The following is a 92,362-nucleotide window of genomic DNA, read 5'->3' on the forward strand; positions in this document are numbered from 1 at the left end:
ATGCCAAAAGACCGCTGCACCGGTGGAAGCAGAAGGTGGAGGAGAGCATCATCCACAAGCTGTTCACGGACAAGGTGGTGCATGTTTCACAGGAATCGCTGGAGTTCTACGCACAGCAGACCGGACTGCCCGCAGACAAGCTTGCGGTGCTGCACAACGGTGTGGACTTCAACGCCATGCTGCCGGATATTGACCCCAGAGCCCTCAAGGAATCCCTCGGCATTGCGCCGGACAAGATCTGCATCGGCTTTCTCGGCAGACTGGAAAAAGGCAAGGGGGTGGAGTTCTGCATGCGTTTTGCCCGCACCCTGCTCTCGCAATCCGATAAGTTCGCCTTTGTCATCGTGGGCGGCGCCCCCGAAGACAAACTGGAAGCCATGCGCAAGGAAGCCTCGTCTTGGGGCGACGGAAAAAGCGTCTGCTTCACGGGTGAACGAAAAGACGTTGCCAATTTCTACAACATGTTCAACCTCTTCATGTTCCTGTCCGAAGCCCAGTGGGAAGGCATGCCCGGTGTCGTGCTGGAAGCCTGCTCCTTCGGCCTGCCGGTGCTGGCGCGCGAAACCAGACCGGTACGTGAAATTGCCGGCTACTATCCCCGCATCACGTTCATGGAAGACACAGCCGACCCGCTGACCATAACCGAACAGGCCCTGCGCCTGCCTCCTGTCGACCAGCACGGATTCCGCAGCCGTTTCAGCGTGCAGGCCATGGCCGAGCGAACTAAAGAGCTATATCTCTCCATGCTGAACAGATAGACAGATCGGGCAGGCACTTGCAGTGCTTGCATGCCTGCCCACGTCTCTTTCTGCCCCCGTATCTCCCTGTCTCGTCCGGCTCTGTCCATCTGGCCCTGTCCCATCCGGTCCTGTGTCGACGGGCTCTCTCCCGGCTGGCCACACCTTGCCCTGTCCCTATCCGGTCCAGCCCTATCCCGTCAGCTCCGAGCAGGTTCCCGCCGCCAGTCCCTCCCCCTGTCCACGCCTCGGCACTTACTTCGCAATCAATGCCGACACTTGTTTTACCACCACCAACAGGCTATGGTTATTATTCTGTCCGACCGATCAGATTATTGCACTCTGCTTGTGACAACCGGATGGAACCAGCCTGCTCCGGGAGGGCACCATGCACGCAAGCCGGAAACAAGGCGCAGGCAATGCCCTGCCCGCCCAACTCGCCCTGTTCACTATGTTCGTCCTGTTCGCCGCACTACTGTCTGCAAGCGGCTGCGCAGTCGGCGACCGCAAAAGCGGCACCCTGATCATGACATCCGATGCATTCAACATGTTCAACGGTGAATATGAAGTGCTGCCCGCCATGCAGACGCATGCGCCCCGCTCCATCGCCGTGCTTCCCTTCACAGGCAACGCCACATTGTGGCAGTCCGTGCCGGAAAACTACTCCCCCACCGACCTCGCACGACGCGGTATATACAATCATGTGGCATCGCTGCCCTTCAGCGATCAGGAATTGCGCGAGACAGACCGCCTGCTTGCCAATGCCCATCTTGATGCTACGGCGGCATACGTCCTGCTTGAAAAAGATCCGAAGAAGCTGCGTTCCGTACTCGGAGTGGATGCGGTGCTTTCCGGTGAGGTGACGGCTTTTAACCGTGTCTTCTTGGGCGTATTCTCACAGGTCGCCGTAGGGTGCGAAGTGCGCCTGACAGATCTGGATTCCGGCGGAGTGCTGTGGCGGGCCAAGCACATATCACGGGAATTCGGCGGCGGCGTGGGCATAGACCCCATAAGTCTTGCCCTCAGCACGCTGGCCTCCGCATGGAACATCAGGGATGAGCAGTACGAACGCAAAACCGACGACCTGTTCCGCGAGATTATCCAGTCTCTGGAACAAAGCCTGCCGGAAAACCTGCAACGCCGCGTACCGCCCACCCCAAAGCTGGACTTTTTCGCGCTCGTGTCGCAGGCGCACTACTTCCGCGCGGGTGATACGCTGCGGTTCCGCATTGTGGGCGATGCAGGCTGCGAGGCGTATGTGGATATGCCGGGTTACAAGGCCGCCATTCCCCTTGCCCCCCTGCCGGAGGAACTGAAATACGCCGGCCTTGCCCCTGCCCTTGCGTCTCTCAAAGCGCGCATGCAGCAAGCCGGAACTCCCATTACGCAGGAACAGGAGCAGGCGCTCAGCCAATGGCTGCAACGCCGGACCGTTTACGAAGGAACAGTCACCGTGGCGCCGGACGATCTCGCCATGAACATCCTGCCGCGCGGCTACCTGATCACCCCTGCCGGAGGTATAACCGGCGCCTTTGCAGACAGACAGCCTCTCGTTATCGATGCCAAGTCCCCCCTGCCCCCTTCCGGACTCAAGGTCACAGCGCTGAATGGAGGGGCAGAACTGGAATGGAAGCCAAGCCCCACACCGGACGTGCAGCAATACGACATTTACATGTCCACGGGAGAAGAGGTGGCATTCACCCGCCTTCGCTCTTCGGGTGACATATCCACAACGGTTGCATCGCTCCGCAACTTCATACCGGTACGATTTCGCGTGGTTGCGGTGGATGCGGCGGGCAATGAAAGTGCCCCCACGCGGATGCAGCGCGTCATCCCCGTGCCCGAAAAAGAACTGGCAGATTCCCGCCCTGCTCCCCAGCAACTGAGCGGAACCATTACCGGCCCGCTCAGGCTTTCCGCCATGCACAGTCCCTATACCGTGCACGACATGGTAAGTATTGTGGAAGGAGGCGGGCTGTACATTGAACCGGGCGTAACCATCCGCTTTGCATCCGGCACAGGCATTACCCTTGAAGGCGGCTATCTGCGTGCAGAGGGCGAAAGCACACGCCCCATACGCTTCATGCCCATCTCGGACAATGCTCCGGCGGGCAGTTGGAAAGGCATTGTCATCCGCGGACAGGCGCGGGCGAGCCTGCAGCATGTCTACATCATCCGGGCAACGACCGGCGTGGATATTTCCGGAGCGGCAGCACCGCTGCAGCATGTGGATATCGAACTTGCCGCAACTGCGGGGGTGCGTATCCGTGAAAACGCCCGTGTTGAAATATATTGCAGCCGCATAGTCCGTTGCTCCGGCATGGGAGCCATTGTGACCGAAGGCAAGGGTGCCATCGTCACGCTCCGGCACTGCGTACTGCAGGGCAACACCCCCTTCGACATCCAGAACTATTCCCCGCTTACGCAGGATATATCGGAAAATTACTGGCCCGAAGCCCCGAAAGTGCTCGGGAACGTCGTAACCTCTCCGCAACTGACCGAAGTTCCGGATTGCCGCTGACCTGGCTCCGATGAAGGAAATTTCCATGAAGACACCGCACACCTTTCTGCCTGTCCTGCTTCTCCTGACACTTTGGTGCTCCTATGGCGTTGCGCACGCTGCAGACGCCCCCACCCGCGAAACGGTCGGCACCTCCGGCTACATTGACTGGCAGGAAATGCGCGCCGTAGCCACAGGCACGGGCATACCGCCGCTCAATGCCGACCAGACGCAGGAGCAGCTTCAGGGAATGCGCGCAGCAACCATGGATGCCCGCCGCAACCTGCTGGATGTGGTGCGAAGCGTGCGTCTTGACGCTTCAACGCAGGTAGGCGGCGTAATGCTGCAGAACGAAAGCATAGCCGCACAGGTGCAGGGCTTTGTTCAGGGAGCGCAGGTTGAACGCTCATGGGTTACCCCGGACGGGCTGTACCACGTTACGGTTACCATGCCCCTCACAGGCGCCTTTGGCCGGATGTTGCTTGATACGGAAGGAATAACCGGCCACCAGAAGCAGGAACACGCCCAGCAGGAGCAGCAAAACATTCCGTTTGCCACCCGACAGCGCATGGAAGCGCTGGAACGAAAGATAGCCGACCTGTCATTGCAGGTTGCAGAGCTTCGTGCAACGCAGCAAGCTCTGAACGCGCGCCTCGCCTCTTCACCGGGCACTACGACCGGGATACATACGATTGGCAAGCCTGTTGGAAAGACTGGCGCTGCCGCCAAGAACGAATCCGGTAAATCCGGCAGTAAAACCGACAGCAGTGGCAAGCAGGGCCAGTCCCTTCAGGCCGGTCCTGCTACGATTCCCAACGAAACGACAGTGCCGGAATATACCGGCCTTGTGATTGATGCGCGGGATCTCGGCTTTACTCCGAGCCTGCATCCGGAACTGTATGACGCTGATGGTATCATCTTCCCTTCCGCCGGACTCAATCCGCAGACAGCAGCCACAGACGGTCTGGTGAGATACATGGACAGCATACCCGCAGCGCAGCAGGCACCGCGCGCAGGAAGCCTGCCGTACACCATCAAGGCGACCGGAACGACGGGAGGCAACCCGGCAAAGCTGAACATTTCAGCTGAAGACGCAGCCATACTGCGCAGTATACTGACGCGCGAGAACAATTTTCTGGATAACTGCAAGGTGGTCATCGTCTTCTGACAATCTGCCTGCAGCAAATACAGATTATGACCTACACCGGAGTGATTGCTAACGAATTCGAACGGGGGTATAGCTCCCCCATGAAGGAAAGCGTCTATCTCAGCCCGTTGCGCCACTACCGGCAGCAGTACACTAGACATGCAGGCGAACAGGCTTTTCAGGTCGTTGTTGAAGAAACCGACCTGCATGTCACTGCCTGCTCCGATCTTTCTGCAGAAATAAGCCGGTATGTTTCCGTACTCCGCGGCCAGCTCAAATCCTACATGCTGCTACATCCGGAATTCAGGGACAGCTATGTGCCCGTTGCCGTTCCTGACACAGCTGCGCGCGTGGTACAGCGCATGGCCGATGCAGCAGCCATTGCCGGCGTGGGCCCCATGGCAGCAGTGGCGGGAACCATCTCACAGATGGTGTGTGAAGAGTTTGCGGCGCTCAGCTCAGAACTTATCGTGGAAAACGGCGGCGATGTGTACATGCTTTCCAGCCGCGACCGCATTGCAGGGCTACTGCCCGACCCGCACAGTCAGGCCACTGTGGGTATCGTCATCCACGGTACGGATTTCCCCGTCAGCATCTGCGCATCATCGGCCACCATTGGTCACTCCCTCAGTCTGGGAAAGGGTGAGCTTGTGGCTGTGCGCTCACGCGACGGCAGTCTGGCGGACGCCTGCGCCACAGCCTTCTGCAACCTGCTTAAGTCACCTGACGCAATTGAACGGGTCACTGAAAACGCCGCCGCCCTCGAAGCACAGGGCATCGAGGGCGTGTTTGCACAATGCGGCGGGCGCATCGCCATTTGGGGTAAAATGGAGCTTGCCGTGGTGTAGACCGGGCCACGGCCAACCCCAACATATTGAAATTTTAGTGTTCCAGACCTTCTTTAACAGTCTTGAACAGCATGAGAACAAATTTGTCGGGGACGGTTTCTCCGTCAACGGTCATCTCGCGAAGCTGCGTCACGGCATTCTTGCTGGGCGTAACAGTGGCAACCACCTTCAGGTGATAATCATGCTCCTTGCCAGACTCGTCAACGGTCTGGATATGGAGTTGCCACACATCCTGCTCCTGCTCCCAATCCATACGCTGCACTTTCTGCGAACCGGCATTCCGCCTGAGCAATGAAATGAGATCACGCAGGGAAAAGGGTTTGCCCTTACCTGCGACTCCGAGAAATTCGCTGCCGGATTTCACCACAAGAGGCCGCGCAAGAAGAGATTCGTCGGGCATAGCCGCCCGGGATCCCTCGCTGCAGCAATCTTCGATAAGCCGCCCCATGAGGTCTGCCCTTTCCTTGCGGAAGCGGGCGATCTCTTCATCCATCTCGGCTATCTTCGCCTCGTAGGAGCTGATCAGAGAGGCTTTTTCTTCACGCAGCTGCGCGACCTCCTCTCTCAGCAGATCTATCTCGGCACGAAAATGCGCCTGAGCCTCCAGCACGGTGGACATCTTGTCCAGCACTCCGGCAAGATCCTGCACGAACGCCTTCGCCTTCAGGGGATCCTCTCCCCTGAACGACAGGGTTTCAACAGCTACTCCGGTCGCCACATGCTGCATGGATGCCAGTTGTTCTTCAACCTGCTCTGCGGACCAGTTTCTGGTGAACATCTCCCTGATCTCCCTGAAAAGAACGATCGCCTCCGCAGGATACTTCACCCGCCGCCCCTGCCCGCAGGCGACGGGAATAAAGCGGGTAAACCTATCCTTGTAATACGAGATGGTTGATGGAGGTATCTCCAGTCGACGACCAATCTCGCGCAGGCTGAACGTTTCTTTTACCATTGTCGATTAGTTGTTAGTCAGTTGAACAGATGAATATTTTGTACAAACTAATACTGAGAACGTAAAGAACTTTTTTCAAATACTATACAAAACCAACAACTACTCAACAACTACCGCACAATAAAGGCCGTCATTTACGGCCCAGCACAATCCCAACCAGCTTTAAACACTCAATATTTACCCCTTACAACGCCCCAACCCCCTTCACACTGCTTTCATTTTAACCGGCTTACTAACCTGCCCCCCTTACGGCTTCAAAAAAACACTCCCGATCACGGGTGGGGTTTGCGCCGCCAGCGCACAAGAGTCCCTCCCCTTCTGGGGCCGATAAGCCATACGCCCCGACAGAAGAAACAGGAAACGCTTGACGTCCGCTGCGCATGCAGATATATACCCCTTCGCAAATTGCCAGTATAGCTCAGTCGGTAGAGCAACTGATTCGTAATCAGTAGGTCGTCAGTTCAATTCTGACTACTGGCTCCAGAGAAATAAAGCCCTCAGGACAACGTCCTGAGGGCCTTTTTCGTAGTCTGGTATACGGGTTGGCGCCGCTACCCCACCTTGTACACGCACCGTCCATTACGATAGACGGAGATGGGGCCATCTTCGGACACCTTAACGGCGATGCCGTACATGGAGGCCGAGGCGGCAGCAGTGGAACGTCCGCCGCCTCCCATTTCGTTAGATGGGGCTTTTGATGTATCCACAATCGCGTTGATGTCCATGACCTGACGAAAATCGCTGGAAAACATCACCATCCCATCCGTCGTGAGCATACGTAGCAGTTCGCCGGATTCGACAACGGATCGCACGCCGCATTTCTTCACGCTTTCGCGAATCACATCGAACACGCCGCTGCCACTATCGATATGTTTCTTGATGAAGCGGTCATCCTCAATTTCACCAAATCGGTCGGTGAACAGAACCAGCGATCCCTTACGGATCTTCGAAAGAGCATAAAAGCACCGCCACGGTTCAATATCAAACTCGACATTGCCGACAACAGCGTCGATCACGGAGCAATCGAAAATTCTCCACTTTCCTCTCCGGAATACAATCCGCGATTTGTTGCTCTTATATATCTCCACATCGGAATATGAGGTAATACCAATGTAAAACATCGAATTACCATCTACATTGAGTACCGAGAGCACCTTCTGACCACAAATTTTGTCAAAGGAGCTCATCACGCTTTCTTCAATATTATAATACCCTTTCACCACCCCGCTCACGTCGCAGGCGTAGAAAGAATCATAACCGTCCACATATCTGTAGAAGGCGGCATCACGCAGGACCAGATCGTTCAGAATAATGCCCTTGCTGTCCAGCTCGGAAAACTCGATAAAGTTGACGCCGGGTCGCCTGATGCCAAAATCTGTTCTGCCGTCAAACACAAGCAGCCCGGTCTTCACCGCGCTACCCTCGTACTTTTCATAGCTCAAGCTTTTGATGTTCTGGATAATGCGGAACACCTCATACCAATGCATGTTGCCCACGAACTTGGCCACTGCCATGTCCATGACCGATACACTAGCCATGGCACTGCAATAGGCCATATCCATGCCGGAATGAAAATCATCGTTGAATGCGGAATTGAACACGTCCACCACGTGATCCAAAAACCGTTTTTCCAGATCGGAAAACGAGAGTCTCCTGAAAAACTGCACGCATTTGTCCCCGTGCACAATCTCATAGGAGGGCTCGCCCTCTCCATCCTCCCACAACCCAACAACGCTGCATTCGCATCCCAAGGCTATTTCCACGTCATTCAGTACAGCGCGGAATGTATCGGAACCAAGCTGCATCCTTCACCTCTATTCACGGCAGAATCACATACTCCGTTTGCGCAGCCCGCATTGTCATAGTTGAGACATGTGGTGCCGCCCTCTCAGCCATATACATCAGCAGACTCCGGAACGATACTGGATTCAGCAAGGCCAGCGTGGCCCGTGTTGATGCCACTCCGTAACTCTACACAACCACCACGCCCTCGCCCACTTCCTCGCCCACTTCCTCGCCCACCTCCTCACATAGACAGACAAGGCCTGACACGAATTAATTCCATGTCAGGCCCGTTGCATCACGTTCTTTCTGCGTAAATCCGGTGACGTGTGCCTCTCTCCAACCGAGCATCCATGCACAGACTTCTTTTCCTGAAGCTGGCATCAACATACAGCCACCTGCCTTGCTCCCAAAACAGGCAACATACCCGCGTCCTTCATGTCAGCAAAGTTTTCCTTACAACAATGCAGTGGATTGGTTATGGCACGCATCGTGCCCTTACTTGACCGACGTAGCAGGCAATTGCCGGGGGGGTCATAACACGCTCAGGCCAGTTTCAAGATATCGGGCAAGCAGTCCACCACTACATACATCGCCTGCGTAACGTGGTGTAGAACCAGTTATATATTTTTTTATACTTCCCCCTAAAATTGAGTCCATGCTATCCGTATTCCATTTAGAAGGAGTACACGATGAGCCTGCTGACCGTTCTCTCACTACTACTCGCGCTACCGATACTGGCAGTTACACTATATCTAGGGTTGGCCACGGCCTTCTCCTTCACGACCACGCACACGGTTGCTGCTGTACCGGAAGATAGTGATGAAAACGGCCCCATACTCTGCATTGTTCCCGCCCATAATGAGGCCGGAACCATAGGCGGAACAGTTCGGGGGCTCATACAGGAATCCGCCGCATGCCCTCCGGTCCTGGTTACGGTTGCTGTTATCGCAGACAACTGTACTGACAACACTGCTCAAGAAGCATCGTTGGCCGGTGCACAGGTCTTTGAACGCAATGATCCATTGAACAGGGGAAAGGGACAGGCGCTGGATTGGTTCATCCGCCACAATGCCGCTCTCTTGGCTGACCACCCTCTGACTACCATAATAGATGCGGACACCCGTGCAGGGTCCGGCTACTTCCGCAACATGTCCGCGCAGTTTACCTCACCGGAGGTGCAGTCTGTTCAGGCTTTCTATGATGTTGCTAATCCCTTTGACGGATGGCGCAACATGCTGCTCAGCATTGCTCTTCGCTGCCTGCACCACACTCGTCCGGCAGGTCGAACACGGATTGGAGGCACCGCGGGGCTGAAAGGCAACGGGATGATGTTTCGCAGCAGCCTGCTACTCCGTTACGGGTGGCCCGCAGGGTCCATTGTAGAAGACTTGGAATTCTCTCTCCGGCTCGCGGCAGAGGGCATCCGCGTCATGCACACCAACGCCGCAGCCGTGTACGGCGACATGCCGTTCACCCGCAAAGCCGCGACAACGCAACGAACCCGTTGGGAGGGAGGTCGCTGGCTCATGGTCCGCGCATGGCTGCCTCGTCTTCTCAAATCCTTTTGCACGAAACCCACCATACTTCTCTTCGACAGCATCCTGGACCTGCTGACACCACCACTTGTTCTGCTGGTTCTGTTCCAAATGGCGTTTACTCTTCTCTGGTGGCTGAGCGGCAGCACTCTCACATGGCTGGGCCTGCTCATGTTGTCGGTCAGTTCAATCTATGTGCTTACCGGCCTCATACAGACCCGCGCCCCGTTCAGACTGTGGCTCGCCCTTGCTGCGGCACCGGCGTATGTACTCTGGAAACTGACTGTCTACGCCGCCATCATCGGCTCCCGCCAGCTCAACTGGATTCGCTCCGAGCGGGAAGGAGGGAAACAACATGAGTGATTCCGCACTCGCAACGGAGCGTCTGACAGCCCTGTATGGCATACCGCTGGACAGGGTGACCATGGATGAAACCATCGCGCGAATAATCACCCTGCGCGATGAATTTAACGCCACCACGAGCCACCCGCACCTGCTGGCCACCGTGAATGTGGATTTTGTGGCAAACAGCCTGAGCTTCATGCCGGGCAAAGTCCGCCACCCCGAGTTACTGGATGTGCTCTGCCGTGCAGACATCGTCACAGCCGACGGCATGCCTCTCATATGGCTTTCGCGCCTCTGCGGAGACAGATTGCCGGAACGCGTAACGGGCGCGGATATGGTCCCGCGGCTTGCTGCTGAATCCGGCCGACACAACCTGCGGCTCTTCTTCCTCGGCGGCGCAGGAAACGTTGCCTCGCAAGCGGCAGATACTCTGCGGCAGATGCACCCGGATATCCAGATTGCAGGCATTGAATCGCCGCATGTCAAAACCGTAGGCGAAGATATGCTGCTGTCAGAAAAAGAAGATACACAACTTGTACAACGTATCAATGCCGCCAAACCGGATGTGCTGCTGGTCGCATTCGGAAACCCCAAACAGGAAGTCTGGTTCAACAGAAACAGATACCGGCTTCACATTCCCGTCACCATCGGGGTGGGTGGCACCTTCGAGTTCATCGCAGGCACGATCTTACGGGCACCGCACTGGATGCAGAAGGCTGGGCTGGAGTGGATATGGCGCATTACGCAGGATCCTTGGCGTCTTTGGAAGCGCTATGCCATAGGGATGATCAAACTCGCCACGCTGACAGGTTCGCTGGTGCTCTTCAACCTTGGCGGCATGCTCATCGCACGCAATGACCGACTTGCCGACAACGAAGACGAATTTCTGCTGCCGCCCCGCATCACGGAGCGGACGCTGGCTCAATTGTTCCCCGCCATCTTCCGCCTGCAAGCCCTTGGCAAAGTGCCGCTGCTCAATTTCAAACACACCCGTTCTGCCAGCCTTCCGGCACTGGGGGCGCTCATCCGCTTTCTGCACCAGCAGGCTGACAATGGCCATCTGCCGGAATCGTGCAACATGGGGGCACTCTTCCGCCTGTTCCTGCTCGGCACCCATTGCCTTGTCCCGCTCCGCTCTGCCCTGCGTGGCGGAGCAACCAAAAGGCAACGGGCAGGCACGCCCTCAAGGCGCTTTGCCTACGCCATAGAAGAAAAGAATGGAGTAACAATCCTCACGCTCTCCGGCAGGCTGGACGGTACATTCAAAAGCTCATTCCCCACCCAAAAGGTCAGCAGTGCGCTTGCTGACAAGCGGGTAACGATTGACGCATCCAACCTCAGCTTCGCAGACAGTTCTGGCATCAGCCTGCTCCTCATGCTGCACAATCTCATGACCCAACAGGGGCGCACCTTGCACATTGGCGGAGCACATGGCGCCGTACGACAGATGCTGACCATCACACGGCTGGACAAGGTCTTTGCCCTGCACCCCTCGATAGACGAAGCCGTCAAAGCTGCCGGCGGAACATATGCCGGTGCTGACGTACCTTCACAACCCCATCCTGCATCCAAGGAGTAATCATGCCCACGTCAAAGATTCCTGCAACTGACCGGAATATGGCCGACAATACAGCTGCAGATTGCTCTGTCTTCATAGTCAGCTACAACACAAGAGAAATTCTTGCCCGCTGCCTTGAGCATCTCTTCGCATCAAATTCAGGTATTTCCATGGAAGTGTTCATAGTGGACAACGACTCGAAGGATGACTCCGTCGACATGGTCAGAGAACGCTTTCCGCAGGTCATTCTGATGCCGATGGACTGGAACATGGGATTTGCACGGGCCAACAATGCCGCCTTTGCCAGAAGCACGGGTGAGTTCGTCATCCTGCTCAATCCTGATGCATTTGTGGAGCCGGATGCCATAGCGCAGGCACTGTCCTTCATGCACGAGCACCCCAAAGCAGCGGCCTGCGGCGGACTTATTCTGGATGATCACGGCGGCAAGGCTCCTTCAGCCAGACGTTTTCCCACCAGCTTTGCCAAGTTCTGCCGAATGTGGGGACTCGCCGACCGTTTTTCCGGCTCCCCCATTTTCGACAAGCACGACTACCGCAACAGCGATCTTTCACAGCCCATGCAGGTGGACTGGGTTCCCGGCACCTTCACCGTCATCCGGCGCAAGGCACTGGCAGATGCCACACTCTTCGATGAGCGGTTCTTCATGTATTATGAAGAAACCGACCTCTGCCTCCGGCTGCAACGGCAAGGCTGGGAAGTATGGTTTGTCCCATCTGTCCGTGTAATGCATCTGGGCGGAGCAAGCGCCAAAACCGTGAAAAAGGACTTTGATTCGTCCGGCTCGCAGGTCTCCGGCTGGCGATTGCGCAGCGAATATCTGTATTTCCGCAAGAACTTCGGGCTGGCTGCGGTGCTCATGCATGCCGGAATAGAAATCTCGCGCCATTGGGTGCGCATTTTCCTGAACAGCCTGCGCAAGGGAGAAGAGGCTGCGCGAAAAAAGACTGATTCACGCCGCAAGGCTCAGCTCTGCCAGGAAGCACTTGCAGATACCGGCTATGGGAGCGTCTCTCCCAAGGTGCCTTGGTAGGGGGACAATATGTTCGAGAATATCCGGGCCGATTTCAATACCCACGGCCGCGACATCGGCGCGCAGGGCTTCTGGGCCATGGTTACTTACCGCTTCGGGCGATGGAGATATGGCATCAAGCCGAATATAATCCGCAAACTAGCCTCGCTGTTATATAAAATACTCTACAAGCTCACCCAGATTCTCACGGGAATAGAACTCCCCTGCGAAGCAACGGTGGGACGCAATTTCCGCATAGACCATTTCGGGGGCATCATTATCAGCGGTTACGCCCGCTTCGGTGATAACTGCGTTATCCGCAACGGGGTAACCGTGGGACTGAAAGATGTATCCAACCCGGCAGCTCCGGTCATTGGTGATAATGTGGACATAGGTGCCGGAGCCAAGGTTCTGGGCGCCATAATCATCGGAGAAAATGTGAAGATCGGTGCCAATGCCGTGGTGATAACGGATGTTCCCCCAAACAGTATCGCCGTGGGTGTTCCGGCCCACATAAAGCCGCTTGCAGCAACGGCCAAACGCATAAAAACGGATATGACCATTGATCTGGACGCCCTGAAGAACACAAACAGCCCTGAAGCAGGCGGAGTAGCGGGATGAACGTTGACGTCGTCATAATCGGCATCAACAGCGCGGCAGTGTTGCCCGCCTGTGTGGCCAGTGTGCGCGGGAGCAGCTATGCGGACGGCGAATTACGCCTGTTTTACGTGGACGGGGGGTCAACAGACGGCACGCAGGACATTGCCGCAGCCATGCCGGAAGTACAGCTCATAGCCCTTACCCCCCGGTATCCTGCCCCGGGTTTGCAACGCAATGCGGGCTGGCGGGCTGGCAAAGCTCCTCTGGTTCTGTTTCTTGATGCGGATACCACGGTGGATGCCGACTTCATTGAACGGGCCGTGCGCTATTTCCGAGAAGAATCTTCACTGGTACCTGATACAAGGCTGGGAGCCGTCTTTGGCAACAGGCACGAGCGCCACCCAGAGTCTTCCGTATACAACTGGATTGGTGATCTTGAATGGAATCCTACCCCGCCAGCTACTCATGCGGCCTCCCTGCATACGCCAACACCTCTTCATGTGGTGGAGGCTTTCGGCGGCGATGTGCTCGTACGCAGAGAAGCGCTCGAACAGACCGGAGGATATGATGAGATTCTCGTAGGTGGCGAAGACCCCGAACTGGGAGTCCGCTTCGGCCTGCAAGGATGGGCGGTATGCCATGCGGATATCCCCATGACGGAACACGACCTTGCCACCAGCACCCTTGGCCGCCACTGCCGCAGGGCCTTCAGAACCGGATATGGCTTTGCTGCAGTCGCTCTGCGGCACGTAGGAACAGCCAAGGGATTCTGGCTGCATGAGCTGTTCCGCATCCTCATACGGGGAGGCGGTGGAGCCTTCTGCCTGCTGCTCAGCCTCTTTCTGCCACTCTTCACCCTGCCCATCCTGCTGGCCGCCGCAGCCCTGTTGCTGCTCTACCCCCGCCTCTTCAGCGTGGAGCGATTCATGAGCGCAAAACAACTCAGCCGAGAAGAAGCGTGCCTGTATGCATGGCATTGCGCCCTCATTGTCCTGCCGCAACTGGCCGGGGTCATACGCTTTCTGTGGGGTGCCATCGTGCAACGCCCCCTGCGGAACAAGTCGCCGCTTGCAGGTAAGACAATAGAAAATGCCGCGGCAGGCATTGCCATATTCCTGTGTGTATTCCTTGCGGCATGCAGCCCCAGAGTTCTTCCAAAGGCCAGCGAAGAACCTGCAACGGTGAATGGGAACGCCACCATTGCAACCAACTCCACCTTCATGGCGGAAGCCAGAAAGATGGACGCCTTTGCCACCGTGGATATGATCACGTCTTTTTCCGATGAAGTTCCGGATGAATATCTGCTGGGCCCCGGCGATGTGCTGGGCCTTGAAGTATGGAACAGAGCCAACCTCTCGGACCCGGAAATCGTGGTTGCACCGGATGGCACCATCAGCGTCATGCGGGTTGGTTTCATTTCTGTTGAAGGGCGCACCGTCAAGGACGTGGCAGACGAACTGACAGGACGCCTCTCCGAGTACTACAGCGCACCGGAAGTTCGCCTGACCGTGAGAAGATACAAGAACAACAAGGCATTCGTGCTTGGCAGAGTCACCAATCCGGGGCTTGTCGAGTTTTCGGGCAAGGGCAGCCTGCTGGAAGCGCTTTCTCTGGCAGGGGGTCTGCCTATTCTCAGCTCGAAATCCTTTCTGACCAAATGTGCCATCATCCGTGGCAAGAATCAGGTCATATGGATCAACCTGCGGGAATTGCTGCAAAACGGCAACATGGCCTTGAACACCCAAATACGAAACAACGACATCATCTTCATTCCGGAAAGTGAGGATGAACTGGTCTATGTGATGGGCGAAGTAAAGACCCCCGGTGCCATCCACCTGAAATCCGAGCTGACCTATCTGGATGCGCTCATGTTCTCCGGCGGCCCCACCCGGGATGCGGATCTGGAAAAGACATTCATCATCCGCTTCGAGGCGGGCAAGCGCAACATCCGTTGCATAAACCTGAAAGCGATGCTGGAAAAAGGAGATGGCAGCAACAACTTTGTCCTCAAGGACAACGACGTGGTCTATGTGGCGGAAACCGGCATGGCCAATTTCAACTACACCATGGAACAACTGCTGCCCGCGCTGGAAGTGCTCAACCTCGGAACATCCGTGCTTGAACGCTTTGGCACCATGCAGGAACTGCGCAGGCAGTGGTACGGCTCCGAAGGTTTTGTAAACGGGAACTAGGCACCATCATGCGGCACGGATCACCCATGGACTCCATCGGACGGGCACGCAAGCCCTTCGACCTGTTCGGAAGCATCTTCAAATACCTTCGGGTTACGGTGCTCTTTGGCGGCTTGCTCTTTGCCTGCCTTTCTCCGCTTGCGTTCATTCTCAGCACCCCTTTCTACCATGCCACAGGCAAGATTCTCATAGAGCGCATACGCGAGCCCTTCATTGCCTCAACGGAATCCGCTCCCATTTCCAACTTCTACTACGATTATGCCCAGACGGAAGTACAGCGGCTGCTACACGATTCCATACTGACCCGTACCCTTGAATCGCTCCCCGCCCATGTACAGAGCCGCTACGCCCCGAACGGTGCAACACCCGCAGCAGTAGCCGGGCTGCGCAGCGAGCTGGTTGTGGGTCTTATCCCCAATACCCACATCATCATGGTACAGTTCACGTCGGCCAAGCCGGACGGCATTGCCGACGTGGTGAACACACTGATGAAGACATATCTGGAGCATGCAGAAAAAACAGAAGAAAACAAGGATGCTCGCCGCCTTGCCTATCTGCTGGAAGAACGCAACGGCCTGAAGCAGGAAGCCGAGTCCCTGACTGCGCAACTGACGTCCCTCGCCAGCCAGGCCAAAACATCCACCTTTGTGGAAACCTACAACATAGACAGCCTGCGCCTCATTGAACTGCAAAAGGCATGGGTTGTAGCACGCCAGCACCGCCTTGAACTGGAAAACCAGTTCAGAGAGTCCGCCATAAAGGCAGGCAAAATTCGCGATCTGCCCACCAACGCGCTGTCCGACGAACTGGTCGCCGGAGACGAATCTCTCTGGTCCATCAGCTACTGGACCTACAAGACCATGCAGGAAATGCGGGCTTCCGTGGACGGCATCAACGCACGCAACCCTGACAGGCGCTATGTGGAACAACGCATGGACGCCATGAAGCAATATGAGGCGAATCTCAAGAAGGAAGTTTCAGAACGGGCAAGACGTATAGTCCATGACAAACGCGAATATGAACTGAATACCGAACTCATTATCGCAGAAGCAGCCTACCTGGCCTCGCAGAAGACTGAACTGGCCCTGCTTGAAGAGCTGCACGCCTCGCAAACGGAGGCAGCAGAAAACGCGCGGCGCATCATCAAAGGGCAGGATATCTCGTCCACTCTCACCCATGTCCGGGACAGACTGCACTCCATGGATTCCCGTATTCAGGAAATTCGCGCCGAATCCAAGTCTCCTCTGCGCATTGCCATTGAAGAAACGGCTGAGCAACCGGGAGGTCCGGCGGGAAGCAACTTCAAGAAACTGATGTTTCTCTGCTTTGCCGCATCATTCGGCTCCGTGGGAATGGGCTTTCTTGTGCTGGAACTCTCGGACAACCGCGTGCGTTCCACAAAAGACATCATCCATGCCACAGGGCACCCCCCGAGCTGGCCAATTTCGGAATGGAGCGGCCCGTCTCCGTTCCACCGGGTTTCTCAAGATGCACCGGACTCCAAGGCGGCTCTTGCTCTGCGCAGTCTGGCTGTGCGGCTCAATAACGAACGGGTCAGGCAAGGTGCCCGCGTTGCCCTATTTGCCGCCATACAGTCTGATTCCGGCTGCACAACCATCAGCGTGAATGTTGCCCGCTGCCTTGCCGGATTCTGCGAGCGCCTGCTGCTTATTGAAATGAATTCCGAAGGTACGGCCCTGTCCTCCCTGCTGAAGTATGGGGGCCAGCGCAAAGGCATAGGGGAATGCCTGCTTGAAGAAAAGCCCATTGCCACCTGCGTGCATCGTCCAGCAGGCGAACCCTTCGACTTCCTGCCCATGGGCTCCGCCTGGGGTAACGAAGACAATAACCGCTTCGGCCCGCTGCTTACCGAACTAAAAAACTCTTACGATTTCATCGTGATTGATGCAGCCCCGGTACTGCGCAGCGACATGACTGAATTCATATTGCTGCAGTCCGACATTGCGGCAATGGTTGTTCAGGGTGACCGCACCACCTATCCGGCTCTGCGACAGGCATTGGAGATTTTGGTCAGGTTGCAGGTTCCGGTCATCACCACCGTACTCAACTGGGGTGCATTGCGCACGCTCAACAAGGCGGAATCACTTATCATGCTGCTTCCCGAAAGCCTTGTCCGCCTGCTTGTTCCTTCACTGTTGTCAGGAAGATATACCCCGGAGGGTGGCCACCCGCTTCGCCTGCAGCTGCATATGCCCCAGTGGCTAACCCGCTGGCGCAAACGCCCTTCAACTTCCACGGAAACAGTTTTTTCTGCCCCAACGCCGGACATACCGGCAACAGATGCATCGGCAACGCCGCAGGAACAGAGCAACCATTCGATGCCCAAAGAAATGAAGGGAGATAATAAGGAGGATGGTAATGTCTGATATCACCAATCAGCCTTCAATACAGCCCGATAGCATTCCTGCCGAATCCCTCCCGTTGTCCCGAGTCTCCGTTGTCTGCTGCGTGGAAGCAGGCGCTCTGGAAGCCATGACCGTACGCATGGTTGCCAGCCTGCGGCAATTCGGCGGTGCGTTGTCCTCTGCCCACGTGGTTGCTGTCACCCCGCGCCGGGGTCTGCCGCTTTCCGATGAAACGCATAATGCCTTCCGCAGGCTGGATGTGGAACATCTCGCCTTCCATGCGCAGGAAACCTATGCGTGGAACAACTTCATGAACAAGCCTCATGCCCTGCTGGCCGTGGACCAACGCGGTGACGGGAGGGGAGACATCATCTGCTGGCTGGATTCCGACATCCTCGTCACGGGGCCGCCTCTGCGTCTTGCCTTGCGTGATGCGGAATTCGCCGCCTGCGCACCGGACAAAAATGTTGGCACAACCGGACAGGACGATGAAAACGATCCCTTCTGGCACCGCGTATTCGCCGTGCTGGACATGGATCCTGTCACGCTGCCGTGGGTGACTACCTGCGTCGAACAGGCAACCATCCGCTGGTATTTCAACAGCGGCGTCTTCGCCTTCCGGCAGGGAAGCGGCTTTGCTCAAGCCTTTCTTGATGATTGCAGGCGCTTACTGGATGCGCGGTTCGCCTCCCTGAATTCGGGCATCTTCTTCACCGACCAGATTGCCATGGGCCTGACTGCCCACCGGCTCGGCCTGTCTTTTGACATCCTGCCCCACGCCTACAATCTGGCACTGGGCAGCAAGGGAATGCAGCCAACAGCTGAACAGTTGAAACAAGCGCTCGTTCTGCACTACCACGATGCCATGTGGCCCGCACAATGGCCGTCCACACTCTCCCTGCTCGCCAGCCACAGACCGGATGTGCATGACTTTCTGAAACCCATGGGCCCCCTTGCCCTGAACAGACCGCTCCCCGTCAGGATAGCCATGAAGGGGTTGAAGCTGTGGAGGGAACACAAACTGTCACAACATCTGGCTCTCTGCCGGTTTGTCTAGGACGGTGCCTCATGCCCTATCCACTCTGCATTCTGCTGCTCCTGCTTCTGCCACTTCATGCCGTAGCCACCATGCGTGTTGCCTTCACGGATACCGTGCAACAGGCGCAGGTTGTGCCGCTGGGGATAAACCTGAGCGACGATGCATGGCATACCGGCGCGGCACTGACCAAGGAACGCGTCCGAAACGGCTCATTTGAAGGGGTGCTCTACAGGCAGATTACCTACGGCCCCACCGGTAGCACCAGCGCGTATCAAGATAGTTTCCGGCCGGAAGAGTGGATTGCGGTTCTTTCCGGCGCACAGGCAAGGTTCGTCAATGGTCCTGCCCGTGGGAAGATATCCCTCAAAGCCACCGAGCCTACCACTGTGGAGGAAAAGGACGGCAGCAAGACCGTGCTGACATATCGGTTTTCGCCCCTTCCTGTTTCACCGGCTCCCTTTGACGGGCTGTTGTTGGAAAATACCCTGCCCACGGGCTGGCTCGGCCAACATGGCGGAGACTGGTGGGTGTTCACGCTGGGTGGTGCTCAGGTGCGCACCGTTGCCGGAGACACGCCCCCTGCCGATACGGGAACGCATGTGGCCAGACTGGACGCGGAACAAGGCACGGCAGACATTCTCGCCCCCCTGCTGGACAGCCGATATGCGCAAGCGGACGGAGAATGGCTGCTCCGTTTCTGGTGCAAAGGCAAGGGATCACTTACCGTCTATCTGGGAGACCTCACCCACAGGGCGGACGCCGCTCCCCTGCGGCGCAGCATAGAACTGCAACCGGACTGGAATTACCACGAAATATACCTGAAGGTTGCCACGTATCCACTGGACATGCTGGCACTGGGCTTTGCAATTTCCGGCGGGCTGGCCCAGCTGGACGGCATTTCCATGCAGGCAACGGCGGACAGTAATCCCACCGTCTTTCTCGACCAGCTTGTTCAGGCTCTGCACCTGCTCGGCCCAAGCACTCTGCGCCTGCATCAGATAGGGGGCAGCAGCTTTGCAAACTGGCTCGCGCCGCCCATGCGACGCATGGCCTTCTCGTCTTCACGGGCCGCACAGCCCCCCACGGGCATATGGCCGGGACATCCGCAGGAAAAAGGACAGGCCCGGATATACGCTTACGGGTTGCATGACTTTCTGGAGCTTTGCAAAACGGCGAACGTTTCCCCGTGGCTCTGTGTGCCAGGCACCCTCACGGAAGAAGAAGCCTCTGAGATCGTCGCCTACCTTGCAGGCCCCGTCACCACCCGCTACGGCATGCTGCGCGCCTCTCTGGGACAGGTGCAGCCATGGACCGAGGTATTCCCGTCCATCCATATTGAAATCGGCAACGAGGCATGGAACTTCATCCCTCCCTTCCTGCTCGGGGGCTACAGCATCAAGGGAGAATATTGGCAGCGCCTTTTCCACAGCATGCGCTCCTCGCAATGGTTCAGCCCTGTCCTCAAGCTGCATGCGGGGGGACAGGCCGTAAATACATGGCTGAACAAACGTATTGTTGCAGAAGTGCCCAATGCTGACCGGCTGGCCATTGCTCCGTACCTGTTACACGAACTGGATACCGCAACGGCAGCTCTGCCCGCCGACAAACTGCTGGATAGAGTCCGCGGCGAAGCCCATTATGTCGATACTGCCGGGTACATGGCGCAAAACAGCAACGAGGTACCCTCACCGCTCTCCGTATACGAAGTTCACTACCACGTTACAGGCGGCGACGCCCCTCTGGCACCCCGCAACACCATCACCGCCACAGCAGGTGGCACCGTCATTCTGGCGGACTGGCTCATGCGGCTGACCGCCCACCACGGCTGCTCGCCCGTCAACCTCTTCACACTGCAGCATCCGTATCAGCACATCCCCTCTGGCGAGCTGGCCCTATGGGGGCTGGCCCTGAATCTCAAGCCGGGTGAGGAGCGTTATCGTCCGCTGTTCCTTGCCGCCCGCCTGCTGAATACCTTTCTCCACGGCGACCTGATGAATCTTTCCCTTTCTTCGGTACCGCAAGGTGAAACCCCATACAAGACAGACAAGGATTCCGCCCCTGTCACCGCCCCGCTCGTGACGGTCTACGGAACACGTGAAGGAAATACGCGCAGACTGCTGCTTTGCAATATGGATATGCTCGCCGCACAGAGAGTGCAGATAGAGGGCATGCACGGAGGCATACACCGCACGGAAGTAGCCGGTCCCACATTTCTTGCCGACAATGAAAGAGGGCATCCTCCGCTGGTTCAACTGAAAACAGGCCTGCCCGTCACCGGAGATATGGTGGAACTGCCCCCCGCCTCCCTGACCCTGCTGGAATGGAGAGAAACGCCATGACAGAAGACATGCGCCTGCTGCTTATCCAATTCGGCGACTACCATGCAGCCCTTGAGGCCCGCACAGCCGGAGAGCCGGAAACATACCGCGCCCAATACTACAGTCTGGATGCCGTGGATGGCTTCATAGGTAACGGTTCCTGCACGGTCGTCTGTCTGGACTTGCCTGAACAGGACCGGCGGCATGGGGCATACCGCATCATAGGCGGCAGGTTCATGCCCGCAAGCAGCGGTTTTGCGCACATGATACACACCCAGACATCAGCCCGCAGGCTCGTGTCCATTGCGGAAGAAACCAACCCCACGCACATTATCGTCCGCACTCCCGGATGGGTGCTGAGATGCATGGGCACATGGGCTCTGCGCAACGGTGTTCCTCTTCTACCCATCCTTGCCGACTACTTTCCCAAAGGCTCTTTCCTGCACCGCATGCGCAGGCTGAAAGAGATCCGCATCATGAACAGTCCGCAGATACCGCTGATAACCAACCATAATTATCCTGCCTGCCATACACTCGCAGACGCCGGAGTTCAGGCCGCAAAGGTGGTTCCGTGGGACTGGCCTGCCGTGCGGCATCCCGACGAATCGCCGGTTAAGAACCGCACCGGGGCGGCCAGCCCGTTCCGCATTCTGTATGCCGGCCTGCTGCTGCACGCCAAAGGCGTGGGCGACCTCATACAGGCTGCGGCCCTGTCAGTCAGGGAACACCCCGACCTTGTCGTAGACATCTGCGGCGACGGACCGGACAGACAACAACTGGAACAACAGGTACAGGAATCCGGCCTTGCCCGGCACGTCCATTTTCACGGCAAAGTACCCAACATCACAGTGCTGGCCCTGATGCAGCAGGCAGATGCCGTTGCCGTTCCCAGCAGGCCAACCTATCCCGAAGGCCTGCCCAACGTCATTTATGAAGCTCTGGAAACCCGCACCCCGCTGCTGGCAGCCAATCACCCGTCCTTCATGGGCAGGCTGCATGACGATAACGGCTGCCTGCTTTTTCCCTGCGGCGATGCCACAGCCCTGGCCCGGACCATTTCGCGCATCCGCCAGCCGGAGCTGTATGCCCGGCTCTCCGCAGGAACACTGGAGGCGTGGGAAGGCATACAATGCCCCGTCACCTTTGGTGAGCTGATCATGCAATGGCGGCAGTGGACAGTGGATGGCGGCCCCATCCCCTGCCTGCAACACAGCCTGCAGCCCGACTCGGGACAGGGGGTGCGGTGATGCGTCGCATTCTCTTCATCGTCGAACAGTGCAATCCCGAGTGGGCCTCTGTCCCACTGGTTGCCTTCAATCTCTGGGATGCACTGTCGCAACGGGCAGACGTTCATCTTGTCACGCACGAACGTAACAAGGACGCACTGGAAAAGGTGCGCAACCGGAACGGTCAGAACAGGCACATTGACTACATCGGCGAATCCACCCTGCTGAAACGCTATTTCGCCTTTGTCAGCGGCATGACCACCCGCGGCGGAACCAACTGGCCGCTCTTTCATGCCTTGTCCTACCCTGTGTATGCCTCGTTCAACAGCAGGGTCTATGCGGCATTCTCACAGGCTGTCCGACAGGGAAAATACGATGTGGTGCATGCCTTCACCCCCGTTCTGCCCCGCTATCCTGTTGCCATGGTGCGGGCCTGTGAAACAACGCCCTTTGTACTAGGCCCCGTCAACGGCGGGCTGCCCTTCCCGCCAGCCTTCGGCGAAGTACGGCGCAAGGAATCCGGCCTGTTCAATTTTCTGCGTTCCTTCACACGCCTTATTCCCGGCTATGCCCAGACGTACAACAAGGCGGCAAGCGTGCTTGCCGGTTCCCGCTACACCCGCGAAATGCTGGAACACCGCTTTACCGGACTGGCCCCGAGAATGGCCCTGTTCCATGAAAACGGCCTTGCGCAGGACTTTTTCCGTCCGCACCAAACGACCTCTCAGGTGTTCACCCTACTGTTTACGGGCAGACTCGTCCCCTACAAAGGGGCGGACATGCTGCTGGATGCCCTTGCCCGTTCCGGTCTTGATGCCTTCCGGCTCATTATTGTGGGAGACGGCCCCGAGCGCCCGAACCTTGAGAAGCAGGCCGCAACGCTGGGACTGACAGACAAGGTTCACTTCACAGGCTGGGTGCCGCAGAAGGAAACCGCACCATATTATGCTCAGGCAGATCTGTTTGCCTTCCCTTCCGTACGGGAATTCGGCGGGGCTGTGGTGCTGGAAGCCATGGCGGCAGGCTTGCCCTGCGTGGTGGTGGACCATGGCGGCATCAGTGAATACGTGGATGAGAGCTGCGGCATCCGTATCGCACCGGAAAGCCGCGAACATGTGGTGAATGGCTTTGCCGAGGCCATACGGCATCTGGCACAGGACAGGGATCACCGCGAGACTCTGGCGCATGGGGCAGTAATACGGGCAGAGAGTTACCGCTGGGAAAGCAAAGCCGACTGGCTTATTGCCCACTACGAGCAGCTTCTTGGCAGCACACATCCAAAGGAACACCCATGAACCCCATAGCCCACCTTGCCATGCTGGGATGGATTCCCGCGGTGCTGCTACTCTTCTCGCTGCTGCCCCCCCGCCGTGCGGTCATCGCGGCTTTCATCATCGCATGGCTGTTTCTGCCTGTAGCCCGTTACGATATTCCGGTGCTGCCGGACTACACCAAGATGTCGGCCACCTGCGCAGGCGTGCTGATTGCAGCCTTCATCTTCGACAACCAGCGCCTCATGTCCTTCCGTGCTTCCGCTGTGGACACCCCCATGCTGCTCTGGCTCATCGCCCCCTTCATATCATCCATGAGCAACGATCTGGGATTGTGGGATGCCACCGCAGCGCTGTTCCAGCAGACCGTCACATGGGGCATGCCTTATTTCATCGGGCGTATATACCTCTCGGATATGGCGGGTCTGCGAGATCTGGCCAGAGGCATTTTCATCGGCGGCCTCGTTTACATCCCCCTCTGCCTGTATGAATCGCGTATGAGCCCCCAGCTGCACCGCATGATATACGGATTCATGGCCCATTATGATTTCTCACAAACCTACAGGCTGGGGGGCTGGCGTCCCATGGTGTTCATGTCGCACGGCATCATGGTGGGTGTATGGATGATGGCCGCTACACTGAACGGTTTCTGGATGTACCGCATGAAAGCGCTGGAGGACCTGAAAGGCAAGCTGCACCTCAAGCTTCTCATTCCCGTCATGCTGTTCACGGCGGTCTGGATACGCTCGTTCGGTGCCCTGTTGCTTCTGCTGCTGGGCCTCGGGCTACTGTTTCTCACCATACGCATCCGCACCCGGCTCGTAATGGCCGCCTTTCTCATGATTCCGCCCGTGTTCATGTTCTCCGCCGTCATAGACCAACCGCTGGGGCAGACCGCCGTTGACATCATAGAAAGCGTGAACGCGGACCGCGCAGCTTCCTTAAAGTTCCGCGTGGACAATGAACACATCCTGGTGGCCAAGGCCATGCAGAGACCTGCCTTCGGCTGGGGAGGCTGGGGCCGTGCAAGGGTTTATAACGAATTCGGCGAAGATATTTCCGTCACAGACAGCCTGTGGGTAATCACGCTGGGGAACTACGGCCTGTTCGGCCTTGCAACCATGTCGCTGGTCTTCTTTTTGCCCGCCTATCTGTTTCTCAAACAATACAGGGCAATGCACTGGCACAAGCCCCATCTTTGCCATGCAGCCTCGCTGACTGTCATGCTGTCACTCTATTCCGTGGATAACCTCATCAACGCCATGGAGAATCCCATTTTCATCTTCACGGCCGGAGCACTGACAGGAGCCATGCTGCAACCACAACAACTTGAGGCCCCCGAAGCAGCCGGACAGACTGAAGCCGCAAGTCCGTTTCGCGGGTACGAACCACGTTTCATATGAACATCCGGAGGAATTCATGAAACTTCTGTATCTCGCCAGTGAATATCCCGCCTTCTCGCACACCTTCATTCAACGGGAAATCCAAGCCCTGCGGGCGGACAACATCGAGGTTGCCACGGCGTCCATCAGGCGACCGCAGCACATAGACCGCATGACAGATACGGACAGGCAGGAATATGCAGATACCTGCTACCTGAGAGAGAACCTGTTCACACGCGGCATGAAAGACTCCTTCAAGGTCTTTCTCCGGCATCCTGTCGCCTTTTCGCGGCTCAAGCTGCGGGCCATGCAATGGTGCCTGCTGAACGGCCCCAAGAGCTACTTCAAGGCCGTGGCCTACATTCTGGAGGCGGGTATTCTGCTTGAACACATGCATGGCAAAGGCATTCGACACGTGCACGTGCACTTCGCCAATCCGGCTGCCACAGTCGCCATGATCGCGGCTGCCAGCGGACTCATCGAGTTCAGCATAAGCGCCCACGGGCCGGATATCTTCTATGACACCAGAGAGAACCTGCTGGCTCTGAAGGCTGACCGGGCCCGGTTTGTACGATGCATCAGCCACTACTGTGTCAGCCAGTTCATGCGCATCACCCCGACCGTACAGTGGTCCAAACTGCACATAGTCCGTTGCGGCGTGGACACGGCCGTATTCACACCCGCCCCCGAAGCGCCTGCATCACAAGAGGCAGAAGAGCAGAAACGCCTGCGCATTCTCTGCCTTGGCCGCATATGTCCCGCCAAGGCGCAGCCCCTGCTGCTCGCAGCCTTTCTGCGCCTGCGCGAACAGGGAACAGCGGCCCATCTGACCTTTGCAGGAGGTGGGGAAGGGCTTGAAGATCTGCGCAACATGGCCGCACGAAGCCCCTTTGCAGGCGACGTAACATTCACAGGCGCCGTTGATCAGGATACCGCCAGATCCCTCTATGACACTGCGGATATATTCGTACTGCCAAGCGTTGCCGAAGGTGTGCCCGTAGTACTCATGGAAGCCATGGCCAAGGAAGTACCCTGCATTGCCACTAACATAACAGGCATACCGGAACTCATCGAGCACGGGGCAGACGGCCTGCTCGCCATTCCGGGTAGTGAAGAAAGCTTGCTGGACTGCCTCACGCGCCTTTGTGCCGACACCGCCTACCGGAAGCAACTGGGCAAAGCCGGACGTCGCAAAGTCCTGAGCCGCTACGATCTTGCCGTCAACGGCAAAGAGATGGTCAAACTGTTCAGAAAAATGCTGCCGGACACATAAAAGGTTGACGGATAAGGGAGATACACCATGACGGACAAGCAACCGGATGCACAACAAGACCTGCTTGAGGCCTTGCACCGTCAGTACGCCACCCCCGGTGCCGGCTGGCGGCTCAGAATACGCGCGTGGCGCAAAAGAACCCTGTGGCGTGGCGTCATCGGGTTCAGCCTTCTTCTGAAACGCCTGCTCGATATCATCGGCGCGGCATGCGGCATTCTGCTGCTCTCTCCTTTCTTCGCTCTGGTGGCCCTGCTCATCATGCTGGAGGACGGCAGACCGGTCTTCTTCCGCCAGATTCGGGTGGGACGACACGGCACCCTGTTCCATATGTACAAATTCCGCTCCATGTTCCGCGATGCAGAAGCACGCCTCAAGGAACTGCAACAGGCGAATGAGAGCAGTGACGGCGTCATATTCAAGATGCAGCGTGATCCGCGCATAACCAGAGTGGGCAAATTCATCAGGCGTGCGTCCATAGATGAACTACCACAGCTCTGGAACGTGTTGCGGGGTGAGATGTCATTGGTGGGTCCTCGCCCGGCCATACCGGGTGAAGTGGCACAATACACACTGGAAGACAGGCGCAGGCTGGGAACCAAACCCGGCATCACCTGCTTCTGGCAGGTTGCGGGCCGCAGCACCATTCCCTTCAAGCAGCAGGTGCAGCTTGATGTGCAGTACATTGAAAGTCAGTCCTTTTGGATTGACCTGAAGCTGCTGCTCAAAACCATTCCGGCGGTTCTCAGCGGCAAGGGAGCGTACTGATCTCCCGATATTCCCGACATCGGAAACGTGAAAACTCCAACCACATGGAGAGATTGCCGTGCTTGCCATCATATTTTGCAATACCCATCGCCCCCTGCCCCAGACATTGGCAGCGCATTACGAATTTGCCATGCTTCCGCTGGCAAACCGTCCTGTCGTATGGCACATGGTTGAACAATGTGTCAGAGCCGGTATCACCCGCCTTCTCTTTGTTGCGCAAGAAAAGCCGGAAGCCCTGCGCGAGCAGCTGGGAAACGGGGAGCGCTGGGGCGTAAGCATTGACGTTGTACCGCCCGTGAAAGCCCGGAGTAATGAACAGGCACAGGGTGATTTTGATACAGATTTTGCGACGGAAAACCTTGCAACGCTGTCTGCGCTGCTGCGTGAGGAACAAGCCGCACTGATCTTTCCGGCTTTGTGGCTCTGCAACCCCGAAGATATTGCGCAGATCACGCACCAACAGAAAGAACAGCCTCCCGTCTCACGTCTGCTGGGCCCCCATAGTGCAGCGCCGAAGATGCATATCGCCGGCAGTACGGCTCCGGCAGCCATTGTCCTCCCGCAAACTGAACCTCTGCAGCTGACCACAGTTGCGGACGTATACAACGCCACCATGCATGCACTGGATGGCAGCCTTCCATGGCTGGTCAGGGAAGAAATGGAAAAGGCCGACGGCATCTTCATCGGTCACCATAGCAACGTGCACCCTGAAGCAACGCTGCATCCCCCCGTCATCATAGGACCGTATGCCACCATTGCGGCGAGATGCGTTATAGGCCCCCACGCGGTCATCGGCGCCCGCTCCATTGTGGACTCCGGGGCGGAAATCATCCGCAGTGTTCTGGAGTCCGAGTCCTATGCAGGTTCCATGACCTACAGACAGGATATGTTCTCCATAAGCAACATGCTGTTTTCCTTGCCGGATGAAACATGCATCCTCGTTCCTGACGACTTTCTCCAGAACACACTCAGCAAGACAGGTAAGTCCGGTCAGCGGGGCGCAACACTACTGCGCAATGTCACCCACCGTGGTGTTGCCCTGCTTCTGCTGCTGCTTTTCTGGCCTCTGCCGCTGCTGTTGTGGATTGCAGGTGGGTTCCGTTTCCGGCGCAGGGTCATAGCCGGAATCGAGCAAAGCGATTCACTGGACTGCGAACATAAGGTTTCGCAGCTCACTATCAGGCTGGCCGCAACGACGCGGCTCCCCCGTATCATCACCCAGTTTCCCGCACTGCTTGACGTAGCGGCAGGCCGCATCGCACTTGTGGGACCTGAACCCGTATCCATGGAAGAAGCAGCCAGCATGCGCCATGAATGGGAACGCCTGCGCTTCAAGACCAAACCGGGGCTCATTCCGCCGTGGGCCGGCCTCGCTCCCGCGCCGCTCAACGATGTGGAACGGCGCACCATCAACGCATGGTATGGGCGACACGCAGATCTGCGCACAGATGCCGACGTGCTTGCCGGTTTACTGCGCAGAGGCTGGCCCCACTTGCGGCACAGCAGGTCAGAAGAAGGATAGGTTGATCATTCGATGGGTTTGGATGCTACGGGAGACGACCCCCGTCCCAAACGGCGAAGCAGCGGAGCGGTAAGCGCATTCCACTCTGCTTCCGACAGAGTAAAGCGGCGCAGCAGAATGCCGCATAGCACCAGATACCCCATGCCGAGTAGCAAAACCACCCCCAGTGTTTCCCAGCGGTTCATGTCCGGCAGCCATGCAGAAAGCAGACGACAGACTCCATACACAGCCAGTCCTGCCAGCACAGGGGCTGTCCCCACGACAACTGCCTGCTTCCAGAATTCCGCAAAGGAAATGCGAAAGGCTCTGTTGGTGCGCCAGATGAAATGCACAGTGCTGACCACCGTGCTCAGGGTTACTCCCCATACAGTACCCATGAGGCCATAGGCCTTTGTCCACGCCGGTCCCCAGAGCAGCATGAGCACCAGGTTGATGAGTACAGCCTCGAGTTCCCTGCCGGAACGGTTAATCCCCCTCATCATGGCGGAACACGGCAAGGTTGAGAGATGAATGAGGCACATCACGGCCACGGAAAAACAGATACCGTTGGCTTCGTCATATCCCGACCCTACCCATGCAAATAGAATCTGCGGCGCTGCGGCAATGATGAAGCTGTACAGCACAAAATTGATGAGATTGAGGTAGCGCATACCACGCAGATACAGACCACGCAATTCATCTGCTTCCAAATACTCACCACTGTACAGCAATTTCCATTGCGTCCGCAGGGCCGGAATCCCTGCAACAAGAGCAAGCAGGCACCATACGGCAAACACACCGGTCGGCAAAGAGAACAACTGCCTGCCTGTGCCGGTCCAATACTCCCACCCCCACGGCAACAGGCCCGCACACCCCAGCAGCATGGTGACAATGCAAAGAGACAGGTACTTCCATACCTTGGCCTGTACCGTCATGGAGGGACTGGCCTGCCACCAGCCGCCCACAGCCGAAGCGGCAGGAAGAAAAGGCGTGCTGGCCGCGCCGGTAATACTGCGTGCGGTAAAAGGCAATTTGCGGCCGACTTCAAACAGCCCTGTGGCATCCAGCCCGAGCATGCCGGTTGTGATAATCCTGTCCAGACTGCCCAGAAACATCCCGAGAAAACCAAGAATCTGCACCTTGCCACCAAAGACGAACAGTTCGTTCAGGCTGGCCTTGCTGACAAGTGCCGGGTGCACACGCAGGCCGGACAGCCTGCGAAAGGCCATGACCATGTTGAGCAGCACATCCACCAACGTCTTCAGCACATAGGCATACAGCACCCCATAGATGCCGGAGCCCATGTGCAGGAACGCGAAAATGAGAAGCACTTCAAGCAAGGTTGTGATCAGCCAGATTGTCTTGCTGCACACCACCTCCTGCAAGCCTTCCAGCACCCCCCGGAAAGCGCCGAGCGTGAGATCTATGAGAAAGACGGACGCCGTGCCTATGAGCAGGACCACCGACAAATCCACCAGTTCGGCATCAATGCGGAAAAGATGCACCAACCACGGCGCACACAGATACAGCAATCCAAAACACACCAATGACACACTGCCCATGATGAACAAGCCGGTGGAAAGCAGCCTGCTTATCTTATCCACCTCACCCGCCACATGGTATTCCGCCGTATATTTGATATAGGCGTTGTTTATGCCGAAGGCAGACATGCCCGCATAAGAAAGAATCACAAAACAGAACGACCAGAGACCGTATTCGGCAAGCGAAACATGCACCAGAATGAAGGGCGTGATGATGAGGCGCGTGGCAAGGTAGATGACATTTGCCACCACCGCCACGGCAGACCCGGCTGCCATGCGCCGCTGCAAATCCTTCATTGTCGTCATATCATCTCCGGTTTGTGCATCGGTCTACCTCAGTCCGCCCCCGAAATTCGTTTCGTCAGGGTCAGCACGTTCCATTTGCCATCCCGTTCGTAACTCACAGAATCCATGATCTCACGCATGATGAAGATGCCGTAGCCCCCCACATGGTGCTCTTCAAGATTCGGCTGGGGAATATTATCAATATCAAACCCCTCGCCGCCGTCTCGTATGCTGATCACAAGCAGGTCGTCTTCCCGCCGCATGCCGAGCTCCACAAGGCCCTGACTGGTACATTTCATGGCGTTGGTAAGTCCTTCGCTCAAGGCCAGTTCAATTCTGTCAACCACATCTCCGTGAATCCCCGCCGCAGCAAACAGGGCGTGCAGCAAATCGCTGGCAAAATGCAGGTTTGGCAATTCCGGACTGAAACAGGCCGACAGGGAATATTGCGCTCCCACGGCTACTCCGCTCCGTTTCCTGCCAAGGCCTCAACTGCCGAGGCGGCGTCAGGATAAAGGTCCAGAACCTTGTGCAGTTTGATCAATTCAAGCACCACACGCACCTTCTGCGAAAGACCTCCAATCTTCAGGCGTCCCCCGAGATTCTGCAGTGTACGCAAAGAAGCCACCAACGCTCCAAGACCGGAACTGTCCAGAAAGCTGACCCCCTGCATATCAAGCACAACATCTTTGCGGCCGGATTCCGCCATCTGACGGATATGCTCTTTCACATCCGAAGCCACGTTGGCGTCAAAGCGGCCCGCCAGAACCAGCACGGCCACATTCCCCTGAACCTTTTCCCTGATGTCGAAGTCATGTTTCATCCCTGTTCTCCTTCTATGTTGCAGGAATACCAACGCCAAACAAACTGATATCGTCTTCCGCAGCCATATCACTGTAGATGTGGGCCATCTCGTACAAGGCATTCAGCATTTCGCTCACGGGCTTTCCTGCATGCATTTGAATCACAGTCCGCAGGCGTTCTTCACCAAACTGCTCACCAAACTTGTTTTCCAGCTCAATAATGCCGTCCGTATACATCAGCACTGTATCTCCGGCCTCCAGATGGACCTTGCCTTCGTCAAAGGGCAGCACGCCCCCCAGTCCTATAAGCGTCCCACCCTGTTCAAGGCGTTCAAGGCGCCTGTCCTGACGGACCACATAGGCGAGAGGGTGACCGCCGTTACTGTAGACCATCTCGCCGGTTCGGCCGTTCAGCACCGCATAGAATATGGTGAAGTGCCTGCCAAAACGCCGCAGGGGAAACAGCCTGTCCAGCATTTCCAGAACCTTGCCCGGACTGACAGGCCCATTGTCGTTTACGAGGCCAAATTCATATTGCAGAGCCTGCACTACAGAAACACCCACAAGTGCAGCCGGAACACCATGCCCCGCAACATCAACCATATACATGCCGACAATGCCTTTTTCCTTATCAAGCTCGACCATGCCGAGCATGTCACCGCCAAGCTGCTCACTGGGTATGAACTTCCAACCCACGTCCAGCCCATGACGATATTCCGTAACAGAGGGGAGAAGGCTGCGCTGGATCTCAGCAGCCGAAATCAAGGCCTCGTTGATGCTCCGCTGTTTGACGCGCAAACTCTCATTCAGCTCCATAAGCTGTTGTTCCCAGAATTTACGCTCTGATATGTCGCGAATAATAGCTGTAAAATATCGTTTTGCCCCCACCTTGATCTCGCTGATGGAAAGATCAATAGGCATACGCACACCATCTTTGCGCACGGCCTCAACCTCTCTGCCAATGCCGATGATGCGGGGAATTCCGGTCTTGATATACCGCCGGATGTATTCATCATGGTGATCCCGCATTTCCGGCGGAGTAATAAGCCGCACATTCTCTCCCAGCAGTTCTTTCTGCGTGTAACCGAACATGGTGCAGGCAGCCGTATTGGCCGATTCGATCACACCGAACTCGTCCGCCGTGATAATGGCATCCACAGCTTCTTCCAGAATGGCCCGCAGCTTGCCCTCGCTTCGCATAAGCGCCTCTTCACTTTCGCGAAGAACAGTTATGTCGTGCTTCATAACCACGATGCTGGCCAGCCTGCCGGAAACATCCTTGACCGGCGTTGCAGTCATCATCTCCACCTTTCCGCCGGACGTGCGCGAATCCAATTCTCCGGACCAGCTCTCACCTGCCGCTGTGCGTTGCAGCAAGGACTCCAGACAAGCCTCTTCAGAGCACTCTCCCAGAATCAGCGGCCTGCCATGCAGCTCTCTAAGAGGTCTACCCGCTGCTGTCTCCCATGCGGCATTCACCCAGCTAATGCGCCCGCTGGCTGTCAGAATGCCCACGGCATTGGCAGAAATGGCCAAGGCTATCCCCTGAACCTGTGAAAACGAAGAAATTCTGGGGTGCGACAGATTGGTAACCGTACCCACAACACATCCTTCCACACTGCCTTCCCGCAACGGGAAGCACTGCACTTCCAGCAGATACGCATCAGAGTCGCAACGATATTCGAAGATGCCGTAATGCAGCTCTTCATTCCCCAGCGTAAGCATAACGGGGTGATGTTCAGCCGCCACAGGCTGTCCGCCGGAGCAAAGGGGTAAAATACCGGAAAGCGGTCGCCCCAGCATCCTGTAACGGGGAAGACCGGTAATCGATTCAAATCCCGCGTTGCACCACTGGAGACGCCCTATAGAGTCCGTCCAGAAAATGGCTTCCTGAATGGCACCCATTGCAGCTTCCATCTTGGCGAGCGTGGAACGCAGTTCAGTAATCAATTCCTGCACAGACTACCCCTCAGCTCTCGGAACGATAGTGGCGGCATAACATTTGTGCCCATCTTCTTCACCATCCACAATATAGTGAATGGCTACCACTTCGCACCCGTCCGGAAGCAGTATGGACAAGTCCACTGCCATTCCGAGAACCGTTCTGGCTCCGGTCATTTGGTGTCTGGCAAAGCCCATGTGGTGGGCATCACGCAACTGCGAGGGTATTATTCGTGAAAGCATTTTTCCCACAAGGTCCGATACGGACCACCCGTAGGTTTCACTGAAAGCTTCATTGATCTCCAGAACCATACCTTCACCATCCACCACTATGACAGGCACATCCTGACGGGCTCGTAACTCCTTAAAGGTCATGGTCGCCTCCTCAATTCGTGAATGGTAATCTCCGGCGGACAGAATAAACGGGCAGCAACGCCGGAACTGCCGGTTCCTCGCGATGTATAGCCCTGCATGTTGCCATACTGCCAACGCCCCCGCGTGAACCGCCTGTGGCAACGGGCATTGGTGATCAGCGGAATCCCGCCAGGCAGACAGAGCTGCCCTCCGTGCGTATGCCCGCAGAGATAGTAGGCAATACCGGCCTCTGCAGCTTTCGCATACAACTCAGGGGAGTGAGCAAGCAGCAGGGTTGTCACCCCGTCAGGAATATCTTTGCATGCCTGACGCAGATCGTCGGTCATATAAAAATGAGGATCATCCACCCCTGCCACACCCAATTGCGACTCTTGCCGCTCCCAGAGCACGGATTCGTTCAGCAGGACGCGCACTCCCATGTCTTCCAGCTCCGGCACAAACTCGATGAAATCGTGATTCCCCAGAATACCGGTCACACCATGCGGGCAGTCCAGCAACGGCATAAGCATTTCAAGGCGACGCATCACCTCGTCATGCGAGCCCAGCGTGAAAAATCGAAAATCGCCGGTAATCACACAGGCATCGAAATCAACGCCGTGCAGAACGCGCTTGAGTGCCGTGCATCCGTCTTCAAAACCATCCAGGTGTATGTCGGAAAGTTGCAGCACCCTGAATCCGTCAAAGGGCTCCGGCAATGTTTCCAGCACTACCCGCTGATACTCGAGCCGGATATCAAGTGCGTTCAGGCGGGTACGCCCCAGCATGCCGGAGAGGGACAAAACACTGCGCACAAAAGCGGCAAATGACTCCGTGTTTTCCAGATGCAAACCGCCACGCGCGCCCACGTAGATCTTTCCTGTATGCGTGACCTGCGTAAGAAGACGGCGGCGCAACAGATTCTCCCCCATACGGTCGCGCAATCGGTCATACAGCTCTGAGTCATCGCGCATCGCTGCCCCCCTGACCGAGAGGAAACTCAAGCTGAACACAAACGCCGCTCTCTGCTGCAGGCAGAAGACGAGCAGTTCCTCCCATCACCATCATGGCGCGGCGGACCTTGCAGAGTCCCATTCCCACTCCCGATGATTTGGTGGTGAAAAAAGGGTCGAACACGTAGGGCAAAATATGTTCGGCTATTCCATTGGTGTTATCTTCATAGACCAGTCTGAGAGTCTTACTGTTCTTGCAAAGCGAAAGAACGGCAGCGGGGGCAAGCTCCTTGGGTGCAAAATCACGAGTATTCGCCACAAGCTCGGCAAATATCAGCCCGAGCAATGCAACATCTGCCCACAGCAAAGTTTCGCCACTGGGTTCGCCCCCCGCCTCATCCGAAACACCGCCCCCTGAACAATCTGCAACAGACTTGATAGTGCAGGTAAAATCCGTTCCGTCCCTCTGAAATGCAGTGAGCCATTCGGAAAATACGCTCAGGGGAGACACCCATTCCGGCTGGTGCACGTGAATGGACACAAAGCCTGCCAGCTCCTTAACAATGCCTTCCAGCTTGATGGATTCCTCGCGGATTATTTCCAGACGGTCCTGGCTGGTCTGCACCTCCGCTTCACGCAATAGCTGATTGATCAGCCCGCCAATGACGGTCACCGGATTGCGCACCTGATGCGCCACCGCGCCCGCCAGATTAAGCAGTGCCACCTCTCGCTCATTCACCAACGTGGCAATACGCTCCAACGAACCGCGCTCATCTTCATGACGGGCATTGAAGACTGTCATGTCCTGCAAGATGATAGCTATACCGAGCATTTTCCCTTCGTCCTTGATGAAGGACGAAAGGATGCCCAGATCAACAAAGCTGCCGTCTTTGCGTTCAAAGGATACGGACCGGTTGAGAAAGGGAAGCTCGCCGTGAATTACGTCTATGAGCACCTGATGAAACGCGAGGTTCTTGTGGTCTATTTCAAAGATATCCACCCACCCCTTACCCATGGCAAATTCGCGGTTCAAGCCGACCATTCCGCAAAGGGCCTGATTAATGGCTACAATAGTACCCGTGGGATCAATAACCATGATGCCCACCGGCAGGCGCTCAAACACTGCCTGAACAAGTGATACAGAGAAGGAACCGTCGCATTGCTGCATGACAACACTCCGTAAAATCTGAGCTTATAACATAGCTGGATTTGTATCGGGGTGTGATTATAATCTGAGTTGTACAAGAAGCTCGTTCCTGAAGGCTCGTGGATATTTAACATTCCTGCTTGATACACCCTGTATCGCAAGATCATCTCCTGCCTGCCGGGGGCAAAGGTTGCAGCAATAGCCAATAATTCTCAGCATGCATTCCAGATAAAAAGGTCACCGGTTCAAATATGACTACTGGCTCCTTAAAAATTAGGCGCTTGGGAAAAAATCCTAAGCGCTTTTTCGTGGTCTAGTATATGGGGTGGTATACAGGGATGATCCCGATGCCCGTTTTGCCGAAAGCAAAGCCCCTCCTTGAAGTCACCCTCTACCGCCCACCTCCCCACCCCGCTTCGTCAGAGCGATATCCGGCCACGTTTGAACACCGCGGCGCGGGATTCCACACCGACATTGCCTGCGAGTTGGAAATGCTCTCGGACACCCCCCTCGACCTACTTCATGACACGGTAAAATCCGCGCGAATTCAGCATCGCAATCTTGTTAAAGAGCGCTACACAAACCTGTTCCGCAAGACCGGAGGCATGTCCCTTCGGGAGCGTGAGGAAGAAGCAGCGAAAACCGTATCCGACAAGGTATTGGGCAAATGAACCAGAACCATTGAAGCGCTGCTGCCACCCTGATTTTCATGACACGGATCTGGCTGCGCCAGATGGATCCGACGAATTGGATGGATCGGAAGGAAGTCAATATCTGTGCCGGTTCCATGTCTCCACTGCCCGGAGCCGGAACCGCCTCCTCGCTCCGATGCGATGCGATGCGAAGAGAACACAGTCCAGAAAACGATCATCCAAACAAGCGCAGACCAGTCGCGGGTGAAGGTACGTGACCGGCTCCTCCACAACACTGCCTTGGCCCTAAAAAAAATCCCTCCGGTTTCCGGAGGGATTTTCATATAGATATCTTGGAACCTTCACATTAGAAGGTCAGGCCCGGGAGTTTGATATACATATTCACGCTTGTATCATCAGGCATAACAGACACTTCGGCAATAATCTCGAAACACTGATGAGTGTAGATCAACTCGACGGTCTTCTCCAGATCGTTCCCGCTCTCGATATCAGCCTTGTAAATCGTTCTGAATGTCCATGGCTTAAAGAACGTAAGTTCCGTGGAAATATTGAAACCACGAATACGCTCATTGCGGGTTCGGCTATGATCGCCGAACAGCAAATTTTCTTCATCAATTACACGCTGTCTTTTGTACTCATCAACCTTCTCACGGAAATCAAGACCGGTGGTCACACGTCCAATATCATCCTTGAAAAGGGAAACAGAATGTTCATGCCGTGTGATGCGGTTTTCATAGGGAGACCAGAAAGTTCGGTTGGTTACGCTCAAATAGTCCAGAGGTTTAACTATGAGCTCCACTTCCGTATCCGAGAATGGGCGCCGCTCGTATTCATCAAGCATATCCGTTCGTTCGGACTCCCGAAAATCATACGCCTGCTCAACGCGGAAGCGGACAACATCTCTATAATCATAGCTGACCGTGGGGATAGGTTCTTTCTCTCCATCGGTCATGGTAACAGAAGCAGATTTACGTGTAAGCAGGTTCACCAACGAAACGCGCAGTTCATTCTCGGCCCAGATCCGGTCATTCGCATCATAATAGGGATTGTCAGTCTGATTGACGTTGGGAACATTAGAATACTGCACCCGTGGCTGCACGCTATGCCGCACCCCGACCCATTCACTCTTCCCCGCGTTTTCAACTGTGGCTTCCAGCTTCTGGTCACCGCTTACATCATACACCTTTGCCACTTCGGTAAAGGCGGCCACACTGAAATCGGGAATGGAGCGGGAAGTTCCTCGTCCATCCCCTCTGTCTGTATCGTATTGCTGCACACTTTCAGTAATATATTGCGTCTGCCGCCAACCCACTTTGGGAATGATACTTCCGTATTCGCTCACAAGTGGCACACTTACACTGGGATGAATTTCGAAACGGCTTCCCCGTGTACCGTTATGCCGGAAGAAATTCACAGCCTGCGCTTCAGCTTCGAATTCCAAAGGAATGGCCGATTCTCCCACAGGCAACCCACCTTTGAACAGGAAGAGGTCAAACTGAGGCATACGCTGCAGCGAAGGGTCACTCGACGTGGTCAGGTTACCGTTGCCGATATTCAGGTTCTGCTCAAAACGGGCACCGAGGGCCATGCCCATGCGGTCCCAGTCTCTGCTTACCTGCACCTCGCTTGTACGGTTCTGGTCAATTTCCTGAAGATCTCGTCCAAAGAAATCCTGCAAGGCATTACGGGTTGGATAGAATGCAGCTGAACTTTGCTTGAACTCACGCAGGTAGTTCTGGTCAGAGACGATATCAAGGTCAGCCTTAAGTTTCCAGCGGGGATCAGCAAGATGCCCGTCGAACATGCCGCGCAACCAGAACCGCTCAGGATTAGTCCGCACCAGACCGTCCTCATTGAACCCGCCGCGCTCATCATCCTCGCTGTAATCTATATCGTTATCGTTCAACATATCGAGGCGCCACCAGCCCTTGTTGTACTGGTCGAACTGATGACGATATTCAAGGCCGGTCATCAAACCGCGTTTTTCGATCCACTGCTCGTTGATCGTCATATCGCTGGAGTCATTTATGGCCCAGTAAAAAGGCTGGCTGTACCACATGCCCATTTTGCTGGAGTGGCCGAATTCCGGAAAAAGAAAGCCGGTCTGGCGCTTGGTCTTCATGGGCAGCACGAAGTAGGGGACATAGCTCACGTCCTGATCCTTCACAGCAAAGGAGGTGTGCCATAGCTGCGAGTAGCCATCCAGCTCTATGGTTGCTTCCTTGGCGGATACGGACCAGGCAGGCACGTCACCGTCACATGCCGTGACCTTGGCATCCCTGAAAGTGTAGAAGTCGCCCCAATGTTTAGTGACCTTCTCACCCGCAAAATAGATATGCGGTCCTTCCATGAATACTTTGCCCTTTTTCAGCCACCCGATGCGGTTCCCGATATCAAACTCGCCTTCTTCGGCCTCCATCAGGTCTTCGCCCATCTTAACCTGCACATTCCCTTTGAGCAGAACCCAGTTTGTTGCTGAGTAGTAGCGGATGAAGTCCGCTTTGAGATAATCATCTCCCTGCCGCAGAGATACGTTGCCTTCGGCCTCCATGACCTTGCTGTCGTTCATGGTCGTGAGCTTGTCTGCATGCAGCGACCAGACGACGGTCTCCTCGTCCTCGTTATTGACAAAGAGGTTCGTGGCTCCGGCAAGTGTCGGAAACGAAAGAAGAAGTGCCAAAAAAAACGCAGAACAGAACGCCATCACTCCACGGAGAAACGGCGCACGGCGTACGGAAAAAAACAATCCGCTATCTTGTTGAATTACTTTGTTCAAATCTGTATGAAGCATGCGTACCCTTTAATTAGGGAATTCTGTATCACAGCTTCCCTCACAGGGAAAGAGCATAAATGCCGGAAAATGCGAGCATCCTGACGGTTGAATTGATTTTTTTACCGGAGCTTTCAGACAGGGGTACCCATGAGCATATCCTATAATAATATTACGGTCCGCATCCACCTCGACCGCATACGCGCCAACTACGAACTTTTGAGCCGCAAAGCGTCCGCTCCCATCGGGGTTATCAAGTCCGACGCATATGGCCATGGACTTGTTCCTGTTGCCAAGACCCTTGCCGCAGCAGGCGCCTGCACCCTTGCAGTAGGAACGGTTGGTGAGGCGCTCAAACTGCGCAAAGGCGGTTTTGATGGGAGGATAATCGCCCTGCTCGGCGCACTCTCGTCCGAAGAAGCATGCAGCTGCCGCATCGGACACATCGTCCCCTTCGTCTTTTCACTGCAGCACCTCCGCATGCTCTCTGATGCTGGATCTGCCGACGCTCCCCTACCAGTAGCCCTCAAGTTCGACACCGGCATGGCCCGACTCGGCTTCTGCGAGGAAGACATACCCGGACTCCTGCAGGCCCTGCCCGGACTTCCCGGCATCAGGGTTGCCATTGTGGCTTCCCACTTTGCCGTAAGTGACGAACCGGAAAAAGAAGACTTCACCCGCGAACAGCACGAAACCTTCCTGCGCATCACGGGGGCGCTGCGCTCGGCCGGCCTGACCTTCGAAGCGACCATCGCAAACTCGGCAGCCATGCTTGCCTACCCCGAAACGCACCACGAGCTGCAACGCCCCGGCATCGCCATCTATGGTGCCAACCCGCTGCACGGAACACCCAATGAGCATATGGGAAGCGGACTGAGCCCCGCCATGGATGTGGGTACCCCCATATTGCAGGTGCATGCCCTGCCCAAAGGCAGGAGCATAAGCTACGGGCGTACTTTTGTAGCCCCGCGGGACATGCGGGTTGCCATCACCTCCGTAGGCTACGCAGACGCTTTCAGCCGAGGTCTATCCAACAGGGGAGTCATGATGGTGAACGGGCAGCGCGCGCCCATAGTCGGCCGCGTATGCATGCAGATGACCGCAGTGGATGTTACCGACATTCCTCATGTCTCCTCCGGAGACACAGCGTGGATTCTGGGCGGCCCCGGAGAATGTCCCGTAACACCGGAAGAGCTGGCAGCGGCATGGGGTACCATTACCTACGAGGCTTTCTGCCTGCTCGGACTCAACCCGAAAACCTTTGAGTGATAATGACAAAACCGGGCTCTTCTGATAGTGTCCCAGATCGACTTGGTTGTTGACAATTGATAATCTTTCCATTAACCACCCTCGTTCTGCCTTGCTCACTCTCCGAGAGTGGGCCAAGAGACCACAAGGAGATACAGGAATGAGAAAATTCGAAACGCTGCTGCTCCTTTCCCCGGAGCTTGCCGCTGACGCACGCGAAACTGTGCTCGGCACCCTCACCGGCGTTGTCGAGCGCGTTGAAGGTAACGTGCTCGAAGTTGACCACTGGGGCATGCGCGACCTCGCCTACCCCGTTAAGAAGCAGATGCGCGGTTACTACGTGCGCCTTGAGTACAGCATGCCCAACTCCGGCGTTGCTGAACTGGAGCGCATCATCCGCATTACCGACGGCATCTACAAGTTTGTAACCGTTAAGCTGGCTGACGAAGTCGAGGAGGTTGCATAAATGGCTTTCAAGAGACGCTTCACTCCCCGTCGTAAGTTCTGCCGCTTCTGCGCAGATAAAGATCTGCCCCTGAACTACAAGCGCCCCGATATCCTGCGTGACTTCGTGACCGAGCGCGGCAAGATCATTGCCCGCCGTATCACCGGTACCTGCTCGCACCACCAGCGCCTGCTGACCACCGAAATCAAGCGCGCCCGCCAGATGGCTCTGCTCATCTTCACCTCTACGCACGCAAGTGACGTAAAGAAAAAGAGCACTCTGTAGGAGGAGCGACCAATGAAAGTTATTCTTCGCGCAGACGTCGAAAACCTCGGCGTTCTCGGTGACGTTGTTGAAGTAAAGGCCGGTTACGGCCGCAACTTCCTGCTTCCCAAGGGCCTTGCCATGATGGCTACTGCCGGCAACCTGAAGGCCTTTGAACTGGAACGCAAGAAGCTGCATGAAAAGATGGAAGCCGTACGCGGCGCCGCTCAGGCTCTGGCATCCAAGCTGGAAAAGGTCGAGCTGGTTCTGCAGGTACGTGTTGGTGAAAACGACAAGCTGTACGGCTCTGTCACCGCCACCAACATTGCTGAAGCACTTGCAGCACAGGGCATCGACATTGACCGTCGTCGCATCCTGCTTGACGCTCCCATCCGTGTTCTGGGTGAATACCCCGTACGCGTTCGCCTGCACGCAGGCGTGATCTCCGAAGTCCTCGTAAAGGTTGCTCCCGAAGGCCGTCTGGTCGAGGAAGAAGCCCCCGCTGTAGCCAATGACGCAGCAGAGGAATCCGCTGAGTAGCGACTTTGACCATGTCTCCGCCCCCTGGGGCGGAGACATGGATTATCCCGAGAGTTACGACCAGCTCTCGGACGATATGTTGCGCAATGTTCCTCCGCACAGCATGGAGGCCGAACAGGCAGTGCTGGGCGGCATTTTTTTGCGCTCAGACGCACTGTATACTTTGGTCGACATCATCCACGAGGATGATTTCTACGCCCCTGCCCACCGCACACTCTTTGCGGCCATAATGGAGCTGCACCGGCAGAACAAGCCGGTGGACCTGCTCACCGTCGGGCAATATCTCAAAGATAAAAGCCAGCTCGAAATGGTCGGCGGTGCCGTCTATCTTGGCGAGCTTGCCAACTCCGTCATCAGTGCGGCCAACGCCGAACACTATGCCACCATCGTCCGTGACAAGTCCCTGCAACGCAATCTGATTTCCTCCTGCTCGACCATCATCAGCAAATGCTATGATCAGTCAGTAGAAATCGACAGCCTGCTTGACGAATCCGAACAGGCAGTCTTCTCCATTTCCGAACGTACAGCCGGACAGGCATTTGTCGATTCCAAGACCCTCGTGGGCCGCGTATTTGAAGAGCTCGAACGCCGCATCGACAGCAAGAACCTTGTCACCGGTGTTACTACGGGCTTCTATACCGTAGACAAGATGACGGCGGGCATGCAGCCTTCCGACCTCATCATCGTTGCTGCACGCCCCTCCATGGGCAAGACCGCGTTCACCCTGAACCTTGCCACCAACGCGGCGCTTCAGGGCGGTGTTCCGGTCGTGTTCTATTCTCTGGAAATGGGCATGGAGCAGCTCATGTCGCGTATGATCGCGGCTGTGGGTGGCGTGGAACTGAACAAGCTACGCACCGGACGGGGCATAACCGATGAAGACTGGCAACGCCTGCACTGGGCTGCGGACCAGCTTGGCAACGCTCCCATCTACATTGACGACACCCCTTCTCTCTCTACGCTGGACCTGCGCGCCCGTACACGACGTCTCAAGGCAAGCAAGAACGTCGGCATGGTTATCGTGGACTACCTGCAGCTGATGCGCTCAAGCCGCAAGACCGACTCACGCGAATTGGAAATCTCCGACATTTCCCGAAACCTGAAGGCGCTTGCCAAGGAACTCAGCATTCCCGTTATAGCCCTGTCGCAGCTCAACCGAAAGGTGGAAGAGCGTGCGGACAAGCGCCCCATGCTTTCCGACCTTCGTGAATCCGGCGCTATCGAGCAGGATGCCGACGTCATCATGTTCATCTACCGTGACGCGGTCTACAACAAGAAAGAAGACCGCGCTCTCATCCACTCTGCCGAAATCATCATCGGCAAGCAGCGTAACGGTGCGGTCGGTTCCTGCCCCCTGCAGTACAACGGCCAGTTCACCCGCTTTGAAAACGCAACGGATCTCTATCCCTCCGAAGCTCTGCCCGAGGGCATGTAGCTCCACCTGCCTCTCAAAAGCCGCCTCGCCCATGTATCCCGAAATTGCCGGGAGTACGCTTTACTTTACCGTTTATTTGACGTAATCACGTCATCACCATGATGTAAGCACTTGCCATAGAACAAGGTTCAGGAATCATTCCGGCCTTGCCACCTGTTCTGTCAGGCATCCGGTCCGCCCGTGCGGAACCGGTACTATGCATTTGCCATTCGCAGCTTGCGCTGCACTAGGAGCGTACATCATGTCCCGACACCCCCTCATGCACATTCTGCATACTCCCGCCCAGAACGAACACCCCACCGCAGCCGATGTCTGGTCCGGTGGATACAAAATCCCCTGGAACGATCCGGCGTTCAGCAAGAGAATGCTGCGTGAACACCTCACGCAAGATCATGATCTTGCCAGCAGGAAGGCCGAATCCATAGCCGCTCAAACGGCATGGATACAGCAGACCTTTCTTGCCGGTACCAATGCCTTCATTCTCGATCTTGGATGCGGTCCCGGCCTGTATGCACAGCACTGGCTCGCGAACGGTCATTGCTATCACGGCATAGATTTCGGCCCAGCCTCCATTGCCTATGCGCAGCAGACGGTCACAGTCCCCGAAGCTTCCTTCGTACTGGGCGACATCCTCACCACTCCCTATGGCGGCCCCTACGATATGGTCACCCTGCTCTACGGTGAACTGAACGTCTTCCCACCGCAGAGTTGCCGCACGATACTGCACAGCGCGCGCAACGCCCTGAAAAAGAAAGGGCGCATCATCCTTGAAGTGCATACCGAAAAGGCCGTCAGACACTCCGGCACCATAAGCAACTGGTACAAGGCAACGAGCGGCCTCTTTTCCGACACCCCTCACCTGTGCCTTATGGAGAGCCGGTGGCATGAACACCTTCGCGTTGCACGGCAGACCTTCCACATCATTCATCTTGCACAGGAAGGCACCACGGAGGTTGTGGAGACCTACCACAGCACCATGCAGGCATGGAGTATTGCCGAATATCAGTCTCTTCTGACCGAGGCCGGATTCAGTGACATCCGCATTGAGGAAGCCTTTCCCGGCTCCCATGAAGACCTGATGCTCATCACCGCCGTAAACGGCTGAGCAATAATAAAGCCCGCCGCATCATGTAGATGCGGCGGGCGTAATCATCATCTCAGCGGCTTTACGAAAGCTGTTGGTCAGAATCAGACTGAATCGGGAACAGCCCTATATTAATGGCAGTTGGCAGAACCGGCTGCGGGAGCTTCTTCCTCTTCGTCGAGAAGCAGAGCCAGCGGCATGAAGGGCCCAAGCGGGATAAGATCAAAGTCGATCATTTTCGACTTCACCAGCGGCAGGGTATCAATCATGTTGCGGGCATCTTCCAACGTTGCGGCTTCCATGATCAGCACAGTGCCGGAACGATCCTGACGGAAGTATATTTCGCGAACCACATCGGCGAGATACAGCTTCACCATCTGGTTCACTTCTTTCATGAAATTGCCTTTGATGCCTTCAGGGGTGGCCGTTTCCAGCACCCTGTCCAATGCGAGAATCTTCATTCCTTCCTCCTAACATGGTCAGCGCGGCCCACACAGCCGCAGATGTGGAAGTACGCAATTTCCCCGCATAAAACAAGAGCCGCAGCCTATCGTCCGCCGATTATCGGGTCTGTTTCCACACTTTCACTTCAGGGGCTTCCGCCAGCAGTTCCTTCATGCTTTCAATGAAGGTCCGAAAATGCGGCGTTGTCATATGGTCATCCAGATGCTTTTGCGATTCCCACTCTTCATAGAAGAAATAACGACAGGCATCATCCTGACAACAATGCGGGTCATAGCGGAGGCAGCCCTGTTCGCTACGAGTTGCGTCCACCACTGCGGCTATGGCCTCACCAAGCGCTTCAAGCTTCTCCTGTCGGGCCACAAACACGGCCGAAACGAAAACGTGGTCAGTCATTATCTCTCTATTCCTTGTCGTTGTATTGAAGGTTGCGTGACATTTCCGGATGCACTCACATGAAGCCCGAAAATCGTTCCCGGACGAGCCGGATCGATCTGACCAGCCAGTAGGCTGGCCAGATCGATCCGGCTCAGGCTGCTCAGGCAGTTCAGGCTGTTCAGGCTGTTCTGTCCGCAAGCAGCGTACCGGCAACGCCTATGTTCTCTGCCTGTTTCTCATCCAGAATGACAACGATCGTCTGCGGGGGCAGGCTCATCACACGGGAACATGTCTCAGTGATTTCCCGCACCAGCTCCCGTTTCTGCTCAACATCCAGCGGATTGGACACAATGGTTACAATAGGCATGCTACCACCTTTCCCAGTGTATTTTGGATTCATCAAACCTGTCGTGTGCGCCCGTTTTCTGGTCCGGGATTCCCACAGGAACAAGGGCCAGCGGCACAATGTGCTCCGGCAGACCGGCCAGAGCACGGAAGCTGTCCACACGGGCCGCATCGGGCCAAAGCCCGCACCAGACAGCCCCCAGCCCCTTGTCGTGCAGGGCAAGCAGCATGTTCTGAACGGCAGCGGCGCAATCAAGCATCCAGTTGCCCGGATACTTTTCCGCCGAGGTATCGCCACACACCATGATGGCGCAGGAAGCTGACGGCACCATGCCAGCGTAAGGATGAATGGAGGGAATACGGTCAAGCGTTTCCCGGCTCTCAATGACCACGAAGCGCCAAGGCTGCTGGTTGCCTGCGCTGGGGGCAGCCATGGCTGCTTTCAGCACCTCGATGATGGTTTCCCGCTCCACCTTGTCCGCTGCATACTTGCGTATGGATCGACGGGTATGAATGGCCTGTAATGTTTCCATGGTTCCTCCGCAGATTGTATGAAAAATGCCGTTTACGGGCATTCCGGCCCGCTCTCAAGCTCAGGAAGCCAGACGCCGCCCGAAACTGCGCGCCTTTTCCGCTGCCGCAAGATCATTCACCAGTTCACCGGCCGGAACAACCGTATCAGGGAACAGGCAGGAATCAAAAGAGCAGCCTACCATCTGGGCAGGATTCCGCCACTGGCTTTCAAGCAGTTCCAGATTGTCCTCCATGGGGCCGCCCGCCGTGGCGATAAGCGCCAGCTTCTTGCCGCTCAAGACGGAAAGAACGCCGTCGTCCTCACCGAATTTGCTCAGGCAGTACATTCTGTCGATAAAAATCTTCAGCTGCGCCGTAAAGCTCCACCAGTACAGCGGAGTGGACAGCACAATAACATCATATTCAGGCAGAATGGCTACGGTATCCGCCAGCTGATCCCCCAGCACACAGGCAAAGGCATCCGACTGCTGACACTTCTGGCAGCCGAGGCAGCCGGCCACCTTGAATTTCAGCGTGGTGGCATCAATCTCTGCAACATCAGCCCCCTGCTGCCGGGCCGCTTCCATAGCCAATGCCGTTACAGCACGGGTATTCCCGTTCTTGCGGGGACTACCGTGCACAAACACAATTCGTTTTGCCATAGTATCCTCATTACCATGCTTGAATAATCGAACCGGTACCGCCAATATAAAAACGGGCAGCCCTTTCACGCGATCCATACACCACACAACAGATAATTCATCAAGTACGCACAAGATTGTTCCCCAGTATGCCAAAGGGAACCATACCCCCTTGAAAGATACTATTGAGTGATGTAGGGATAAGCCACGCGGCAACGATGTCCGTATATATGAAGCCCTCACGGGCAAACGGGAGAAAGAATTATGGGATGCCAACTCAGACGCTGTTCCGGCAAGGAATACTACTGCGCCATGGAACTTACGCTGCAGCTTATAGGTGGCAAATGGAAGCCGCTCATCATGTACCGGCTCGGTCAGGATGGGACGCAGCGCTTCAGCGAGCTGAAACGCTCCATGCCCAGCATTACCCAGAAAATGCTCACACAGCAGCTGCGGGAACTGGAAAACGACGGCATTGTCCACCGCGACGTATATGCCGAAGTTCCTCCCAAGGTGGAATATTCACTCACGGAAATCGGCACCTCGGTTCTTCCCCTGCTCAAGCGCCTGTGCCAGTGGGGAGAGGAATATGAAAAACTGCGGGGCGTGGAAGCCGTGTGCACCGGGCTGGATGAGGATGACGATGCCACCAGCCTCTCAGCCGCAGCCGGAAGCCGATAAACGGGAAAGATTCATGATGCCCCAGGTGTCACCTCTGTCCGGTGCAGAAGGATACCCCTGAGAGCATTATTGCGCACGTCCCCTTTCCTGCCTTGCGGATCCCTCCAGAGCAGAAATTTTGAATTGTCATAAAAACAGGGAGTTGCAAACCGTCCATACGGCTCGCAACTCCCTTTTGCATTGCAGGATTATTGGATGACAATCAGCGCAGGAACAACAAAGCCGTTCCAGTGAAAGAAATAAACGCGCCCGTCAGCAGCCGTGACGAAGGCCGCTTTTTTTCGTAGAGGGCTAGCAGGGCAATAACGACAAGCGGTTCCAGACCGATAAGCGTGGCGGCAATGCCTGCCTTGGTGTGCTTTACGGCAAGCAGGGAAAGCCAGACCCCCACAGTGGGACCGATAAAACCGGCAAGCACCGTCATGCGCATGGCCCGAGGATGCTCACGCATGGTTTTGATGGCGCGCCCTGCCCTGCCTATCATGGCAACAAAAATCCACAGGGCAAAAACGGCGCTGCCCGTGCGCACCGCAGCACTCACAAGCACATCGCCGCCCTGCGCAAGCGCCATTCTGGCAAGCAGAGTGCTCACGCTCTGCGCGCCCACCGAGAGCAGCACAAGGCCAATGCCTTCCAGCCATCTGCGGGGTGTAAGACCGGGTATGCTGCCATCATGCTTCTCAAGCAGCACCCATACAACCCCCACAAGCGTGAGCGTTATACCCACGATCCCCATGGGCGAAATAGATTCATCCAGAAAGAAATAGGCCAGAACGGCTATTACGGCAGGGGAAAGCTCCCACATGAGCACGGAAAGGCGGGCCCCGATGCGCACGGCGCTGGCGTAGAACACCACATCGCCAAAGGCGAGGCCGATCACACCGGACCCGATGAGCCACAAAACCTGATCGTGCGACAGGTTCCATTGCGACTGAAACAGTACAATGCCTGCAAGAAAAAAGCTGAGGGAAAGGGGGAGCCGGAAAAGATTCAGGGACAAAGAGCCGATCAAACGAGCGGCAGCCGTATGCATGCAGGCCGATATTCCCCACAGCGCTGCTGTGGCAAGGGCGGCCGCTTCGCCAAGAAAAAGCATCTCACACCATCCGGATAAGAAAACATGCTGTTATCCGGCGGGATTACGCCCATTCCACCATACGGTCAATCAAGATTTTCAGCAACAATTACAGATAATTACAGACAGGAAAAACGGATATTATCTATTTTCATCACCAAAGGCGTATGCAGGCGGCTGCATCGGTCATTTTCTGCCATACACGGGACTATCATCCGGCCTGATCATCCGAACAGTTCACCTTGTAAAACGCCCCAGCATAACAGAGGAAAATCCGTAAACAACCCTGTAACACCCCACGAGGCAAGTTCCGCCATTTCTGCAGCGTCGTTCACGGTGTACACGTTCACGCCGAACCCTGCATCGCGCAGCCGGTCCACCACCTCTTCGGTCACATTTTTCCGCCACGGATGGTACGCCTGCGCCTTCAGCGAACGGACAAGGGCAACAGGGTCCGCAACAGGCTCATCATAGACCAGCACGCCAAGCGGAATCTCCGGCAGCATGATTCCGGCCTGCTCCAGATATCTGTACTGGAATGAGGAAAGCAACACACTTTCCACCATGTCCGTATCGCGTATGCAGTCCAGCGTGGCCTCGGCAATGACGTTATGGCCAATGAGGTGGGCGTGGTCCTTTATCTCCACATTCACGCACCAGCCCGCATCGCGGGTAAACTCAAGCGCCTCACGCAGGGTGGGAATCCTGAGTTCCTTGTAGGACGCAATGTCATCGTCATCCACGGCACCGGCCGCAATCTGCCCGAAGGGATCGGTCTGCACATACCACGATCCGGCGTCCAGCGTTTTAAGTTCATCGTAGGTAAAGTCGCATACCCGCCACGGAGCACGCCCCGCAAAGGCAGGCAGCTGCGCCGCATTGGTGGTTCTTTCCAGCGTATCATCGTGTATGACCACAAGTACGCCGTCCTTTGTCATGCTGACATCAAGCTCCCACATGTGCGCGCCATAGGCGAGCCCCATGCCTGCGGCAAGCAGGGTGTTTTCCGGACACACTCCCTGTGCCCCCCTGTGGGCGATATTCATCGTGCTAACGTTTGGCAGCATGGGTTCTCCTTCATGAATGGCTGTCGTAACACTGCGGGCACTCTACACCGGCGGCCAGTACTCCGCCACAGAAAACCCCGCCCGCAATACTGCGGACGGGGCCAGGTGCCTGCAGGGCGGGACATCAAACGATGGCGTTCGGGTCTGTGAACGGCGTGTCCGTCAGATATATATCTGAGGCGGCCATGGCACCGGCACTGCCTGCCGTGGTCTGCGTAACCGTAGCAATGAGCACTTCATCGCCGGTGTGGCCCGTATCATTGTCGAAATACAGGTTGCCGTAAGCGGCATTACTGTCTGTCACTTCGTATACGAATCCGGCAGTACCACCTGCAAAGGTGCCGCCAGCCTCGGTGAAGCTCTGGCCATAGTGGTCTGCCTTGACCCAGTAGACAAAGTTGCCCGCTGAAAGCGCGGCATTATGCGCCAGCGAGCCGAACTGAGAACTCAGGAAGCTGAAAGTGTCGTCCGAATTGTTGAAGTCGTTTACCACATCTCCGGCATCCAGCTGTGATGAGTAATAGAATACATCATCCCCGTTACCGCCGGTAAGGGAGTCTCCGCCTGTTCCCCCCCAGAGGGTGTCGTTTCCGTCATCACCGAACAGCTGATCCGTGCCGGAATTGCCGAGCAGCAGATCGTCCCAGTAGCCCCCATGAATCTCGTCATTTCCGGAGCCGCCGGAAATACTATCGTGGCCATACGCCACACCGTTTTGATCTTCATCGCCGAACAGCACGTCATTGCCCGCCCCGCCGGAGATAAGGTCATTGCCCATGCCGCCGATGATGTAATCGGATCCCTCGTCGCCGGAAAGAGAGTCGTCTCCGCCCCCACCTTCTATGCTGTCATTACCGGCAAGGCCTGAAATCTTGTTGTCGAACCCGTTTCCGTACAGGGTATCGCCGTTGCCGAGCGAATCGGAGGCCGCAGAACCGATGATGTTATCCACAAGGTGCAACGAATCCGTGCCGTCGCCTCCCACGTCGGAGGTGGCAACGCCCTCACGCAGATCCACTGTTACCGGCGTGGCGGAGAGCTTGTAGCTCACCGTATTCTGTTCCGCCTCACTGAGCAGATTCTCATAAATCACGGCCGAATCAGTGCCGCCTGTATAGTGGATGACCACATCGTCCGCTTTTCCGTCGCCATCAAAGTCACCCACCATGACATCGTCGATGGTGTTGTCGGTCGACAGCAGCGCAGTTTTCTCGAACCACTGCCCGTCATTTACGTTGTGATAGATATACAGATCGTTGGCCGTGGCCACGAGCAGATCAAGGTCGCTGTTCCCGATGAAGTCGCCCACGGCCAGAGCCGCGATGGCAACGCCCGGGGTCTGTAGCGAGACCGAGCTTTCCGAATAGGAACCACCGTTATTCATGTACAGGCGCAGGGTATCATCGTCGGAGAAGAACAGGTCAAGGTCGCCATCTCCGTCCACATCGCCCAAGGCCATTCTCTGCTGCGAACCGGTCACATTGGCTTCGACAACCGAATAGCCCCAGTTTGAACCGTCATAATGGAAACACTTGAGGTGCGAGCCGTACTGGGTGAACACCTCGCGATAGTTGCCGTCTGCGCTGTTGACCTCTGCAACTGCAAGAATATCGCTGCCACCGAGTGCTCCCTGAATAGTCTGCGGTGTGCCTGCCCCGTTCGTATACCAGACCAGCTCACCGCCATTGCCCGAACCGCGCACAACGAGATCGTCAACCTGACCGTCGCCGTCCAGATCGGTGACCAACATCTTGTCCACGCTTCCGCTCAGGGAATCGAGGGTGTTGACGGTATCCTGCGCAAAGGTGCCGTTCCCCAGATTTTCATACCGGAGAATCTGCCCGCCTTCCATGCCGAGAAAGATGTCATTGTCCCCGTCATTATCGGAATCCCCAACGGCAAGCGCCGAGGTTGGATAATCGTTCGAGATGGTGTCTATGACATGTTCGGTGAGGGATATGGCGTGCGTGAGGGGATTCAGGGAAGTCTCGTACCAGGTAAGAGTGCTGTTGCCCCCTGAGTCCTGTGCGAGCAAGACCACTTCATAATCGCTGTCTGTGTCGATTCGGGCGAACGCGCCGTCTTCCAGCGAATCACCATCGTGCGTCACGGTTGCCATGACCTTCAGGCGATCTTCCTGTCCCTGTTCCGAGCCATAAATGGTGTCGTCACCCTTGCCGCCGACAAGCGTATCTGCCCCGCGGTTGCCCACAAGCGTATCGTCGCCGCCCAAGCCCGAAATGCTGTCACTGCCACTGGTGCCTTTCAGCAGATCCGGTCCGGATGTACCTGTGATTATGTTCACGCCGCTCACGGGTGGTGTGACGGTCTGCTCTGCAGGCGTGGTGTTTGTTTCAGTCTCAAGGGTATTCTGCGTGTCGGTTCCTTCGCCCGGAAGCCCGTGAGAACTGGAAATCAGAGCTGCTATCAGCCTTTCGAGAAGCTCGGCGGGATCAGTGGCCTCGGTGATATCGCCCCGCCCGAGAGCTCCCTGCGTCAGAAAATCGAGCGTGCCATCCGGCAGTCCAAGCAGAGCGGCGAGCGCGTCACCGCCGATAAGACTGAGCGCGGCGGTATCTGCAGGCCCCTGCCCGTCCGCTCCTTGCCCGTCCGGTCCCGCTCCGTCTGGTCCCGGTCCATCTGGTCCCGCTCCGTCTGGTCCCGGCCCATCTGGTTCCGGTCCAGCCCCACCTTCACCGCTTACGCCCTGCTTATCGCCGCCAGCGTCCCCATTGCCCGCCCCGCCAGCCGGAGGCTCGCCCCGTGAGGTAAGCGGAGCACTGGCCCGAATGGCATCGAAGACACTCCGGGGGACGGTAATAACCGCTCCCATGGGGATATTCGGATTAAAAGGCACGCCGCCGCTGGTGAAAGTTATTAGCTGCTGGTTGCCGAACTGGTCCTGCAGGATGATGGAACGGCCGCCCGAAAGCGATTCCGCAGCGTGCAGCTCGGTTCCGTCCGGAAGAATGCGGGAAACGGTGGTTGTACCGCGTATGCCGATGGTGGCAAGGGGGGATTCGAGACGTACACCATCCGGATTGTCTTCGGCAATCTGGCCGGTGGCCATGCGGTAGGTACCCTGTGCCATCTTGAAAAGAAAGCTGCTCTGCGCCGGAGCATTGGGATTGTAAACGTAGGAATCGAGGGTCAGTTCACTGTTGGGACCCTGCGAAAGAACGGTTTCATCATCAAACCGGATTTCGACCGAGGCACCGTCGCCCGTCCTGATGGCTTCGCCTTCAAACACGCCGCTTCCGGCAGAAAGCACGCGTTCCGCGCCATCGAGAACGGCAACAACCTTGCCCGCTGAGGATACGACACTTCCGATCTCTGCCATGACGAATCCCTCCCCCGACAAACAGACAATCAAAGACTACCCGCACCACAAAAGTACAGCAATACACCTTTGAGAACTTATAACACCTCTCCTTTCAAAAAGTCAGCACTTCATCCGAAGAAAGAGCAACCTTACAAAATTTATGTTCTGTTTTTCCTCAACGAATAACAATCTGCAAAAAAATACCCCCGTCCCGCTCTCCTGTGAAGAAGCGGGACGGGGTATGAAAACCCTGTATATGCCGGAAGATCTATGCGGATGGAAAAATGGACAGACGGGCCGAACAGACAGGCCGAGCGGGAGGCCGGACGGTCACTCCTGACACATCCTGCAAAATCAAAAGGCTGCCCCGGGTTCCGGCAGAAGCAGGCAATGCCAGCAGGAAACACCTCTACTTCCGCTTCAGAAATCTGTTCCTGAAGATGCCTTCGCCCGAATACAGCAGAAGGGCCGACCATATACAGCCGAAGGTGATCAGATGGTCAACGGTGAACTCTTCCTTGAACACGTACACCCCGAGCAAAAAGGCAATGCTGGGTGCCACATATTGCAGCAGCCCCAATGTGACCAGCCTGATGCGGCGTGCGCCATAAGCAAAACCGACAAGGGGAAGCGATGTCGCCACACCGGCACCGGCCAGCAGAAGGTCGATCGTCACTCCCATGGTGCCGAAAGCCCCTGTACCCTGCACATGCAGATACACCAGATAGCCCGTAACAAGCGGGGTGAGCACCAGTGTTTCAAACATGAGGCCGGGAATGGATTCCACAGAGGCGATTTTGCGGAGCAGACCGTAGAAGCTGAACGAAAAGGCGAGGCTGAGCGCGACCCACGGCAGCCGCCCGAACTGCACAAGCTGGTAGACAACGCCGCCGGCGGCAAGCGCTATGGCCACAAGCTGTACGGGACGCAGGCGGTCGCGGAAAAGCAGAAAGCCGAGCATGATGTTCACAAGCGGGTTGATATAGTAACCAAGGCTTGTTTCCAGCACATGCCCGCTGTTCACCGCCCAGATATACAGCCACCAGTTGATGCCTATAAGCACACTGCTGCAGGTCATTGTGAGCAGGGTTTTACGCGAGTGCAGGGCTTCTTTCAGTTCCTTCCATCTTCCGGTGAAAGTCACAATGCCGCCCACAAACACGGCAGACCACATAATACGGTGGCAGAGAATCTCGGTTGCGGGTACCCCGCCGAGCATTTTCCAGTACAGGGGCAGCAATCCCCACATGACAAAGGCCACACAGGCGGCAGCCATTCCCGAAGAGGCTGCAGAGGCAGAATCCGTTTTCATGTACACAACACTCCTGAACGTGCCTTCGGAATAATGCCGGAGGCCAAAATAAAAAACGCCGGAAGCCTTGCGGATTCCGGCGTTGCAGTCACGTACAGACGTTATTTCGCAAATGACCGGGTGAAAAGGCCTTCAATGGCTTCCACGCCTTCCTCATCGAGGAAGCGGGTGCCGGTGGCGGTGAAATGACGATGAGTGATCACCGGATTTTCAACAGCCTCCCATGCATCCTTTTCCCACTTGAACCAGCGGCTCTGAATCTGATCAAAAACATACAGCGGCTTGTTGCAGATCTTGGCGAATTCAGCACCCCAGCCGGTGCCGCCCTTGACGGTTCCGTCTTCCTGAATTTCGCCCACAACAAACACTTCATGCCCGCTGGAAACCTGCCAGCAGATGGACTGAAGCACCTTGCGGAAAAGAGGCGCGGTGGAATAGTTGCGGCTCATCAGACGGGAAACATAGGTCAGGCTCACGTCTTTCAGCGCAAGTTCCTCGCTGGTAAGCACCCGCACGCCTCTGGTACGGTCAACCTTGTGTCCTTCAAAGCTGTAGTTAACTTCCTGAAGCCCGTACTTCTCAGCCGTTTCTCCAAAACAGGTCTCGGTTCCGCGAGCACCGCCGCTGTACAGGATGCATTCCCTGGGATCAAGCATTCGGATTCCTCCAGCGTTGCAGAATGATATTGCCCTGCCATACCAGCGTTACAGGGTGGTCGTATTATACGCAATTAGCCATGAGTGTATAGCCCCCATGTACGGCCGCATGGCCGATGGGGAAAGAAGAGAACATGCGGATGCATCAACTCCCCGCCGGCAGCCGGAGGGATGTGACCACGCCTCCGGCGGGATGTTCATGCACAGCCAGAGAGCCGTTGTGCCGCAGAACGAAGAGCAGGTACACCAGGGTCAGCTCCGCCCCCATGTACGGCACAAGAAGCATCTGGCGCTGTGCAAAGGCATCGGGCAGCATGCGGAGCTGTTCGTTGTATTCCATCACGGGGTTGCGGACACGAACTTCGATCTCGCTCTGTGATGCCGAGGCTGTGACTGCAAGTTCTATCTCGCCCGACTGCCATACATCGGCGCATATCTTGCCGTGCCACCTGAAGAAACAGAGCAGCGCCAGTTCAAGCTCTTCGCGCACAAACAGCACCTCGGGTTTTCCTTCTTCCGAAAAGACAAACCGCACTCCGCGCTCATTGCCTGCAACGCCCAGCCATGCCTCAGTGGCAGCCAGATTGGCTGCCTTGCGGACCAGTTCACCAAGATTCACGGAAGAGAGCTTGTTTCTCTCTTCGTTCATAAAGACGGAAAGTTCTGCGCTCACCCTCGCCATGCCCTCGCTTGCCTCGCGAAGGCCCGACAGCATGCCGCTTATCCCCCTGCGGTTACAGTATGCGGTAATGGCTTCCATGGAAGTACCGCAAAGCCGGGCAGTTTCTTCATTCTCCGGCAGACTGCCGCCCAGCCTGCGATGAATATTCTGCACATCCAGCAAAATGGCGGACAGAGGGCTGTTGATCGACTTCGTCACCTCCGAAACAGTTCCGCCGAGCGAGAAAAGCCATTCGGCTCCCATCAGATACTGGACAATACGCACCTGCCCGCTGACATCCACGCATCGCACCAGCACCCTGTCGCTTTCCGAAGAACGGACGGGACAGACAAGAATATCGGCATACACAGCCACACCGCCGAGCATGACAGGGCTGTTCGATATGTGCACAGCCTCTCTGCGCGCCAGGACAAGATCAATCCGCGATGGTGCCAGCGGCAGAGAAGAGAAAATGGTGAAGAAGTCCTTCCCTGCCCCAAGCTTGCCGGGAATTGTCGCCCACTGCTCCGCATTCCGGTTCCAGTCCACAATGCGTCCATCGCAGTCCAGTAACACAAGCGCTTCCGGCAGGCTGTCTATGATGGATTTGAAAGATTCCTGTGAATCCAGCAGCCCCCTGCGTGCCGCATCAAGCCTGTTCTGCGCCTCCATACGCTGTAAGTGCTTTCTATGCCTGAACAGCACTACCAGGCCCGCAACTCCGGCAAGAATAACGGCCATAGCCACGTACATGGCTCTTGAGTCTGAAAGAATGCGGGTAAAAGAATGAGGAACAGGATTCACAAGCTCCGCACCGGATGGCAGACGCGAGACATCAAGATGCCAGCGGGCCATGAGCGAGGCATCGAACATGCACACGTTGGGGCTTTTATCTGTCACCGGAATGCTGCCGGGAGATTTGCCGTTGTGCAGAATATCAAGCACCATCAAAGCAGCCGCACGGGCCTGATGGTAGTGGCTGACCACTATGCCCCCCATGAGTCCGCCGCCTATGCCATGCCGCCAGAGATGATATACCGGCACGGGACTGGCGGAAACGACTCTCTTCATCCCCGTTGCAAAGTCATAACGGACTCCGCGGACATCTCCGTATGCCGAGAGGAGCAGCAGCGCCGTATCCTGCTGCAGATGCTTCAGCTGTTCCTCAAGCTCGTTCCAGCTCAGCCGGGCAAGGTCCATCGCATCCAGCGTGCCGGAGGGATACTCGCCCTTCAGCTGCAGGAAGGACCGCAAATCGCCCCTGCCGCTCAACGTGTCATCCGCTATGGCTATGACCCGTTTGACGGAAGGACTCAGGGTGAAGATGAGGTCGATGGTCGGCTTCAGCGAAACGGCTTCAATGACGCCGGTGACACCCGGGTCCCCGTTCATGGACAAGGCAAAGTCCACGTCATTCACCCCGCAGAAGACTATGGGAAGGCCCTTGAAAAGCGTATCCCTGTAGCGCAGGGCAAAATGCAGGGCGTTATCGTCCGAGGTAAGCACCGCAGCATAGGCAGGACGCCTCTGCAGTTTGTAGGCGAGGGGTTTTGCCGCCAGCTCAGTTATCTGTTCGTCCGGATGACGCTTTGTATCGAGGTATTCAACATCCATCTCCACGCCCACGGGCGCAAATACGGACATGGCACCATCGTGCACCAGACCGGCCGTGGGAAATTCGGGATGATAGGAATTGAGTTGCAGAACCCTATATGCACCGGACGCCTCTGAAATCATGGAGAATCCCAGAAAAATCAGGCAGGGCAGCAGATATTTCAGTATCCGTATGGCAGTGGATTGCAGATTCATACCTTACAATAGCGCCCGAGGCTGACTACGTGCAAGGTAATGCCGTAAAATATCAATGGTCGAAAAGGCGTTCCATTCAGATTCCCCGCGCCAGCACCCTGGAAAGCCGCGCATTGAGCCAATGCAGGTCGCCTACAGTCAGGGGAAAGAGACCGGGATTGAGCTTTGCCACGATAAGGGTGTTGCCGTCACGGGTAAGCACTTCAAGCGTGCACCTGCGATAGCGGGGAGCGTTTACCCTGAACGCCATGACCTGCTGTCTGGGAATGGAAAACGATTCCTTTTCGTTATCAAGGCAGTAATATCCGCAGTGCAGTTCTTCATCATCCAGCGCCACGTATCCGCTGCACAGGGCCCCGTGCAAAAAACGCCACGAAATCTGATAGGCAAGCACCCCTGCAATGATGGTGGCGGCCACGGCAACCCAATGATTACCGTCTTCCTTGAGGAACTCCAGAATGCCCATGGCACCTATGCCCAGCATACCCACACCCACAAGGGCCATGAGTCCCATGACAACAAGGCCGGATGAGAGCGTCCACACATAGCCTGCGCCGCGCCTGTCTTCCCTGTAACGGATGACGGAACCGGGCGGGGGGGAATCCGGTGCAGCACCTGCGTCGGCAGCATAGGTTGCGGTTGCCTCGTGCGCTGCATCCAATCCTGCATCATCCACCACGGGCAGTCCCGTGCGCTTGGCAAGCAGATTGGCAAGAGTCACAATTTCCTGCGCAGTGACGGATTTGTCCATGGTTTCATAGCCTGAATCGCGGCGGAGAATATCCAGCGTGAATTCCGGCCTGCCCGGGCGCTTGGAGGCGTGCACAAGTTCTTCCTTTCTGTCATGCACGGAAACATTCACCATGCGGACGACGCGGGCAATGCGCAGGGCTGCTATCTCGCTGAAAGGAATGACATAGATATCCGTCTTCTGGCGCCCCATGACGTAGACAGCCTTATCGGCAATGTTCACCTCATAGGCCCTCTTCTGGCTTCTCACCAGAATGGCTGTAAGAAAAAATGCGCAGGCAACCATCAGCAGCACTACCATCTGCAGGTGCTGCCCTGTCTGCAAGGCTGCGGCAACGCCGAAAGCACAGCCAATGACAATACAACAGCCCATGGCAACGGCAGGCACCATGCTCGGGACCAGACGGATAACCGATTCGTTTTCTTCTGCAATTCGTAAGAGGCTCATGGACGGCACTCTATCCTCAACGCCTTTCCGGGGCAATGAAAAGCGCGAAGAATACAAAAAAAGCGCCCGCCGGGGCGGGCGCTTTGCTGCGCTACTTATGGCCGTAATCCGGCACTACACAAAGCTAGAAGCGTTCAAAATCATCATCTGACGCTTCCTTCATATCCAGCGCAATGCCTGCGCCGGATGATGCGCCCGATGCCCCGCCGGAAGACTTGCCGGAAGCGGCCAGCTTACGGGGCTTTCCGGCTCCTCCGCCCGCCTTGTTTCTTGCGGGCTGCGCATAGCCGGCCTTAACCTGTCTGGGGGCCTGAGCATGCACCGAAGAGCCGCTGTGATGGTCAATCTTGAAGAAGGCAATGTTCTGCATGAGCTGTTCAGCCTGCGAAGCCAACTCTTCCGAAGTGGATGCCATTTCTTCGGATGCCGATGCGTTCTGCTGCACAACCGTGTCGAGCTGCTGTATGGCCTTGTTGATCTGTTCGGCTCCGGAATTCTGCTCGTTGCTGGCTGCGGCAATTTCCTGCACAAGGTTCGCCGTTTTTTGAATGTCAGGCACAATCTTGTTCAGCATCTCACCGGCAGCCTGCGCCACCTGAACACTTGAGGATGACAGCTCGCTTATCTCGGCTGCGGCCTCACCCGAACGTTCGGCAAGCTTGCGTACTTCCGATGCGACCACCGCAAAGCCCTTGCCGTGTTCTCCGGCCCGCGCGGCCTCAATGGCGGCGTTCAGCGCAAGCAGGTTGGTCTGGCGGGCTATTTCCTCGATAATGGAAATCTTCTCGGCAATCTTGTTCATGGCTTCAACAGTGCGGGAGACCGCCCTGCCACCTTCTTCCGCGTCTCTGGCGGCCTTAAGCGACATCTGCTCGGTCTGGGCTGCGTTTTCGGCATTCTGCCGAATGTTGGAGGCCATTTCCTCCATGGAGGAAGAAATCTCTTCCACTGCGGCAGCCTGTTCGGTTGCTCCCTGAGACATGCTGGTGCTTGAGGCGGCAAGCTCTTCGCTGCCGGACGAAACATTTTCGGCAGCGCTCTGCACCTCACCCACCACCTCACGCAGACGGCCCACCATGGTGCGCAGGGCATCGGCAAGCATGCCCACTTCATCCCGCTGGTTCACGTCCACGGTTGCCCGCAGGTCGCCACCGGAAAGCAGCTGCGCAAAGGCAATGCCCTTTGCCAACGGAACGGTGATTCCTCTGGTAATGAACACCGCAAGCAGCACGGCAACAACAATGGCAAATGCGGACATAGCGCTCATTATGGATACCGCGCTCTGAATCTGGGCATCCATTTTGTCCTTCTGGTTATTACGCGCTTCTTCGCAAATGGCGCGTGCTTCGCGCGCGCTCGCAATCATGTTGGTGTTAGCCTTGTCCTGTTCCTGCATCATGCCGTGGTACAGGCGGAAGCCATCGTGATATGTCTTCACCGAAGCCTTGAGCGCATCTATGGATGCAAGGTTCTCCTTGCTCTCAAGACGGGTGCGCAGGTCGGCTGTCAGCTCCAGAACTTTGGCCATGTCATCGTCCACCGCTGCGGCGTATTTGGCATCGGAAGAGATGATCAGTTCCTTTTCGTTCTTGCGGGCATCAAGGAACCACTTGATGATACGGTTTGCGTCATCGGCATTGCGCAGCTTCAGGTCCACAAGGGCCGATGCGGCTCCGGCGGCCCGCAACTGAACCAGCTGCTGCTTGAGATTGGCGCGGATGTCTTCCGCTTCAGACAGCACTGCCTGCGCGTTCGCCCGCATCTTATCCATCATGGCAAAACGTTCGTTACTCCCCTTCACATACAGCAGGAAGGACGAGTCGTATTTGCCTACCGCAGCGGAAACATCATCCATCTGTTTCAGATTGACGGGATCGCTGAACTTGACCCTGCTGTCTGCAATCTGCTTGTGCATGGACACGATGATCTCAGCATGCTTCTTACGTGATTCATCGTCTCGCCGGATAATGAAGTTCTTTTCCTGCAGACGGGCATCCATGATCAACTTGACCAGCCGGTTCATGTCGTCCGCCTTGCCCACCCGCTCTTCAATGCCCCATATGCCGCTCAGTCCCACCCAGGCGACAACCAGAGTAAGACCTATCAACGCGCCGAAACCGATGGCCAATTTCCAGGCCAGCTTAAGATTCTTCATGGATACGCTCCAGCTGAGAAGATGATAAATGCTCACAGAATAACAAGCGTTCACTCTCAAAGAACACCTTAACGAATAAAGAACAATACGAAAAGAATGAAGGAAAATTATCATGTTCGCAAAAAAACCGGCCAAAAGGCCGGTTTTCAACAAACATACGAAGTATGATTACCCCATGCTATATCAGCGCTCCTGCATGGAGAAGGTAAGAGACGACATGAAGGGAGAAAGAATATACTCAAGCACTGTGCGAGATCCGGTATGTATGGAACACGCGACAACCATGCCGGGATAGAGGCAGTAGCGGTTATTTCCACGCTCAAAGCAGGAATTTTCTGTCTCTATACGCACCTTGTAGAATGTCTTGCCCTGCCTGTCCACGACCACATCAGGTGATATGCGGGCAACGGAACCCTTAATGCGACCGAAACGCCGTGCATCTGCCGAGGTCAACGATATTCTGACATCCTGCCCGAGAGCCACATAGCCTATATCATTGACCGGAAGGTGCGCCTCCACAACCAGCTTGTCACTTGTGGGAACAATGGTCATTACGGTGCCGCCCGGCTCCACGACTTCTCCGGGAGCGGCAAAAGCCAATTGCTTCACCACACCGTCCACGGGCGAACGCAGCACTGTCCGCTTCAGGGTATCCTCAAACTTCTTCATGCGCTCGGAGAGTTCGTCGTATTCCTGCTGCGCCCTGCGTTCATCCTCGCGGGCCTTTTCACGGAACTGTGATTCCACACGATCCGCCGCGGTAACCGCCTCCGAATATTGCGAACGCATTTTCCCCAACTGGGCTTTATCCTGCTCGATGCGGCTTTCGAGATTGTTTACTTCGCGCTGCAGCTGAATATACTTCAGCTCTGTCGCCAGCTGTTCCTTGAAAAGTTCTTCCGTTATCTTCATTTCTTTGCGCAGCAGTACCAGCGCATCGCGCTGCTTTTCGATACGCACCGTCACACTGCGAACCTCCTGCTCACTCTGGATGATCTGCTGCCGCCGCTCGGCCAGCTGCCCTGCCAGAGTGTCCATGGAAGAAGCAAACAGTCTGCGCGCGGCGGCCACCTTATCGGGCAGGGTCGCCTGAATATTCATGGGTACCACCAGATCAGCAGCCAGATTGGACATTGCCTGATACCGGAGAATGTCTACACGCAGCGATTCAAGCCGGACACGCACTTCCTCGACTGATGACCCCTGCTGGGTTCCTTCCAGTTCCACAAGTTCCTGCCCCTGCGTGACCACCTCGCCCTCGCGCACCTTGATTTCCCGTATGATTCCCCCTTCCAGATGCTGAACCCGCTTGACCAGCGAGGATGGAACCACCTCGCCCTCGGCCAGACTCACGATATCCAGCCTGCCCACGCTCGCCCAGAGGAGAAAGGCAACACACCCCGCCATACAGAGCCACAGGAAGGCCCGCGTTGTGGTATCCAGCTGCAGATGGGAACCGTTCATTTTCATCGTCCCGTCCCCTCTTCGCCGGAAGGCGTCGATTCTTCAACCGGTGCGGCGGCTGCATTCTTTAAAGAATCACTATTCTCCCGGCCAGTGGCCCGGCCAGCATTCCGGCCGTCACCCTGCTCCGCACCCTGATTTGAATCCGGTCCCGTGAACTGTTGCATACTCGGGTCAGCTTCTGCGCCTGTCTCACCTTGCGCCCTTTCGCCGGAACCGGTGTCCGCTTCGGCAAGCGATGCCGTTACTTCATTCCCTTCATTCCCTGCATTCCCTGCATCCCCTGACGGGACTCCGATACCGGAAACATGTTCAAGTGGCGTGCCCTGTCCGGACGCACGGGGGGACACGCTGCGCGCCCTGCCCGAAATAACCGGCACCGGCTTACTGCCCAGATCAAGCTTCTGCCCTGCTATGCGCTCGAAACCGGGATCGGCGGAGACAACCACAACGGTGCGTCCTTCCCTGATCATATTGATGACATAGCGGAACACAGCCTGACGTCCGGAAAAATCCAGAGCTTCAGTCGGTTCATCAAGAACAACCAGCCTGCCTCCCGTCATCATGGCACGGGCCAGCGCAATGCGCTTTTTCACCCCCATGGAAAGAGAACGCCCTGCATCCTCCAGCATGAGCTCCAGCCCTCCGGAACGGGAAAACACAAAGGACGCAAGGTCAGCGTCATTAATGGCACGGTTCAGTGCGGTTTCATCCGATCCAGCCCCGTTGGGAGCAGCCTTGCCCGGTACAACATTACCAGACGCGGCATCACCAGACGCGGCCCCGCATGGCGTGGTCTGTCCGATACAAATATTCTCCCGCAGCGTTGCGGGAAAGAGCACCGTTTCCTGCGGCAGGTAGCATATCTGCTGCCGCCACCAGTCAGGGGCGATCTGGCGCAGTGTAATGCCGTCTGCCACAATTTCGCCCCGCGCAGGTTCCACAAGCCCTGCCAGCATACGGGCAAAGGTAGTCTTACCGGCACCGTTGGGGCCCTGCACAACGGTCAGCATGCCCGGAACAAGTACCATGGATAGCGATTCGAACAGCGGAGAATGGCTCCCCGGCCAGCCGAATGCCACATCGCGCAGTTCCAGCCTGCCGGCAAAGGTATCGCGCGCAGTGCCGGATGTCGGTTCCTGCGGCAGCGAGAGAAAACGAAGGAGATCATGGCGGGCAGATCGCGCGCGGGCCGCAAGCGACAACGAAGAGGCCAGTCCGCCAGCTGCGGACAATGCACGGGAAGCGAGAATGTTCACACCGATGAGAACCCCGACCGAGATATCGCCGTTCACCACCTGCATGGCTCCCACGGAATAGATGCCCACACTCTGCAGCATGGCGATGACCGAACCGGCAGACCGCCCCTTCTCGCGCGACAGAGTCAACGCAAAACGCAGTGCTTCCAGCCCCGCATTCCGCTCGCTCCATGCGCGGCGGACAAATCCCGCACACCGGAAGGCCCGCACGGTATCTGCACCTTCCAGCACAGAAGCCGTCATGCGGCGCTTTTCTGCCTCTTCCCTGTCCATGTCGTGCGCAAGCTGTGCCTGTGCGTCGTTGTTCCGGCGGTTGAGTGCCGCCATAAGAACCATCCCGATCAGTCCCACAAGAGCAAGGGGAGGAGAAAGAAGAAAGGCCACCCCCAGATACAGCAGTGCGAACGGGGCATCGAGCAACTGCAACGCCACGGCAGAATCGGATGCGGCCCGTATGGCGGCAGCCCGTGCGGGAATTTCGTAAGCAGCCCTCACCACCTCAGGCCCCATGGCCTGCGCCCGGATGCGGAGCATGGCCTCGTGTCCCGCCGCGGCAAGGCGTTCATCTTCATCCCCCATTACCACCACAGCAAGACGCGTACGTATGGCATTGAAGGCATACAGCAGGGCCGTTGCCACCACCATGCCGGAGGTGAGAGTGATCAACGTACCGTCGAAGCCGAAAGCAACGTAGCGGTTGAGCACCTGAATGACGAAGATGGGTGATGCCAGATTGAGCAGCGTGACAAAGAAGGTGGCCAGAACCAGTTCGAATGCGGCAAACGGCCGTGCGGCCATGCGTCTGAATAATTCGCCCACGGGCACTCCTTCCATTGATGGTCAATAGTCCTGCTATGATACACCGCATTGCCGGTCTATGCAATGAAGGGGCGCACACACGCACCATGGCGTATCAATCTTTTTTCTCCGGACAACACATGCAATTAACACTCTGAAATTAAACATTTTATAAACAGAATCATTCGCTCAACGGCTTTGATAGCTTCTCCCCCTTGATATTTTTATGTTTTTACAGCAAGTTATATTCCAATATGATAGCCGTATCCTCTCATATGAAGGGTTATGCCTTCGTCCTTCTGGCCGCATCCATGTGGGCCTTGCTCGGGCCTGTCGCCAAATTCGGCCTTGCTGCGGGCATGACGCCGCTTGAACTTGCCTTCTGGCGTGCGGCAAGCGGCACGCTGCTTTTCGGCATTCACGCACGCAGAACTGGCACCATGCGGGCCCGCCCCAAAGACATTCCCGTCTTTCTGGTGTTCGGCTGTACGGGTGTTGCACTATTTTTCGGCTCATACCAGCTTGCGGTGCAGGGTGCCGGAGCGGCCCTTGCATCCATCCTGCTGTACACGGCCCCCGCATGGGTGGCCCTGCTCTCACGGCTGCTCTTCGGCGAGCCGCTCTCCCGCATGAAAACAATGGCTCTGGGGCTGGCCATGTGCGGAGCAGGACTCGTATGCCTTTCTGGCGGCATCGGGCATTCTGTCACCACGGCGGGCATTCTGTTCGGCCTGCTTTCCGGATTCACCTATTCACTGCACTACATTTTCGGAAAGACATATCTTGAAACGTATTCATCGGTTACGCTGTATATGTGGAGTCTTCCCGCAGGCGCTTTGGCACTGCTGCCGTGGGTTGAGTTCACTCCGCCAACCCCGACAGGCGTTGCCGTCATTCTCGTGCTGGGCGTTGTGTGTACCTATGGAGCCTACTATGCCTACTGCGAAGGGCTGAAACGTCTGGAAGCAACGCGCGTAGCTGTCATTGCCAATGCGGAACCGGTTCTTGCAGCACTGCTCGCACTCTGGTGGTGGGACGAGCTGCTTTCTCCCCTCGGTTATTTTGGCGGCGCGCTGGTGCTCGGGGCCGTCATGCTCATCGTTTTCGACAGACCCGCTGTTCCCTCGCAAGGCTCTTCCCGCGAGGACGAAGGCTCCCCTGCATGCGCCCCGGCGGTACACGAAACTGCTGCGGTGCGCGAAACTGCACTATAACGCCTCCACCAAGGAGCAATCATATGCCTACTCTCTATGATCGTGTGAAAAGCGGCGAATTTCTCTTTCTCGACGGCGGAACTGGGACTGAGCTTACCCGCAGAGGGCTTGTACACGGCAACGCCCCCTGCTGGAGCGCAGAAGCCGTGCTCGGCCAGCCCGACCTTGTCCGCACGGTGCATGAAGACTTCATCCGCGCCGGATCGGACATCATCGTCTCCGACACCTTCCGTGCCTCTGCGCTGCACCTTGCCACCTGCGGCATGGACAATCGATGGGAAGAAATCAACACCACCGCGGTGCGTCTCGCCTATGAAGCCATTGAAAATGTCGGGGCAAAACGTCAGGTGCATGTCATCGGCTCCATTTCCGCCATCCCGCCCGACGGGGACTGGTCACCGGAAACCATTCGGGAACAGCATTCCCGACAGTCGGTTGCTCTTGCCAAAGCAGGCGCTGAAGCCATTCATGTGGAAATGATCAACGATGCCCGCTGGGGCGAACTGGCGCTTGACGGAGCTTCAGACGCGGGCATTGCTCTGTGGGCCGGATTCTCGTGCTCTCGTGACGAACGCAGGCGCCCTGTACTTTCCGCAAGCGGCATGCTCCTTGAAGAGGCGCTGGGGTCTCTGCTTTCCAGCCGTGTAAAGGTTGTCTGCCTTACGCACACCATGGCTTCGGATATCGGTGCCTGCCTTGAGGTTCTGCGCCAGCAATGGGTAGGCCCCATTGCGGTGGCACCGCACGCCTCCCGCTCACCGGTACCCAACCAGTCCGTTGCAGACACCTACACACCGGAAGAATTCCGTGCCAAGGCCCGCCAGTGGATCACGTCCGGCGTGCGCATAATCGGGGGCTGCTGCGGCATCACTCCGGATTATATCCGCACGGCAAGGGATGGCATTCAACTGCTGGCATGATACGAATGCCTGCTAAAGAGAGGAATATCTGATGCCTGTGGCACTTGTCGTGGACGACGACATGCTCAACCGCATCACAGTAAACCATATGCTGAGCAAGGCCGGATATTCCGTGCACCTTGCCGCAGAAGGGTTGGAGGCTCTTGCCCTGCTGAACGACGGGCTCGAACTGGATGTGGTTCTCACGGATATAGAAATGCCCGTCATGAACGGCAGACTGCTCCTGTCTGCCCTGCGCCAAAGGGACAGCCAGAAACACCTGCCGGTGATTGCGCTGACAGCCCACTCACCGTCCATGGAGTCAGCAACGCCTCTGGCGGAAGGTTTTGACGCTCTGGTTGAAAAGCCCATAGAAAAAGCTGAACTACTAGAAACATTAAGCAGGGTGCTTTCAAAAAAAGGCTGCACCTGCGGCTGAAGGCTGCCTATTAGTCCGGACACCCGCCAAAGCGGCGTATTGTTCACGCAGATACGGGGCCTGCCGCCAGCCTGCTGAAAGTACAAAACGGTGACGGAACAGCAAGAAAACCCCTTCACAGCAATCAGGGGCAGTGATAGGGGAAAAGGGTTTTCAATACGAACAATGCATTACCAATACCTGCCCGTATTGAGGAGCTGACATTTGGCTATTCGCTTCAACAGGATGGAACTGGCGGGCTCACTGGGCGATCTTGGCGCACTGCTGCCCCTTGCCTTGGGCATGATCCTGATAAACGGCCTTGATCCTGTGGGGCTATTCTTCTGTGTCGGGCTGTTCTACCTGCTGGGCGGGGCCTACTACCGTGCTCCCATTGCCGTGCAGCCCATGAAGACCGTCAGCGCCTATGCCGTGGCAACCGGCATATCGGCCACAGCCATAGCCGCTTCCGGCATGTGGCTCGGTGTGCTGCTTCTTCTGGCCGCTTACGGCCCCGTGCTGACGTTCCTCAAACGCTTTATTCCCATTCCCGTGGTGCGCGGCGTGCAGGTTTCCACCGGCGTGCTGCTGGCCATACAGGGGTGCAAGCTCGTCCTTGGCCGCTCCAGTCTGCAGGGGGCTCTCAGTGAACCACACCTGGGACTGGGATCAATATTCGGCGTTCCGTGGAGCATCATCCTCGGACTTCTTGCCCTTGGTGCCATTCTCGCATTGCTCGACAGCAAACGCTATCCCGCAGCGCTTGTTGTGGTGAGCGGCGGTTTCATCACCGGCTTACTGTTCAAGGGGGCAGGACTTTCCCTCGGTCTTTACAGCCCTTCCCTCTTTCCTTTCGGCCTGCCCTCGTGGGCGGATTTTGCCTTTGCGCTCCCCATGCTGGTATTGCCGCAATTGCCCATGACCATAGGCAATGCGGTTTTCGCCAATGCAGATCTTTCGAATCAGCTTTTCCCTGAAGCCAAGGAAAAAGTGACTCCGAAAGCCCTGTGTGTCACTATGGGAATAGCCTGCCTCACCTCGTCGTTCCTTGGCGGCATGCCCATGTGCCACGGTTCCGGCGGGCTGGCCGCGCACTACCGTTTCGGCGCCAGAACCAACGGTTCCAATCTGTTCGCGGGTGCTCTGTTCCTTGGCGCCTCGATCCTGCTTGGCCCTTCTCTGGTTAACGCGCTGAACTTGATACCCCTTGCCGTTCTGGGCGTACTGCTCTTTATGGCAGGAGTGGAGCTCTGTCTCACCATTCGCGATTTGACCGAAAGAAGCGGACTGTTTATCGTCTTCTTCATGCTCGTTTTTTCCATAACCGTTAATCTCGCCGTCGCGTTCCTTGCCGGTATCGTTCTCAGCCGGTATGTGGAATACAGACGCATAAGCATATAACCCAGAGTAGGGGGAAATGTGGCTGACACTCAACGCCCTGACAAAATCACCATGGCTCCGAAGCCTTCATCGGGAAACAAGAGGCTTCTCTGGATTCTTCTCATCTGTGCCGTTGCGGCCGGAGCATTCTGGATGTTCCGCGATTCCGCCCGGGAACTGACACGCCCTGCGCCGCCTCCTGTTGATCAGGGCCAGATGCGGTTGCAGCTTCCCACGCCTCCGCAGGCAACGGTTAACGGCACCGCAAACGCCACCTCTCAATCCGCAGGCGCACCGGATGCCGGCGGGACAGCTCCGGCCACTGCCATGACCGAAAACGCCCCCTCCGCGCAGACGGGTGAAACCGCCACCGATGGAGCCCAGAACGTGGGACGCGTCATGCCCAAGGTGCAGGACGATTCCGTCATTACCCTGAGCTTTGTGAGCGATCTGGCCCGTTACCTTGCGAACAGCTATTATCCTGCCGGCACCGAAGCGGCCAAGAAAGAGGATACGGGCGTTCTCGTAACCGGCACCAAGGCGCTGAACATGCATTACGGTGTTGAGATGACGGGCCTCACCTGGTCCGGCGACGACATCAGAAGGGGCCGCCAGAACATATTGCGTTATGTTCTGACCCCCACCATGACAGACGCCCTTTACACCCTCTATGCAGACCGCTTCATGGCTGCCCTGCAGGAAGAGGCCAGACAGATCATCCGCAATGTGGAGGGTGAGGAGCGCAACCTGACCCGCATGGAAATCAAGGAAATGCACCATCTGCTCTCGACGAAGGTGCAGGCAACGGCTGGCGTTCTTCGCGCATGCGTCCTCATGGAAGATGCCATGGCGAGAGTGGAGGCGCTGCATGCCTCTACCAAGAAGTCTCTTGAAGCGAACCAGCATTTCCAGACGGCGCTCCTGCGCTATCAGGAACTTTCCGAAGCGGATGCAAAGGATGCAAAGGCCATTGCAAAGGCCAAGACCGCCATGGACAGCGCTGGCAAGACCTACCAGCAGGCCATAATGCAGCGAGAGCGCACAAGGGAATCTCTTGCAAACGCCCTGCGCAAGTACAAGTGGGTCTCCATGCAGGACGACGGCACCAACGTATACATCGCACAGTGGGTGTACCGCAGGGTGCAGGATAACCCCCGCGTGTTCCCCGCCATCATGTCCATGCATGAAAACCTGCTTGATCTGGCCGAACGCATGGAAAAGAAGGCCGCCCTCTAGGCAGTCTTCCCGCGCACATACTCATTTCGCAGCAGGGTCTGCATCCGTCTGTGCGGATGCAGACCCGTTCTTCATGGAGGAAATACAAGAATGGCCAAGGATTACGATCCCCCGATGCATACCACCGAGCATCTGCTCAACCAGACCATGGTGCGCATGTTCGGATGCGGGCGCTGTTTTTCCGCCCATCTGAACAAAAAGAAGTCCAAGTGCGATTATCATTTTTTACGCCCACTCACGGACGAAGAAGTGAAGGAAATCGAGAAGATAGTTAACACCCAACTCCGACTTGACCTGCCTGTCCGCGAGGAGATTCTTGACAAGGCGGCCGCTGCTGCGCGATTCAACCTCGGCAAACTTCCGGATGATTCCATCCGGACCATCCGCATCGTCCATATCGGAGAGTATGATGCTTGTCCCTGCATTGGCGAACACGTCGCAAACACTGCCGAAATCGGCACATTTTCCATAATATCCCATGACTTTGCGGATGGCATTCTGCGTCTGAGGTTCAAACTGCACGATCAGTAATCTCTTTTAAGCACCACGGTACTCAATGAAAACCCCAACCCTCGTCACCCTGCTTTGCGCCTGCCTGAGCCTTTCCGTGCTCATGGGCTGCGTCGTCCATCAACCTCCGGCAGCGCCCGTGACTCAAAACGCCACGGTGGTTCCGGTTGAGCCCCCTCTGACCGTTATGGATGGAGCGGACTTTGCCGTTTTCACAAAGCGGTTCCTGCCCGAACTGGTAAAGCGCAAAATTCTGACCCCGAACGGAACTCCGGCACCGGAAACACCGCTGCTGCTGCACGGCACGAATGTTCCAGAGGGCGAATACAGGCCGAAATCCTTCGGCAGAGATTTTTATGAACGCCTCTCCCTGCGCTTCATGTGGAATGCCGAAGAGCGTGCAGACGCCACGGAACCGGTGACCCATTCCAGCATGACATCCACCGGCGAGGCTCTTAACATTAACGAGTCATCCCTTGTGGTGGTAAGCGAGTTCAGCACGGACATTTACACACTGATAGCGCTGCTCGACTGGAATCAGGACGGCAAGCGCGACTGGCTGGTGCGCTACCGCTTCAAGCCGGGTGTTGAAAGTCCTTCTTCTTCCCGCCTGCTGATTATTCCTGCACCCAAACCGGAAGGAATTCTCGAGGCAGAAGTGATCGAGGCCGTCGAATGCACGGAAGAAGGCTGCAAGAGCTACACAGGCACCGGCCTGCCTGAAATACTGGGCTATGATCCTGTCGCCGAGGCGCAAAAACAGGAAACCAAGTAGCAATACAAAGCCCCCGCATGAGGTGAATCCGGTGCGGGGGCTTTTCTTGTATCTTGCAAAACTCAGTGGGGACGCGGAAGCCTGTTTTCGCCTTCGGACAGGGTAATCGCCTTTGTCTCCTCAGATGATAACACCCCGCCGCTTTCCAGCAGCCTGGCCAGCACCTCGGACAATTTACGCAGATCCAGAGGCTTGGATAAGAAGGCGTTCATCCCGGCCTCAAAGCAGGCTTCCTCATTTTCCTTTCCGGAAAAAGCCGTCAGCGCCACAATGGGCATTCGGGACACGTCCTTCCCGCATTCACCGCCGCGTATGGCTCTGGCCACCTCAAGCCCGTTACGCCCCGGCATCTGCAGATCCAGCACCAGGCAATCATACCGACCGCTTTTCAACAGGGTGGCAACGCTCTGCCCGTCTTCGGCATAGGCCACACTGCCGCCGAACAATTCCAGCCAGCGGCCGATGACCACACGGTTAATACTGTCATCATCGGCAACGATGATTTTCACACCTTTAAGAAGCGGGGCCACCTCTTCCCTTCTGACGGGAGAATAACGGGCAGCATCTCCGCCCGCATCAGCACCGGAGATCTGTTCCGGATATTCCGGACTATCCCCTTCCGCCGTCTGCTCTGCCACAGCCTGAGCTGCCAGAATCCGCACCCGTTCGGCAGATCTGTCCACAGGGTTCCACCGCAGCGGAACACGCATGGCAAGCTCTACTGCCCCGTCTCGTTCCTCCACAGAAAGACTGCCCCCCAACGCCACGGCAAACCGGCCTGCCAGAGCCAGTCCGAAACTGCCCATGCACTGCAAGATGCGAACTTCTCCGCCTACCACCTTTCGTGCGCACTCTGCCCATTCAGCAAGGTCATCCGCCGCCACGCTTACGACAAATTCAGTCATTCGCGTGCCGAGTTTCAGCAATGCCGATTCTCCTGCCGGCTGCCTGAGTTCCAGACAGATCTTTGCGTTTTTGGTTCCCTCGACAGAATACTCAACCATTTTGGAAACAATTTTGCGCAGTCTGGAGGCATTGCCCACAAGCATTTCCGGGAACACCGAGGCTATGGAAGCCGATAGTTTTCCACCTTTTCGGGCTGCTCTCGGCGCATGGGCGTTCACAACATCCAGCAGCATGTCGTCAATCACAAAGGGACAGGATACTTCATCCCTTGATTCCGTATCAATGGCCTTTGTTGAAAGGGCCGAGGTAAGACGGGCATACTCCAGCAGGTCTTCCATAAACCGCATAAGCCCGTCGCCGGATTCCTGCGACATACGCACATAGTGCTGCTGCAGGTCGGTAAGCGGGGTCTCTGCCAGCAACTGGAGCATGCCCATTATGCCCTGCAACGGAGTGCGCAGTTCCTCGCCGATACTCCCGAAAAACGATTCAGTGGCTTTTTCCGCCTGTTCTCTCGCACGGCGGGCATGATTCAGACAGTCTTCAGCCTCGCGCGATCCGGTAACATCCCGGATGATAGAGAGGGCATATCGCCTGCCTGCGGCGGACAGTATGCGCGTATGCGCCTGTACATCCATGGCGGAGCCGTCTTTCCTGCGAAGCTGCCCTTCTGCAAGCCCTTCGTCAAACAGGCCTGCAAAATCCCCTTCAGCGCCCTGTACAACCAATCGTGAACAATCAAGGGTTTCCAGTTCGGTATCCGAATAGCCTAACACTGCCACCGCAGCCTGATTGAACTCCTCTACCCTTCCTGACGACAGGTTAATCAGCAGGATAACATCAGATGCCCGCTCGAATAACTCCCTGTACCGCTGCTCGCTCTCACGCAACCGCTCAACAGAAGTTTTGCGCTCATGAATGTCTGTCAGATGCACCATGAGGCTTTCGATAAGTCCCGCATCAGAACGCTCGGCCACGACGTTCAGTGAAGCCCAGAGCGGCACCCCGCTCTTGTGCATGAACCGCCTTTCAACTTGTATCCGGTCTGTTTCACCGGCGAAGAGTTTATGCAGTTCCAGTCTGGTGGATTCCGCATCTTCCGGACTGAACAGATCGCGCAGCAACCGGCCTTCCAGTTCCCGTGCAGAACACCCGAGGAAACGGCCCATGGCCGGATTGGCCGATGCCACGGTCATATTGCTGTTCAGCACCGCCATACCGGCCGGAGCCCCTTCGAACATCAGCTGGAAGTTACGCAACGTCTCGCTCACCAGCTGCTCTCTGGCATTGCGCTCGGTTACGTCATGAAAGGTAACAGCCACAAAGGCCTCTGCCCCGTTCTGGCGGGGAACAGGATGCATGGAAAGCCTGTAGATACGGCTGCCATACTCGTGCAGAGTATCCATGGGGGTGCCGGTGTCAACGACACGACTTATAGCGCGTAACCGGCGTTCTCTGTCGTCTTCACCGAACAGGAACCCGAAACCGGATTGTCCTGCACCGTAGTTAATCTCCCCGAAAAGCCGGTCCGCCGTCTCGTTACCCAAAAGACAATCGCCTCCGGCCGAAACCAGCAATATGGCGTTTTCCGACGCGTTCAAGAGTGAGCGCAGTATAGCCGTACGCCTCTGTCTCACCCGCCTGAAATACATATGTCCCCATATGGCTGCACCGCCAAGGAGGAGAAGCCCCAGCGCGATAAGCACACCTTCCAGCGAAAGCGGCTGCCGTGCTTCACCATCGTCCGCAAACCACTTGGCAAGCAGCTTGCGGTGCGAAGGGCTGTCCACGAACAGCTCAACCTGTATCCCAAGCCTGTCCTTGACAGATTCGTTCCCTTTTCCCACAGCAATGGCGTACTGCTCCTTCAAAAGGCGCCCGTCGAGCATCTTGATGCGATCCTGCAATCCCATTCGCCTTGCATAAAATAACACTGCAGCCTGCGGATGAATGACGGCATCCACCTGACCGGAAAGCAGCATGAAGAGAAGCTGCTCTACTCCAGATGCCTCCCGCACCAGCGTGCCGGAAAGCTCCCGCACTATGGATAAAGCAATACCCCCGCGCACAACGCCGACGTTGCGCCCCTGCAGATCACTTGACGTGCTGGAAAAAACAGAGTCGGACAAAGCGAACAATCCCACCGAATCGGACCGCAGCGGCGTGGTGAAATCGGCAAACTGTTTGTAGGGCTCCCTGACCGGAAGCAGGGGGATCGCCTGAATTCTGCCTGCCTCAAGATCTTGCAGCACTGCATTCATGTCCGGATATCGCCGGATAATCAGAGAATAACCTGCAGATTCTGCAATATGTGCCATGCATTCCATGGCGAAACCGGATGAGGACACATCCAGAGATACATAGTCCGGCGGAGAGAGCTCGGGAATGCCCACCACAAGCGGCTCCGGTGCGGGGGGGCGTATTTCGGCCCGTACAGGCGACAGCAGACTGTACAGCAGCATACCGCTTTCTGTGCGGCCGACGGGTCCGGACACGACAATATGTACCGCCTGTCCCAAGTGGACAAACAGGATCAGCAGAATGAACAGGATGAGCACCTGTAGAGTTTTCCTGCGAAAGTCGACGATCATAATGTCTCCGGCCAATTGTTACCGCGGCGCATCCCGGCAGTCATCTTTTCGCAGCGGAAGCGGACATCGTGGAACAGGTTCAGTGTAAAATATAAACCCGCCAGAAAGGTAATTACATTATAACCAAAATACTACTGGTGCACTTCCCCCCTTGACCATGGAGTCCTGCGCATTATCTTTGCATCGGTCATGCGTCATGACCATTCTATCCATCAGAATTTATTGCTCAAGGAGACGCAAAGCATGTCGCAAACGTTCGAATTCAAGACCGAAGTGCGCAAACTGCTGCACATCATCACCCACTCGCTGTACACGAACCGCGAAATATTTCTGCGGGAACTCGTTTCCAACGCCTCTGATGCGCTGGACAAGCTGAGATTCGCACAGGCAAAGGGTGAAGCCGTGAACGCCCCCGAGCTTGAACTGGGCATCGACATCAGCATCGACAAGGAAGCCAAGACCATCACCATCCGCGACACCGGCATAGGCATGACGCGTGAGGAACTGGTGGACAACCTTGGCACCATCGCCCGCTCCGGATCTGAGCGCTTTCTCAAGGAACTTTCGGAAAAGCAGGAAGATCCCGGCAACATCATCGGCCGGTTCGGTGTGGGCTTCTATTCCGTCTTCATGATTGCGGACAAGGTGGAAGTGACCACCAGAAGTGCCCGTGGCGACGAAGCGGCAACCACATGGGTTTCCGACGGACTCGGCTCGTTTGAAGTCATCCCCTGCGAGGAAGGCGCACCGGAGCGCGGCACCGTCATCACCATCCACGTAAAGGACGAAGCGGACGAGTTTCTCGAAAAGTTCCGCCTGCAGAGCATTCTGAAAAAGCACTCCAGCTTTATCCCCTTCCCCATCCAGCTGGAAGGCGAACGGGTGAACACCACCCCTGCCCTGTGGCGCGAGCCCAAGAGCTCCATCACCAAGGAACAGTACAAGGAATTCTACACCCACCTTACCTTTGATGAAGCAGAGCCCATGGATACGCTGCACATCTCGGTGGATGCCCCTGTACAGTTCAACTGCCTTGCCTTCATTCCCAACATGGCAAGAGATGTGTTCGGCTTCGACCGTGAGCGTTACGGGCTGGACCTCTACGTACGCCGCGTGCTCATTCAGCACGAGAACAAGGATCTCATTCCCGAATATCTTTCCTTCCTCAAGGGCGTGGTGGATACCGAAGACCTGCCCCTGAACATTTCACGCGAAACCCTGCAGGAAAATGCCCTGATCAGAAAGATTCAGCAGACCATAACCAAGCAGGTGCTGAACCATCTGGAAAAGCTGGCAAAGAGCGATGCAGATGCCTACAACCGCTTCTGGAACACCCATGGCAAGGTCTTCCGCATCGGCTACCACGATTATGCAAACCGTGAAAAGTTCACCCAGCTGCTGCGCTTCAATTCTTCCCATCATGAAGACAAGGACGGACTGACCTCCGTTGAAGCATACATTGAGCGCGCTAAGCCCGAACAGAAGGCCGTGTACTACATCACCGCCCCCAGCCGCGAAGCTGCCAAGCTCAATCCGCATCTGGAAATATTCACCCGCAAGGGACTGGAAGTGCTGTTCCTTTTCGAACCCGTCGACGAGTTCGTCATGGACAACCTGCACAAGTACAAGGAATTCGAGTTCGTGGCGGCAGAAACCGTCAAGGCCGAGACGCTGGATGCCTTCCCCGACATGGAACAGGAAAAGAAGGCCGAGGAGTTGTCCGAAGGCGACACCAAGACCTTTGATGACCTCATCGAAACCATGAAGACCATTCTGGGCGACAAGGTTACCGATGTGCGCATCTCCCGCCGTCTTTCGGGTTCCCCTGCCGTGCTGGCCAGCACGGATGGTGCCACGTCCTCCATGGAGCGCCTCATGCGCATCATGAACAAAGACGAGTCCATTCCCAAGAAGGTGCTTGAGATCAACCGCGACCATGCCATTTTGCGCAACCTGCTGCGCATCTTCAAGGCAGACAGCAAGGACCCCATTATCGAGGAAACCGTGGTGCAGCTCTTTGAATCTTCGCTGCTCCTCGAAGGCTACCTCAAGGACCCGCACGCCCTTGTTGGCCGCATCAACAACCTGCTTGAGAAGGCCAGCGGCTGGTACACAGAAGTTAAGAAGCTGTAGCGCACAACGCCAAAGCACAAAAACACGAAGGGGCGGGTCACATTGACCCGCCCCTTTTCGTGGACAGCGTTGTATTACTTCATGCCCAGCGCTGAGATGCAGAATCCTCCGTCGGCGGGAAAGCGCGACCTTACCCGCCGACGGCGGTTCTGCTCAGTGAATCGTCACTCCCTTCCCTCTTGCCGGTGAGGTGGCACAATCTGCCCGGGGAATGACTAAATATGCTCCTCTCCGCAGCCCCATGCATTCATGACTCATGCATTCAGTCCCGATTTATCCGGTTTGAACTACCCTTGCATGAACACAAAAAACGACAGATGGAATAGCCCACTATTACTGCATACGGAAAATCACGTCCACATTTGTTAAAAGTTCCTTTTTGCCTTTTCCTGTCCTGCATCGAAAATTTGTCGCATTATGTCTCTAACTGTGTTTTTTTGCATCATTTTTCTGCATATCTCAGCTGTGGCACACCTCTCCCCAAATTGGTCAAACCACCAGTGAGAGCACAATTGGTCCAACCCATAAGTGACGACATAAACCACTGGAGTATCACAGCAGAGCATGTCCAAACCGTATTCCCGGTATATAAGGCATAAAAAAAGGCCGGTAAAACCGGCCTGTTGGAATACCTGTCAAAGCGGATCATTCATCCATGTCGCAAGTTTCAGACGAGTGCGCCTTCATTTCTGCAATGATGGTCTTCAGATCCGCCGCCCTGCGGGCCAATTCCTGCACGGCAAGAGCAGATTCATGCATGGCGTGAGCATTTTCATCCGCTGAACGGGAAATGTACTCGGTGGAAGCGACAATCTCGTCACTGGCCGCAGACTGCTGTTCCGCAGCGGCTGCGATGTCGCGCACATGGTCCGCAGTTTTTTCCACAAGCTGCACAATCTCTTCCAGCATCTTGCCGGAAGCAAGGGCAAGCTGGGCGTTTTCCTTGATGGCGCTGGCAGTACTTTCAGAAGACGACCTGCTCTTGTGCGTGCTCTCCTGAATACTGCCGATGGCCGAGGTCACTTCTTTGGTGGCCTGCATGGTTTTTTCAGCAAGCTTGCGTACTTCATCGGCAACAACGGCAAAACCACGGCCGTATTCGCCGGCACGGGCGGCCTCGATGGCGGCGTTCAATGCAAGAAGGTTGGTCTGGTCCGCAATATCGTTGATAACACCGATAACAGTGCCAATGCTCTCTGCCTGTTCGCCCAGCATATCCATATCGTCCTTGAGGCGTACGGCATCTGCATACACACGTTCAGTCAGCTTGCGCGAATCGTCCACTACGCGGGCGCCTTCCTGCGCCTTGGAGCGTGCGGACTCGGCAAGGCTGGCCACATTGCCCGCGCCCTTGGCCACTTCTACCACAGACGCATTCATCTGCTCCATGGAGTGGGAAACCTCGCGGGTACGTTCCTGCTGCAGACGGCTGGCCGCAGTGGACTGCTCAACCTGCGCGGAAAGCTCTTCCGCCGCAGCGGCAAGGCTGTTGGAAATATCCGTGGCCTGCGCAGCAGAGCGCGATATCATCTCGTTATGCGAGCATATCTCTGCTTCCTTCTGCTTCAGGGTCGTCATATCCAGATACAGGCAGAAGCCACCGATACACTTACCACCCATGTCATAAAGGGGATACACGTTGGCAAGCACGTGGCGTACGCCGCCCTTGTGGCCGTTGATGGTCACTTCAAGGTTTTTGAAAACCTTGCCGTTATCAATGGACTGCCCTACCGCAGTCTTGCGTGACTTGTCGTTGTAGAAGATTTCGGCAAGTGTGCGGCCATACTGGCTTTCAGGAGTGGCATCAATTTCGAGCATCTCCATGCAGGCCTTGTTGGTGTACAAGGCGCGTTCCTTGGTATCCACCAGCAGGAACGGGGTAGGCAGCCCTTCCACTATCCCTTTCTTCAGCCCCATTTCGCGCAAGAATGCTGCGGCAAGCGCCTCCACTGCCTTGGCAGGAGCACCCGCTTCAGCACTGCCGAACCGGGCCGAAAAATCACCGTCGGTCATGGCGGTGGCAAATTTTTCAATATCCCCCAGAGAGGTGGATGCTCTCTTCACTCCAAACAGACCCAAGGCCATGCAGATGACCGAAACCAGCGCTACAGCGAGAAGCCACAGTTCAACCGCACCACCGGCAACAAGGGCTCCCACAGACACAAGGATGACTGCGCATATTCCGGCCACCAGACTCAGCATGGCAAATCTCTCGGTTATCATAGTGCTCACTCTCTCCAAATGCAGGAAATTCATTAACCAATCAGACAGCTTTGCCTACCGCATTTTCCACTTCCCAGTCCAGTATAACCACACGAAATAAAATCGACAAATCTGCGTGATTCAATAGGGAAACCATGCAATATTGAGAAAAAAGAAGAATGGATTTGGATAGTTCTCATCCTGAAGCAGGAGAAAAAGGGGAATGGCAAAAAAGAAAGCCCGCCGCTGCGGGGGCAGCGGCGGGCACCAACCATGCTTCAACGTCACAACCGCGATTGAAAAGACCTTAGCCCAAAGTCTTCTCTGCGATCATGCGAAACTGTTTGAGTCCCTTTGAGTCTTGCCTGAACTCACTGGAAGGACATTTGGCACACGCTTCGCCGTAGCGGCGGTACAACGTGGCTGCCTTGCCATGGGAGATGTTCTTCCCGCCTCCGGTTACCACATTCCCGGAAGGGGTAAATTCCAATCCCATGCTCTTAGCCACCTCAAAAAACCTAACAGCAAACTCATCTGGCTTCATCGGGGAACCTCCGTAGCTCAAAGGGGTTTTTGCAGTTCAGCATGATGGCCGTCCACAATGGAACGGTAACGTACTCAATGCCTCAAACCCTCTCCAAAACCAGTCCGACCCACAGAATCTGGTCACGGACAGGACTGAGGACTTCTCCAGCACAGGTATAAACTCATAATCACTAGCCTACGTCAAGCGAATCAAAACAGGTTGAACACACAATTCAAACAAATCATTCTGCCGTAATTCCGTAACATCTGTGAACTTCAGCCTGGTCAGCTTCCCCGATCCACACAAAACTCATCACTCAAACAAGGGTGCAGGCACACCTTTCATCCTCCGGCCCGACACCGGTGAATAGCCGCAACTGACGGAAACACAGAGTGGAATCGTAGCAAGAAGAAAAAGAAGCAGAAAACTTAAATTTAGTATTGACCAGTTAATAATAATCGTTACTATTTAATCATGCAGAGCGAAAGCTCTCCCTTCACAAGGCATGCACCGTCTTGATCGGGGCCGGGGGGTGGCAGCCCGGCCCCGAAATCAGGACACTATGACAAGAACACGGCTCAGCCGGAACAATATTTCGCCAACCAAGGAGGATGATATGGGTCTTCTTTCTCAGTTCGGTCATCTGGATATAGACTGGAACCTCAGCCCCGAGCACGCAGTTACCATGTATCTTGAATGGGGCAACAATAACTGGCATGCGGAATATCCGCCTGTCCGGTCCAAGGCCGACTATTCCACCTATTTCGTGGTTGACATGTGGGGAGAAAAGCCCGTTGTCCGCCTTGTACGCCGCAACTCTGAAGCTGCGGAAGAATTGGTAACCCTTCAGCTCCCCAACCGTCTGGCAAACAAGCTGCTGGAAGAATACGGCGACCTGAAGTGCATCATGGAACCTACCAAGGAAATCAAGGCATGGCTCCGCAAGGAACTCGGCCACGACTAGACCAAGAATTTTTGAACAACACTCCTCTGTCCCCATGTGGCTCTCATGAAAAGCCCCCGTACCGGTATCGGGACCGGTACGGGGGCTTGTCGTTTCATTGCCTGCCGCAAGTGCAGTGACAGAATTAGCGGGCAGCAAGCCGCTGCGCAAGGCGCGTATACCGCTTCTGCATCTTGTTGTTCTTCACGGCCATGTTAAGGGCCTTGGGAGCCCCCACAAGAATGACCAGCCGCTTGCCGCGGGTAACTCCGGTATAGATGAGGTTGCGCTGCAGCAGCACATAATGCTGCGTCAGCACCGGAATGACCACAGCCGGATACTCCGACCCCTGCGACTTGTGGATGGATATGGCGTACGCCGGAACCAGCTCATCCAGTTCGTTGAAGGCATAGATGACATTCTTCTCGTCATCGAACCGGACGGTTACTTCCTTCTCCTTCACATTCACCACGCAGACACGACCTATGTCGCCGTTGAACACGTCTTTGTCGTAGTTGTTGCGAATCTGCATGACTTTATCATCAAGACGGAATTCCCGCTCCCCGCGTTTGAGGCACAGCCCGTTGGGGTTAAGCGCCTGCTGCAGCATGAGGTTCAGGTTCCCCGCACCGGCAGAGCCCTTGTGCATGGGAGTGAGCACCTGAATGTCGTTGAACCTGTCCATGCCGAAACGGCGCGGAATATGATTCTTGACCAGATCGACAATCATGGCGGCACAACGGTCCGGCTCATCCTGCCTGATGAAATAGAAGTCGGAAAGCTGATCGCGGGGCGCTTCAAGATACGGCACTTCGCCGCAGTTGATCTTGTGCGCGTTGGTGATGATGTCCGATTCCTGCGCCTGACGAAACACCTCAGTCAACTCCACCACATCGACCACGCCGGACGAAATGACATCGCGCAGCACGTTGCCTGGTCCGACGGAAGGCAGCTGGTGCACGTCGCCCACAAAAATCACCGTAGCCCCCAGCGGAACCGCCTTGAGCAGATGGAACATAAGCATGGTGTCCATCATGGACGCCTCATCCACCACCAGCAGACCGCAGGCAAGGGGGTTATCCTCGTTGCGCTGAAAGCCGTCGTCGCGGGGTGAATATTCCAGCAGACGGTGAATGGTCTTGGCCTCTTCGCCGGAAGTTTCAAACATGCGTTTGGCCGCCCGCCCCGTGGGGGCGCATAGAAGCACCTTGGCCTTCAGGGAGCGGAATACGCGGATAATGGCGTTTGTAATGGTGGTCTTGCCCGTACCGGGGCCGCCTGTCAGCACCATGACCTTGGCACGGGCCGCAGTGCGCACGGCATCGAGCTGCGCCTCGGCCAGATTGATGCCGAGCTCGCTCACCACCTTGTTCACCACTTCGTCCGGGCGGGGAATCTCGACAGACTTGGGTGACCCCAGCAGCTTGCGAAGATAGGTGGAAATGCCGGATTCGTATGCGTGGAAGCGGGTAAGATACACGGCTTCCTCGTCGCCTTCGAGCGGTTCCAGCACCACCCGTTCTTCGAGCTTGAGCGACCGGATGGCGTCTTCTATAAGATCGTACTGAATATCCAGATCGGCCGCGGTCTTGGCCACCAGCTTTTCCAGCGGGTAATAGACGTGGCCGTCGTCGGTGATTTTTTTGAGGGTATACAGTGTACCGGCCTCCGCCCGCAGCGGAGAATCCTTTTCAAACCCCAGTTTGCGTGCAACGGCGTCAGCGGTGAGAAAGCCTATGCCATGAATATCCATGGCAAGGCGATAGGGGTTTTCCTGCACCACGGTCAGGGCATGCTTGCCGTAGAAGCGATAGATGCGCACGGCATAAGCGGTGGAAACGCCGTGGGGCTGCAGAAACATGATCAGGTCGCGTATGCCGCGATGGTCGCCCCACCCTTCCTGCACCGCCTCGGCAGTCTTTTTGCCGATGCCCTCCACCTCAAGCAGACGTTCCGGCTCATGGTCGAGCACATGGAAGGTTTTCTCGCCGAAAGCGGCGACAATGCGCTCCGCCGTCTTGGGACCTACCCCGTGAATGAGGCCGGAACCGAGATAGTGCCGGATGCCCTCAACATGCGCAGGCAGCACGGTCTGGTGCCGCTGCATGTGCAGCTGTCTGCCGAAACGGGGGTTGTTGACCCAGTCTCCCCATATCTCGAGGGAAACGCCGGGCTGCGGGTCTGCCATATGCCCCACCACGGGAACACTGTCTCCGGTGGGCGTCTTGAGGCTGAAAACGGTGTAGCCGTTTTCCTCGTTATGAAAGACCACGCGTTCAAGCGAGCCTTTCAGTGACACTTCCGCGGGCTTGTCTCCGCCATCGGCCGGGGCATCGAGTAGATTTTTCTGCTGCATGCGGGTCATGTATCGACTGACCGCCTACAGGTCAAACTCATCCAGCTCCATGAGCCCGGAAAGAGGAGACAGACTCTGACGGGCCTGCATGAGCATGAGGTCGGCCAGAACAAGGCAGACCATGGATTTGAGCACGGGAACCACGCGCGGAATGGCGCATATGTCGTGCCTGCCGCCTATGCGGATGGTGCGTTCCTCGCCCTGCCGCGTGGTGGTAACCTGCTCCTTGGCGATGGAGGGTATGGGCTTTATGGCTACCCGCGCAATTACCGGCATACCGTTGGAAATGCCGCCGAGAATGCCACCGGCATTGTTGGTGACAAAAGAGTTCTCGCGCATGGAATCGTTATTCTCGCTGCCGCGCATACGCGCCGCCTCGAAACCGCTGCCTATCTCCACGCCCTTCACCGCGCCCACGCTCATGAGGGCGTAGGCAAGGCGGGCATCCAGCTTGTCGAAAACAGGCTCGCCAAGACCGGCAGGCACACCCAGTGCCTCAATCTGTACCACGCCGCCCAGCGTATCGCCGTCTGCCTTCACATCGTGCACAAGGCTTTCCCACCCGCCGATGACATCCGCGTCGGGCGAAAAGAACGGACGCTCCTGCGCGCCTTCGGGGTCCACGATATCCGCGGCTATGCCGCCCAGTTCCACTGTATAGGCGCGGACAGATATGCCCTGTGCGGCAAGAAACTGCTGGGCAATGGCGCCGCCCGCAACGCGGCTCACGGTTTCCCTGCCTGAAGAACGACCGCCCCCGCGATAATCACGAAAGCCGAACTTGCGGTCGAAAGTGAAATCGGCATGACCGGGACGCCACACATGCATTATGTCGCTGTAGTCGTGCGAACGCTGATCGGTGTTCTCGATCATGAACCCTATGGGAGTGCCGGTGGTGCGCCCCTCAAAAACGCCGGAAAGAATGCGCACCCTGTCCGCTTCCTTGCGGGCCGTTGCCGCAAGGCCTCCCTGACCGGGTCTGCGCCTGTCCAGCTCACCCTGAATGTCATCCTCGCTCAGTTCGATGCCGGAAGGACACCCATCCACCACGCCGCCCAATGCCGCGCCATGGGATTCACCAAACGTCGTAAGCCGGAACATCCGGCCGAAGGTGCTGCCGCTCATTCACATTCTCCTGAAGGTTGCTGGCGATACGCCCTGCCCTTTCGGGACGGGCAGGAATCACACACGGTTCTATCTGCATTGCCAACATGCGCGGCATAACGGGACAGGATTCCGTCCCTGCGGACAGGGAACGGAGATATGAGAGTGCCGGAGGCAGGGTGCTGCCTCCGGCCTTTTACGGTTCTGCGTTCTAGCGCACCACGGTAACGGGGCACGCGGCTATCTGCAGCACTCTGTGCGTGGTGCTGCCCACAAGCAACCCTTCCAGTTCGGAATGGCCGCGTGATCCCATGATGATGAGATCGCATTTTTCAAAGTCCGCCAGTTCGATGATGGCGTCTTCAACAGGGCCTTCCATGATCTTGGCGGAAAAAGTCACCCCCGCGCCGCGCAGCAGTTCGCGGAAGGGATTAAGCAGTTCGTCGGCACGTCTTACCAGACTTTCCTTGGCCTGCTCATAGGCTTCTGCACTCAACATGGGCGGAACCTGCATGCGGCAGTTGAGCAGCACGAGTTCCGCTCCGACGAGCTTGGAAAAATCAGCGGCATATCTGGCAGCCTTGAGTGAATACTCGGAACCATCCACAGGAACCAGAATCTTTTTGATCTGCATGGCGAAACTCCTTGAGTCATGAGCAGAACAGAATAGTACGCTACGCCACAGTAGGCCGTTATTCGGCAGAAAACAGTTGTTCCATCACTATATAACTACGGATTTTCTCCGTTTTCAAGCTCCCGCATGACGGAAGCCACAATTTCGTCCACCGGGCGTGCCGCATCTTCAATCAAATGCGCTGCAGCCGCATAATACGGCGCGCGCTCCCTGAGCACATCGGCCACTTCTTCCTCAATGCTCTTGCCCGTAAGCGAAGGACGCTGCGCATGCTGCGGGTCAGCCTGCAACCGCGCGGCAAGCGCCTCTGCAGAGGCAGTGAGCAGAACCACCAGCCCCGTGGCCCGCATGAGATCGCGGTTCTCTTCCCGCAGCACCATGCCGCCGCCCGTGGCGATGACAACTTCATGCTCTCCGCTCACGGCACGCAGGGCGGCGGATTCCATATCGCGAAAAGCCTTCCAGCCCCCGCGTTCCACTATGTCGCCCACGGCGCACCCGGCACCGCGCACAACCATTTCATCCGTATCCGTGAAACGCCACCCCAGCGTATCCGCCAGCGCCTTGCCCACAGTCGTCTTGCCGCTGGCTCTCGGGCCAATAAGATATATCCGCCGGGTCTGCATATTCCGCTCCTTATTGCTGTCCTTGCAGACAGATATGGTACGCCCATACGTGCCGCCCTGCAACAGCCCTTCTGCCCTTTCCATGAAGACGGGCTGTAAAGAAAAACACCAAAGACACCAGCGCCATCCCTTTTGTCCCGCAGCGTTTAGTGCTACAAGCTGCTTGATTCATATCATCACGCACGCTCAAGGAGTTTCAATGTCTTTCAGGAATCCCTTATATATCCGTCTTGCCAGTTTTGCCCTCGCCTGCATTCTGCTTGCTGCCTGTGCCAAACAGCCCACCACCGAATACACCCCCGTTTCCGAAAGCAAGGCAGACGCCATTGCACGGCAGATAGACATTTCCAAGCAGGGCCTCACGTCGTGGAACGACCTTGCCCCCGCGCTGGAAAGCTCGCTCGCCTACGTCAACCGCAAGCCCGCCGACGGTGTGGCCCTGAAGCGCGACATTCTTACCATCACCTGGGGCGAATTGCGTGCTGGCCTGCTGCTCATGCGCAACCTGCTGCCCCAGCTCGATCAGGACCCCAGCTTGCTGGGCAAACATTTCAGATTTGTCCAGATCTCGAAAGATCCCAAATTTACCAGCTATTACGAACCCGCCATTGAAGCCAATCTCACGCCCTCCAGCGTGTATGCCTACCCCATCTATTCCGTGCCGGGCGACCTGCAATCAGTGGACCTGACTCCCTTCCATCCTCGGTTCAAGGGCGAAAGACTCTATTACCGGCTGGAAAACGGGAAGGTTGTCCCCTACTTCCACCGCGCGGACATTGATTCCGATAAAAAGCTGTCCAACAAGGGACTGGAAATCGCATGGGCCAAGGATCCCGTTGATATCTTCTTCCTGCAGGTGCAGGGTTCGGGACGCCTCATCCTGCCAGACGGACACGAGATGCATGTCCTGTACGCAGGCAAGAACGGCCACCAGTATGTTTCCCTCGGCAGGGTCATGAAGGAAGCGGGGCTGCTCGGGCCGGACAACATCAGCATGCAGTCCATACGCGAATATCTGGACCGCAACCCCCAGAAAATGCAGGAACTGCTGAACACCAACCCGAGCTACGTGTTTTTCCGCCTCTCGGACAAGGGACCCTTCGGCGCCATGAACCAGCCGCTCACGGCACGGGTATCGCTCGCCACGGACCCGCTGCTCCTGCCGCTCGGCAGCCTGATGACCTTTACCATTCCCCTGCCTGACAAGGGCCCCGCAGGCGAATTCCGTCAGGGCACCCCCTTCACCGGCATAGGCCTTGCGCAGGATACGGGCGGCGCCATCAAGGGACACAGGCTGGACTTCTTCAGCGGCTACGGCGAAGAAGCCACATGGGTGGCCGGACACATGAACACCCCGGGCAGCGTGTGGATAATGCTGCCGCGCATTCCCTAAAGGACCCGGCATGACTGCAACCACCGCACATACCATTCTGATACTGGATGATGATCCGGTAATACGGTCCACCATGGCCGCCTTTCTCAGCGATGACGGCTATGCCGTGATGGAAGCCGAGAACGGGGAAACCGGACTGGAGATCTTCCGCTCCCTGCGTCCCGCTGCCATTCTGCTGGACTGGCGGCTGCCCGGCATGTCCGGCGGCGAGGTGCTGAGCCGCATATGCGAAGAGGCTCCCACCACGCCCGTTATCATCGTCTCCGGTACTGACAGAATGGATGATGTGGTGGACGCCCTGCAACGTGGCGCATGGGATTTTCTCATGAAGCCGCTCAAGCATTTTCAGGAGCTTGGCGCATCCATCAAACGCTGCCTTGAACGCGCCCGCCTGCTCAGGGAAGAAGGCCTGAGACGCGAAAACCTTGAACAGCAGGTTCGCAAACGCACCGAGGCGCTGGAAGAAGCCAACACAAAACTGCGCAGGCAGATTGCAGAACGGATCGAGTTTGAAAAAGCGCTGGCGGACAGCGAAGAACGCTTCCGCCAGCTCGTTGAAAACGTGCGCGAGGTTTTTTTCGTGCGCGACATGAACACAGGGGCCTTTCTCTATGTCAGCCCCACCTACGCAGAGGTATGGGGCAGGTCTTGCGCCTCGCTCTATTCAGACCCCAACGGCCTGTTCACATCCGTGCATGCGGAAGATCAGGAGCGGGTTTCCGAGGCGTGGAACCTGCTTTTCAAGGCACACAAGCCGTTCGATGTGGAACACCGCATAGTGCGGCCGGACAACACTCTGCGCTGGATTCGCGAGCGGGCTTTCCCTGTTGAAGACGACAGGGGCGTTCCCTACCGCATTGTGGGCATTGCCGACGACATCACCAACCGCAAGGCCAGTGATGAAAAACTCCGTAGTTCGCTGAAGGAAAAGGAAACCCTGCTCAAGGAAGTGCACCACAGGGTAAAGAACAACCTGCAACTGGTTTCCAGCCTGCTCAACCTGCAGGCTTCCTACATCCGCACGCCGGAAGACAGGGAGCTGTTTCTGGAATCGCAGAACCGCATCCATTCCATGACGCTGGTGCATGAAGAGCTCTACCGCTCGGACGATCTGGCCTGCGTGGAATTCAGCGACTACCTGCCGAAGCTGACCCAGAAGCTGATTTCAGCCTTCTCCATGGGTAAGGAGATCCGCCTCATCACCGACATACAGCCCATTTTCTTTCCCGTAGACACCGCCATTCCCTGCGGCCTGATCATCAACGAACTGTTCTCAAACGCCCTCAAGCACGCATTCAAAAACCGCGACGAGGGTATTGTCTGTCTCTCCGTCAAACGCGATCAGGACAACATCAAGATTATTGTCAGGGATAACGGGGTGGGCCTGCCCCTTGATTATGAACCGGATGCCGCACGCACGCTGGGAATGCAGCTTGTGCACTCGCTGGTGGACCAGCTGGGAGCATTTCTGGATATAGAGGTGGACAAGGGCACAACCTTCATCATCACCTTTCATGCCCCCAACCGCTGCACACTGGTGAGCTGATTCTTTCCGCTACGCGGATCAAGGATTTCTCCGAAAGACTAGAGAAAGCGCTTGGCAAGCTCCAGCAGGGCCGGGCCACTTTCCACCTCGCCAAGCCCGCTGCACCCTTCTTCGGAAAACTCATCGCACGGCAAAAACTCAAGCCCCTTCCTGTGAATCATGAAAGGCACTGCTCCCCGCTCGTGGGTGCGTGTCACCGAAGATGTCAGGTGGTCGCAGGTGACAACGAACACGGCTTCCGGCATTGCCGATACAAGCGGGGCCAGCAGTTCGCGATCAAAGGCCTCAAGAGATGCCTGCTTTCCGGCCGCATCTCCGGCATGGGCGCAGTGATCAGGCGCTTCCACATGAATGAAGGCCGCATCGCCCCCGTTCTCCAGAAACGTGATTGCGGCCCGAGCCTTGGCCTTGAGGTCGGTATCCGGCGTTCCCGTAAAGGAAGCATCCTCCACCACCTGCATACCGGCGGCCCGCCCAAGCCCGCGAAGCAGGGAAACTCCGGCCAGCATGCAGGCCTTCAGCCCGTGTTGCGCAGCAAAAGCCGGAAGCACCGGCAAAGGCCCCTGCCCCCACAGCCAGACGGCGTTAGGCGGCGAGGTATCTTCAGCAGCGATGCGGTTCATTATCTCCATCGCCTGATGCAGGACAGCTGAATACACAGCGGCAGATGCGCTCAGGCTCTGCCCGAGTAAGGTATGCGGACCCGGAACAGGTAGATTGGCCTCCGGGAGTGAGGCACCTCCCCGCTGCACCAGAATATGGCGATAGGTCTCGTTGGCGAACACCCGCAGGCTCCCGCCTGAAAAAGCATACAGAGCACTGTCAAACAAGGCGGCAAGCCGGTCAGCCTGATCGTTTGTCACGCCTCCGCCATGCGCGTCGCGCAACACCTGACTCCGGCCCTCGGCACACACAAGCGAAAGCCGCCAGACAAGATCGTCCTGAGAGACGGAACCTGCAGGTAAGCGGCCCGCGTCGATGCCCAGCGCTTCAATGGGGCCGCGGCCGGTGTGATACTGCAGGGGGTCATATCCCATGAGTGCCATGTTCCCCACATCGGAATCGGGGGGCAGGCCGTGAGGAATAACATGACAAAGGCCCGCCACAGAGTGGCGGGCCATGGTATCCAGTACAGGTGTACTTGCGGCCCGTAGCGGCGTTATTCCATGCTCGCAATACGCCGGAACGTCGGCCATGCCGTCCGCAATACAATAGATCAGTTTCCGCACTACAGAATCCGGTAGTAAACGGGCTCCCGTACGACAAGGCCCTTGGCCTTCATCCCTTCAACCGCAGCCTTCACGGCGCGGGCCGTTGCTTCGTGGGTAAGGAATACCACAGGCACTTCCGCCGCTCCCTTTTCCTTCTGGATGGCCTGCGCAATGGAGATGTCCTGCTCCGCCAGAGCGCCTGCGAGATCACGCAGCACACCGGGCACATCGCGGACGATGACGCGGAAGTAGTACTTGGAAGAGGCTTCATCCGGCGACATGATGTTCGCCAGCGGCGGCACCTGACGCACAAAACCGGTGTTGTTCGGATAGGCACCGCGCGCAACGCTGAGAATATCGCCCAGCACGGCGCTAGCCGTGGGCAGGTCGCCCGCACCGGGACCATGCAGGAAAATGGGGCCGCAGGCGTTCCCTTCAAGACGGACGGCATTGTACGCGCCGCCCACCCGTGCGATCAGATAGGTGTGATGCACCAGTGTGGGGAAAACACCCGCTTCAATCTTGCCGTCCACTTCCTGCACCTGACCGACCAGCTTGACCCTGTAGCCGAACTCGCGGGCGAACTCGATATCTTCCGGTTCAACCTTGGAAACGCCCACAACGGGAAGCTGCTCAAAGGGATAGTTCACGCCGAACGCAAGGCGGGTAAGCAGGCACAGCTTGTGCGCCGCATCCAGCCCTTCAATGTCCAGCGTGGGGTCCGCTTCGGCGTAGCCCAGTTCCTGAGCCTGTTTCAGCGCGGTGGCGAAATCAAGCTTGTTGGAGGTCATCTCCGAAAGAATGTAGTTCGCCGTGCCGTTCAGAATACCCACGAGCCGCATAATGCGATTGCCCGCAAGGTTTTCCTTCAGGGTATCCAGAATCGGAATGGCACCGCATACGCTGGCCTCATACTTGAGGTGCACGCCATGTTCGGCAGCCAGTTCAAACAGCTCAAGCCCCTGCTCAGCGAGCAGCGCCTTGTTGGCGGTTACCACATGCTTGCCCGCACGGATGGCTGCCGCAATGAGCTTCTTGGGCGCTTCAATGCCGCCCATGAGCTCGACAAGCACATCCACTTCGGGATCATTCAGCAGCGCCTCGTGATCGTCCGTCAGGGTCGCACCGGCAGGAACCGGGAAGTTACGGGGCTTCTTCACGTCACGCACGAGAATGGATTTTATCACCACCTCGCTGCCGGAACGCTCGATAATCCAGTCCCGATTCTCTTCTATGACCTTGGCAAGGCCCGTGCCCACAGTGCCGTATCCGGCAAGGGCAAGGACCAGGCGCTTCTTTCCATTAGGCACAGACATCGCCTCCTGCATTCAGCAGCTTCTTGATGCCGCGGCATGCCTGATTGGTACGGTGTTCATTTTCGATAAGAGCAAAGCGGACATGATCGTCGCCGAAGTGTCCGAAACCGAGACCGGGAGAAACAGCAACCTTCGCTTCAGTGAGCAAAAGCTTGGAGAACTCCACGGAGCCGAGGTGACGGAACTCTTCGGGAATCTGTGCCCACACGAACATGGTTGCCTTGGGAGAAGGCACTTCCCAGCCCGCACGCTCAAGCCCTTCAATCAGGGTGTCGCGGCGATTCTGGTATACCTGCACGATATTGCGCACGCAGTCGCTGGGGCCGTTCAGAGCCACGGTTGCGGCAATCTGAATGGGCTGGAATATGCCGTAGTCGAGATAGGACTTGATGCGGGTCAGGGCGTACACGAGCTCGCGGTTGCCCACGCAGAAGCCGACACGCCAGCCAGCCATGGAATAGCTCTTGGACATGGAATAGAATTCCACGCCCACGTCCTTGGCGCCGTTTGCTTCCATGAAGCTCGGGGGCTTGTAGCCATCGAACGCGAGGTCGGCATAGGCCATGTCGTGAATGACGTAAATCTTGTGTTCCTTGGCGAAGTCCACAACCTTCTGGAAGAACTCGGGTGCTGCCAGTTCCGTGGTGGGGTTGTGCGGATAGCTGATCATCAGCACCTTGGGTTGCGGCCAGGTCTGCTTGGTCGCCTCCAGAAGGTCTTCAAAGAAGTCCCGTCCCTTGCCGATGGGAATGCGGCGCACGTCGGCACCAGCAATAATCGCGGCATAGGTGTGAATGGGATAGGTCGGGTCCGGTGCCAGGACGACATCACCGGGCGAAAGCATGGCCAATGCAAGGTGCGAAAGGCCTTCCTTTGCGCCCATGGTCACCACGCATTCCTTCTCAGGATCGAGGTACACTCCGTAATTGCGCTGATACCAGTCACACATGGCCTTGCGCAGGTTGGGAATGCCGCGAGATACGGAATACCGATGGTTGATGCCTTTGGCCGCCGCCTCAGTCAGTTTATCCACGATGTGCTGAGGGGTCGGAATATCGGGGTTTCCCATGCCCATATCCACGATGTCGATGTTCTGGCGGCGAAGCTGCATCTTGAGCTCGCCAACAACTGCAAAGACATAGGGGGGCAGACGGTGCATACGCGGAAATTCTTGCATAGCCTTGGCATCCTCCAATGACAATTTAAAATAGAGGCGTACACTATCGCGGCGCGGGAACACTGTCAAAGAGACAGTTGGCCTCAGAAGCGATTAATTTGCCCATAAATGATGAAATGATCATTTTATAATAATTTATTGCGCCTCACAGCCTAGTTTTATCAAATTTTCAGCCTCAAACGTAAAGCCGAAAAAATATTAACGCTACTTCAGGTAGTTATTCAAGATTTCTATACGATGATTTCATCAGAACCACAGCACTGCAACACCATCCTGAAGCACCGCCCACACTCAACCAGTCAGCATTTTAAGAATTTGATCAACATAGGCGGTTAGTTACTCCACCATACCGCATTATGCGTACAATCGCTCAAATTCACGGTCCTTCCCGGAGGAGGACACAGCACGCGGACCTCATGTTGCGCCGCTGCGTTCAGACAGCGTATCAACGGTTCATCCCAGTCGTGTAGCGCCAGATTGAAGGTGGCATAGTGCATGGGGATCAACACCCCACCCTGCAGGTCCATATGGGCGCGAACAGCCTGCTCGGGTGACAGATGCACATCCTTCCAATAGCGGCTGTAGGCACCGATGGGGAGCAATGATGCATCAAAGTGTCCCAGCCGCCGAGCTATCTCGGTAAATCCGGAAAAGTACCCCGTATCACCGCCGAAGAAGAGCCGATGCGTGGGGCCTGCAATGCTCCATCCTGCCCAGAGCGAGGCGTATCTGTCCGCCAGTCCGCGACCGGAATAATGGCGGGCAGGTGTAGCTGTCAGAGTCACTGAGCCGATTGTTATATCTTCCCACCACTGCAGCTCATGAATCCGGCTTTCGGTGATGCCCCAGCGCTTCAGGATGCGCCCTATCCCCAACGGAACAACAAAGGCTGTATCTGCACTGTTCAACGCCCGAACGGTGGCGCGATCCAGATGATCATAGTGATCGTGCGAAATGAGAACCACATCGATTTTGGGCAGGTCATGCACACTGCATGGAGCATCATGCAGGCGCGACGGCCCCCACAATCCGGTCGGTGATGCCCGACGAGAAAGGACAGGATCAGTCAAAAGGGTCATACCCGACATATTGATGAGCATGGTATTCCACCCAAGCCAAGTGAAAGCAGGGTCCTGCGTCACAGGAGTTACAAAAGATTCCCGGCTCCGGTACACCACTGGAACCTTGCCTTGCGGAACACGCTTCTCCGTTCCGCAGAGCAGTCTGTGCAGTATCCGTGTGGCATCTTTTGCGCTGAACCAGACTTTTGTGGGCAGGCTATTGTCGAAACGCGCTCGTGAACCAAGAGGAAGTTTTTTCATGAAGGGGAAAGTAATGTTTGTTGGCAGATTTGCAACGGCAAGATAACTGATTGGCCTTTCTCAGTATACAGGCAACGAAGTTGGATGATTTTATCACGACCAAGGCCCAATTCATTGAAACTAAGACAGGATGATGGAAGACGGATGGAAGGAAGAAAAGGAAGGCTAACTTAAGGGATATGATTTTACCCCCAAAACAGAAAAACTCCGGCCCTCATCGGTAACCGGAGTTTTTCGTTCAGGAAATAAGTCTTGGCGGCGGCCTACTTTCCTGCCTGACAGGAGTAGCCTGCCCCTTGCTACGCTCGGGATCAGGC

73 protein-coding genes and 1 tRNA gene (1 of these 74 cut by a window edge) are annotated in these 92,362 nt (G+C 56.4%); 38 read left to right on the forward strand and 36 right to left on the reverse strand.

From position 1 onward, the window contains the following. The 4 genes from HUV30_RS14055 to HUV30_RS14070 all read left to right on the forward strand — a co-directional run. Nucleotides 1-758: the 3' portion of a glycosyltransferase gene (locus HUV30_RS14055; RefSeq protein ID WP_174406049.1), read on the forward strand. The gene continues 361 nt to the left of window position 1, outside the view; only the last 758 of its 1,119 coding nucleotides appear in the window; the start codon falls outside the window, past its left edge; the stop codon is at nt 756-758. Between the two features lie 367 nt (nt 759-1,125). Further along, a complete protein-coding gene (locus tag HUV30_RS14060) occupies nt 1,126-3,258 on the forward strand; it encodes a GNA1162 family protein (RefSeq protein ID WP_174406050.1) in 2,133 nt (710 codons plus the stop codon). A gap of 25 nt (nt 3,259-3,283) precedes the next feature. Next, nucleotides 3,284-4,405, forward strand: coding sequence for a TP0624 family protein (locus tag HUV30_RS14065; protein WP_174406051.1), 1,122 nt, complete (start codon nt 3,284-3,286; stop codon nt 4,403-4,405). A gap of 26 nt (nt 4,406-4,431) precedes the next feature. Beyond that, nucleotides 4,432-5,232: a UPF0280 family protein gene (locus tag HUV30_RS14070; protein ID WP_243452181.1), complete on the forward strand. Its 801-nt coding sequence runs from the start codon at nt 4,432-4,434 to the stop codon at nt 5,230-5,232. Nucleotides 5,233-5,266: 34 nt separating this feature from the next. Here HUV30_RS14070 and HUV30_RS14075 read toward each other — a convergent pair whose 3' ends face one another. After that, the gene (locus tag HUV30_RS14075) at nt 5,267-6,184 is read right to left on the reverse strand and encodes a MerR family transcriptional regulator (protein WP_174406052.1); all 918 of its coding nucleotides are present in this window, start codon (nt 6,182-6,184) and stop codon (nt 5,267-5,269) included. Nucleotides 6,185-6,591: 407 nt separating this feature from the next. On the opposite strand from HUV30_RS14075, the gene HUV30_RS14080 reads away from it, so the two are divergent. Next, nucleotides 6,592-6,667 (forward strand) — tRNA-Thr (locus HUV30_RS14080). 68 nt (nt 6,668-6,735) lie between these two features. On the opposite strand, the gene HUV30_RS14085 is transcribed toward HUV30_RS14080, so the two are convergent. Further along, a complete protein-coding gene (locus HUV30_RS14085) occupies nt 6,736-7,989 on the reverse strand; it encodes a hypothetical protein (RefSeq protein WP_174406053.1) in 1,254 nt (417 codons plus the stop codon). A 669-nt stretch (nt 7,990-8,658) separates the two neighbouring features. Here HUV30_RS14085 and HUV30_RS14090 point away from each other — a divergent pair. The 14 genes from HUV30_RS14090 to HUV30_RS14155 are packed head-to-tail and all read left to right on the forward strand — an operon-like array spanning nt 8,659 to nt 28,392. After that, on the forward strand, nt 8,659-9,867 hold the full coding sequence (locus HUV30_RS14090; protein ID WP_174406054.1) for a glycosyltransferase family 2 protein: 1,209 nt from the start codon (nt 8,659-8,661) through the stop codon (nt 9,865-9,867). Continuing rightward, nucleotides 9,860-11,428 (forward strand): WecB/TagA/CpsF family glycosyltransferase, encoded by a 1,569-nt coding sequence (locus tag HUV30_RS14095; RefSeq protein WP_174406055.1) that lies wholly within the window; start codon nt 9,860-9,862, stop codon nt 11,426-11,428. Before HUV30_RS14090 ends, HUV30_RS14095 begins: the two co-directional genes overlap by 8 nt. 2 nt (nt 11,429-11,430) lie before the next feature. After that, complete coding sequence (locus HUV30_RS14100) at nt 11,431-12,459, forward strand: glycosyltransferase family 2 protein (RefSeq protein WP_174406056.1); 1,029 nt, start codon at nt 11,431-11,433, stop codon at nt 12,457-12,459. A gap of 9 nt (nt 12,460-12,468) precedes the next feature. After that, on the forward strand, nt 12,469-13,059 hold the full coding sequence (locus HUV30_RS14105; protein ID WP_174406057.1) for a serine O-acetyltransferase: 591 nt from the start codon (nt 12,469-12,471) through the stop codon (nt 13,057-13,059). Beyond that, nucleotides 13,056-15,230, forward strand: coding sequence for an SLBB domain-containing protein (locus tag HUV30_RS14110; protein WP_174406058.1), 2,175 nt, complete (start codon nt 13,056-13,058; stop codon nt 15,228-15,230). Before HUV30_RS14105 ends, HUV30_RS14110 begins: the two co-directional genes overlap by 4 nt. A 26-nt stretch (nt 15,231-15,256) precedes the next feature. Further along, nucleotides 15,257-17,617: a GumC family protein gene (locus tag HUV30_RS14115; RefSeq protein WP_174406059.1), complete on the forward strand. Its 2,361-nt coding sequence runs from the start codon at nt 15,257-15,259 to the stop codon at nt 17,615-17,617. Beyond that, nucleotides 17,610-18,653: a GT-B fold glycosyltransferase domain-containing protein gene (locus HUV30_RS14120; RefSeq protein WP_174406060.1), complete on the forward strand. Its 1,044-nt coding sequence runs from the start codon at nt 17,610-17,612 to the stop codon at nt 18,651-18,653. Before HUV30_RS14115 ends, HUV30_RS14120 begins: the two co-directional genes overlap by 8 nt. Nucleotides 18,654-18,664: 11 nt before the next feature. Continuing rightward, nucleotides 18,665-20,974, forward strand: coding sequence for a hypothetical protein (locus HUV30_RS14125; protein WP_174406061.1), 2,310 nt, complete (start codon nt 18,665-18,667; stop codon nt 20,972-20,974). After that, a complete protein-coding gene (locus tag HUV30_RS14130) occupies nt 20,971-22,200 on the forward strand; it encodes a glycosyltransferase family 4 protein (protein WP_174406062.1) in 1,230 nt (409 codons plus the stop codon). Before HUV30_RS14125 ends, HUV30_RS14130 begins: the two co-directional genes overlap by 4 nt. Beyond that, nucleotides 22,200-23,474, forward strand: coding sequence for a glycosyltransferase family 4 protein (locus HUV30_RS14135; RefSeq protein ID WP_174406063.1), 1,275 nt, complete (start codon nt 22,200-22,202; stop codon nt 23,472-23,474). Before HUV30_RS14130 ends, HUV30_RS14135 begins: the two co-directional genes overlap by 1 nt. After that, nucleotides 23,471-24,853, forward strand: a complete 1,383-nt coding sequence (locus HUV30_RS14140; RefSeq protein WP_174406064.1) for an O-antigen ligase domain-containing protein — start codon at nt 23,471-23,473, stop codon at nt 24,851-24,853. The genes HUV30_RS14135 and HUV30_RS14140 overlap by 4 nt, the downstream gene beginning before the upstream one ends. Before the next feature lie 16 nt (nt 24,854-24,869). Further along, nucleotides 24,870-26,105, forward strand: a complete 1,236-nt coding sequence (locus tag HUV30_RS14145; protein WP_174406065.1) for a glycosyltransferase family 4 protein — start codon at nt 24,870-24,872, stop codon at nt 26,103-26,105. A 27-nt stretch (nt 26,106-26,132) separates the two neighbouring features. Beyond that, nucleotides 26,133-26,870 carry a sugar transferase gene (locus HUV30_RS14150; RefSeq protein WP_174406066.1) on the forward strand — a complete coding sequence of 246 codons (738 nt, stop codon included), beginning with the start codon at nt 26,133-26,135 and terminating at the stop codon, nt 26,868-26,870. A 58-nt stretch (nt 26,871-26,928) separates the two neighbouring features. Further along, nucleotides 26,929-28,392 carry a nucleotidyltransferase family protein gene (locus HUV30_RS14155; protein ID WP_174406067.1) on the forward strand — a complete coding sequence of 488 codons (1,464 nt, stop codon included), beginning with the start codon at nt 26,929-26,931 and terminating at the stop codon, nt 28,390-28,392. A gap of 5 nt (nt 28,393-28,397) precedes the next feature. On the opposite strand, the gene HUV30_RS14160 is transcribed toward HUV30_RS14155, so the two are convergent. Genes HUV30_RS14160 through HUV30_RS14190 form a run of 7 tightly spaced genes read right to left on the reverse strand, consistent with a single transcriptional unit; the run spans nt 28,398 to nt 35,413 of the window. Next, a complete protein-coding gene (locus HUV30_RS14160; protein ID WP_174406068.1) occupies nt 28,398-30,218 on the reverse strand; it encodes an oligosaccharide flippase family protein in 1,821 nt (606 codons plus the stop codon). 29 nt (nt 30,219-30,247) lie between these two features. Then, nucleotides 30,248-30,655, reverse strand: coding sequence for an ATP-binding protein (locus HUV30_RS14165; protein ID WP_174406069.1), 408 nt, complete (start codon nt 30,653-30,655; stop codon nt 30,248-30,250). Nucleotides 30,656-30,657: 2 nt separating this feature from the next. Continuing rightward, nucleotides 30,658-31,020 (reverse strand): STAS domain-containing protein, encoded by a 363-nt coding sequence (locus HUV30_RS14170; protein ID WP_174406070.1) that lies wholly within the window; start codon nt 31,018-31,020, stop codon nt 30,658-30,660. A gap of 13 nt (nt 31,021-31,033) precedes the next feature. Next, complete coding sequence (locus HUV30_RS14175; RefSeq protein ID WP_174406071.1) at nt 31,034-32,959, reverse strand: PAS domain S-box protein; 1,926 nt, start codon at nt 32,957-32,959, stop codon at nt 31,034-31,036. A 3-nt stretch (nt 32,960-32,962) separates the two neighbouring features. After that, nucleotides 32,963-33,316, reverse strand: a complete 354-nt coding sequence (locus HUV30_RS14180) for a PAS domain-containing protein (RefSeq protein ID WP_174406072.1) — start codon at nt 33,314-33,316, stop codon at nt 32,963-32,965. Beyond that, nucleotides 33,313-34,266, reverse strand: coding sequence for a metallophosphoesterase (locus HUV30_RS14185; protein ID WP_174406073.1), 954 nt, complete (start codon nt 34,264-34,266; stop codon nt 33,313-33,315). The genes HUV30_RS14180 and HUV30_RS14185 overlap by 4 nt, the downstream gene beginning before the upstream one ends. Next, nucleotides 34,256-35,413, reverse strand: coding sequence for a PAS domain S-box protein (locus HUV30_RS14190; protein WP_174406074.1), 1,158 nt, complete (start codon nt 35,411-35,413; stop codon nt 34,256-34,258). The genes HUV30_RS14185 and HUV30_RS14190 overlap by 11 nt, the downstream gene beginning before the upstream one ends. A 317-nt stretch (nt 35,414-35,730) precedes the next feature. On the opposite strand from HUV30_RS14190, the gene HUV30_RS14195 reads away from it, so the two are divergent. Beyond that, nucleotides 35,731-36,063: a DUF4125 family protein gene (locus HUV30_RS14195; protein WP_174406075.1), complete on the forward strand. Its 333-nt coding sequence runs from the start codon at nt 35,731-35,733 to the stop codon at nt 36,061-36,063. A gap of 328 nt (nt 36,064-36,391) precedes the next feature. Here HUV30_RS14195 and HUV30_RS14200 read toward each other — a convergent pair whose 3' ends face one another. Beyond that, complete coding sequence (locus HUV30_RS14200) at nt 36,392-38,836, reverse strand: LPS-assembly protein LptD (protein ID WP_174406076.1); 2,445 nt, start codon at nt 38,834-38,836, stop codon at nt 36,392-36,394. A 129-nt stretch (nt 38,837-38,965) separates the two neighbouring features. Between HUV30_RS14200 and alr the strand changes: the two genes are divergently transcribed. The 6 genes from alr to HUV30_RS14230 all read left to right on the forward strand — a co-directional run bounded on the left by alr (nt 38,966) and on the right by HUV30_RS14230 (nt 43,852). After that, nucleotides 38,966-40,084, forward strand: coding sequence for an alanine racemase (gene alr / locus HUV30_RS14205; RefSeq protein ID WP_174406077.1), 1,119 nt, complete (start codon nt 38,966-38,968; stop codon nt 40,082-40,084). A gap of 139 nt (nt 40,085-40,223) precedes the next feature. After that, nucleotides 40,224-40,529, forward strand: a complete 306-nt coding sequence (gene rpsF / locus HUV30_RS14210; RefSeq protein ID WP_174406078.1) for a 30S ribosomal protein S6 — start codon at nt 40,224-40,226, stop codon at nt 40,527-40,529. Further along, complete coding sequence (rpsR, locus tag HUV30_RS14215; protein WP_174406079.1) at nt 40,530-40,793, forward strand: 30S ribosomal protein S18; 264 nt, start codon at nt 40,530-40,532, stop codon at nt 40,791-40,793. A gap of 12 nt (nt 40,794-40,805) precedes the next feature. Next, complete coding sequence (gene rplI, locus HUV30_RS14220) at nt 40,806-41,312, forward strand: 50S ribosomal protein L9 (RefSeq protein WP_174406080.1); 507 nt, start codon at nt 40,806-40,808, stop codon at nt 41,310-41,312. Between the two features lie 37 nt (nt 41,313-41,349). Continuing rightward, nucleotides 41,350-42,747 carry a replicative DNA helicase gene (gene dnaB, locus HUV30_RS14225; RefSeq protein WP_243452206.1) on the forward strand — a complete coding sequence of 466 codons (1,398 nt, stop codon included), beginning with the start codon at nt 41,350-41,352 and terminating at the stop codon, nt 42,745-42,747. A 241-nt stretch (nt 42,748-42,988) separates the two neighbouring features. Further along, complete coding sequence (locus HUV30_RS14230; RefSeq protein WP_174406081.1) at nt 42,989-43,852, forward strand: class I SAM-dependent methyltransferase; 864 nt, start codon at nt 42,989-42,991, stop codon at nt 43,850-43,852. 110 nt (nt 43,853-43,962) lie between these two features. On the opposite strand, the gene HUV30_RS14235 is transcribed toward HUV30_RS14230, so the two are convergent. The 5 genes from HUV30_RS14235 to HUV30_RS14255 all read right to left on the reverse strand — a co-directional run bounded on the left by HUV30_RS14235 (nt 43,963) and on the right by HUV30_RS14255 (nt 46,191). Then, nucleotides 43,963-44,292, reverse strand: coding sequence for a hypothetical protein (locus HUV30_RS14235; protein ID WP_174406082.1), 330 nt, complete (start codon nt 44,290-44,292; stop codon nt 43,963-43,965). Between the two features lie 100 nt (nt 44,293-44,392). Further along, on the reverse strand, nt 44,393-44,689 hold the full coding sequence (locus HUV30_RS14240; protein WP_174406083.1) for a putative quinol monooxygenase: 297 nt from the start codon (nt 44,687-44,689) through the stop codon (nt 44,393-44,395). Nucleotides 44,690-44,849: 160 nt separating this feature from the next. Next, nucleotides 44,850-45,038, reverse strand: coding sequence for a 4-oxalocrotonate tautomerase DmpI (gene dmpI / locus HUV30_RS14245; protein WP_174406084.1), 189 nt, complete (start codon nt 45,036-45,038; stop codon nt 44,850-44,852). A gap of 1 nt (nt 45,039) precedes the next feature. Next, nucleotides 45,040-45,549, reverse strand: coding sequence for a nitroreductase family protein (locus HUV30_RS14250; RefSeq protein ID WP_174406085.1), 510 nt, complete (start codon nt 45,547-45,549; stop codon nt 45,040-45,042). Between the two features lie 60 nt (nt 45,550-45,609). Continuing rightward, complete coding sequence (locus HUV30_RS14255; protein WP_174406086.1) at nt 45,610-46,191, reverse strand: flavodoxin family protein; 582 nt, start codon at nt 46,189-46,191, stop codon at nt 45,610-45,612. 243 nt (nt 46,192-46,434) lie between these two features. Here HUV30_RS14255 and HUV30_RS14260 point away from each other — a divergent pair, with 243 nt between their 5' ends. Continuing rightward, the gene (locus HUV30_RS14260) at nt 46,435-46,851 is read left to right on the forward strand and encodes a winged helix-turn-helix transcriptional regulator (RefSeq protein WP_174406087.1); all 417 of its coding nucleotides are present in this window, start codon (nt 46,435-46,437) and stop codon (nt 46,849-46,851) included. 202 nt (nt 46,852-47,053) lie between these two features. Here the strand turns inward: HUV30_RS14260 and HUV30_RS14265 are convergent, their stop codons facing one another. The 10 genes from HUV30_RS14265 to HUV30_RS14310 all read right to left on the reverse strand — a co-directional run bounded on the left by HUV30_RS14265 (nt 47,054) and on the right by HUV30_RS14310 (nt 63,648). Next, the gene (locus tag HUV30_RS14265; protein WP_174406088.1) at nt 47,054-47,947 is read right to left on the reverse strand and encodes a DMT family transporter; all 894 of its coding nucleotides are present in this window, start codon (nt 47,945-47,947) and stop codon (nt 47,054-47,056) included. A 203-nt stretch (nt 47,948-48,150) separates the two neighbouring features. Continuing rightward, nucleotides 48,151-48,993 carry a glycerophosphodiester phosphodiesterase gene (locus HUV30_RS14270; RefSeq protein ID WP_174406089.1) on the reverse strand — a complete coding sequence of 281 codons (843 nt, stop codon included), beginning with the start codon at nt 48,991-48,993 and terminating at the stop codon, nt 48,151-48,153. A gap of 124 nt (nt 48,994-49,117) precedes the next feature. Further along, nucleotides 49,118-52,333 (reverse strand): FG-GAP-like repeat-containing protein, encoded by a 3,216-nt coding sequence (locus tag HUV30_RS14275; protein ID WP_174406090.1) that lies wholly within the window; start codon nt 52,331-52,333, stop codon nt 49,118-49,120. 391 nt (nt 52,334-52,724) lie between these two features. Then, nucleotides 52,725-53,627 (reverse strand): EamA family transporter RarD, encoded by a 903-nt coding sequence (gene rarD / locus HUV30_RS14280; protein ID WP_174406091.1) that lies wholly within the window; start codon nt 53,625-53,627, stop codon nt 52,725-52,727. A 101-nt stretch (nt 53,628-53,728) separates the two neighbouring features. After that, nucleotides 53,729-54,283 (reverse strand): hypothetical protein, encoded by a 555-nt coding sequence (locus HUV30_RS14285; protein WP_174406092.1) that lies wholly within the window; start codon nt 54,281-54,283, stop codon nt 53,729-53,731. A gap of 145 nt (nt 54,284-54,428) precedes the next feature. Further along, nucleotides 54,429-56,753 carry an ABC transporter substrate binding protein gene (locus HUV30_RS14290; RefSeq protein WP_174406093.1) on the reverse strand — a complete coding sequence of 775 codons (2,325 nt, stop codon included), beginning with the start codon at nt 56,751-56,753 and terminating at the stop codon, nt 54,429-54,431. A gap of 76 nt (nt 56,754-56,829) precedes the next feature. Beyond that, complete coding sequence (locus tag HUV30_RS14295; RefSeq protein WP_174406094.1) at nt 56,830-57,951, reverse strand: hypothetical protein; 1,122 nt, start codon at nt 57,949-57,951, stop codon at nt 56,830-56,832. A 124-nt stretch (nt 57,952-58,075) separates the two neighbouring features. Then, nucleotides 58,076-60,106 (reverse strand): methyl-accepting chemotaxis protein, encoded by a 2,031-nt coding sequence (locus HUV30_RS14300; protein WP_174406095.1) that lies wholly within the window; start codon nt 60,104-60,106, stop codon nt 58,076-58,078. A gap of 183 nt (nt 60,107-60,289) precedes the next feature. Next, on the reverse strand, nt 60,290-61,570 hold the full coding sequence (locus HUV30_RS14305) for an HlyD family type I secretion periplasmic adaptor subunit (RefSeq protein ID WP_174406096.1): 1,281 nt from the start codon (nt 61,568-61,570) through the stop codon (nt 60,290-60,292). A 2-nt stretch (nt 61,571-61,572) separates the two neighbouring features. Beyond that, nucleotides 61,573-63,648 carry an ATP-binding cassette domain-containing protein gene (locus tag HUV30_RS14310; protein WP_174406097.1) on the reverse strand — a complete coding sequence of 692 codons (2,076 nt, stop codon included), beginning with the start codon at nt 63,646-63,648 and terminating at the stop codon, nt 61,573-61,575. Nucleotides 63,649-63,902: 254 nt separating this feature from the next. Between HUV30_RS14310 and HUV30_RS14315 the strand changes: the two genes are divergently transcribed. The 7 genes from HUV30_RS14315 to HUV30_RS14345 all read left to right on the forward strand — a co-directional run bounded on the left by HUV30_RS14315 (nt 63,903) and on the right by HUV30_RS14345 (nt 70,059). After that, on the forward strand, nt 63,903-64,841 hold the full coding sequence (locus HUV30_RS14315) for a DMT family transporter (protein ID WP_174406098.1): 939 nt from the start codon (nt 63,903-63,905) through the stop codon (nt 64,839-64,841). Between the two features lie 23 nt (nt 64,842-64,864). Further along, nucleotides 64,865-65,761 (forward strand): homocysteine S-methyltransferase family protein, encoded by an 897-nt coding sequence (locus tag HUV30_RS14320; protein ID WP_174406099.1) that lies wholly within the window; start codon nt 64,865-64,867, stop codon nt 65,759-65,761. Between the two features lie 31 nt (nt 65,762-65,792). Further along, on the forward strand, nt 65,793-66,179 hold the full coding sequence (locus tag HUV30_RS14325; RefSeq protein ID WP_174406100.1) for a response regulator: 387 nt from the start codon (nt 65,793-65,795) through the stop codon (nt 66,177-66,179). A 204-nt stretch (nt 66,180-66,383) separates the two neighbouring features. After that, complete coding sequence (locus HUV30_RS14330) at nt 66,384-67,559, forward strand: putative sulfate/molybdate transporter (RefSeq protein ID WP_243452182.1); 1,176 nt, start codon at nt 66,384-66,386, stop codon at nt 67,557-67,559. 18 nt (nt 67,560-67,577) lie between these two features. Next, on the forward strand, nt 67,578-68,774 hold the full coding sequence (locus tag HUV30_RS14335) for a hypothetical protein (protein ID WP_174406101.1): 1,197 nt from the start codon (nt 67,578-67,580) through the stop codon (nt 68,772-68,774). Between the two features lie 90 nt (nt 68,775-68,864). Then, nucleotides 68,865-69,305, forward strand: a complete 441-nt coding sequence (locus HUV30_RS14340) for an alanyl-tRNA editing protein (protein WP_174406102.1) — start codon at nt 68,865-68,867, stop codon at nt 69,303-69,305. Nucleotides 69,306-69,330: 25 nt separating this feature from the next. Further along, nucleotides 69,331-70,059 carry a hypothetical protein gene (locus HUV30_RS14345; RefSeq protein ID WP_174406103.1) on the forward strand — a complete coding sequence of 243 codons (729 nt, stop codon included), beginning with the start codon at nt 69,331-69,333 and terminating at the stop codon, nt 70,057-70,059. Nucleotides 70,060-70,121: 62 nt separating this feature from the next. Here HUV30_RS14345 and HUV30_RS14350 read toward each other — a convergent pair whose 3' ends face one another. Continuing rightward, nucleotides 70,122-73,556, reverse strand: coding sequence for a PAS domain S-box protein (locus HUV30_RS14350; protein WP_174406104.1), 3,435 nt, complete (start codon nt 73,554-73,556; stop codon nt 70,122-70,124). Nucleotides 73,557-73,799: 243 nt separating this feature from the next. Between HUV30_RS14350 and htpG the strand changes: the two genes are divergently transcribed. Further along, nucleotides 73,800-75,689 (forward strand): molecular chaperone HtpG, encoded by a 1,890-nt coding sequence (htpG, locus tag HUV30_RS14355; RefSeq protein WP_174406105.1) that lies wholly within the window; start codon nt 73,800-73,802, stop codon nt 75,687-75,689. 645 nt (nt 75,690-76,334) lie between these two features. On the opposite strand, the gene HUV30_RS14360 is transcribed toward htpG, so the two are convergent. Together HUV30_RS14360 and HUV30_RS14365 are read right to left on the reverse strand one after the other, a co-directional pair. Next, nucleotides 76,335-77,912: a methyl-accepting chemotaxis protein gene (locus HUV30_RS14360; RefSeq protein WP_205245225.1), complete on the reverse strand. Its 1,578-nt coding sequence runs from the start codon at nt 77,910-77,912 to the stop codon at nt 76,335-76,337. Nucleotides 77,913-78,198: 286 nt separating this feature from the next. Next, nucleotides 78,199-78,435, reverse strand: a complete 237-nt coding sequence (locus HUV30_RS14365) for a hypothetical protein (RefSeq protein WP_174406107.1) — start codon at nt 78,433-78,435, stop codon at nt 78,199-78,201. A gap of 598 nt (nt 78,436-79,033) precedes the next feature. On the opposite strand from HUV30_RS14365, the gene HUV30_RS14370 reads away from it, so the two are divergent. Next, nucleotides 79,034-79,381: a DVU0772 family protein gene (locus HUV30_RS14370; RefSeq protein ID WP_174406108.1), complete on the forward strand. Its 348-nt coding sequence runs from the start codon at nt 79,034-79,036 to the stop codon at nt 79,379-79,381. 124 nt (nt 79,382-79,505) lie between these two features. On the opposite strand, the gene recD2 is transcribed toward HUV30_RS14370, so the two are convergent. From recD2 to aroL, 4 genes are all read right to left on the reverse strand, one after another. Then, entirely contained in the window at nt 79,506-81,716 is a 2,211-nt protein-coding gene (recD2, locus tag HUV30_RS14375; RefSeq protein ID WP_174406212.1) for an SF1B family DNA helicase RecD2, read from the reverse strand. 24 nt (nt 81,717-81,740) lie between these two features. Beyond that, a complete protein-coding gene (gene aroC, locus HUV30_RS14380; RefSeq protein WP_174406109.1) occupies nt 81,741-82,841 on the reverse strand; it encodes a chorismate synthase in 1,101 nt (366 codons plus the stop codon). Between the two features lie 190 nt (nt 82,842-83,031). Continuing rightward, nucleotides 83,032-83,454, reverse strand: coding sequence for a universal stress protein (locus HUV30_RS14385; RefSeq protein ID WP_174406110.1), 423 nt, complete (start codon nt 83,452-83,454; stop codon nt 83,032-83,034). A 95-nt stretch (nt 83,455-83,549) separates the two neighbouring features. After that, nucleotides 83,550-84,080 (reverse strand): shikimate kinase AroL, encoded by a 531-nt coding sequence (gene aroL / locus HUV30_RS14390; protein ID WP_174406111.1) that lies wholly within the window; start codon nt 84,078-84,080, stop codon nt 83,550-83,552. A gap of 199 nt (nt 84,081-84,279) precedes the next feature. Between aroL and mltA the strand changes: the two genes are divergently transcribed. Both mltA and HUV30_RS14400 read left to right on the forward strand, forming a co-directional pair. After that, nucleotides 84,280-85,473, forward strand: coding sequence for a murein transglycosylase A (gene mltA / locus HUV30_RS14395; RefSeq protein WP_174406112.1), 1,194 nt, complete (start codon nt 84,280-84,282; stop codon nt 85,471-85,473). Nucleotides 85,474-85,483: 10 nt separating this feature from the next. Beyond that, nucleotides 85,484-87,019, forward strand: a complete 1,536-nt coding sequence (locus HUV30_RS14400; RefSeq protein WP_174406113.1) for a sensor histidine kinase — start codon at nt 85,484-85,486, stop codon at nt 87,017-87,019. A gap of 38 nt (nt 87,020-87,057) precedes the next feature. Here the strand turns inward: HUV30_RS14400 and HUV30_RS14405 are convergent, their stop codons facing one another. The 4 genes from HUV30_RS14405 to HUV30_RS14420 all read right to left on the reverse strand — a co-directional run bounded on the left by HUV30_RS14405 (nt 87,058) and on the right by HUV30_RS14420 (nt 92,045). Further along, on the reverse strand, nt 87,058-88,248 hold the full coding sequence (locus HUV30_RS14405; protein WP_174406114.1) for a BPG-independent phosphoglycerate mutase family protein: 1,191 nt from the start codon (nt 88,246-88,248) through the stop codon (nt 87,058-87,060). Next, nucleotides 88,248-89,546, reverse strand: a complete 1,299-nt coding sequence (locus tag HUV30_RS14410; protein ID WP_174406115.1) for a homoserine dehydrogenase — start codon at nt 89,544-89,546, stop codon at nt 88,248-88,250. Before HUV30_RS14410 ends, HUV30_RS14405 begins: the two co-directional genes overlap by 1 nt. Beyond that, complete coding sequence (locus tag HUV30_RS14415; RefSeq protein WP_174406116.1) at nt 89,533-90,723, reverse strand: aminotransferase class I/II-fold pyridoxal phosphate-dependent enzyme; 1,191 nt, start codon at nt 90,721-90,723, stop codon at nt 89,533-89,535. The genes HUV30_RS14410 and HUV30_RS14415 overlap by 14 nt, the downstream gene beginning before the upstream one ends. Nucleotides 90,724-91,055: 332 nt before the next feature. Beyond that, nucleotides 91,056-92,045, reverse strand: coding sequence for an MBL fold metallo-hydrolase (locus tag HUV30_RS14420; protein ID WP_276512316.1), 990 nt, complete (start codon nt 92,043-92,045; stop codon nt 91,056-91,058). Nucleotides 92,046-92,362 lie beyond the last annotated feature (317 nt).

This window comes from Desulfovibrio subterraneus (genome assembly GCF_013340285.1).
In the GTDB taxonomy this organism is placed as follows: Bacteria; Desulfobacterota; Desulfovibrionia; order Desulfovibrionales; family Desulfovibrionaceae; genus Halodesulfovibrio; species Halodesulfovibrio subterraneus.

Excerpts from the sequence above, each read along its gene's own strand:
- HUV30_RS14060 (WP_174406050.1), top strand. The coding sequence starts at position 1,126 with ATGCACGCAAGCCGGAAACAAGGCGCAGGCAATGCCCTGCCCGCCCAA.
- HUV30_RS14065 (WP_174406051.1), top strand. The coding sequence starts at position 3,284 with ATGAAGACACCGCACACCTTTCTGCCTGTCCTGCTTCTCCTGACACTT.
- HUV30_RS14070 (WP_243452181.1), top strand. The coding sequence starts at position 4,432 with ATGACCTACACCGGAGTGATTGCTAACGAATTCGAACGGGGGTATAGC.
- HUV30_RS14075 (WP_174406052.1), bottom strand. The coding sequence starts at position 6,184 with ATGGTAAAAGAAACGTTCAGCCTGCGCGAGATTGGTCGTCGACTGGAG.
- HUV30_RS14085 (WP_174406053.1), bottom strand. The coding sequence starts at position 7,989 with ATGCAGCTTGGTTCCGATACATTCCGCGCTGTACTGAATGACGTGGAA.
- HUV30_RS14090 (WP_174406054.1), top strand. The coding sequence starts at position 8,659 with ATGAGCCTGCTGACCGTTCTCTCACTACTACTCGCGCTACCGATACTG.
- HUV30_RS14095 (WP_174406055.1), top strand. The coding sequence starts at position 9,860 with ATGAGTGATTCCGCACTCGCAACGGAGCGTCTGACAGCCCTGTATGGC.
- HUV30_RS14100 (WP_174406056.1), top strand. The coding sequence starts at position 11,431 with ATGCCCACGTCAAAGATTCCTGCAACTGACCGGAATATGGCCGACAAT.
- HUV30_RS14105 (WP_174406057.1), top strand. The coding sequence starts at position 12,469 with ATGTTCGAGAATATCCGGGCCGATTTCAATACCCACGGCCGCGACATC.
- HUV30_RS14110 (WP_174406058.1), top strand. The coding sequence starts at position 13,056 with ATGAACGTTGACGTCGTCATAATCGGCATCAACAGCGCGGCAGTGTTG.
- HUV30_RS14115 (WP_174406059.1), top strand. The coding sequence starts at position 15,257 with ATGGACTCCATCGGACGGGCACGCAAGCCCTTCGACCTGTTCGGAAGC.
- HUV30_RS14120 (WP_174406060.1), top strand. The coding sequence starts at position 17,610 with ATGTCTGATATCACCAATCAGCCTTCAATACAGCCCGATAGCATTCCT.
- HUV30_RS14125 (WP_174406061.1), top strand. The coding sequence starts at position 18,665 with ATGCCCTATCCACTCTGCATTCTGCTGCTCCTGCTTCTGCCACTTCAT.
- HUV30_RS14130 (WP_174406062.1), top strand. The coding sequence starts at position 20,971 with ATGACAGAAGACATGCGCCTGCTGCTTATCCAATTCGGCGACTACCAT.
- HUV30_RS14135 (WP_174406063.1), top strand. The coding sequence starts at position 22,200 with ATGCGTCGCATTCTCTTCATCGTCGAACAGTGCAATCCCGAGTGGGCC.
- HUV30_RS14140 (WP_174406064.1), top strand. The coding sequence starts at position 23,471 with ATGAACCCCATAGCCCACCTTGCCATGCTGGGATGGATTCCCGCGGTG.
- HUV30_RS14145 (WP_174406065.1), top strand. The coding sequence starts at position 24,870 with ATGAAACTTCTGTATCTCGCCAGTGAATATCCCGCCTTCTCGCACACC.
- HUV30_RS14150 (WP_174406066.1), top strand. The coding sequence starts at position 26,133 with ATGACGGACAAGCAACCGGATGCACAACAAGACCTGCTTGAGGCCTTG.
- HUV30_RS14160 (WP_174406068.1), bottom strand. The coding sequence starts at position 30,218 with ATGACGACAATGAAGGATTTGCAGCGGCGCATGGCAGCCGGGTCTGCC.
- HUV30_RS14170 (WP_174406070.1), bottom strand. The coding sequence starts at position 31,020 with ATGAAACATGACTTCGACATCAGGGAAAAGGTTCAGGGGAATGTGGCC.
- HUV30_RS14180 (WP_174406072.1), bottom strand. The coding sequence starts at position 33,316 with ATGACCTTTAAGGAGTTACGAGCCCGTCAGGATGTGCCTGTCATAGTG.
- HUV30_RS14185 (WP_174406073.1), bottom strand. The coding sequence starts at position 34,266 with ATGCGCGATGACTCAGAGCTGTATGACCGATTGCGCGACCGTATGGGG.
- HUV30_RS14190 (WP_174406074.1), bottom strand. The coding sequence starts at position 35,413 with ATGCAGCAATGCGACGGTTCCTTCTCTGTATCACTTGTTCAGGCAGTG.
- HUV30_RS14195 (WP_174406075.1), top strand. The coding sequence starts at position 35,731 with ATGATCCCGATGCCCGTTTTGCCGAAAGCAAAGCCCCTCCTTGAAGTC.
- HUV30_RS14200 (WP_174406076.1), bottom strand. The coding sequence starts at position 38,836 with ATGCTTCATACAGATTTGAACAAAGTAATTCAACAAGATAGCGGATTG.
- alr (WP_174406077.1), top strand. The coding sequence starts at position 38,966 with ATGAGCATATCCTATAATAATATTACGGTCCGCATCCACCTCGACCGC.
- rpsF (WP_174406078.1), top strand. The coding sequence starts at position 40,224 with ATGAGAAAATTCGAAACGCTGCTGCTCCTTTCCCCGGAGCTTGCCGCT.
- rpsR (WP_174406079.1), top strand. The coding sequence starts at position 40,530 with ATGGCTTTCAAGAGACGCTTCACTCCCCGTCGTAAGTTCTGCCGCTTC.
- rplI (WP_174406080.1), top strand. The coding sequence starts at position 40,806 with ATGAAAGTTATTCTTCGCGCAGACGTCGAAAACCTCGGCGTTCTCGGT.
- dnaB (WP_243452206.1), top strand. The coding sequence starts at position 41,350 with ATGGATTATCCCGAGAGTTACGACCAGCTCTCGGACGATATGTTGCGC.
- HUV30_RS14230 (WP_174406081.1), top strand. The coding sequence starts at position 42,989 with ATGTCCCGACACCCCCTCATGCACATTCTGCATACTCCCGCCCAGAAC.
- HUV30_RS14235 (WP_174406082.1), bottom strand. The coding sequence starts at position 44,292 with ATGAAGATTCTCGCATTGGACAGGGTGCTGGAAACGGCCACCCCTGAA.
- HUV30_RS14240 (WP_174406083.1), bottom strand. The coding sequence starts at position 44,689 with ATGACTGACCACGTTTTCGTTTCGGCCGTGTTTGTGGCCCGACAGGAG.
- dmpI (WP_174406084.1), bottom strand. The coding sequence starts at position 45,038 with ATGCCTATTGTAACCATTGTGTCCAATCCGCTGGATGTTGAGCAGAAA.
- HUV30_RS14250 (WP_174406085.1), bottom strand. The coding sequence starts at position 45,549 with ATGGAAACATTACAGGCCATTCATACCCGTCGATCCATACGCAAGTAT.
- HUV30_RS14255 (WP_174406086.1), bottom strand. The coding sequence starts at position 46,191 with ATGGCAAAACGAATTGTGTTTGTGCACGGTAGTCCCCGCAAGAACGGG.
- HUV30_RS14260 (WP_174406087.1), top strand. The coding sequence starts at position 46,435 with ATGGGATGCCAACTCAGACGCTGTTCCGGCAAGGAATACTACTGCGCC.
- HUV30_RS14265 (WP_174406088.1), bottom strand. The coding sequence starts at position 47,947 with ATGCTTTTTCTTGGCGAAGCGGCCGCCCTTGCCACAGCAGCGCTGTGG.
- HUV30_RS14270 (WP_174406089.1), bottom strand. The coding sequence starts at position 48,993 with ATGCTGCCAAACGTTAGCACGATGAATATCGCCCACAGGGGGGCACAG.
- HUV30_RS14275 (WP_174406090.1), bottom strand. The coding sequence starts at position 52,333 with ATGGCAGAGATCGGAAGTGTCGTATCCTCAGCGGGCAAGGTTGTTGCC.
- rarD (WP_174406091.1), bottom strand. The coding sequence starts at position 53,627 with ATGAAAACGGATTCTGCCTCTGCAGCCTCTTCGGGAATGGCTGCCGCC.
- HUV30_RS14285 (WP_174406092.1), bottom strand. The coding sequence starts at position 54,283 with ATGCTTGATCCCAGGGAATGCATCCTGTACAGCGGCGGTGCTCGCGGA.
- HUV30_RS14290 (WP_174406093.1), bottom strand. The coding sequence starts at position 56,753 with ATGAATCTGCAATCCACTGCCATACGGATACTGAAATATCTGCTGCCC.
- HUV30_RS14295 (WP_174406094.1), bottom strand. The coding sequence starts at position 57,951 with ATGAGCCTCTTACGAATTGCAGAAGAAAACGAATCGGTTATCCGTCTG.
- HUV30_RS14300 (WP_174406095.1), bottom strand. The coding sequence starts at position 60,106 with ATGAAGAATCTTAAGCTGGCCTGGAAATTGGCCATCGGTTTCGGCGCG.
- HUV30_RS14305 (WP_174406096.1), bottom strand. The coding sequence starts at position 61,570 with ATGAACGGTTCCCATCTGCAGCTGGATACCACAACGCGGGCCTTCCTG.
- HUV30_RS14315 (WP_174406098.1), top strand. The coding sequence starts at position 63,903 with ATGAAGGGTTATGCCTTCGTCCTTCTGGCCGCATCCATGTGGGCCTTG.
- HUV30_RS14320 (WP_174406099.1), top strand. The coding sequence starts at position 64,865 with ATGCCTACTCTCTATGATCGTGTGAAAAGCGGCGAATTTCTCTTTCTC.
- HUV30_RS14325 (WP_174406100.1), top strand. The coding sequence starts at position 65,793 with ATGCCTGTGGCACTTGTCGTGGACGACGACATGCTCAACCGCATCACA.
- HUV30_RS14340 (WP_174406102.1), top strand. The coding sequence starts at position 68,865 with ATGGCCAAGGATTACGATCCCCCGATGCATACCACCGAGCATCTGCTC.
- HUV30_RS14345 (WP_174406103.1), top strand. The coding sequence starts at position 69,331 with ATGAAAACCCCAACCCTCGTCACCCTGCTTTGCGCCTGCCTGAGCCTT.
- HUV30_RS14350 (WP_174406104.1), bottom strand. The coding sequence starts at position 73,556 with ATGATCGTCGACTTTCGCAGGAAAACTCTACAGGTGCTCATCCTGTTC.
- htpG (WP_174406105.1), top strand. The coding sequence starts at position 73,800 with ATGTCGCAAACGTTCGAATTCAAGACCGAAGTGCGCAAACTGCTGCAC.
- HUV30_RS14360 (WP_205245225.1), bottom strand. The coding sequence starts at position 77,912 with ATGATAACCGAGAGATTTGCCATGCTGAGTCTGGTGGCCGGAATATGC.
- HUV30_RS14365 (WP_174406107.1), bottom strand. The coding sequence starts at position 78,435 with ATGAAGCCAGATGAGTTTGCTGTTAGGTTTTTTGAGGTGGCTAAGAGC.
- HUV30_RS14370 (WP_174406108.1), top strand. The coding sequence starts at position 79,034 with ATGGGTCTTCTTTCTCAGTTCGGTCATCTGGATATAGACTGGAACCTC.
- recD2 (WP_174406212.1), bottom strand. The coding sequence starts at position 81,716 with ATGCAGCAGAAAAATCTACTCGATGCCCCGGCCGATGGCGGAGACAAG.
- aroC (WP_174406109.1), bottom strand. The coding sequence starts at position 82,841 with ATGAGCGGCAGCACCTTCGGCCGGATGTTCCGGCTTACGACGTTTGGT.
- HUV30_RS14385 (WP_174406110.1), bottom strand. The coding sequence starts at position 83,454 with ATGCAGATCAAAAAGATTCTGGTTCCTGTGGATGGTTCCGAGTATTCA.
- aroL (WP_174406111.1), bottom strand. The coding sequence starts at position 84,080 with ATGCAGACCCGGCGGATATATCTTATTGGCCCGAGAGCCAGCGGCAAG.
- mltA (WP_174406112.1), top strand. The coding sequence starts at position 84,280 with ATGTCTTTCAGGAATCCCTTATATATCCGTCTTGCCAGTTTTGCCCTC.
- HUV30_RS14400 (WP_174406113.1), top strand. The coding sequence starts at position 85,484 with ATGACTGCAACCACCGCACATACCATTCTGATACTGGATGATGATCCG.
- HUV30_RS14410 (WP_174406115.1), bottom strand. The coding sequence starts at position 89,546 with ATGTCTGTGCCTAATGGAAAGAAGCGCCTGGTCCTTGCCCTTGCCGGA.
- HUV30_RS14415 (WP_174406116.1), bottom strand. The coding sequence starts at position 90,723 with ATGCAAGAATTTCCGCGTATGCACCGTCTGCCCCCCTATGTCTTTGCA.
- HUV30_RS14420 (WP_276512316.1), bottom strand. The coding sequence starts at position 92,045 with ATGAAAAAACTTCCTCTTGGTTCACGAGCGCGTTTCGACAATAGCCTG.